Annotated in this window: 63 protein-coding genes, 2 tRNA genes and 2 pseudogenes (1 of these 67 cut by a window edge); 31 read left to right on the forward strand and 36 right to left on the reverse strand. The window is 42.1% G+C overall.

The window, feature by feature from the left end; all coding sequences use genetic code 11:
* From flgB to DC094_RS15880, 3 genes are all read right to left on the reverse strand, one after another.
* Nucleotides 1–44, reverse strand: the 5' end (the start) of a protein-coding gene (gene flgB, locus DC094_RS15870; protein ID WP_116688111.1) for a flagellar basal body rod protein FlgB. The gene continues 397 nt to the left of window position 1, outside the view; 44 of the gene's 441 nt are visible here — the first part of the coding sequence; its start codon is at nucleotides 42–44; the stop codon falls past the left edge of the window.
* Between the two features lie 227 nt (nucleotides 45–271).
* Nucleotides 272–1120, reverse strand: coding sequence for a CheR family methyltransferase (locus DC094_RS15875; RefSeq protein WP_116688112.1), 849 nt, complete (start codon nucleotides 1118–1120; stop codon nucleotides 272–274).
* On the reverse strand, nucleotides 1121–2059 hold the full coding sequence (locus DC094_RS15880; protein WP_116688113.1) for a chemotaxis protein CheV: 939 nt from the start codon (nucleotides 2057–2059) through the stop codon (nucleotides 1121–1123). It abuts the gene before it with no gap.
* A 145-nt stretch (nucleotides 2060–2204) separates the two neighbouring features.
* On the opposite strand from DC094_RS15880, the gene flgA reads away from it, so the two are divergent.
* The 4 genes from flgA (at nucleotide 2205) to DC094_RS15900 (ending at nucleotide 4289) form a co-directional block, all read left to right on the forward strand.
* Nucleotides 2205–2864, forward strand: a complete 660-nt coding sequence (gene flgA, locus DC094_RS15885; protein WP_158527359.1) for a flagellar basal body P-ring formation chaperone FlgA — start codon at nucleotides 2205–2207, stop codon at nucleotides 2862–2864.
* 126 nt (nucleotides 2865–2990) lie between these two features.
* Complete coding sequence (gene flgM / locus DC094_RS15890) at nucleotides 2991–3311, forward strand: flagellar biosynthesis anti-sigma factor FlgM (RefSeq protein ID WP_116688115.1); 321 nt, start codon at nucleotides 2991–2993, stop codon at nucleotides 3309–3311.
* A gap of 110 nt (nucleotides 3312–3421) precedes the next feature.
* A complete protein-coding gene (gene flgN / locus DC094_RS15895) occupies nucleotides 3422–3832 on the forward strand; it encodes a flagellar export chaperone FlgN (protein ID WP_116688116.1) in 411 nt (136 codons plus the stop codon).
* A gap of 381 nt (nucleotides 3833–4213) precedes the next feature.
* Nucleotides 4214–4289, forward strand: a tRNA-Arg gene (locus tag DC094_RS15900).
* A 181-nt stretch (nucleotides 4290–4470) separates the two neighbouring features.
* Here DC094_RS15900 and DC094_RS15905 read toward each other — a convergent pair.
* Entirely contained in the window at nucleotides 4471–4827 is a 357-nt protein-coding gene (locus DC094_RS15905; RefSeq protein WP_116688117.1) for a hypothetical protein, read from the reverse strand.
* 156 nt (nucleotides 4828–4983) lie between these two features.
* Here DC094_RS15905 and DC094_RS15910 point away from each other — a divergent pair, with 156 nt between their 5' ends.
* On the forward strand, nucleotides 4984–5298 hold the full coding sequence (locus tag DC094_RS15910; protein WP_206605677.1) for a helix-turn-helix domain-containing protein: 315 nt from the start codon (nucleotides 4984–4986) through the stop codon (nucleotides 5296–5298).
* A 106-nt stretch (nucleotides 5299–5404) separates the two neighbouring features.
* On the opposite strand, the gene DC094_RS15915 is transcribed toward DC094_RS15910, so the two are convergent.
* A complete protein-coding gene (locus DC094_RS15915; RefSeq protein WP_116688118.1) occupies nucleotides 5405–5890 on the reverse strand; it encodes a hypothetical protein in 486 nt (161 codons plus the stop codon).
* Between the two features lie 572 nt (nucleotides 5891–6462).
* Here DC094_RS15915 and DC094_RS15920 point away from each other — a divergent pair.
* Genes DC094_RS15920 through DC094_RS15930 form a run of 3 tightly spaced genes read left to right on the forward strand, consistent with a single transcriptional unit; the run spans nucleotide 6463 to nucleotide 9260 of the window.
* Nucleotides 6463–7083 carry a GNAT family N-acetyltransferase gene (locus DC094_RS15920; RefSeq protein WP_116688119.1) on the forward strand — a complete coding sequence of 207 codons (621 nt, stop codon included), beginning with the start codon at nucleotides 6463–6465 and terminating at the stop codon, nucleotides 7081–7083.
* On the forward strand, nucleotides 7062–8873 hold the full coding sequence (locus tag DC094_RS15925) for a radical SAM/SPASM domain-containing protein (protein ID WP_206605678.1): 1812 nt from the start codon (nucleotides 7062–7064) through the stop codon (nucleotides 8871–8873). Before DC094_RS15920 ends, DC094_RS15925 begins: the two co-directional genes overlap by 22 nt.
* A 3-nt stretch (nucleotides 8874–8876) precedes the next feature.
* On the forward strand, nucleotides 8877–9260 hold the full coding sequence (locus tag DC094_RS15930) for a hypothetical protein (protein WP_116688120.1): 384 nt from the start codon (nucleotides 8877–8879) through the stop codon (nucleotides 9258–9260).
* Nucleotides 9261–9454: 194 nt separating this feature from the next.
* Here the strand turns inward: DC094_RS15930 and DC094_RS15935 are convergent, their stop codons facing one another.
* The 8 genes from DC094_RS15935 to DC094_RS15970 all read right to left on the reverse strand — a co-directional run bounded on the left by DC094_RS15935 (nucleotide 9455) and on the right by DC094_RS15970 (nucleotide 33441).
* Nucleotides 9455–10504, reverse strand: a complete 1050-nt coding sequence (locus DC094_RS15935; RefSeq protein WP_133245579.1) for a metal-sensitive transcriptional regulator — start codon at nucleotides 10502–10504, stop codon at nucleotides 9455–9457.
* Between the two features lie 207 nt (nucleotides 10505–10711).
* Nucleotides 10712–11578 (reverse strand): hypothetical protein, encoded by an 867-nt coding sequence (locus DC094_RS15940; protein ID WP_116688122.1) that lies wholly within the window; start codon nucleotides 11576–11578, stop codon nucleotides 10712–10714.
* Nucleotides 11579–11921: 343 nt separating this feature from the next.
* Nucleotides 11922–13352: a cytochrome-c peroxidase gene (locus DC094_RS15945; protein WP_116688123.1), complete on the reverse strand. Its 1431-nt coding sequence runs from the start codon at nucleotides 13350–13352 to the stop codon at nucleotides 11922–11924.
* 26 nt (nucleotides 13353–13378) lie between these two features.
* Nucleotides 13379–26296, reverse strand: a complete 12918-nt coding sequence (locus tag DC094_RS15950; RefSeq protein ID WP_116688124.1) for a carboxypeptidase regulatory-like domain-containing protein — start codon at nucleotides 26294–26296, stop codon at nucleotides 13379–13381.
* Nucleotide 26297: 1 nt separating this feature from the next.
* Entirely contained in the window at nucleotides 26298–27254 is a 957-nt protein-coding gene (locus DC094_RS15955; protein ID WP_116688125.1) for a hypothetical protein, read from the reverse strand.
* Nucleotides 27255–27258: 4 nt separating this feature from the next.
* Nucleotides 27259–27984 carry a DsbA family protein gene (locus tag DC094_RS15960; protein ID WP_116688126.1) on the reverse strand — a complete coding sequence of 242 codons (726 nt, stop codon included), beginning with the start codon at nucleotides 27982–27984 and terminating at the stop codon, nucleotides 27259–27261.
* A 49-nt stretch (nucleotides 27985–28033) separates the two neighbouring features.
* Entirely contained in the window at nucleotides 28034–29011 is a 978-nt protein-coding gene (locus DC094_RS15965) for a hypothetical protein (protein WP_116688127.1), read from the reverse strand.
* 14 nt (nucleotides 29012–29025) lie between these two features.
* Nucleotides 29026–33441, reverse strand: a complete 4416-nt coding sequence (locus DC094_RS15970) for a hypothetical protein (RefSeq protein ID WP_158527360.1) — start codon at nucleotides 33439–33441, stop codon at nucleotides 29026–29028.
* 505 nt (nucleotides 33442–33946) lie between these two features.
* Here DC094_RS15970 and DC094_RS15985 point away from each other — a divergent pair.
* Nucleotides 33947–34606 carry an ISAs1 family transposase gene (locus tag DC094_RS15985; protein WP_116688131.1) on the forward strand — a complete coding sequence of 220 codons (660 nt, stop codon included), beginning with the start codon at nucleotides 33947–33949 and terminating at the stop codon, nucleotides 34604–34606.
* 241 nt (nucleotides 34607–34847) lie between these two features.
* The gene (locus DC094_RS15990) at nucleotides 34848–35396 is read left to right on the forward strand and encodes a transposase (protein ID WP_116688132.1); all 549 of its coding nucleotides are present in this window, start codon (nucleotides 34848–34850) and stop codon (nucleotides 35394–35396) included.
* A 1268-nt stretch (nucleotides 35397–36664) separates the two neighbouring features.
* On the opposite strand, the gene DC094_RS16000 is transcribed toward DC094_RS15990, so the two are convergent.
* Complete coding sequence (locus DC094_RS16000; protein WP_116688133.1) at nucleotides 36665–36877, reverse strand: helix-turn-helix domain-containing protein; 213 nt, start codon at nucleotides 36875–36877, stop codon at nucleotides 36665–36667.
* Nucleotides 36878–36993: 116 nt separating this feature from the next.
* Here DC094_RS16000 and DC094_RS16005 point away from each other — a divergent pair, with 116 nt between their 5' ends.
* Complete coding sequence (locus DC094_RS16005) at nucleotides 36994–37449, forward strand: hypothetical protein (protein WP_116688134.1); 456 nt, start codon at nucleotides 36994–36996, stop codon at nucleotides 37447–37449.
* 338 nt (nucleotides 37450–37787) lie between these two features.
* On the opposite strand, the gene DC094_RS16015 is transcribed toward DC094_RS16005, so the two are convergent.
* On the reverse strand, nucleotides 37788–38048 hold the full coding sequence (locus DC094_RS16015) for a hypothetical protein (protein ID WP_116688136.1): 261 nt from the start codon (nucleotides 38046–38048) through the stop codon (nucleotides 37788–37790).
* A 934-nt stretch (nucleotides 38049–38982) separates the two neighbouring features.
* Here DC094_RS16015 and DC094_RS21890 point away from each other — a divergent pair.
* The 14 genes from DC094_RS21890 to brxL all read left to right on the forward strand — a co-directional run bounded on the left by DC094_RS21890 (nucleotide 38983) and on the right by brxL (nucleotide 60669).
* Nucleotides 38983–39174, forward strand: a complete 192-nt coding sequence (locus DC094_RS21890; protein WP_133245580.1) for a hypothetical protein — start codon at nucleotides 38983–38985, stop codon at nucleotides 39172–39174.
* A gap of 1070 nt (nucleotides 39175–40244) precedes the next feature.
* Nucleotides 40245–41043, forward strand: a protein-coding gene (locus tag DC094_RS16020; RefSeq protein ID WP_116685343.1) for an IS5 family transposase whose coding sequence is annotated in 2 segments (ribosomal slippage) — nucleotides 40245–40523 and nucleotides 40525–41043 — 798 coding nt in all. Because the reading frame shifts where the segments join, the coding sequence is not laid out codon by codon here.
* Between the two features lie 594 nt (nucleotides 41044–41637).
* Nucleotides 41638–41877 (forward strand): helix-turn-helix domain-containing protein, encoded by a 240-nt coding sequence (locus DC094_RS16025; protein ID WP_116688137.1) that lies wholly within the window; start codon nucleotides 41638–41640, stop codon nucleotides 41875–41877.
* Complete coding sequence (locus DC094_RS16030) at nucleotides 41874–42479, forward strand: DUF1819 family protein (protein WP_116688138.1); 606 nt, start codon at nucleotides 41874–41876, stop codon at nucleotides 42477–42479. Before DC094_RS16025 ends, DC094_RS16030 begins: the two co-directional genes overlap by 4 nt.
* Entirely contained in the window at nucleotides 42476–43063 is a 588-nt protein-coding gene (locus DC094_RS16035; RefSeq protein ID WP_116688139.1) for a DUF1788 domain-containing protein, read from the forward strand. Before DC094_RS16030 ends, DC094_RS16035 begins: the two co-directional genes overlap by 4 nt.
* A gap of 31 nt (nucleotides 43064–43094) precedes the next feature.
* Nucleotides 43095–46805: a BREX system P-loop protein BrxC gene (gene brxC, locus DC094_RS16040; protein ID WP_116688140.1), complete on the forward strand. Its 3711-nt coding sequence runs from the start codon at nucleotides 43095–43097 to the stop codon at nucleotides 46803–46805.
* A gap of 17 nt (nucleotides 46806–46822) precedes the next feature.
* On the forward strand, nucleotides 46823–48565 hold the full coding sequence (locus DC094_RS16045; RefSeq protein ID WP_116688141.1) for a DUF262 domain-containing protein: 1743 nt from the start codon (nucleotides 46823–46825) through the stop codon (nucleotides 48563–48565).
* Nucleotides 48566–48593: 28 nt separating this feature from the next.
* Nucleotides 48594–52271: a BREX-1 system adenine-specific DNA-methyltransferase PglX gene (pglX, locus tag DC094_RS16050; protein WP_116688142.1), complete on the forward strand. Its 3678-nt coding sequence runs from the start codon at nucleotides 48594–48596 to the stop codon at nucleotides 52269–52271.
* A complete protein-coding gene (locus DC094_RS16055; RefSeq protein ID WP_116688143.1) occupies nucleotides 52268–53407 on the forward strand; it encodes an AAA family ATPase in 1140 nt (379 codons plus the stop codon). The genes pglX and DC094_RS16055 overlap by 4 nt, the downstream gene beginning before the upstream one ends.
* Nucleotides 53401–53997 (forward strand): hypothetical protein, encoded by a 597-nt coding sequence (locus tag DC094_RS16060; RefSeq protein WP_116688144.1) that lies wholly within the window; start codon nucleotides 53401–53403, stop codon nucleotides 53995–53997. The genes DC094_RS16055 and DC094_RS16060 overlap by 7 nt, the downstream gene beginning before the upstream one ends.
* 5 nt (nucleotides 53998–54002) lie before the next feature.
* The gene (locus DC094_RS16065; protein ID WP_241504074.1) at nucleotides 54003–55208 is read left to right on the forward strand and encodes an AAA family ATPase; all 1206 of its coding nucleotides are present in this window, start codon (nucleotides 54003–54005) and stop codon (nucleotides 55206–55208) included.
* Nucleotides 55209–55211: 3 nt separating this feature from the next.
* Complete coding sequence (locus tag DC094_RS16070) at nucleotides 55212–55940, forward strand: hypothetical protein (protein WP_116688146.1); 729 nt, start codon at nucleotides 55212–55214, stop codon at nucleotides 55938–55940.
* Nucleotides 55941–56005: 65 nt separating this feature from the next.
* On the forward strand, nucleotides 56006–58603 hold the full coding sequence (gene pglZ, locus DC094_RS16075; protein WP_116688147.1) for a BREX-1 system phosphatase PglZ type A: 2598 nt from the start codon (nucleotides 56006–56008) through the stop codon (nucleotides 58601–58603).
* Complete coding sequence (gene brxL / locus DC094_RS16080; RefSeq protein WP_116688148.1) at nucleotides 58603–60669, forward strand: protease Lon-related BREX system protein BrxL; 2067 nt, start codon at nucleotides 58603–58605, stop codon at nucleotides 60667–60669. The genes pglZ and brxL overlap by 1 nt, the downstream gene beginning before the upstream one ends.
* Before the next feature lie 608 nt (nucleotides 60670–61277).
* On the opposite strand, the gene DC094_RS16085 is transcribed toward brxL, so the two are convergent.
* The 3 genes and pseudogenes from DC094_RS16085 to tnpA (DC094_RS22280) all read right to left on the reverse strand — a co-directional run bounded on the left by DC094_RS16085 (nucleotide 61278) and on the right by tnpA (DC094_RS22280) (nucleotide 63129).
* A complete protein-coding gene (locus DC094_RS16085) occupies nucleotides 61278–61883 on the reverse strand; it encodes an ankyrin repeat domain-containing protein (RefSeq protein WP_116688149.1) in 606 nt (201 codons plus the stop codon).
* A 218-nt stretch (nucleotides 61884–62101) separates the two neighbouring features.
* A pseudogene (tnpA, locus tag DC094_RS16090) lies at nucleotides 62102–62530 on the reverse strand (IS200/IS605 family transposase).
* A 168-nt stretch (nucleotides 62531–62698) separates the two neighbouring features.
* Nucleotides 62699–63129 (reverse strand): annotated as a pseudogene (gene tnpA, locus DC094_RS22280) (IS200/IS605 family transposase).
* Nucleotides 63130–64208: 1079 nt separating this feature from the next.
* Between tnpA (DC094_RS22280) and DC094_RS16100 the strand changes: the two are divergent.
* Genes DC094_RS16100 through gmtX form a run of 3 tightly spaced genes read left to right on the forward strand, consistent with a single transcriptional unit; the run spans nucleotide 64209 to nucleotide 69423 of the window.
* On the forward strand, nucleotides 64209–65690 hold the full coding sequence (locus tag DC094_RS16100; protein WP_116688150.1) for a site-specific integrase: 1482 nt from the start codon (nucleotides 64209–64211) through the stop codon (nucleotides 65688–65690).
* A 9-nt stretch (nucleotides 65691–65699) separates the two neighbouring features.
* Nucleotides 65700–68708: a VPA1269 family protein gene (locus DC094_RS16105; RefSeq protein ID WP_116688151.1), complete on the forward strand. Its 3009-nt coding sequence runs from the start codon at nucleotides 65700–65702 to the stop codon at nucleotides 68706–68708.
* Nucleotides 68709–68724: 16 nt separating this feature from the next.
* The gene (gene gmtX, locus DC094_RS16110; RefSeq protein WP_116688152.1) at nucleotides 68725–69423 is read left to right on the forward strand and encodes a gamma-mobile-trio protein GmtX; all 699 of its coding nucleotides are present in this window, start codon (nucleotides 68725–68727) and stop codon (nucleotides 69421–69423) included.
* Between the two features lie 140 nt (nucleotides 69424–69563).
* Here gmtX and DC094_RS22160 read toward each other — a convergent pair whose 3' ends face one another.
* The 3 genes from DC094_RS22160 to istA all read right to left on the reverse strand — a co-directional run bounded on the left by DC094_RS22160 (nucleotide 69564) and on the right by istA (nucleotide 72240).
* Nucleotides 69564–69722, reverse strand: coding sequence for a transposase (locus tag DC094_RS22160; RefSeq protein ID WP_116688153.1), 159 nt, complete (start codon nucleotides 69720–69722; stop codon nucleotides 69564–69566).
* Nucleotides 69723–69869: 147 nt separating this feature from the next.
* Nucleotides 69870–70625 carry an IS21-like element helper ATPase IstB gene (gene istB, locus DC094_RS16120; RefSeq protein WP_206605680.1) on the reverse strand — a complete coding sequence of 252 codons (756 nt, stop codon included), beginning with the start codon at nucleotides 70623–70625 and terminating at the stop codon, nucleotides 69870–69872.
* Nucleotides 70626–70695: 70 nt separating this feature from the next.
* A complete protein-coding gene (istA, locus tag DC094_RS16125; protein WP_116688154.1) occupies nucleotides 70696–72240 on the reverse strand; it encodes an IS21 family transposase in 1545 nt (514 codons plus the stop codon).
* Between the two features lie 837 nt (nucleotides 72241–73077).
* Here istA and DC094_RS16130 point away from each other — a divergent pair.
* Nucleotides 73078–73158 (forward strand) — tRNA-Arg (locus DC094_RS16130).
* Nucleotides 73159–73209: 51 nt separating this feature from the next.
* Here DC094_RS16130 and DC094_RS16135 read toward each other — a convergent pair.
* From DC094_RS16135 to DC094_RS16155, 4 genes are all read right to left on the reverse strand, one after another.
* Complete coding sequence (locus DC094_RS16135) at nucleotides 73210–73518, reverse strand: DUF411 domain-containing protein (RefSeq protein ID WP_206605681.1); 309 nt, start codon at nucleotides 73516–73518, stop codon at nucleotides 73210–73212.
* A 278-nt stretch (nucleotides 73519–73796) separates the two neighbouring features.
* Nucleotides 73797–75158 carry a sodium-dependent transporter gene (locus DC094_RS16140; protein WP_116688155.1) on the reverse strand — a complete coding sequence of 454 codons (1362 nt, stop codon included), beginning with the start codon at nucleotides 75156–75158 and terminating at the stop codon, nucleotides 73797–73799.
* A gap of 228 nt (nucleotides 75159–75386) precedes the next feature.
* A complete protein-coding gene (locus DC094_RS16145; RefSeq protein ID WP_116688156.1) occupies nucleotides 75387–76739 on the reverse strand; it encodes a sodium-dependent transporter in 1353 nt (450 codons plus the stop codon).
* Between the two features lie 395 nt (nucleotides 76740–77134).
* Nucleotides 77135–77854, reverse strand: a complete 720-nt coding sequence (locus tag DC094_RS16155; RefSeq protein WP_116688158.1) for a sterol desaturase family protein — start codon at nucleotides 77852–77854, stop codon at nucleotides 77135–77137.
* Nucleotides 77855–77962: 108 nt separating this feature from the next.
* Here DC094_RS16155 and DC094_RS16160 point away from each other — a divergent pair, with 108 nt between their 5' ends.
* The gene (locus DC094_RS16160; protein WP_116688159.1) at nucleotides 77963–78937 is read left to right on the forward strand and encodes a LysR substrate-binding domain-containing protein; all 975 of its coding nucleotides are present in this window, start codon (nucleotides 77963–77965) and stop codon (nucleotides 78935–78937) included.
* A 28-nt stretch (nucleotides 78938–78965) separates the two neighbouring features.
* Here the strand turns inward: DC094_RS16160 and truA are convergent, their stop codons facing one another.
* Nucleotides 78966–79751: a tRNA pseudouridine(38-40) synthase TruA gene (gene truA / locus DC094_RS16165; protein WP_116688179.1), complete on the reverse strand. Its 786-nt coding sequence runs from the start codon at nucleotides 79749–79751 to the stop codon at nucleotides 78966–78968.
* A gap of 183 nt (nucleotides 79752–79934) precedes the next feature.
* Here truA and DC094_RS16170 point away from each other — a divergent pair, with 183 nt between their 5' ends.
* Entirely contained in the window at nucleotides 79935–81026 is a 1092-nt protein-coding gene (locus tag DC094_RS16170) for a transposase (protein WP_116688160.1), read from the forward strand.
* A gap of 313 nt (nucleotides 81027–81339) precedes the next feature.
* Here the strand turns inward: DC094_RS16170 and DC094_RS16180 are convergent, their stop codons facing one another.
* The 10 genes from DC094_RS16180 to DC094_RS16225 form a co-directional block, all read right to left on the reverse strand.
* Nucleotides 81340–81798 (reverse strand): NfeD family protein, encoded by a 459-nt coding sequence (locus DC094_RS16180; protein WP_116688162.1) that lies wholly within the window; start codon nucleotides 81796–81798, stop codon nucleotides 81340–81342.
* 100 nt (nucleotides 81799–81898) lie between these two features.
* A complete protein-coding gene (locus DC094_RS16185; protein WP_116688163.1) occupies nucleotides 81899–82876 on the reverse strand; it encodes an SPFH domain-containing protein in 978 nt (325 codons plus the stop codon).
* Between the two features lie 388 nt (nucleotides 82877–83264).
* Nucleotides 83265–83867, reverse strand: a complete 603-nt coding sequence (locus DC094_RS16190) for a flavin reductase family protein (RefSeq protein ID WP_116688164.1) — start codon at nucleotides 83865–83867, stop codon at nucleotides 83265–83267.
* A gap of 13 nt (nucleotides 83868–83880) precedes the next feature.
* Nucleotides 83881–86322, reverse strand: a complete 2442-nt coding sequence (pbpC, locus tag DC094_RS16195) for a penicillin-binding protein 1C (protein WP_206605682.1) — start codon at nucleotides 86320–86322, stop codon at nucleotides 83881–83883.
* Between the two features lie 53 nt (nucleotides 86323–86375).
* Nucleotides 86376–91250, reverse strand: a complete 4875-nt coding sequence (locus DC094_RS16200; RefSeq protein WP_133245581.1) for an alpha-2-macroglobulin family protein — start codon at nucleotides 91248–91250, stop codon at nucleotides 86376–86378.
* 302 nt (nucleotides 91251–91552) lie between these two features.
* A complete protein-coding gene (locus tag DC094_RS16205) occupies nucleotides 91553–92152 on the reverse strand; it encodes a LysE/ArgO family amino acid transporter (protein ID WP_116688166.1) in 600 nt (199 codons plus the stop codon).
* A gap of 198 nt (nucleotides 92153–92350) precedes the next feature.
* A complete protein-coding gene (locus DC094_RS16210) occupies nucleotides 92351–93055 on the reverse strand; it encodes an ABC transporter permease (protein ID WP_116688167.1) in 705 nt (234 codons plus the stop codon).
* On the reverse strand, nucleotides 93052–93756 hold the full coding sequence (locus tag DC094_RS16215) for an ABC transporter permease (protein WP_116688168.1): 705 nt from the start codon (nucleotides 93754–93756) through the stop codon (nucleotides 93052–93054). The genes DC094_RS16210 and DC094_RS16215 overlap by 4 nt, the downstream gene beginning before the upstream one ends.
* Before the next feature lie 213 nt (nucleotides 93757–93969).
* On the reverse strand, nucleotides 93970–94737 hold the full coding sequence (locus tag DC094_RS16220) for a transporter substrate-binding domain-containing protein (protein ID WP_116688169.1): 768 nt from the start codon (nucleotides 94735–94737) through the stop codon (nucleotides 93970–93972).
* A gap of 57 nt (nucleotides 94738–94794) precedes the next feature.
* Nucleotides 94795–95568, reverse strand: coding sequence for an ABC transporter ATP-binding protein (locus DC094_RS16225; RefSeq protein WP_116688170.1), 774 nt, complete (start codon nucleotides 95566–95568; stop codon nucleotides 94795–94797).
* Nucleotides 95569–96111: the final 543 nt, after the last annotated feature.

The raw sequence follows: 96111 nt of genomic DNA on the forward strand, positions 1-96111 counted from the left end.
GCTTGAGCATGAATACCCAGTGCTTTATCAAGACCGATCGCCATCTTCGCCTCTCCACTCAATTGCTAATCATGAGAACTACAAAGAGATAACTACAAAGAATGTGCCAAGAAGGGTTTTGTTATTTTTTTTCAATAGATTGCAATCAAAACAAAAGAAGATTTTCTAGATTAATAGCCATAAAAAAAAGCAGCGGCAAAAAAATGCCGCTGCCTTTTAATCAGCGAATGCTGGGAAGGACTGCTAAAAAAAATGACTGAATCAGTCAGAACTATTTTTTCTGGTAAACAATGCCCGGAACCAAGTTTTGCATGGTTAACATATCATCAAAGTCAGTTAACGATTCTGAAGAACCTGGCACGAAATAGCCATTTGGCTTAATTTGTGCCGCCATTCGCCGAATAATGTCTGCTTTATTTTCTGGGGTAAAGTAAATCAGTACATTACGACAAAAAATCAAATCAAATTGCCCCATCGATACAAAAGAATCTAATAGATTCTTTCGCTCGAAGCTAACCATCTTTCGCACGTCAGCAGAAATTTCCATATGACCATTGTCGACTTCTTTAAAGAAGCGGTTTAATCGAGCTACTGGTAAGCCTCTTCTAATTGCCAAGGTGTTATAAACACCCTTTTTAGCAATGCCGAGCATTTGATCAGAAATATCGGTGGCGACAATCTGAATCGGCCGATTCAATGCAGGCCAGCTCGCTTTAAGCTCGCTTAGCACCATCGCAATCGAATAGGGTTCTTGGCCGCTGGAACAAGCAGCCGACCAGATTCGTAATGGCGAGATAGTATTTTTAGCTAAGCTAGGCTCAAGCATTTTTTTGAGTTTTTCAAATGGATAGCCATCACGAAACCACTGGGTTTCATTCGTGGTCATCGCATCGACAATTAATTTTTGCAGCGTTAAATCACGCCCCAACTTCAAACGATCTACCAGCGCCTGAAGGCTCGTCATATTTTGCTGGCGAACAATTTCAGAAAGACGACTACTCACCAAATAGGCTTTATTTGCACCTAATTCAATGCCGCAGACTCGCTCCAGATATTGCCGGAATTCCTGGTAAGCTTTTGCACCACTACCGGTTTCCAGAGATTTTTGACTTAAAGGCATCTACCTAGACTGCTCCATAATTTTTTTGCTATCCGCATATTTCATTACCGCCCCAGCAAGTTCGTCTGGTTGGAATTTGGCAATAAACTGATCTGCCCCAACCTTCTCAACCATCGCATTATTAAAAACACCACTTAAAGAAGTATGTAAAATAATATGTAAGTCTTTTAAGCGCGGATCACTTTTAATTTCGGTGGTCAGGGTGTATCCATCCATTTCTGGCATTTCAATATCTGATATGACCAACAAAAGTTGTTTGTGAATATCCATGCCATCATCGGCCCAAGACTTCAACAGTTCTAGCGCTTCGCGGCCATTATTGGCAGTCGTGGTTTCCAGGTCGACCTGAGCCAATGTGCGACAAATTTGTTTACGGGCAACCGAAGAGTCATCGACCACTAATATATGCTGTGGCAAATGCTGTTGCACCTCGATATTAATATCGGAAGATATTTGCACCGATCGTGGTGAAACTTCATCGAGTACTTTTTCAACGTCGATAATTTCTACCAATTGATTATCAATTTCGGTAACCGCTGTCAGGTAGTTATTTCGACCAGTGCCCTTTGGTGGTGGATGAATTTCACCCCAATTGACATTAACGATTCGTTCAACACCGCCTACCAAAAAACCCTGAATAGTTCGATTATATTCAGTAATAATCATAAAACATTTGGTTGGATCTTCGACTGGTGGAGAACCAATCGCCATTCCTAAATCCATAACAGGGATAGTATTGCCACGAATATGCGCAACGCCACGAACCACCGGGTGGCTATGTGGAAGTGCTGTCAGCCTCGGGCATTGAATAACCTCCCGAACCTTAAACACGTTGATGCTGAATTGTTGTCTTCCATGCAATCTGAACAACAGCAACTCGAGCCGGTTTTGTCCCACCAACTGGGTTCGCTGATTGACAGTATCCAGTACGCCGGCCATGAAATACTCCTTGATAAGATTAGCGGCATCAAAATTGCTTTATCTTTTATTGCATAAAACAGTGACAATTTTCTGTCACCCAATCCATGGCAAAAAGATGCAGCTTAAGACACTTTTTCTATCGACATGCTATCTGGTTTCTTTAATGTTAAGCGCAACCAGTTATGCGAAAGCCGATCAATGGCAACCTCTACAGACGATCAGTAATGCTGCGGAGTTCCATGTAAAAAATCATTTTACCGAAAACGCGGGGAATTCATTCACCGCCAAGGCAGGAAAACTAGATAACCGACTTAAGCTTGCCTTATGTCAAAATCCGCTTGAAACCAAAACACACGGTAAAGCGCAGACAACGCAGCAAATTGTTGCAGTGAAATGCAGCCAGCCATCATGGAAAGTTTATGTTTCGGTAAAAACGGTTCGAACTGAACCTGTGGTGGTGGTCGTTAATCGATTAAATCGTGGCGATGTCATATCGCTCAGCGATATTAAAATTGAATCACAGCAAACTAATCGTTTGCGCAACGGATGGTTCACCCGACTAGAACAAGTGCTCGGCAGAACATTAAAACGCGGCATTAGCTCCGGTCAGCCAGTGACTGGCAACCATTTACAGAAAAACTGGCTGATCAATCGTAACCAACCGGTTAAACTGGTTGCCAATGCACGAGGGCTGTCGGTCGCCATGAAAGGCAAAGCACTATCAAATGCCGAATTAAACAGCATAGTGGCTGTCAAAAATTTGTCTTCAGGAAAAACCGTTGAAGGTGTGGTGATTGGGCCGGGTATTGTCAGAATTGATTAGCATAAATTGATAGATTCAGGCTTGATCATTTCTAAATACGAACCGGCCTAAATTTGATGAAAAAAAGCTAAAGCTTTAAATTTGTGTGCCGATAGTAAGTCAATAGATCAGGTTTTGGAGCCTCTCATGAGTCAAATTAATGGTTTTGGTGGAAACAATCCGCTTAATCGGGCGCAACAGCAAAAGACCCAACAAAGCCAGGATAGCCAAGGTATTAATGCAGGCGCTACTGTAAAATCGAATACTGACCAAGAAAGTTCTAGTCAGCTAAAAGTCAGTGCAGAAGCAAAGTTAATGCAGGCATTCCATGCTGCCACTACTCAGGCTCCGGATATTGACCAAGGCAAAGTAGATGCAATTCGCAGCGCACTGGAAGAAGGTAGCTATCAGATAGATTTTGACCAACTAGCAAATAAAATGATCGCCAGTGGCAAAGAGACTGAGTAATTAAAAAGCCGTAGGCCAGTCCTCTCGCCTTCATTTTGCGAAGCGGGAAATTAAACCTTCAGAGACTAAAGCGCTGGGCAATCTAAAATAACCAGCAGCAAGGATATGCAATGATTGAAGCGCTTAACAACCTGAAATACAGAGTCGAAGTTTGGTTAAAATTGCTACAACAGCAAAATGCTATTCTGACCGCTGCATCATCCAGTGATTTGGAACAGATCACCCGCAAGGTTTCCCAGCACACTGAGGCGCTGGAAAAAGACATTGCCAACTTATTCGCCAGCGGCAACCCGACTTTGGCAGAAAAAGACACTGCAGCAGCAAACTTATGGCTTGAGTTAAAAGAAAATTTGATTGAATGCCAAAAGCTTATAACCGTAAATGGAAATATTGCACGATTGGCCAATGCCAGCCTATCTCGCTCAATCGATTTGATTACCGGCAATACGCATAACACCAGCTATAGTCGCAGCGGCCAATTAACTCGAAATCGAAACGCGACCTATAATCACAGCGCTTAATTTTTCTTATTTAAATTCAAGCGACTTCCAGTTAGCTAGATAATCAATCCAGCATTATCTTATTATGCCACTTTCCATCATGCAGTTGAGCAGGTAGAATTGCCGACAGTTTTGCACGGAATAATCGTGCGGTGTTTTGTTGTCGGTTTATAAGGCCGAAGTTGTACTGCTTGCACTCTACTGACGATTAAGTCAGAGAAAACAAACAATTTGCTCCCGTAGTTCAATGGATAGAGGGCGTCTAACCCCCTAGGTATTACCAGTTAGACTTTCAAGCGAGCAAGAGCGTTGAAAAACATAAGTTTTTTATGTGGTAACATGACCAATTAGCGTATACTCACTTACCACATTGGAAGTGTGTTACCACTTAAATTTTATACTGTCCCCTTAGTTCAGCTGGATAGAACGAGGGCCTCCTAAGCTTTAGACACAGGTTCGAATCCTGTAGGGGACACCATATTTGCAGCTTGTCATTCTTCTATTAATGCAAGCCAAAAAAAAACCCAGAACCTCATGCTGGTTCTGGGTTTTTCAAATACATCTACCCTTAAAGGCGATCATCACCCCAAGTAGATAGACAACCTCTTCTCTTAATACTCTCGCCTCATACGCTATGCAGCAAGAGAGATGCCTACCCTTTACATTTTCGCAAACTTCCTGAGCAGCTCATTTTCTCGCTTTAAATGCTGATTTTCTTGAATTAATAGCCTGAACTCAAACTCCTCCCCATTTGCTAAATTACTTATCTCTTCCATTGGTAAGTCTCTCTCCTTCAATTTGACCAATCCTTGTAAGCCAGTTCTTGCCCAACCTCTTAACGTCGCAATGTTAACTCTTATCTCCTTCGAGGTTTTAATGAGGTCAGATCCGTTTCTTCCAAGGGCTCTCACAGTCTGTATTTTAAAATCAATACTGTACGTTTCTCTCTTTTTTTCCATATCAGCACATACCACGCAAACTAAGCAATACTTAGTTTGCAATTCTCTTTTTTTCATCACGATCCCTTTGCCGATGGAAGGTAATTGATTTTATTGATAAAAAAATCAATTATATCTGCTAAACAATTGAGCTACCTCTACTAAGTATTACTTAGTATGCGTGGAGTCAGGGGTCTAAGAGAATCTTAGTTTTCTGACAAAGCAGTAAATGATTTGAGTATAGAGAGCGGCAACGATTCTCCTTTCAGCACTAGGCTGAAGGAAGCAAGAGAGAGAAAGAGTGTTTCTCAAAAGCAACTTGGTATTTCGATTGGGCTTGATCCATCAGTAGCGAGCACCAGAATGAATCAGTACGAAAAAGGCAGACATGAACCTGGCTTTTCGATTCTAAAAAAGTTGGCTGCGTATCTTGAAGTACCTACTGCCTACTTCTATTGCGAAGATGACCAGCTTGCTTCGCTGATGGTTAGCTATAACAACGCTAGTAAAGAGCTTCGCATGCAAGCAAGAAATTTATTTGATCATTGAAGCTAGGTCAGCTTTATATTGCTTAACAACGAACCATGCTGTACAGAGGCTTTGACACCCTCAGGTGAGGAGAGAGATTTAATTACGTGGATTCGTATCATAATTTTCAATTATCTTTCATTAAAAAAACACTTATAAAATTTTTCAATGCATTATCAGCAAAACATTGTTCTTGAGTTAACCGGGTGCCACAAATCTCAGCTGGACCATTGACGCCTGACAAATCGTACTCCTGATAGGTGTCTTGGTGTTGCTGCCACCAAAAAAAACGTAAGTCTTCATTTTGTGAGGTCAAGCTGGCAGCCCATAGCGCTGCATCTTGCTCTGGCAGTGTTTTCAAACAAAAGCGCATCAGGGTTTCAATTTCGTCATCTTCGTTATTTTCAAAGTAAAGCTTTAACTGGTTGCCAGCGGCGCTCTGCATAGAATGCGAGTCAGGCAAAAGCTCGATGGTATCAAATAAGTGCTGCTGATGCGCTGGCAAATCATCATCCCAGCCCGGGCGACTATCCTGAGCCAACCATTGTTTCACCTGTTTTAAAACAGCAGCTTTGGCAAACTGAATCCAAAGCTCGGTTGTTTGACCGCCCATACTATCTCCTGCTTCTATAAAACGATCTGGTAAATTTTTTTGACCCGATTTGGGATTACTTGATTGGTTTTACTCATTCAGATTTAATAATCCAGCATCACTTGCTGCATGGGTTCTGGCAATGCGAAGTCCAGATCATTACAAGGAATCTTGTGTTGTTCACAAGTAGCTTTCCAAGCGCTATCAATGCAGATACAGGTTCATTTATGAAACATTCCAAACAGTTTTTTATCAGCCTCAAGTTTTGTGGGCTAATTATTGCCGCTACAAAGCTCTGCCACAGCATCAGATAGCGCTTGTAAACCCGTTATGTAGAATTCAACTCCATTATTAATTGATGGCGCCCAATCGTCCAGATAATATTGAAAAGGTTGAAATGGTTATATAACTCAAAACCCACCAGCTAAAGCCTATGGGTTTAACCTTCCCACTGGAGAATAAAGTTTGATTAGATTTTCATGCTTTATTATATGTAAATTGCCGCTTTTTACGTATAATATTGCGATCGTTGTCCGATAAGAGTGAGGCACCAGTACTTATCAGAATGTAAAGCGGTGAACTCGGGAGCAAAGATGTCTTCAACCACAGCAGTATCAGCCCCAAACTATGGCTACATTCAGGGTGAGTTGATTAGCTTGCGCGATGTTCAAGATTGTGACCTGTCCGAAATTTACCGAATCAGCTTTAACTCGCAAACTCAACACTTATGGGCACCTAACTTGCCGCTTGTGAGTTTTGAAAAATTTGCCGATCGACTGATGCGTCGGATTCACCATCGTTGGGACCATTTTAAGGTGATTGTTCGCCGTAAAGACCAATGTATTTTGGGTTTTTCCTATTGCTATAACATTGCTTACGCCAACATGACGAGCAATATATGTATCTGCATTGATAAAGCATACATGAATACATCTCAATGCTTACAATCAGCATATTTATATTTGTCACACCTATTTATCGATTTAAAATACAGAAAACTATATTGTGAAGTGTTTGCTTATAACTACCAATGCCTGAGTATTTTGAAAAAGTTAGACTTTATACAAGAAGGGCGACTAAGTGAGCATCAGTTCTGGAGTGAACAGTATTGGGATATGTTTATTTATTCGTTAAATCGCCGACAATTCTCTGAGTGTTGCCGTACTCGCTCACGACTTATAAAAAAATTATCATGCCATCAACTGAAAAACTGATTCACCTACTCTATGTACCTACGATCTACTGCAATCTCGGTTGCCGTTACTGCTATTTGGGTAAACAGACAGACCAAAGTTTATTAAAGAAAGACTTCGGCCGTGCATTATCAACATTGCAGGAAGGTGTTGATAAATTTCAGAAAGCTGGTTATACGCCATTTAATATTTCACTGCATGGTGGAGAAGTTACTACTCTACCAGGTCATGTTCTGAATGATCTTTTTAGCTATATAAAAAATTATTACCAACGAGAAAAAGAAGTTCTGAACCGACATGGTTTTAAGAAAAACCACCCGCACATTAAGACTAACTTGTATAACTTTGACAAGCACTACGACCTGATGCAAGAACAGCATGTTTCAATTAGTGCCAGCCTAGATTTACCGCTTTTTTTACATGATAAATACCGAGTGACCAAAAAGGGCGGATCAACACTTAAGCGAACCTTGAGCAATATCCGTTTGTTGGCAGATTACCCATATAACAAAAAAATGTCCGCTGTAATTTATGCTGAGCATTTACAGTATGTTGATGAGATTATTAAAGATATCTGGTACCTTCATCAGCAGGTCGGTATTGATATGAATAATTTCAATTTCATGTTTGGATTTGAATCTTTAGACAATGCCGAAAAATATTTAGGCGAAGAAAACTTAGAAACTAAAGCGGTGAGTGACCAGGATCAAGTCTCATTCTACCAACAGCTAAAATCAGCGTTCACCGGCACTGAACTTGAACCCGGTTTTCACAAACATTGGTTTGATGAATTTACGCCAAATTATTGTACCAATGCTTTTAACTGTGGAGAAAAGTTTTTTCTATTACAAAGTGATGGCGATATTTTTTCCTGTGTTCGCGGTCAAGGAAGTGCACCTTTTCATTATGGCAATATTTTCAATGACAGTATTGAATCTATCATGGAAATTGCGAGTCAAAATATTAGCAATGTTCATCGCGCTCAAGGTTTACATGAAGACTGTAAGCAATGCGAATATTTGTCGACCTGTCATACAGGTTGCGCTTATGTCAAACATGAACAGCAGTCTGCTAAGTCATATACCTGTGCACTGCAAAAGGAAATTTATCGAAACTATCCTGCGTTGTATCCAGCCACTCCTCAGGCAGAAAAAAAAGAAGCAGTAACGGTGTATACCGTGGACATGCACCCGCACCTGATTTCAAGTGATCTTATTCCAGACCGCAAACGTATTATTCTGCCCAATGATTTATATGATCCAGGAAACAGCCTATTCGATCTGATTATGGCGGATGAAACACTACAAAGCCTATATAGCTCCGAGCAAGTTAAGTTAAGTGTAAATGGGGCGTTTATCGATTTGCAGTCGCAGATTCTAAAAAGTAGTCGCGACATACTTACGTTATGTGCAACTGATGATATAGCCATTCATATTCACAAGAACTTTTTGCAAGCTGCATGCGCTGACTCGATTCGCAATACGCTGCACTTACAGCTATTAAAAGATACTCCTGTTATCTATGGTGACGAGCAACGAACCAAGCAGGCCCACACTTATACTCTAGAAGTGTTTTCTGATCAGTTGCAGCACAGCAACTTAAATCAACCTGGCACCCTAAGTTTTGATTTAAAGCCGTTTTTAGCATTGAGCACCCATGCTTTTGAAGATAGTGTGATAAACAACCTACTGGTGACCACCCATTTCTTGCGACGTTATCACTATGAAAAACAAAGAAATAATGCCTTTTATCATATTCAGGCGATTAACTTGCCATTTCAAAATATCGAGTTCTACTGGATTAAGGAATAAATAATGCTAAATCACCACACTCAGGTTCATTCTTTTTTGACTTATCTTAATGCTCCTGCTTCTGATGCTTTAGTTGAAGCGTTGCATACTTTTATTGACCATCGTTTGATCAGTCCAAAACGAGAAGTAATTTTTGATCGTGGCCAGTTAATGTTTATTGAAAATGGTAAGCAGATGGCAAGCCATACTCTTGAATCGAATAATGACCGAGTGGTGAAGTTTGATGGTCAGCATATTCAGGAAATTAATCCTTATGCCTACCTCAACACTACAGATTATCAAATGAAAGGCGATAATGCTTCAAGTGGGCGTCGTTCAAGCGGCAATAGTTCAAGTGGTATAGGTAGCAATAACAATAACAATAACAATAATAACAATAACGGGTAAAGTTTGCAGGTTGTCTGTGACTGAGCACGATCAATCACCATTGCCAAGGGTAGGTACTTGTTAAATCGTTGCTGCTAGGCTGAATCAACCTAATATTCCAAGTTTAATCAAAGTTACAGCACCAAGGCTCAGAATGAAAAATCAAAGCTGGCCGTAATGTCCAAGACAACCCTTACCAACAGCATCAAAAATTTTTAAGCGGTTTTACCTTCAAGCTTTTGCTGGATCAATTCAAACGGCAAATCTTGTGACTGAATCAAAGACACTACCTCATCAATTGCTTGATCACGGTTTGCGGTAATCGCAGTTTGAACGTCTTGCGCCAAATGCTCCAATTGCAGCTTATTGAGTTGCCTAAGTGCATTTATGCGTGCAGCTGCATTCTGGTTTAGCCATTCTGAAACGGAATCATCGCAAAGCATCTCATCGCTTACTTCAGCTTTGAAGTGATTGCTGGGGCTGCCAATAACGTTCGGCTCTGGCGCATCAGTAGACTCCGAAATTGGTAGTATTACAGGCTGAGGCCTAGCACTTGAGGGGGATACTGTTTTTTTAACGATGCCTGCTAGAGGTTTGAGTTCTGAAAGCACATTTGGGTTATTCATAGCATGATTCGCTGCGTGTGGTTTTGTGGTTTTATTATTGGAAAGCGGTCTATCGGCCTCATTAACTTGCAACTTCTCTGCATAATCAGCAGTTGTCGGCAACATAAAATTAAGGTGCTGCAGTAATTTGTTTTTTATATGATTAATTTGTTTGCCTGTAAGGTAAATTTTACTGCTACCAGCATTGGCTTTGATTGTTTCATCAGCAACCTGTAATCGAAACTTTTTTAATTCTGATAAATGCAATTTTGTTTTGATCGACTCAGATTCTTCTAGTTGAATCTGCTCGATTTTGCGCCTGATCAGCTTAATACAAGAAAGCGTAATTTGATCCACTTGCACCACCTTACACTCGCCCGCTTGTTCTACCGAATTAGCAGAGCTGCAGTCGGTATCATTTGAAGTAAGGGTATTTATCTCACGTATAATTCGTTTTACGTCGGCAATGAAATTATCAGCTGATTTGTTATCCGATGGTGTTGAACTGGTAAAGCAGGGTTTGTCTGCACCTTGAATCAATACTTTAAGATGGTTGTTATTGGTTCGTTCATGCCTGAAAGGAGTATCAGCACCCAAAGTTTGTTGTAAGCGCTTGATAATTTGCTTTTGGTAGCGGCTATATCCACGAACTTTGCTCACCATTCCTTTCCTTGTTTTTGATTTGGTCAGCATAAAATGGGGGACAAGAAAGATAATTCAATGTCACGAATGTATAGCGGATAGCTGGATATCCATTAATTATTTGTTTTTATTGATTGAAAATCTGTAAATTTTAAGACTGAACGGATCATTAGTCCACGACACAGAGCACTGAGTCGTCACCCAGTGCTCATCGAATATTGACTGTTAAGCTAGCTCATAGCAAACACGGAACCCTATCTTGCAGTAATGGTATTTACCCGTACTCCATGCTGGAAAAAGATCACGTTCAACATTGGCCGAGCCTCTTGCAGACAACAGCGATCTTGATCGAATCGCAATTGCTTCCATTCCATAGGGGTTCTCATTCAGCCATTCACAGAACCTGTCTGAATCAACAAATTTCAAACCTGACGTATGCTCAAGAAATTTTGGTTCTTCAGTGTATTTACAAGTTAAAGCCTGAAAATCAGACTCCGCCATATAAGGAGGTCTAGCGCCATACTGCTTACCCTTATCATCGCAATATTCTAATAAGCTGGAATCCTCGGTACCGTCACCCGCAGAACATTCTTCTCTAATCGCTCTATACTCATCCAGCTTGAGTAGACGTAATGGCAAGCCATGTTTTTTTTCAAGAAAGGAAAGATACATACAAGCGTCAAACCAGGTAACGGCAGCAGGCAGCTCTGCTTTATCAGCATTCATTGTATCCAAACGATCCGGCTTATGCCTTTCTATTGCCTCTCTATGCTCAAAATATTCTGGGTTTTGGTTTGAAAATTTAATAATTTCATCAATGGTGATTAATTGAGAAATATTGAGTTGTTTACCTGCAGCATCAACACGACAAAAGTCCATAGGTCGGGCAAAATTGTCAGAAGCCTTAACTGGTTTATACGCATACAAATCGATATCAGAAAAATAAGTTTTCCAAACTTCCCACTCACCAGGATAGTTACGAATTTCACCACCATTCTGATAATAGTGTTGCTCAGCCTTATGCTCATCAAGGGCATGACAGCCTGCATACTCAAAGTAATACCAGCGCTGAAAATCATAAAGAGCATTCATTTGACGAGGTATATCAGATGGTTTCAGGAACGGCGCATAAACTTGATGATTAAAATTCTTTTTTTCATTCCTTTAATGACAAAATCATAGCAACCACCATCCCCTTTAAGAAAAATTAATTTCTCATTATACGGAACAATCTCAACCCAGCCTTTATCCTGGCTTTCAAATCAAATGTAGTGGCTTTAATCTCTTTGGGCAGATTACCAACCACGACAGAGTCCACCAAAGGAAATGCATTGTAGGCGAATACCGATGCCTACACTCGATAGAGAATCTGGCTCAGACTTAACCTGACAATCGCAACAAAATAATTGTCAGGTTAAGTCTGAATTACTACAATTTATTTGTAAAAATAAATTATCGAGTCATCTGGCCTTGGATCACTTTCATTTGGAAGCCATGGTTTCAAACAAGCTGGCTTTTCTATACACCTATCTGTAAGCGCCTCCAAAAAAGAAACAAGATCATTTACTTGGGAGTTAGTAAAATCAAAGCTTCCCAAAGACACGCCCCCTCCCTGTTTAAAGCGCTCAAACTGCTTCAAAGATTTTTTTGAAAACTCTTTAGACTTCGTCGTATTGATTCCATTTTGCTTCAAATAGGAAAAACTGAAATCAAATGATTTCAGCTGTTTTTCAGGGTTAATATGGTATCGGATAGTTTGCCGCAAGTTGGCAAAAACACCATTATGTCCATAAGGTGCTGTAAGCTTGACATTGATTAAACTAGGAGTTCTAAATGCATAGCGATCATCGTAAATACCAGTTCTCAGGAAACGTCCAGTATCATCTCCTTTAATATCTACTCCTTCACCAATATGAGGGAATGCAACAACATGAAAGCCTTCATCTGTGAAAAAACTTCCTCCATGGCAACTAACACAACCTCCTCCATCATTTTTAACTTCTGTAAAGAACAAGATAGCACCTCGTTTTTCCGATGAGGTCAAAGCTGAGCTCTTTCCTAGCAGATAGTCCCGCCAAGGTGTATCAATGAATATCTGAGATTTTTCATATTCGCCTAATAAAAAGCGGATTCGGTCAAAACTCATCAGCTCTTGTAATGGCTTATCTATATCAGCGGGATAAACTTTCAAAAATAACTCACGCCAACTTTTTTCACCAGGACGACTCTTGTTTTTTCTGATTACAGAATTCACTAGATTTTTAACTAATGCTTTCCGCAAGCTCTCATTACTACTTGTCTGCATGTAAGAGGAGCGCATTTCATGTTCAGATACCACAGGAAATCCTGCCTGCGCTTGTACAAGAGATAAAGCAAGTGGATCAATATCCCCATATTTTTCATCAGGCGTACTAATCTGAGGAGGTAGATTTTTAAACGCATTCAGCCTTTCAACTCGACCATCATGGAACATACTTTTCTTCCACAGTGAAGAGTTGAAAGTTGTTGGTGCATTACGTGGCACCATAGCCCTTCCCTGCCTATTTTTGCGCCCTTCTCCTAGGATATTCTCTCGAACAGGGTCAACCCCGATAGAAAGAGACAAATCATCGTCTCCTCCTAGAAGAGGATGGTGACAGCTGGCGCACGCAACATTCTGATTACCAGAAAGATTCTTGGAAAAAAACAACAACTTACCCAGTTGAGCTTGATCAGAGTATATATCTCGTAGCTGCTGGCTTTCATCTTCAACTGGGGTTGATGAAATTTGATGTAATTTCACTAGATCACCAAGCTGACGATCCAAATTATTATCATAACAACTCAATAATCCGCCAAGGACAATAATGATAAAAATTATTTGCATTTTTTAAATGCCCAAAAAACTGTTTATTATTTATAATTAAGAGGGCGGCTGCTCCCTCTATTTGATGTTGATGGCACGACATATTTAACTGATAAATCGTGACTATACTGGCAATTTTCATAGATTCTCCTGATTATCTCAGCGCGATCATTTTTCTTAGAAACAGTTTCTAAAGGAAATGTCAGAAAAACGCCCAAATGCTCTCCGGAGTCAAAATAGCTTCCTATAATTTTATCCTTTTTCTTGAATAACGCTTCAGCCCCTTTATCCAACTGCAGAACATCAATAAAATCTGTAAAATTATTAGAATCGGACTGCACCAAATGATCTATTTCTGGGCTAAACAATCTTCCTACACCTTTTATTTTCATTTTTTGACCACTATAAACAGCATCATCTATTACAGAAGATATTCCCATAAAAGTATCTAGCAGTGGCGTCATACCAATATTAGAATAATGCTCCTGAGCAGTTAGGATTGAACACCCTCCGCCATTTAAGTAACTAGAAAGAACTTCTCTTTCAGGTGTGAGCAAATGCCTACCAATCCAAATGACCAATTGTTTCTCAGCCATTTGCTCGCGAGTTGGCAAAGCATCAACTGCTTCCACAATAGAGTATGGCATGTATAAACTATCCAGCGCTGATTTATACCGCACCAAAGAAACATCGTAAGAACTGCCATTTACCAAAAGAACACCTGCAAGTTCAGTCCGATTTGGATCCAGAGGCGCACCATCCTGATCATCATTTACACCATCCCCATCAGTATCAGCTTGGCGTGGATTCGTCCTTCTTTTCTGTTCTTCTAAATTACTAAAATTATCATTATCTGGATCTTGGATTTCTTCTCCAGAAACTAATGGATTGAAGCTGAAATCCAACTCAAACTTATCCAACAAGCCATCATCGTCAGTATCACTCTTTAGGGGGTTTGTTTGATGTAATGAAACTTCAGATCCATCCAACAAGCCATCATTATCCGTGTCAGCCTCTCTGATTTTTGTATTGTACGACACGACTTCCTGAAGATTAGTCAAGCCATCATTATCCAAGTCCAAAACTGCATCTGCTGGACTCTTGGGATCAAGGTTGTTTTCCAACTCTAAACCATCATTTATGCCGTCATCATCAGTGTCTGAATCCAAAGCGTTAGTTGTACTTTCATTAACTTCATAGCCATCCAAAAGGCCATCATCATCGGTATCAGGTAACAAAGGGTCTGTTTTACTACTATCTCTTTCTTCTATATCAGTCAGGCCATCATCATCACTATCTGCTTTATTTGGATTGGTATTTAGATCAAACTCTTCCTTGTCATTTAATCCATCGATATCGGTATCGGCTAAGTTAGGGTTTGATACAAAAACCTGCTCTTCAAGATTAGTCAACCCATCATTATCATCATCGGAATCCTGCTCACCTGCAGATAACGGATTGAAACCATAAAAATATTCAAATCCATCAAACAATCCATCTCCATCTGTATCCTGGCTATTAATATCAGTACCTAACTCTAACTCTCGCGCGTCAATCAACCCATCTAAATCACTGTCCAGGTTCAAATTCACAACCTTTTCTAGTTGCGTAACCTCTAAACCTTTCAACAAGTAATCAGGAATGGTCTTCATTTCTTCTAAAATAACCCTCGCTTCAGATTGAGAGTTATTCTGAATACCGAAATGCAAGAAAGAAATCTCCTCATCAGGCAACAACTCAAAACTATAGTAATAACCAACTCTAGAGTTACTTTCTTCAACGCCTTGAGCTACCTGCTTACTATTTTCATTAGCCCATAAATGTCCAAATACTTTTCCACTTGAATCAATCGGACCAGAAATTAAATAGTGATCAGATGCATCAACTACATTAGCCACTGACGTCACGTAACCTTTATTTTCGGTATCAAGGGCGCTCGCTAACATAAAACGATAATTTATTTTATAATTAGACTTATTTTTCAGCTTATCGAGGTAACGAATAAACCCCTTTTCACTAGATACAAAAACTTCTCGGATAATATCGACAGTATTACGATTATATTGAGCTACAACTTCAAATGATCTGCCTGATATTTTTTTAGCTCGCGCTCGAGAAGTAAATGAATAGTTTTGACCATAAAAAATTACAGCCAATTTCTCTGGGAACCCCTCATCTAATCCATTTGAGAACCGACTTGCGTACCCCCCTCTCATAACATTCCATTCATGCCCTTCGCCATCAGACAAAGTCACAGGAAAGGCTACGGTGCCTGTCGAGTCAGGATCCAATGGATCAGAACCATATTCAATTTCAAGCCGATCAGATTCTCCGTCCTGATCTGTGTCAGAACTTATCGGAGATGTTCCATACTGATTCACTTCAAGCCCATCGTTTAGGCCATCATTATCAGTGTCAGCATTAAACAGACTTGTACCAGCTTCAAACTCTTGTTTTGCTGTCAACCCATCATTATCTTGATCCAATTCAGCATCAGCAGGATCTGTTGGGGCCATTCCATTATCAACTTCAACCCCGTCATTAATACCATCACCGTCGGTGTCTTGCCGCAATGGATCCGTTTGGAAAGATTTGATTTCAGCTGAGTCACTCAAGCCATCATTATCTGAATCCTTTGACATCGGATTTGTACTGTAATGATTGACTTCAATGCCATCCTTTAATCCGTCGCCATCTGAGTCTGCATCAAGAGGATTGCTGCCTCTGTTGAGCTCATCATAATCTGACAAACCATCATTATCAGTATCTATGGCCCTAGGGTTAGTACCCAAAGCGAACTCTTGTTCTAAGGATAAGCCATCTCCATCTTCATCAGACGTCAAATCATCTGCGTCTAATGGATTGAGCCCATAGTCAACTTCAAATTTGTCGCTAAGAGTATCGTCATCAGAGTCAACATTTTGGGGGTCTGTCCCGGCTACCTTCTCCCTGAAATTAGATAATCCATCACTATCAGAATCTAAATCAAAATTAAAAACGTCATCTAATAGAGCACCCGTCTCACTCAGAGCGTAATCTGGAAGACTGGTTATATTTTGAAGTACTAATGCCGCTTCATCACGATCATTTGATACCGTAACAAAATGCATTAGCACTTTAGTTTCGTTAGGCTCAAGCGTTATTTCATACTCGCTTTGAAGCTCATTACCTGAATAACTTGCTATATCAGCGGATTGTGAGCTGCCTGTATCACCCCAAAGAAAACCAATCGCCTTAGAGGACGAACCTTCATCATCTAACAAAACCGAGTAGTCATTAGCATTTACGTCCAGATCTCCAGACGAAGTACTGGCAACAGCAGGGGTGGTAAATAATGAAGAATGTAAACGAACATTGTATGTCTTGCTTTCTTTGGATGTATTCTTGAAAGATTCCATCAGGCGTATAAAACTGTAATCAGGTGAGAAGTATAAACTTCGATTAACTGAAACATCCCAACGATTATCTACCAAAATAAACTGGCGATCACCGACTTTTTGAGCTAGTCCATCATCATCATAAAAAAGACCGCCATTAATATAAAGGCTTAACCCTTCTCTAAAAGAGTTGTTACTAGCAATAGATGTTCTATTGATTCTCCATGAAACACTATTTAAATCATAAAAGCTGTGACTTAAAAATACGGTTGATCTTGAGCCGGAATTATTAGGGTCTGTTCCATTTTCAATTTCAAAACCATCTTTTTCACCGTCACTATCACTATCACCATCAAAAATATCCGTTCCAAAAGCAATCTCTTCCAGCGCAGTCAATCCATCATTATCAACATCTTGGATCGCGTCAAGAGCATTTTTAGGGTCCAAGCCAGCACTAATTTCTTGGCCATCAAAAATAGTGTCGCCATCACTATCATTGTTCTTAGGATCAGTAGAATAATCTAACAACTCCTCCTGATCGGTCAGGCCATCTGCGTCGGTATCAGATAAAACAGGATCTGTACCATACTGGTTCACTTCGTCACCATCCAACAAACCGTCTTCATCAGTATCAGCTTTTAGAGGATTAGTCTGGTAAGTTGCTTCTTCGCTATCTAACAGACCATCATCATCCGTGTCAGCCTGAAGAGGATTTGTTCCTAGCAAAGCTTCCTCTGACAAAGTCAAGCCATCACCATCACCATCGATATTAAAATCAGTGTTAGCAAACAGTGGATCTAGACCATAGTCAACTTCATACTTATCGTTAAGTCCATCACCATCAGTGTCAGCATTGTCATCTGCAGTACCTAAACTTTGCTCTCGCTTATCAGAGAGGCCATCGTCATCTTTATCCACATCAAAGTTAATTATGGAATCAAACTCATCAAGCGAAATTAACTGCTGTGCATATTCAGGCAAAACCTCTAATTGCTGAACTTTTTGCAATATTTCTGTACCGGAGCGATTAACAGCTGCAAATGACATGATTATTGAGGTTTGCCCTGGAGCCAACGAAATAGGATAACTGAAAAATAGCTCACGGCTTGTTGTATCATATTCAACAGAATCAGGTCGCGCAGGCGCATTTAAACCAGCCCAAACTTGCCCTGTCGCACGTATACCGGATCCATCCTGATCATCAATCACAACATAATTATCTGAATTATTTAATAACTGGTCACCATTTGATGTGGCTACTATGGGTACGCTGCTACGATAGGTTCTACTACCTAGCTTCGCCTCTACTTCAACTGTTTTACCTGTAGGGTTAGCAAAAATATCTAAATAACGAACATAGCCATTTGTTGTATCGACAAAAATTTTTCTTTTCACCTGCAGGTCAGACAGAGAGTTTTCTAAAACTCTTTGCCACGGTCCATATTTCACAGCCCTGCCATCCGAATCATAAAAGTTTTGGCCGTTTACGCGAAGTCGCATCCCGGTGTCGTACACAGAAGATAGTGAAAAAGCCCCTTGCGAATAAAAATTCCAAACATTACTACCTTCGTTGTAGTAAAAATTAAATCCTACGGTAAGGCTAGACCCGGAATCATTAGGATCTGTCCCTTGGTCGACCTCTAACCCATCATTCTCACCATCATTATCACTGTCACTATCCCATGGATTTGTATTGAATGTTCTGACCTCATCAAAATCAGAAAGACCATCATTATCTGAATCCACATCATTTACTAATGTGTTTCCATTGATTTCCTCAAGATTTGTTAGACCATCACCATCAATGTCACCTTGAGCATCATCAAAATCCAAAGGGTCCATGCTATTAATAACTTCGATGTAATCTGAGATGGTATCTCCATCTGTATCAACGATATTTGGATCTGTCCCATAGTTATTAACTTCTTCATTATCTGCAAGACGATCCTGGTCCGTATCAACTGTTAATGGATTAGTATCATGCTGATTTACTTCTGCCCCATCACTCAAGCCATCATTATCTGAATCTGAGTTTCTGATTTGAGTACCAATCTGGATTTCTTCCATGTTGGTTAACCCATCATTATCTTCATCTATTTGAGAATCAGCAGGGTCATTTGGATCGAGTGAGAGATTAACCTCTATCGAGTCACTGATTCCATCGCCATCAGTATCTGCAAGCAGCGGATTAGTATTAAATTCATTCACTTCTACCCCATCTTGCAATCCATCTTCATCGGTATCAGCTATAGCTGGATCAGTTCCCAATTCTATTTCTTGCTCATTGGATAACCCATCTTGGTCATCGTCAATGAATAACAAAACTGTGTTCGTTTGCATGCCATCAACTACTGCATATATTTCGCCACTAACGGCATTATCCGGTACAACAAAAACAATACGGGATTTGTCCATTAAAGTAGGCGCCATAAGCACACCATTAAAATAAAGTTCATTAGTAGCAAAAATATCAGGGTTAGAACTGGAAGCTTGATTACTATCTTGAGGAATCAAGAATTTCCCCTTCACGGTCGCCAAGCTGCCTTTAGTTACAAACTCAGGACTTGCTTTAACTAACACAGGATTATTAACTGCAGGTAACAGCGTGACACTTATTTCAGAGGACACCGCAACATTACCGCCAAAATCTTCAGCCGTGGCCGAAATATTAATTACCATTGATTGGCTAATTTCTGGCAAAGGTAACGCAAAGCTATAAGGTGCTTTTTCATCTATACGAGAGCTACTAATTACACCATTTTCAGAAGAAGCATTAATAGTAACTTTAGCAATAGCTACATCATCATCAGCCTTAGCAATGGCGATCAAGGCATCCAAACCAAACAAAACTGTTTTTGGAAGTATTTCAACAATCTGACTAGCATTAGGTACTTCAGTTGCTACCCCACCAGTTCCTGATGATATCTCTTGCAGTGCTGAAATATTCGCACCACTTCCAACAGCAAAGGTATTTATAATAATTCCTAATTCACTAGCCCGAATGACTTGATCTAACGGAACATCGGCCGAGCCATCAGACAAAAAAAGCTGTACAGGCGTCGCAAACGAGCGAGCTCTTTGTCCAACCAGTTCGTCTGTTGCAGTCAACATTGCAGCATTAAAATTAGTTCCGCCGTTTGGCCCTGCAGCCAATATTTCATCGAGCTTTTCTTTAACCAAATCAAAATCATCAGTCAAAGATTGAACCAAGATGCCATCATCACTGAAATCTACAACAGCAACTCGCGTTGTAGATGGATTAAAAAAATCAATCAGCTGATGAGCCGAGAAAATTTCAGCTTTTAATATATGGTCATTCACCCCATCTCCATCAACATCGCCCCCAGAAGGGTAGCTAGTGCTACCCGAAGTATCGATCACAAGAACTACATCACTTGGGCCAACAGATACAATAGCTTCATCCAGTGGCGCTGAAATTTCTACTGTGGGTGGTGTTTGGTCCGCAAGCCTGGTCAGCGTTATTGTTTTTTCAGTCTCTTGACCAATAGAATCAATTGCAACTGCGGTATAATTAACCTGATCACTACCTACACCAGAAGGCATTTTTACCGACAAACGATAAGGCGATGGCTGCTCTTCTAAATAAGCTATCAGCTCACCATCTACATAAAAACTGACCCCATCTAGCACAACATCATCTGTTGCATCTACACTCAACTCAATTGTTTCCCCTTCAAAAAAGGTATATCCAGAAACAGGTGTATTCCATTCTAATGAAGGAGCCTCATTCTTGACTACTTGCAAGGTAAGTATTTCAGAATCTTGCGTCTGATCCAGACTGTCATAGGCTTTCACATATACCGGAAGCGGGTTAGAAACATCTGCCAGCAATGGAGTTTCAAAAACGAAGTTATAAGGTGAAGAGAAGCGTGTCTCCACCAGCTGATTAGCCACATACAACTCTACTTTTCTGGTAACAACATCATCAGAAGCTGATGAGAATACAGCTATTTCAGCCCCTTCAATAAAAGTTGTGTCCGGCTCTGGGGTACCTGCAGCAAAATTTATCTGCGGAGGTAAATCATCAATGACTGTGATAGACCTATTTTGTGTAGATTCATTATCATTGAAATCTCTTGCAATAACAGAAACTATTAATGCATCACCACTTTCAAAATAATTGTTAGCTATTTGATACTGATAGACATATGGATTTGTTGTGACTACATGCGACTTGACGCCATTAATATAAAATTCAATTTCTTTTATCGCACTATTATCTTGTGCAGATACTTCAATAGCTAGCAAGCTACCTTCCAATACACTAATACCAGTCAAAGGCTGGCTAATTGAAAGTGTTGGCGCAACATTATCTTCACGAACTATGACTGGAACAGATCTGGATACCCTGTTTTTCCCCTCATCCAAAACCCTTACTTCAAGAACCGAGTTTTCTTGATCAGTATCCAGCTTAATTTCTTGGCTAAATGGGGCCACATAATCAGAAGCAATACGATTACCATTTAAATAGTATTTAACTGAACTAATGCCAAAATCATCTTGAATAGAAACATCAACGTTAATTGACTGCCCTTTAATATATTCAGATTCTGCTTCAGGCGATGCAATTTCAACTGATGGCGGCAAATCTTTAGACAGTGCAATATTCTGAATATTAACTTGTCCATGATCGACAATCTTGCCTGAAACAATTTCTACCAGATTATTATTTTTAGGGCTTATAACTCGAATAGCGTAATCACCAGCGGGCACATTATGAATTATCTTTCGCCCTTGAGAGTCTGTTATTCCAACATGCGTAAAACCAATGCTATTTACTTCATTATCAATTAATACCTGTCCACCCTTAACTGGATCTCCATCATCATATTTAACCAGAACTTCCACCCGACCCAGTTTGGTTAGTAAAAAATCTCTGGTGATTTGTGATTCATCTTCAACAGCAACGCCTTGGGAAATCGTTAACGATGCTCTTGAATCACGAACTGAAACAGTATAATTACCTAGCGGCATATCAAGGAATTTATAAATACCAGCACTATCAGTATAAGTTTCTCGGACAAACTTGTCACCGATTATGCGGACCTCAACTCCAGCCTCTCCAAGGCCGACACCATTAACTACCTTACCAGAAATGCCACCAACCTGATTTAAAGTAATATCTCGAATAATACTTTGTTCATTAGGCAGTTTTATTTCTATCGTACCACCAATGTTTGTACCTTCAGGATTAGGCAAGCTGGCAATTAATAAGTAATCCCCCTCTGGTAAACCACCAAAAGAATACAGACCATCTTCTGCAATACTTGAAGTAATCGTTTTTTCCAACCGATCACTAATTAACTCTACTTTACCAAAGCTTGCTACAACACCATCATAACGGCGCACAACACCCGATATCCTACCAGTGTTGTTAAAGTTAACGTAAACAGCAGGCTGGAAATCATTTTCCAAGTGCTCTGTCAACATCTTAGATTGAGGATGCTCCGCCGTTATTTTATAGCCTTGCAACCGTAACAGCTTACTATTAGCCCCTTTTTGAAGATCAGTAGCTAAATTGAAAATACCCGCTGCATCACTTTTAACTGGGTAGATTCTTTTAAAAATCGGCGAAAGGCTTTGTAACCATAAATCAGCATCTTTAACCGGTGTAGTGCCGTCATACTCTGAAAGCTGACCTGTCAAACCAGGTACAACTTGGGGCAAAGCTTCCACTTCATTATAATCAAGCGAAAAATCAAAATTTACAATTCGGGATTTTTCTTTATCGGTAAGGTCTGCAATTGCTTCCATAGGAAGCTGGCTAAGTCTTTGAATAGTGCTTGCAGCAGCAGCCCGGTCTGTTTGCTGACTGATGAAATGCATCAAGCTAACACTAGCCTGAGCCGGAACTGTCACGTTCCATCGTTTTTCAAATAAATTAAATTGTCCATTGAAACCCGATAAAAAATAACCATCGGCCAATGCAAGTGGATTAGCTTCACCATTAAATAAATATGCTAAAGATGGGGCGTTGTTATTTTTGAATGGATCAACATCCGATTCATCATCAATAATCAGCCAGCGATCAACCTCACCAGCATCTACGCTAAAAAATCTATCTCCCGAAGATGAGCTAACGATATCCATCGGTACACTAACTGATCGCCTATCACCATTAAATGTTCTTATATAACTGGAGATTTTAAAATGCGATTTTAAAACAATTCCAATCTCAGCATCTTCATCTGAGTTATTAGTTAAAGTCTCTATATATCTTGCAAAATAGCCATCATCGGGAACATAAACTTTTCTTGCAATAGATATTCCTGCACTAGAACCAGTCAGAACCACTTCTTTGCCTGACTCTTCATAAGCCACCCGGCTACCTTTAAAGGCATACTCAACATTATTGCGCACTAGCCTTAACTCCATAGCGCGCGTATTTAAACCATCATCACCCGAAAAGACATTAAAACTGCCATCTTTGATTGAACCGTCACGCTGAATTGGAAAGGAAAAGGAGTTGCCATCATAAAGCTGAGCTGCTGTTTTAACATTTGCTGGAAGTTGGTCGGCCAGCATTACAATATCTGTTTCTACTAATTGCCCCCCGTACTCAATGACACCATCATTACTTCCGGCTTGGCGTAGTTTGATATTTGATGCTTCAATAGAAAAGCTTCCCTCGGGAACATTTATAAAACTATATCTCCCCTGCGAGTCTGTAGCACCGGAACGCTGCCTTGCTCCTTTGACTGGGCTTCGTAATTTGACAACAACACCTGCAGCCAGCACACCACCAGGTGTATAAACGCTGCCGGTCAAAACCCCATCCCCTGAAATTACAAGATCTTGAATAACTTTATCACCATCATTATTCAGAGGTAGCTGACCAGATGTAGCGCGACGAACTCCTCTTACATCATCAACCGATACTTCATACGGGCTTAATCTGATGGGTAAAGAGTTAAATTGGTATTTGCCATTAGAACCAGTTGTTGTTTCAAGTCCAATCGGTTGTAGCCGCACCTTTACATGACGTGCAACAGATGAACCATCACTTAAATATACCACTCCGGAAATCTGCCCTGCATGCTCCAAAGTAACAGTAACAGAGGCAGACTCTCCTGCAATCAAACGAGTAGAAATACTGCCGCCAAGGCGGGCTATTGGATCAAAAACGGCAACTTTGGCTTTTCCTGCCAAAACATTTGAAAAGGCGACCATTCCGCTATTATTTGCATTCAGAACATACGTCTTTCCATAAGGTTCCTGAACGCTAATCTTGACCTGAGTGTTACCTACGGGTATTCCTTGAGAACTAACAACTTTAACTACAACATGAGCCAAACCATTTAATTGAAAATCCTGAGTAATTTCCTGGTCAACATATACAACTTCCAAACTAAGCTTTGCAAAATCCCCAGCATTAGTTTTAACGCTAATGAGATGCTGCCCTAGCTCCAGATACTCAATAAAGTAATTTCCACTAGGGTCAGTTATAAATTCTCGCCCACCGGCAGATACAATTGCGCCCGCTACAGGGAATCCTGAATAATCCAAGACAGCTCCCCTGACACTCCCTGTCGGCATCATCGTTACCGATGTCGAGATCTTTTGCTGATGCGACTCTAATGCACTAACTACTGAGCCTGACAAGCCTAGCCCTTCATCAATAGCAGTAATTTTAAATTCGCCGGCATACAGATTATTAAAAGTAAATTCACCAGTAGAATCTGTAGCCACCTCACGTACATCAGCAAAAATACTCTGGCTGTGCAAACGGACCATCACACCAGAAAGCCTTAAGCCCGCAGAAGTCTCAACAAAACCTCGAACTTCTCCCACTGGCAAAAATACAACATCTGCATCATGTATTTGACTGGTTCCAGACAACACTGTTTTAGTAAGACCGCGATCCGTTCCTTGAGCGAATGCTTCAATTCGATACTCACCTAGCGGAACAAATTCAAACGCATACTCACCAAACGCATTCACATCTGTCTGATGGCTGTAACCTCCACCGAGACGAGATAGAACAACCTTCGCTCCTTCTGCAACTAGGCTCTGCCCATCTTGATAAAAAACATGTCCGCGAATGGTTCCAAATGCTCGAAGTTTGATTCCAAGCTCCAAGTTACTATTTGATGCAAGCTGGCCATTTGATACACCATACAAACCAGTACGGGGGTCTTGAGCAACAACCTTGATATTTCCTTCAGGAAGATTTCTGAGGAAATAGTACCCTTGGAAATCAGTATTAACTGACCACTCTTCCCCTGAATCATAACTTACAGTGACTCGTGCTCCGGCAACAGCTGCATCACGAGGGCTAATAACTCTGCCAAATAATTCACCGAAAATTTCTTCAACGACAATACTTCCAACATCTAGAGTCTGACCAGTCAAAGCCGGAAATGGCTGAGATTTACCATCGAGCACTTTACCTTTTAATACCGAACGAGCAGATACGACAATATCGCCATTTAAAATAGGCACATGGGGTATTTCAAACTGACCATTTTGATTTGTAACTGCAGAAAAACTATTGAATACCAGAGCACTTGCACCTTCAACTGGGCTAGCTTGCTGATCAATTACAATTCCGACAACTTTAGTAGTTTCTGTATAAGCTAATGGATCAAGTCCAAATTGAATTTCAATACTGTCACTAATTCCGTCGTTATCACTGTCCCCAGATAATGGATCGGTACCTCTTATTATTTCTTCTCCGTCAACAATTCCATCAGAGTCGGTATCTGCCAGGAGTGGGTCTGTTGCCGACTGCGTTTCTTCAAAATCAGAAAGTGTATCGCCATCAGTGTCTTGGTGGAGAACAGATGTGCCCAACAAATACTCTTCAAGATTCGATAGGCCATCAGCATCTTTATCAGTAACAGCATCAGTAGCATCATTGGGGTCAAGTGCATTCCTTAATTCAAAATCATCAGGCATACCGTCATTATCAGTATCAATTGGAAAGAACACTTCAATAGAGACCGAAGACATAACACCTTCATGGCGAATCGAAATTATGGAGCGCCCTGTTTTCTGAGCCGTAATCAAACCATCCGCTGAAATTGTCACAACGTCAGAAGAACTGGAATAGATCGTTCCTAGGCTTCCTAAAGTCAGGTCTTTATTCGAGCCATCGGGCAATAAGGCATTCACTCGCAATTGGGTAGTTGGCTGATCTACCGTAAGTTCATCGCGCTTAGCTTCAATTTCAAGCGATACGGGAATTGGATGGAATTGATCGAAAAGAATCTGGCCAACATTAACTTTATCACTATCGGGGTCGGCATAAAGCAGTGCTGACTCCCCATAAACCAGTTGGCCATCATTGTTACAAATTGCTCTTGCTCTATAAGGTACATCTGTTGTCAATGGAGTCAACAGAGCAAAACCACCATGTTCATCAACCCTTGCAGAGCCATTTAATATATTAATAATGCACCGTTGATCAAGAACCGGATCTGACGCCTCTCCATCCTCACCAGCTATCGCCAGATTGGATAGCGTCAATAGAAAAACCAAGGCCATCATTATCTTACTAGCCATTAAAAAGCCGGTATTTATTGCATTAGCAATGTTTTTATACATCCAGTTCTTGAAGCAGTCCATTTTACAGTCCGTTGATTTGCTTTAATACAGCTTTGATTTTATTTTTAATCTGGTCTGATTTACTCAGGCGCAGCACTGACTTTAATTGTGAAGAATAAGGCCTGGCAACAACCCCATACTCCCCAATAGCCTCAAGCACAGCTATTTTTATTTGCTCATTAGTACTATGTATCAAGTGATAGCGAAGACCATGAATTGCATTTTTTGGTTGCAAACGCTTGATTAATCCTAAAGATAAAATCACGACAGTAGTGTCATGATGGTTAATACTACGAATTAAATCTCCTTGAGTTTCCAGAATATCTGACAAGTCATAAATATAATCTTGCGACCTAGAGAAACCTGGAGATTGTCGTGCCAACCAGAGCACCTTAAGAACTTCCGCTCTCATCTTTGAGTTTTCGAGCTTTTGCTTTTCCAGTGCCTTATAAATTTTTTGTAAATTCTGATCACTCAATACAACATCTTCGGATAACAAAGAGAGTGGCATTAAAAAATCAAGCATCATCTGCCGTTGTAACTCTGTCAATCCACCTTCCTTGACAGAAAGCTTTATCCAAAGCTTGTAATTAAGAATGAATTTATCAAGTGATTCTGGTGATAATTTTAAGGATGACAATTTACGATATTTGAAGGCCGCCAGCTGAGTTTCTCTTAATAATTGAGAAGCTAGGAACAAATGCTCTTTAAGCATTTTATCCTGTACAGCCCTATCGATTTCAGTGAATAATTGACTGACTAACACCTCAATTTTCAATGGTGTTAGCAGAGAATCATCACGATATTCACCAGACCTTAATCTCTGAATCAATAGTGCAACCTGATCATGCCTTAGGTACTTTTCATCGTTAAGCCAAGCTTCTGGCAATTGCTGACGCTGCATATAAATAAGAGTCAATACCAGTACTGCAACTGCGAGTAGCAAACCAAGTAACAAAACAATCGATTTTTTGGCCATTAACTTAACCTCTAAAAAGATCTGTCAGAATATTTTCAAAAGAGTCTAACGCCCTAGCGCCGGAGATAGAAACAACATCAACCACCGCACCATTTTCAATTTTTCCAATAAAGAAGCGAGGCGTGCCTGTAACACCCAAGCGCGATGCTGCTGCAAAATCTTGTTCCAGCTGTTTTCGATTATCTTTGGAATTGAAGCAAGATGAGTACTGATCTTTTTTCAACCCTAGCTTTTCTGCATAAGCTTCATAGCTGCCAGAGGTTAAAGATCCCGTTCTATTTACCAGTGTGTCATGTGCTGCATTAAATTGATTTTGCTCCGCAGCACAACGAGCAAAAATAGCCGAGTTTTTAGCCTGACTATGAAAACCAAGCGGGAAATCCCTTACAACATACTTCACTAGTCCAGTATCAATATATTTTCTTTTTAATGCGGGCAATACTTTTTTTGCATGCCGCAAACAGTAAGGGCATTGATAATCCATATACTCAACAATCGCATACTTGGCGCTGTCGCTACCTAAAACTGTCCGCTCACCTTTCAGAGATATCTTTCCGATTGTTTTTTTATTTTTTTCCGGAAATTGGAGTCCAGCTACTTCGTCCCTTAAAGAAACAACTTCTGCCATTAACAGGTCAAGCTTTTTTTGTATGTCTTCCTCCCCATTAAAGTGACTTTCTGAGCACCCGGAAAGGCTAAAAACAAATAAACACATCAAAAAACACTTCATTACTTACTCCAGAACAAAAAAAAACTTCGTGACTGCTTTAACAAGCCAATCAAATTCCATTGAAAAAATCATTATTTTCAGAAGAGTAGAAAACATTTGAAATTAAATCATTACAAACAAATACATTCATAGAGCTCTCTATTTTTGAAAATACATAAATTTGGCACTCATCGTTCAATGGAACAATTTTACTGAATTTTAAGCCACTACCATAAAGCGACGACACTGCAATTTCTTCTAATGTCAACTCACTGTTCTTCACCCATCTTTCCAGAGATTCGACTGAAGCAGTTGAAAAATATAATTTTTCTATCAAACTACTTAGCTTGGCATCACCTTGCTCAATCAAATCAACAATCTCACCATTGACTAATGGATCTTTTTTTGTAACAACAACCGAATAATCATTTTTTTGATATTTTTGGCATGAAAAAACACAACCGATTTCAATCAACAGCTTATCATACAAGCCTAAGAAACTAACATCTTCCTTACTTTCTCTTGCCCTAAAAGCCACTCCTAGAAGAGCCCTAGAAACTACTCCAAGTTGATTTTTGGGGAGTATCTTATACCTGCCTTGCCCCTCATCAATAACTGAAAAAAACATTAGCGGTTTGATATCGTAACCAATCAACTCCCTTTGAATAAAAATAGATATTTTATTATCATGCTCCATTATCGATAGTAGTTTTTCAGATCTAATTTTACCTTTCCCGAAGCGCTCTACTGAGATAAAATTTGCAACTTCATCATCTCTGCCATTTATAAAAAACTGCCTTACATCATTCCCCTTATAAATCTCTCCCAACACATCACGGTAAAAACTTATTATGTTCTTATAGTGACCGCTATATGTCTCTATTTTTTTACCATAAGGCTCTCCTCTGACTTTAATAAAAGCTGCTGTTTGAAAAGCACTTCCTTCAACACTTGCATATACTGGAACATATAAAGTAAGACGATAATTGAGTGCAACCCCTAGAAAAACCAGAGCAAGAATACTAGATAGCCCAAGTATTATTTTCATTAACTTTACCTCTCTTATAAAAAGTATGGCCCAAATGGAATCGTAATTGGAACATCCCTTAACTTCCCTGTCGCGCCTGAAGTCACAATAAATTTCAAATCTAAAGTCACTCCTTTCCAGTCAAAATTAACACCACTAGGTGCGCCACATTCTTTTCCATTGGTTGAGTATTTCCAAGAAAAGTTTACCGCTGCAGCAAGTTCAACTCCTGCTAGCCCACACTTATCAGCATCAGGAACGAAAACCCCTCCTGTTCTTATACATCCAAGAGCGCTGACATCACCTTTAGCGCCCAAACCAAGAACAACTCCTAAATCAGCAAAAACACAATTATTCGACTCATTGCAAGAGCTATCTCTTCTTCCTAAAATCCCACTTATTCCTGCACCAACAGCTGGGCCCAGCGAAGCCACAGCTGAAACATCAATTTTGACATAACCAACAAAACCTAGGTCTACTCCAAGATCTTTTTGGTTTAAATAAAAAGGAGGCAACACATCCAATGACGCAGATATTCCTGCACTAACCTCAAGGGAATCTTCAGCTTCACCTGCATCTTGCTTACCTTTGTCTTCTGAGCAACATTCTCTTTCTTTTCTTTTATGCTTAAGTTTATTTACTGGTGCAACCTTAATTTTTACACGCGGCAACTTCTTGAGTTTCTTATTTAGAGAATCTATAGCTCCCACTGGAATTTCTAAATTTAAGGTTGATCCACTTGCCACACGCCACTTTGTATCGACAGCAATATCAATAGCCTCTCCTCCTTGGCATTCTCTGCATTTGTTTCCTTCGACCAATTTACCATCTCTATATTTTTTTTCTTCCGGAACGTTTTTACCATCTTCTGAACATGAATAAGTTATTTCCTTGCACTCTTCCTTTTCAGAAAATTTGTGCTGACCAGGGCTATTTTCCCAACCTTTATCATTACATGCAGGGGCTCGGCAGTCAGTTAAATCATTATCTGGCAAGTTTGCTGATTCATTCTCGTATTCATTTTTTTCATCACAAAATAGCACCTTGCAATCATCTGGCTTCTGGAATTCATCTCCCTTAGGCCGATGAGAACTATCTTCTACAGAAATCCCCCTCTCGCATTTACGACATTCTTCACTTGGAACTTCACTGTCATCATGAGCAGGAGGGCCTATGCAGGTTTTATCTACACAATCATTGGGATCATCTGCTGCCGAACCATCAATTGGCTCATCTGACAAATCTTCTTCATACTTAAGCTGCTTATTCTTACAAGTTGGAATTTGACAATCGCCTTGCTCATCAGCTGGCTTATCATCATTATCTTCTAGATTATCTTCTGGGCTGTCACCACATAGCTCAAGCTGACAATTATCGGGTATTTGATTGGATTTTAACTTACCTTTTATCAGCTTGGGCTCACTACAAGCACATGCACCAGGAATCTTTGATCTCTGATAACACTCTGTACCGTTGCATTGTTCATAGCATTTATCATCCGGTGGTGGTGGCGCGCCACCCCAACCGGAATGACGAATACCATGCCCTAAGCGTGATGTTATTTTTGCTCCATCATCTGACACAACACCTGGACCAATACTGACCCACTCCATTAAATCATGATCAAAAGAAAACATTTCCATTTCTTCACCAGGTGTACCACCAAAGCTATTTGGCAATGAGACACGGGCTGGTGGATCGAAGTGAATCCCTGCAGGCTGTAAAGTCCATGCAACCTCAAATGCACTGCCATTGGGCGCTGGCATGGGCACCTTGTCAGACTGCACCTGAGTAAACATCACCCGGCCTGTTTTTCTGCCATCAGGGAAAGTCATAGAATTAGCAGGAATAATAACTTCCGCCCCCTCTACATTGCGCATAGGGATTATGATATCTCTATCACCACCTGCTATTTTTCCTCCGTCATAATCCACTTCGGGGAAATAAATCGGCATTTCAACAGTGTTATCCTTACCGGAGATAGTCACTAGCTCAAACATCAGGTGGGGCCATTCGCCTTCCCTACTAGTAGTACTTCCGTCAAGCACCAGATGCACTGTGCCTACAGGTGCTTTATCAAATAAGAACATTCCCTGCGCATCAGTAATCGTTTCACGGGTATTAAAAAAGTTACCCATTATTTTTACTTCTACATCCGGCAATGGCTGATTACTATTATCTAAAACCAAACCGGATATTTTTGTTTCTTCAATTGCACCAGGGCGTGAATTATTTGCAACAAATGTAGTATTTAATTCAGGCATACCTACGACACTGGCTAAAACTAGCTGCGAGTCAAAGCCAAGGCTTTCAAGTGTTGAACCTAAAACTAGACCCTGAATCGCATTACCATCAAAATCTGATGAAACAGTTATAGATGTAGATTTACTTCCATCATTAGCCAAAAAGTGCCCGCCGCCCGATTCAACTTCAAACATAACGTCCACACCTTGCAAAGGATTTCCGTTATTATCTGTGACTCGTGCAATAAGCGGCTCTGGCAATAAACTACCCATCATTCCCGTTTGGCGCCCTCCACGGGCAACGCTTAGTTTTGCAGGTAATAACGGATGGGCTGAAGCAGAAAAAACCATTTTCCCAGGAAAACCTATTGCACTTACTGTTACCTGATGGTTGCCCGCACCACTGCGCTTACCTAACTGATAATCTGCTTGAATAATCCCTTGCTCATTCGACAGCAATACCATGGTGCGAGATATACGATTACCTGAAACGATCGCACCATCACCTTCACTAATTTTGAAAGTTGCAGCACGACTCGCTATAGGGAGGTTATTACGATCAACTAATTTAACAGACAAAGGGTGAGATAGGATTTCCCCTACTTGAGCTTGCTGATTATTACCACCAAGCTCGATGATTTTTTGTCCTGCTTGCTTTAGATAAATGACTTTTCTTTGGATAATTTTGCTATTTCCGCGCGGATCAGTTGCTTGAATATTTAACACATTCAAACCTGGTCTTAACGAATAATTTGCAAGCTCAAAACTACGATTAATTACTTCAATTGATATACCATTTACTGTAACAGTAGGTGCTTGATTTACACTTAAATTCGAACGCAAATCATCTAAACTGCCTGCAATTGTAATAGCCGGAGAAGTTGTAACCATGCCATCGGCAACACTTGATATAATAATTTCCGGGGGAGTCGTATCAAGAATAATATTTTTAGTGGCATTCGCAGAGCGTGGACCACTCAGAGTCTGGTACCGACCAACAGCTGTGATTTTATTTGCACCTTCTCGCAACTCAATTGTTGCAGAAAACACTTCTCCATCAATAACAGCCTGTTGATCTTCAACGCGAATACTGTCTATATCGCCCACTATACTGCCCGACACAACCACCTGTGTATCACGAGTAACGAAGCCACTAACAGGGCTATCAATTATGATTTGAGCTTCTAATAAAAACTTGTCAGGATCCTCAGGATAATCATCCTGCTCATTTTTGACTCCATCCCCATCTTTATCCTCATCAAATACATCTGGGATTTTATCCCCATCAATGTCGGGCGGTGTGTCATTAGCATTTTTTTCATCATTACCTAACTGCAATTCCACATCATTGCTAAATCCATCACCATCAATATCATCGTCACTGTTATCTCCAAGACCATCATTATCTAGATCTGAGCTTTCACTACGATCATCAGGAAATACATCTTGATCATTTTCAACCCCATCACCATCACGATCTTGATCGATTACATCAGGCAGTCCATCTCCATCACTATCAATGGGAGCTTGACTAGCGTCATCTGGATTAGTACCTAACTGCTCTTCAAAGACATTGCTAATACCATCCCCGTCCCGATCCTCATCTATTGCATCAGGCTTAAAATCTCCATCTAAATCAGGTGGCGTAATGTTTTTTTCGTTTGCATCACCACCATGCTGTTCTTCATCGCTATTGCTGTAGCCATCTCCATCTCTATCTAGGTCCGAATTATCACCTACACCATCCCTATCCAGATCACTTTGTTCATCGGGATCATCAGGAAATGCATCCTCATCATCAGGCGTGCCATCACCATCACGATCTGAGATTGTAGGTACAAGGAACAAAGTGACTTTAAGATCTTTTTCAAGCGTCAATTGACACTCAGACAGGTTGGAGCACTCAGGAATAGACCAATGCGAAATAACAAACCCATCCAATAGAGACTGGGTTGTAATTGTCAATTCACTCTTAGCATCATATTGGGCACAAAACACCGCAGCAGGTTCTGCAGCAGGTTCTGCAGCAGGTTCTGCAGCAGGTTCTGCAGCAGGTTCTGCAGCAGGTTCACAGTCTTCACCGAGAGGCGTCACAGTAACTATTACTGGCCGCTCTTCTCCTGGGTAATCCAGAAACACTTCAAGCTTAGATTTACAACCAAGAAGCAGTGAGAAACAAAGAATTAGGGCAAAATTCCGAAACAGCATAGAAGGCCGCCATCCTTGACTTTTTTGTTATTATTTTCAGAAAAGATTATCACAAAATGTGCACAAGTAAAATTTTTTTTGCCGAAAAGTCCTCGTTTAGTATTGGTTAAATTTCAACGCTTAGCCATTGATCAAATGATTAGATGGGGATTTCTTATGCTGGGTAGTCGCCCCATAGCCTGCAGTCAAAATAACCAACACTTAAAAAACTAGAGACAGCTAATTTTTTGCAGCAATTCAGCCGACACTTATCTTGGGTAAATTTCATCAGGAAAAACCATTAAAAAAATGCTTCTCCCGCATATAAAAAATCAACATTGATAATATTAATGTTTGACAGTAGCTTAATGTTCACCAGCTATTGATTTCAAGAACGCAACCATTCAACACCATTTAGTATAAAAATGCTTGACAGGTTTTTTTGGTATTTTCCAAATGCTCATTCCCAGGGCAAACGCATGAAAAAATGTTAGAATACAGACGTTTTTAATCTTAGAGTTTAGCTATGCCACCTACTGCTCTCAATTACTTTTCAGATATCGAAGATCCTCGCCAAAAAGGTAAGGTCACGCATTCCTTAGATAAAATTCTTTTGATCAGCCTTTGCGGCATTCTATGCGGTGCAGATGACTGGGAAACTATTGAAACATTTGCTGAAAATAAACAAGCATGGCTTGGTCAGTTTGTTGATATGAGAGATGGTGTTCCCAGTCACGATCCCCTTGGGAGAGTATTCTCAATAATACGACCAGAGCAATTCACTCAATGTTTTATTGAATGGGTTCAGAGCTTTATTGAGCAACGCAAAGATGTGGATGAAGAAACATTATCTGTCACTGCACTCGATGGAAAAATAGCTCGAAGAAGCCACGACAAAACAAATAGCAAGGGTGCCATGCACATGATGAATGCTTGGTGTTGCGCCAATCAGCTCGTTCTGGAGCAACTGGTGGTAGATAAAAAAACTAACGGAATCACCGCATTTCCTGACTTGCTAAAATTGATCGATGCACAGGGCAGTATCATTACTACTGATGCATTAAATTGCCAAAAATATATCACTAAAGCGTGCATTGAAGCAGGCGCAGATTATTTGCTGGCAGTAAAAGGCAATCATCCTATCTTGCATGAATATGTTTCTTATTATTTTGAAAAAAAAACCTAAAGTTACCAGCGTCCCCAAATTGACTTCTTTGAAAGCAATGAAAAGAATCGTAATCGGCATGAAATTACTCTATTTGCATTAATCGCCGGCATTATTGTTACGTAAACGCTTTGCTGGGCTGCGTTTGAGCGCAGAAGCCTTGGCCTGTTTAAATCCACCAGATTAAGCTGGATTTTCAATAAGGCTAAAATATCATGGCAGTTGATGTTGCAAGCTAGCCTAATCAATATTGTGATGCACTATGATTAAGCTGGGTTCTTTGATGCTGGATGATACTGACAAAAAACGGGCTAAAAAAACATCACGTATTCCTGGCGCTCATAAAATCAAAGATAAAGCGAGTGGTAATTATATTAATGGCCAGCAATTGGTTTTTTTAGTACTGGTAACCGATACCATTACCGTGCCGGTTGGGTTTCGATTTTATGTACCCGATCCAAAATTGTCGGCATGGAGAAAACAGAACAAAAAGCTCAAAGATCAGGGTGTCGCTAAGCGCTTAAGGCCTTGCGCTCCCGCACCTGATTACAAAAAACATCCAACGCTACAAATGCTTGGACTAGAGATGATCCAACAGTTTACCGAGCAATTTCCTAACATCACAATAAAAAGTGTATTGGCCAACGCGCTTTATGGTATCAGATCTTTTATGGATCAAGCAGCGGCGATCACGGGCCAAAATCAAGTGGTGAGTCAGCTACGAGCTAACCAGAAGGTATTAAGCAAAAATTCAAGTGTTTCACTCAGGGACTATTTTTTACGCAGCCAAGGTGTTGAACAACCATGGTGATTCGAGATAGAAAAACTGAAAAAGTCACAATGCTGGCAGCAAGATTATATGTAAAAGCACATAAAAACGACGATTTGTTGTGGCTCTAAAATATGAAAGTGAAAGGGTTAATAATACCTTAAATTTTATATGGCGCGTGAGTGAGTGAGCAAACCTGTGCATAGCAAAAGCTTATAGCGATTGAGTAGCCAGAATTTTGAAAAAACGTCAAATATTATGTAAAGAATTAGGCCTAGAGGACTTAAAATCTTTACAAAATCTCACTCTATTTCAAATCCAGTGGTATTAATTATTATTGAGTGAATGAGGCAGGGCGAGTGAACTTGCCACCCTTGAGCTAGACGAGTTACTTAATCCACAAGCGCTATATAAAAAGAACCAAATTTATACGCACACTGCGACATCTGTAGAATGGAACTTACCTTCTGGCATGTAAACAATTCAGTTACAAAGACAATAACCCATTGTGATAATGTGTATTTTGTTACCAGAGCCAAGGAAGGAAAAGTATGACCGCTTACTATGTAAATAAAAACAAACAATCAAATGGTGATCATGAGGTTCACACAGGCAGCTGTCAGTTTTTACCTTCTCCAGGAAATCGTGACCATCATAGGTGAATATTTTAACTGTGCCGATGAGTCAGTGCAGCTAAGACTAAGAATTACTCTAATGTTGATGGCTGCTACTTTTGCTGCCGACCATGCCATAAATCCTAGTAAAGGAGGCCAGCATTACCTGTACCAATGAGATTATAAGCAGTGGGCCAATCCCCATCATTTTTCATTCCTTTGTGATGGTACCGAATGGCCTCACTAAGAACTGGTCTGAAAGCGCTTTGGAATTCGATTCTATAGCCCCCTCAAGATAAACGATGTTATTTTTCCCGTAAAGTGAAGCCACCCCCGCCAACGAATGTCGGTTCCATCGACACATCCAAAAAACATGTCGAAATTTTTCGAAAAAATCGACACGTCAGATACTACGGTGAAGGTGCATTATTTTGACATTAACCATTAAAAATCGCCCTAAGGTGCATTTTTTTGCACCTTAGGGTGATTCTCGAACTCGCCCAATCTAACTGGCGCACCAATTTTATCGAGTCCACCAAATAAAAATTACGGGGTATCTTTTTGCAATGAAAGAATAAGGGCAAACTCCATTCATCACGAAAAACCACTACATACCTATTTGGCTTCTTATCTACTAAAAAACAAGCCGAGCTAGCTCAGGCAGTTGTACCTCTTACCGCCCCATGCTTTCTTTTGCTAGTCACTGAGCAGATCTTTTGCTGACACCTCTAAGGCACTAGCTATTTGATACAGCTTTGTAAGAGTAATGTTCTGATCACCCCTCTCGATATACCCCATGTAACTACGATCGATACCAGCAAGCTCAGCCAAAAGCTCTTGAGAGATCTTTTTCTCCTTACGAACTTCACGCACCTTTTCGCCAAAAGCAACCAGTTTGGAGTCTTTCATGACAATTCCGCTCAAAAGTCAGAACTATCACCAACCAACGCATATATGACCACGGGATATATTGCTCATTTTGATCTAAGCTTACATTTCTCTTTCTGATTTAGGCGAGAAGGTCTATGCCTAGAAAGCAAAAAACTGACCCATTAGAAAAAATCCTTAACTATCCAGGTGTCACTCATAAAAAAATTAACCAATGCAAATATCTAATACAGCTTTATACAGATCGATGGTACCTCTGGCCTCGCACAGGAAGGTTTAAGCACCTCTATAGTGACGACTCAGAATCAGAAGTCTTTTTTTGTAAATTAAATAATTTTTATCATCGCTTCATGACCGCGAAGTTCAAACCACCAAAGAACTTTGGTAAAGAATGGCAGACTCATGAAGAGGATTTGATTTTTGATTTGATCAACGAAGATTTTACCATGCAACAAATCGCCGATGAGTTAGAGCGCCATACAGCTAGTGTCGCCACACGCCTTGATTCGCTCTTAACAGGACCAGCCTCATTAACAGATTTAACAGACGAAGAATTCAACATACCAGTGAAGGATCTTCTTGGGTGGGACTGAGTTATATGCATTGCCTCATAAAGCTCGTTATGAAAAATGACATTTTAATGCTGCTTTGATGATGGCTTGCATTAGAGATCAATCGCTTCTGCAGAACACCCATTTCGCGAATTCAGCTTCTCCAATACGTTGTCTATAAATGAGCGATGAGAGTATATTTTCGCCATATCTTGACTATTAACAACAGTCGATAAACCATCCTTTCCCATTCTCTGGAGGTAGTATGTATTGCTATCTTCAGTAGTAATTTTGATTATGATCTTCGGCTGGGTGTTTTTTGACTCCTTTTCTTCCCATCGGTTTATCAGGCTACGCACTGCTAGAGAATCACTTGCTGCCTAGTTCTGTTGCGCTCGATCAGAAATTTTACATGTGGCTGTCACCGCTTCAAATTCTTTATCTGCATCTTTTTTTCGATGCCCCTCTAAAGCTTTGCAAAAGCTGATTGCCAAGTCTTCTGAATCAAGTGCAACACTTGATCGCTCATGGACAAGTCTTCCAGTTACGGACACTGCAAGCTCATCCTTTTCTAAATATCCCCAGGTTTTGAATGACAACTGGCAACTACCCAGAACTTTGATGTTAATCGACATCTTCATACTCAACGCACCTTATTCTTTACATTAGCCCATCCTATCAAACATTAAAAAAACAGTAACAAAAAAAACCACAACCTACCTAACCTACTGTTTAAAAAAAGAAATAAACTTTAATGAAAAAAAACAAATCATCTAAATGTTTTCAGGGGATGAGCACTCTAAAGCTTAATTTTAGGAAATTATTATTTTTTAGAAATCCTCTATTAAAGTTTGCACTGTCTTTTTGTTGTAAAAAATATCGGAATAGTTCACGTCAAAATTTTGAGCCTCTCTTCTTAAAATTAACAGTTCAGATACAATACTAGATTCAGTTCTATCGCCAAAATTGGAATGTTGCGAGCAATCAAAAGGGCAGGACTGACTTCTTACGCAACACATTTTATATTCAACATATCAACAGGTAAGAAGGGCTTTCTTCTATGCTACGAGCAACGCTAGTTTCTTTCAGCCTTCCGTTGCAGAACAGTATGTTTTAGAGAAAATTTTGCGACACAGAGTGAACTTCGAACCAGAACCTTAGGCATAGATGATATCAACGATAACTTTGGTTTGTTTCTCATAAATGCTCGAGATTGAATGGGCAGAATTGGGTATTGAAAATCGATGAGAGTAAATTTGAAGGTTTACAAATACGTTCTTTTTTAGACCATAATTAGTGATACAAAGCAAGTACGCTCAATTATACGGTTTTTAGCTACCAAACACATTGGATAAGAAAATCTTCATTGCTGGTAAAACAACATTAAGAACCACTTTTTTCAAAAAATTTACATTTATCTAAAGTATCTACCACCCGTTTTTATTTAAAAAATTCTTTACACTGAATGAAACAAAAAAAAGCCTAAAAAATGGAGCTTTTAGCGATATTCTTTACAAAACTATCTAAGGTATCTTCTAAAACGGAATATCGTTATTTGGTTGCGAAAAATTTGTCATGGCATCATACAGATATCGCTCAATTGTATTCGTTAAGGTGGTTAGTCGAGGTTTTTATTCAGGTCTGGAAGCGCATAATGGCTGGAACAAGCTGAGCAAACGGATCGGAGCGAGGTCTGATCCTGAGCCTGTGGTGCGAGCATTTATTGGTGCTGCCTACACGAGAATCAAGTCGGTATATGGCGGGTAGAGATTTGGGTAATCAAGAACCAAAACCGTCTTTAGTTCGTTATGCAAAGCATGCAGTATGATTTGTATGGTTTTCAAAAGAACCTTCTACGTGATATATCGAAGGAGATATGAATATATTGAAAATGTAAGTTTCGGAGGCGAGGTAAGCTGGTCGTTAAAACAAGAAAATTCATTCCTAAAGTTTCACTTGGATAGTGATTAATGTTTTATATGCTGAAAAAAGCTTGGCATCAGATCGCAGTGAGAGAACTTTTAATTAAAAAATCCTGATACAAACGACGCTGCATCAGGATCTTTAACGTTCAACTTACTGCCGTCGGGCAATAACAGCAAATGCGGTGGGCTTTATGCACACCAAGTACAGCGTTATTTTAACTTACTGCCGTCGGGCAATAACAGCAACAACTTGCTTCATAATTAATTTTCAATAGCTCAAGCAAAATAATCGCTAACAACCTATTTTCCAATATTATCATTATGACGCAGGAAAATAATATTGAATATAGAGCTTCGAGTCAAGCTTTAACTTTCAATGACTTGAGGTGGTATTAATCCTAACGCTGTACTGGGTACTTAATATTTAAAGTAGTGTGAGTGTAGAAATAATTTTAAGATTAACTGCACAAAAATATAAGCGATTGATCATGTAATATCTGAATTAATTCCAAGCAGCATCTTACTGTATCCCCACTATCCTAACAGTGAGAATCTTTCAGCATTAGAGTATTTGCCAACAAAAGTTTCTATTAATGTCATTAGGCGTTTTTTAGTAATTTCAGCAAGATATATCAGCATTATAGATCGCACCATTGTTTATATTGCCGCCACTAGACAGTACAGTTTTCAATGATGTACTTAACAGCTTTTTTAAAATCCCTGTCTCTTCTTGAATCCCGATAATCCATGTCAGCCACTTCTGCATAGGCTTGAGATACTACGGTTACCTCATGCAATAGCAGTGCCGCAGGTATTGTTATTGCCAAAGTTATCAAAACAGCCCTTAGAACCTGTTTAGAATCTCTATGCTGTGAGATAATTACAATCAAAGTACTTATGTAGCAGCCTTTGATGTCCGAAAGACAGCCTTATCCCAGCGATGTAACCCGTGAAAAATTTGCCTTGATTTCTCCCATACTTGAAAGTGCTCGCAAGCAAACAAAACCCCGGCAAATTGATCTTTATGAAGTATTTTGTGCGCTCTTGTATCTTTTGAGAACAGGCTGCCCTTGGCGCTGTATTCCTCATGACTTTCCAAAATGGCAGTGCATTTATTCCTATTACAAAATTTGGAAAGAACCTGCACAAGATGGTGGCCCAAGCCCTCTTGAGCAGGCTTTAAAAAAATCAGGTTGGCGAGGAGCGAAAGAAGCAAGGCCGCCAGAAGAAGACTAGCTTTGGCATCATCGACGCACAAAGTGTAAAAAACACTGATACTGCTGAAGAAAAAGGGTATGACGCTGGCAAAAAAGTATCTGGGATCAAGCGGCATATTCTGGTCGATCATGGCGGTTTACCACATGCAGTTGCCGTGTCTACTGCAGACGTTTCAGACAGGGAAGGCGGTTTGTTTTTAATTGAATCTCACCAAGACAATTTATCCGATATAGATAATATTTTGGTTGATGGTGGGTATACTGGAAAACCATTTTCTGAAGGTGTTAATTTGCTTATTTCATCCAAGGTTCAAGTGGCAAAAAGATCAGAGTTACACACTTTTAAAGTTATTCCACAACGTTGGGTAGTGGAGCGATCATTTGCCTGGCTGGAAAAGAACCGAAGGCTATGGAAAAACTGTGAAAGATTGTTAAACAGTAGCTTAAGTTTCATCCACTTAGCTTTCTTAAGGCTACTGCTTCAGAGATCCTAAACAGGTTCTTAGTGTGGTTATGCTGGTTTTCATTATTTACTCCACTTGGGTTGATGTTCGGAGGCGTCTGAAAGCAAGATGAAGCCAAACCCAAGACTCCACTGTTTTGAACCATCGTATTGCTGTCGCCATCTGAAGTCGCAGCCACCATATGTTCGGCGCTGCACGGCTCCGCTTTTATTTGAAGAAGTGCTGCTCTTCAATTTTTCTGAGAAAAGAAAGTACACATGCTCTTTCTCAGGTTCATACTCAGGAAAGTCATAATTGAACGCGCTTGAAATAAAGTGTCGAGCATCCCAGCGCTTTTTTGTATTCAGCTGGGGAATGATTGGTAACTTTAATCAAGCTTGGATTTGAACAAGAAAATTTAATGTGCGACTAAATCATGCGCTCGGGGGCATTGGCCGGGTTGCACTTAAGCGTAGAAAATATTTCTAACGATTCAAGAGCAGCATAAATTAACCTTGAGCCTCGTTATGATGAGTGCTTTAAATTGTTCACAAGCGCATCACAAAAGTCCATAATGCATCTTTCTTGATGCAGTATGATCATTTTTGATTCTCTGGCTGTTCTTACACAAAAGAAATTTTTCCTATGATTCGCGTCCTTCTCAAACAGAAGCTTGATGAAAAGTCTTTTAAAGATCGCCGTCGTATAACGCTCAGCGAAGTCTGTGAAACCACTGGCATTAGCCGAGCTACCTTGAACCGTATTGCTAATGTACCGGGCTATAAAACTAATACCGATATCATCAGTGCTCTCTGTAAGTATTTTGAATGCATGCCAGGAGACCTGCTCCAGCATCACCCTGAAGAAATTCGGGAGCAGAAATGAAGAACCCCTACCCGACAAACTTCAGTAACGCTTCATTATTAATCCCAGAAAGCCGTATTATCGCTGGCCTGCTGTTGCAAGAGCCAACAACAGAAGAGTGGAAACGGCAAGTTTACGATGACAATATTCTGCAACTGCGAACATTGAATGGAGCGAAAACGGCTGGAAATCTCATTCGCAGGCGTTTAAACACCATGGATAAAGCGCTATGGAAATTTGTTCATACAGGTAGCAAGGAACTGGCAACCCAGTCAGTACTAGCCGCCACAGTAAAATTCTCACCTCTTCTGGGAGATTATATTCGTGACGTGTACCAGCGCGAACGAAAGCAGTTTGCTGAACAGCTTCGCCCGTCATCTTGGAATCAGTTTATAGAAGAATGCCATAACCGTATTCCTGACCTGCCAGTAAGATCAGAGAGTACTCAAGCCAAGCTCAAGCAGAATGCGTTTCGAATCATGGCCGAGGCAGGAATGATTGATAACACCAGAAACATGACCATTCGCCACCTGAGTCTGGCACCGCAACTCAAGCGCTATTTAGAAAACAGTGATGAACATTATGTTTTGAGTTGTCTGCTACCTGAGAGAGATCGCGTATGAACGAACGACACCGCTTGCAGGAACGCCTGAACAACATACTGCCCAAAATTACTGGCGACAGTTTTCTGAAAAGTGAGCGCTTGGGTAATGAAATTCCTTTTTATGCATTCGATTATCCGCCAGAACAAGAAAGCACTGTCAGAGAATACGTTGAGTTTCTGGAACCTAAACTTAAGAAAAAACTGCCAGATATGACCGTTCTGCACGTCAATCTTCTGCAACTAGCACTCGATACACTTAACAGCCGCAAGGGCAATATCTACGACGCTTCCCTTAAAATGCAGACAAGCAAAGGCGACAAGTTTGTATTCAAAGCACTCAGCGCGCCACTAGAAGCAGGAAAAGTGGCAACTGTACTTGCAGAAAGGGCCAAAGAAGCGAATGCCGGAATGGTACTGATTACCGGTGTAGGCAGTGTTTATCCATTAATTCGCACGCATCACTTACTACATGCTTTACACGCTAAAATGGGGCAAACGCCACTCATCGTATTTTATCCGGGCAAATATACAGGGCAAGGTCTGAGCCTGTTTGGCCTACTGCCGGACAAGCCTTATTACCGTGCATTCCGTCTCGTTGATTAATCGGCTGATTGAAATTTAAAGGATTATAGAAGTGAATATTGAAGCGCTATTTGAAAAGCCAATCGCCCGTAATATCAACGGGGTAATTAAAGCAGACCAGACTGACAACGAATCCATCTGGCAAGAACTCGATGAGTACGTTATTACCCGCGAGCTAGACATCCACTTGCGGAAATTTTTCGAAGCATACCTTAACGCCATAGATAACCCGAACGATCCAGCTAGTGCTGGCAAAGTCGGCGTTTGGGTTTCAGGTTTCTTCGGTTCCGGTAAATCTCATTTCATCAAAATTCTCTCTTACCTGCTGGAAAACCGGAGTATCAACCGCTTTTGCCCGGAATTAAAGCAGCGGGAAACCCGAACACCTCTTGATTTCTTCAAAGACAAAATCACTGACAATCTGCTGGCTGCCGATCTTGCCCGCGCCGTGAACAGTGAGGCAGAAGTCATTCTGTTTAATATCGACAGTCGAGCAGACAACACCGAAGGTCGCGACGCCATTCTGCGGGTATTTCTGAAAGTTTTTAATGAAAAACTGGGTTACAGCCCAGACCACCCGATTATTGCCCATCTTGAAAGATACCTTGCAAAAAAAGGCAAATTGCTGGATTTCCACAAAGCCTTCCTCAAACACAGTGAGATGGACTGGTTGGAAAACCGTGACAATTACATTTTCCACAACGACGCCTTAGGTGCGGCTTTGACAGAAGTAACCGGTCAAACGATTACCGATGCACTCAACTGGCTGGAACGATTTGAAGAAGACTTCAGTGTCTCCGTAGATAACTTCTGTGGCTGGGTAAAAGAATATCTCGAAACAAAACCTAACGACCACAAGATTCTGTTTCTGGTAGATGAAATAGGTCAGTTCATCGGTCAGGACACGCACCTGATGCTCAACCTACAAACCATCACCGAAAACCTCGGCACAGCCTGTAATGGCCGGGCTTGGGTAGTAGTGACATCACAAGAAGACATTGACGCCGTAGTCGGTGAAGTGCGCGCATCAAAAGCCAACGATTTCTCAAAAATCCAAGGGCGCTTCAGCACTCGTCTGTCACTGTCCAGTGGCAATGTTGATGAAGTAATTCAAAAGCGAATTCTTGGTAAAACCCAGCAAGCCAAAGATTTACTGATTCAGGAGTATCGCAATAAAGCAGATATCCTGAAAAATCAGCTCAGTTTCACCAACGTCGGCATGACCTTTAAAGCCTTTGCTGATGAAGATGACTTTGTCAGCACCTATCCCTTTGCGCCTTACCAATTCCAGCTGGTGCAAAAAGTCTTTGAAAGCATCCGAAAAGCAGGTGCAACAGGGCTACATCTGGCTCGTGGTGAACGTTCCATGTTGAACGCCTTTCAGGGAGCCGCTCAACAACTGGCACGGGAAGGAAAAGAAGTCGGCGTAATGGTACCGCTGCATCGTTTTTACCCATCCATCGAAAGCTTTCTCGAAGGGGTGGTTAAATCCACTATTGATAATGCAGGCAACAATAGTTCTCTTAAATCTTTTGATGCAGACTTATTAAAAACCCTATTCTTGATTCGTTATGTAGATGAAATAAAAGGTAATATCGACAACTTGGTTACCCTCTTCATTGACCAAATTGATGCTGACCGACTGGCAATCAAGAAAGAAATCGAAATCAGCTTGATTCGTCTGGAAGGTGAAACCCTGATCAACCGCAGTGGTGAAAACTACACCTTCCTGACTAACGAAGAACAGGATGTAAACCGTGAGATCAAGGACGTTGACCTAGGCCCCGGGGAAGATACCGGTAAGCTCAGTGAAATTCTGTTCAGTGATGTGCTGGAAGACAACCGAAAATATCGACACCCGATTACAGGTAAAGATTTTGTAGTTAACCGTACCTGCGATGGTATTCCCTACGGTTCGCGGTCTGAAGCAGGACTGGAAATCAAAATAATTTCTTCTTTGGCTGATGATTACGACTACTTTGACGAAAGTCGTTGCATCCTCAGCTCCAAAGAAACTCGTGGGCTGATAGTCGTCAAACTGGAAGATGAGCAGCATCTGATGCAAGAGATCCGCATCTACCTGCAAACCGAAAAATATATTGGTCGTAAAAACGACGACAGTGCCAGCCTGACTCAAAAGCGCATTTACAGTGATCGCGCTGAAGAAAACCGTGAACGCCGCCAGCGCATAGAAACTGGCTTACGCCAACTATGGAACGAAGCGCTGTTCACTATTGACGGTGAAATATGGAGCAATACCAGTGAAACGCCAAAGATAAGCTTTAACAAAGCACTGGCCTATCTGGTAGATAACACTTTCAACAAACTATCTCTGCTACCCAAGCCTAGTGGCAACCCACAGCAGGAAACCCTTGCTGTATTAAGCACCCCTGCCAGCGATAGTTTTGACTTTGAAGGTGGTGAAAGTACTAGCCAAGCACTCGAAGAAGTACGCCGCTACATTGACCTTTCATCTTCAGCTAGTCGTATGGTCATACTGCACGGGTTAGTAGAAGAAAAATTTGGCACACACCCATACGGCTGGCCTAGTTGGGAAATCATGTTACTGGTCGCTCGCTTGCTTATGACAGGTGAAATCGCACTCGTGATGGACAATTCCACCTTGACGCCAGATCAGGTGAAAGACGCTATCCAAACACCCAATAAGTGGCGTCGCATACAAGTCATCAAACGCAAAACCGTGAACAATGCCATTTTGCAGCAGGCACGCAACCTGACTCGTGATGTCTTTGGCAAAATGCCTCCAGAAGGTGAAGAAGCCATACATACAGATCTGGACAGTTACCTAGATACCTGGAAACGTGAACTGGCTGAATGGAAAGCCATGACCTCAACCGGCAAATATCCCGGTGAAGAAAGCATCGCCGAGCTACTGGTAATTGTTAACAAACTGCAAGGCTTCACCGACAGTTATGAGCGCATTAGCAAGTTTGTAGATGACAAAGAAGATTGGCTGGAACAGGCAGAAGTGCACAGTGAATTGCATTATTTCTACACCAGCCAGAAGCCTATTTGGGATCGCCTACAAAACACCCTTCAAGATCTGGAACCCAACCGCACCGAACTGGAAAAACTGCCAGAGGCTGCCACTGCTTTGAAGAAAATTCGAAGCATTCTCAAAGCAGAATCGCCTTACGACCTACTCAGTTCGGCAGATAAGCTGATTCAATCAGCCAGTCGTATCAACGTTGAACTAGTGGCAGAAAAGCGCAGCCATGCTTTAAAACGTGTAGACGAACGCATTGCCCGCGTCAGCAGCGAACTGAATCAGGCGCAAGCCAGCGATGATTTAAAAAACAAGTGTTTGTATCAATTACAACAATTGCACAAGCGCTTGGAACAAATGACCAGCATCGCGCATATCTTCCAAGCACAAACTCAAGCTAAAGACCTTCAAGAGCAGGCTATTGATGCAGTTTATGCCGCTATTGAAGAAGCGCAAAAGCAAGAGCTAAGGCTCGCCGCTCTGCTCAAGGCCAAAGAAAAAGCCAAAGAAGCAGCTGAAAAAGCCAACGCTGCTGGACAAAAGCATGAAACGAAAACAGTTGCCGAACCAGCACCTCAACCCTACACACCACAGGTAAAGGCAGCACCGAAAAAACGTTGTAAAATTGCTCCCCGCTCACTGACAGGTGGAAAAATTTACTTGGAAAGTCAGAATGATATAGACAGCTTCATGAGCAAGCTCAGAGAAGAAATGGAACAGTCACTGGCCCGTAACGAACGCATTGAAATTATCTAAGCAGGGAACGCAACACGATGTATAACAACGGCGGCACAATCAAAGCCCTGCTGGATAAAGTAACGAAACAGGAATATATCCTACCTGCGATTCAGCGTGAGTTTGTCTGGAAACCAGAGCAAATATGTAAACTATTCGACAGTCTGATGCAGGGTTACCCCTTTGGCACTTTTTTGTTCTGGAAAATTGAGCCTGAGTACCGTAATACCTATCAGTTCTACGATTTTGTCCGTGAATACCACGAACGAGATATGTATCACTGTGAGCAGCTGGAAGAGCTCCCCAACCGTGAGTTAACCGCTGTACTGGATGGCCAGCAACGCATAACGGCGCTAAATATCGCTCTGCGTGGCTCCTACGCCTGGAAGATGCCGGGTAAATGGTGGTCCAGTGACGGTGCCTTTCCTGTGCGTCGCCTTTACCTGAACCTACTAGGTGAAGGGGATGAAGAAAGCGGGTCTGTTTATCAATTCGAATTTCTTTCCCCTGAAAAAGCTGCAGATCAGCGCAATGACACTGTCTGGTACAAGGTTTCTGACATTCTGAAAATGGAAGATACTTACGAACTCAGCATGTGGATGGCAGATCAGGACTTAAACTCCGACCAGCAAAAACAAGCTGGCAAGGTTTTGTTTGATCTGCACAAGACTATTCATTCTAAAGATGTCATCAGCTACTACGAAGAAACAGAGCAGGATCTGGCCCGGGTTTTGAATATCTTTATCCGTATGAACTCCGGTGGCACACCGCTTTCCTACTCTGACCTTCTGCTTTCTGTCGCAGTTTCCCAGTGGCAGGAGCGCAACGCCCGGGACGAAATTCACAGCCTTGTGGATGAGATGAAGCAGATTGGCGATGGCTTTAACTTCACCAAAGATTTGGTGTTGAAAGCCGGGTTGATGCTGTCAGATATCGGCAGCGTCGGTTTCAAAGTCGAGAACTTCAACAAAGAGAACATGCAGAAGCTGGAGCGTAACTGGGATGCCATTCGCCAGACTTTGTTGCTGGCAACTCGCCTGCTGGCCACCTTTGGTTTTAACTCCCAAAACCTGCGGGCAGACAGTGCCATTCTGCCGGTGGCCTACTATCTCTACCATCGCAATCTGAACGATGACTATCTCGCCAAAGCCCAGTACAGCGAAGACAGAAATAGCCTGCGCCTTTGGCTGATCCGCAGCATGCTGAAAGCTTCAGGCATCTGGGGCAGTGGTTTGGATACATTACTGACCTCTCTGCGAGAAATCATCAAACTCGAAGGTGAACATGGTTTCCCGCGAGAAAGCATTGAACGGGATATGATGCGTCGAGGTAAGTCCCTCAGTTTTTCTGAAGAAGAACTGGACGAACTCACCGAACTAGAGTTTGGCAACAAACGCACCTTTGCGTTGTTGTCGCTAATTTTTCATGGCTTCGACTTCAGTCAGCACTTTCATGTCGATCATGTATTCCCAATCAGTCGCTTTGCACCCGGAAGATTGGGCAAAGCCGGTATTGAGCAAGAAAACCACGAAAGCTGGAAGCAGATGGCAAACCAATTGCCAAACCTGCAACTGCTGGTGGGCAGTCTAAATAATGAGAAGCGCAGTAAGCTCCCCCATGAGTGGCTGGCTTACTTCATGCCGGATGAACACGCCCGCATCAGTTATCAACATACCCAGCTGCTGCAAGAGCTACCGGATACCATCATTGAATTTGAAGGCTTTTACAGTTGGCGCAAGCAGCAATTGCGAGACCGCATTGCACAGAAGCTTGCCCTTTAATCTGTAAAGTCAGGAATGTATTAGAGCTATGAACCGCACCCAACTAAAAGCCTACGCACCAGCCGCACGACGGGATTTCATCACCGCCATCACCAACCGTGCCCGCACGTTGGGTATTACCGAAAAGAACATCGCCGAAGCAAAAGTAGAAGGCGATGTACTAATGATTGATGGCCGCCCTCATCCAGTGGCGCTGGCACCCCTGCGTAAAAAACTGGTGGAGCGGATCAACCTCAAAGGTTTTGATCAGGTGATACAGGCCATGGCCTACACCTGGTTTAACCGCTTTGTGGCGATTCGGTATATGGAGATTCACGGTTATCTGGATCACGGTTATCGGGTACTTTCACACCCACAAGGCCAGAGCACGCCAGAAATTCTGCAACAGGCCAGCCATGTCGAGCTACCTGGCCTGAACAAAGAACAGGTGATTGACCTGCAACTGGACGGCAATAAAGACGCCGAACTCTACCGCATGCTGCTCATCGCCCAGTGCAACGCCTTAAACACCGCCATGCCGTTTCTGTTTGAACGGTTAGACGACGAAACCGAACTGCTGCTGCCCGATAACCTGCTGCACTCCGACTCGGTGATTCGCCAGCTGGTGAACCGTATTGATGAAAGCAACTGGCAGGAGATCGAAATCATCGGTTGGCTCTACCAGTTCTACATCAGCGAGCGCAAAGATGAAGTGATGGGCAAGGTGGTGAGCACCGCCGATATTCCCGCTGCCACCCAGCTGTTTACCCCTAACTGGATTGTGAAATATCTGGTGCAAAACAGCATCGGTGCCCAGTGGCTGGCCACCTATCCGGATTCTGATCTGAAAGAGAAGCTGGAATACTACATTGAACCCGCCGAGCAAACGGAAAGTGTTCAGCAGCAACTGGCAGCCATTACGCCGGATGAACTCAACCCAGAAGAGCTCACACTGATAGACCCCGCCTGTGGTTCCGGCCACATTCTGGTGGAAGCCTACGACCTGTTTAAAGAGCTGTATCGGGAGCGGGGTTATCCGCGTCATAAAATCCCTAAACTGATTCTGGAGAAAAACCTCTTCGGGCTGGATATAGACACTCGCGCCGCACAAATGGCGGGCTTTGCTCTGTTGATGAAAGCCAGAGCGGATAGCCCTCGGGTTCTTAGCTCCACGCCTAAGCTGAATATTGCTGCGCTGCACGACAGTGGTGAGCTGGATGACCAAACCATTGCTGAAGAGTTGTACCGGGCTGCTGTTCATAGTGAAAGTGCTGTTGAGAGTGGGCAGTTGGCAGTTGGCAGTGGGCAGTTGTTTGGTGGTGTCGATGAGGGTGTAACGCACTCCAGCGGTTTAGCTGTGAGTGATATTCAAGCACTGATTCAGCTGTTTGAAAATGGCACCACCTTTGGTTCCCTGCTCACTGTGCCGGAAGAACTGAAAGCCAAACTGCCACAGCTGGAAACCCTGCTGGAGCAAGTGTTGGAAAGTGGTAATGCTCTTGCTCAAAGCCATGCTCGGGAAGTGATGGAAGGTTTTCTGAAACCGGCTCAGCTGTTGGCCGCTCAGTATGATGCAGTGGTGGCTAATCCGCCGTATATGGGCGGTAAAGGCATGAACTCGACTTTGAAGAAGTTTGCTAAAGACTTTTATAAAGATGCTAAAGCCGATCTGTTTGCTTGCTTTATTGAACGTGGTTTTACCTTAGCGAAGCCTGAAGGGCATAACGCTATGGTGACTATTCAAAACTGGATGTTTTTGTCTAGCTACCAGGTAATGCGAGAATCAATTATAAAGAACAAGCTGTTTTCATCACTGATTCAGATTGGTTATAACAGTTTTCCTGAGTTGAATTCAAAAATTGTACAGTGTGCTGCTTTTTCGATTAGAAATAACACTATCTCAGAAGCAAAAAGCACATATGTTAATCTTAATTCCGCTCCACAATCTGCGAACAAACATCAGGTGTTCATCAATAGAGATGAAAGTATTGAGTACACTTTAGATCAAAGTGTTTTGAGAACGATACCCGGCAGCCCTATTGCTTACTGGGTGAGCCAAAACATGCGAAATTCATTTGCGAGCGGTACGCCATTATCTGAACTGGGGAGTATCGGGAAAGGATTGGATACTGGTGATAATGATTTGTTCCTTCGTTTATGGTGGGAAGTAAATTCTATTTCTAATAAATGGGTTGCTTGTTTAAAAGGAGGTGACTTTAGGAAGTGGTACGGAAATAACAATTATAAGATTGTGTGGGACAATAACGGTGAGAGGATTAGAGAGCACAAAGGTTCAAATATTCGTAATGAAAAAAACTATTTTAAGTCAGGTATAGCGTGGTCGAGAATTACTACGCACATACCATCGTTTAGACGGTTTGAGACTGGTCATATTTTTGAATCAACAAGTCCTTGTGCTTTTGTTGGCGACGAAAACTATATTGTTGGTTTTTTGAATAGCAAGGTGTGTGTGACTGTTTTAAAAATTCTTTCACCAACAATTGACTTCCAAAGCGGTCATATTTCGTCACTTCCTCTTTTGACGACCTCGTGTGCAGAAGTGATTCGAGACTCGACTAAAGAAGCTGTTAGGGTTAGCGAAGTAGACTGGAACTCAGAGGAAAGTTCTACAAATTTCCAAACCAACCCACTCATCGCAACCAACGACCAACACCCCACCATCCAACAAAGCTACACATACTGGCAAACCCAAAACCAGCAAACCATCACCCAGATGCAGCAGTTGGAAGAGGAAAACAACCGTCTGTTTATCGATGCCTATGGCCTGCAGGATGAACTGACACCAGACGTACCCATCGAACAAATCACCTTAACGGTCAACCCGCCTTACCGTTATGCCAAAGGCAAAACAGACGCCGAGTACGAGACCCTGTTTCGCACCGACACCATGCGCGAACTGGTCAGCTACGCCATCGGCTGCATGATGGGGCGCTATTCACTCAGCGCACCCGGCCTGATTTATGCCCATTCGGGAGGTCAGGATTTTCAGGAAGTCTATGACGGAAAAGTTAGCAGTAGTCAGTTATCAGTAGGCAGTGAAGAGCAAAAGCTTTTAACTGAAAACTGCCCACTGAAAACTGAAAACGTATTCACCCCCGACGAAGACGGCATTATCCCAATAACCGACACCGACTGGTTTGCCGACGACGTCTGCAACCGGCTGTTAAAGTTTATTGAAACCGCTTGGCCACGTGAGAAACGAGACGAGAACCTAAGGTTTTTAGCAGAAGGCTTAGGCATAAAATCCGGCGAAGCTCCGGTAGATGCCCTGCGCCGCTATCTGAGCAAAGACTTCTTTAAAGACCATCTGAAAACCTACAAGAAGCGCCCCATCTACTGGCTGTTCAGCTCCGGCAAACACAAGGCCTTTGAATGCCTGGTTTACCTGCACCGGTACAATGAGGGTACACTGTCAAGAATGCGTGTAGATTATGTGCAGCCCTTGCTGGGCAAGTACGAGAGCCGAATCAAGCTGCTGCGAGACAACATCGAAGCCGCCAGTTCTACCGCCGCCCGCAAGAAGATGGAAAAGGAATGTACCCTGCGCCAGAACCAACAACTGGAACTGCGTAAATACGACGAACAGCTACGCCACTACACCGACCAGCGCATCCCGCTGGATCTGGATGACGGGGTCAAGGTGAACTACGACAAGTTCGGCACCCTGCTGGCCAATGTTAATGACGTGACCGGGAAGAAGGCATGAGAATAGAGAAGATACATTTACGGGGGTATAAAAGCGCAGCGGATATTTTGCTGGAGGATGTTTCGCCTTTTGCTGTGTTTGCGGGGCCGAATGGTGCCGGTAAAAGTAATCTGGCGGATGGGTTGGCGTTTTTTGGGCAGATCGTGAAGTCAGGTGCAAAACAGGCTATCAGTAAGGCCGGTGGTTTCAAGCAGATTCATTGTTTTAAGCTACCTAAAAAAGCCCGGACAGCCGCATCTCTCGAACTCATGATCACTCTCAAGAGCAAGACTTACCATTATTTTGTGCGCGTAGACGATATGGACACCAAAGAGCCAAAACTGAAGGAAACCCTATCAGTCGATGGTCATTTGGTGCTTGATCGTGAAGACGGTTTATTGAAAGTGAAGATGCTGGACACTTACGAGCACAACTCGCAGATCGAGCATGAGCCGTGGCAGAACATGCCCTATCCATCGGATGTTTCTGCTCTCATGATGAAGAGTGACCTGCCTCTTTATCACTTTATAACCAATATCCGCATCTTCCGTTTTGACCCACAGTTAGCGAAGGAACCGGATTCCTCCAGCACACAAACAAATGAACTGGATACTTTTGGTCGTAATGTCGCTTCCATGCTGGGTGAATTGTTGAAAAACACCGATGCCAGAGAAGAGATCACCGAGTGGCTGGAACTACTGGTGCCGGGCATGGAGCAGGTCTCTACCCAGAAGCAGAAGCTGGATGGCAGCACAGCGTTGAAATTTAAGGAGAAAGGAACAGCCGAACCTTTCCCCGCCAACCTCATTTCAGATGGCACTATTTATGCTCTATGTATTATGACCGGAGTGTTGAGCCGTCAGGGCTCTCTTGGCATGACGTTTATTGAAGAGCCAGAGCGAGGCATTCATCCTCAGGCTATTGCCGAGCTTGTCTCTTTAATGCGTGATAATGCTTCAACTGATCAGCCGGTATTTACAACAACTCATAGTGAGTCAGTGGTGCGTAGCAGCAAGATTGATGAGCTGTGGCTGGTTAACAAGGTGAACGGTAAAACCTCATTGAAAAATGCAGCGAAAAACAGCGCTGATCTTGACGACCTTAATCTCGATAAAGCTTGGCTGATGAACTTCTTCGATGGAGGTTTGCCGTGGTAAAGGTCGGGTTTATTGTTGAAGGCTTTACTGAAAAGGTTGTTATTGAATCCGCAGGGTTTCAGAGCTGGACAAGGGAGCAAGGTATTGAGGTAATTCATCCTGTGGTCAATGCTACTGGAGGCGGTAATCTTCTTCCTCAGAATATCGGCCCGATGGTTCGTCAGCTCTCCATTTCTCAACCTGATCATATTGTTATTCTTACAGACCGTGAACGGGAGCCTTCTGTTCAGGCTGTTCGCCAGAGAATCGGAACAAAACACACAAATCTTGTCTTTGTTGCTGTGAAAGCGATTGAAGCCTGGTTCCTGGCAGATACGGCCGCCATGGGCTTATGGCTGGAGGATGATAACTTTGAAGAACCAGCACCGGAAGCGACGCCAGATTTACCTTGGGATTACCTGAAAGAACTGGCAAACCGATTTGAAAAGCGCGGTCCTGGATCTAGAAAGCCGAAATTTGCAGAACGTATGGTTCGCAAGCAAAGCAGTGGCGGCTTTGCATTTTCCATCGCATCCGCCGCACAACATCCAGCCTGCCCAAGCGCCAAAGAATTTCATGATGAACTCATTGCATTAGGAGTCACACCTTGACTGAAATGGAGAGAATACAGGCTAGAAAAACTGTAATGCAGCTTAGAGAAATCAAAGTCAGCAATTTCAAGTCGCTAGTAGACTTCAAACTCTCTTTACATGGTTTCAACTGCCTAATTGGTTTAAACGGCTCAGGTAAATCAACCGTTCTGCAATTTCTGGATTTTCTTGCGCAACAAGTGAAAGGAAATCTGGACAAATGGCTGGAGGAACGAGACTGGAAAGCCTCAGAAATTAATTGCCAATTAGGAATTCCAGAAAAATATAAAGATGGCACCATGAAAATATCGCGTAAAAAAGTGATCGAATTTTCCGCTACTTTTTCTTTGCACGATGGAACGCAGCTGACTTGGCAGGCCAGTTTTAATCCTAATGATCTGAAATGCACCTTTGAAAAAATTAGTATGGGTGATGGCGAGCGATTACTGATTGTTAAAGGTTTAACCTATGCCGTCCTGGGCGGAACCTACCAGCCGATTCGCTTTAATTACCAAGGCTCGATTTTATCTCAATTGCTAGATAAAGAGCTTTCCGGTGAACTGCAAAAGTTAAAAGATTTTCTACTTGGCTTCAGATCATTGGAATTGCTGGCACCGCAATCTCTGAGGCAAAAAACCAAAAGTAGCGAGGGTGGGCTTGGGTTAGGCGGACAGAGATTATCTGCCTTTATTCATGAAATGAGCTCAGAAAAAAAGAAAAAGCTTAGTGACAAACTTAAAGGGGCTTATCCCAAGCTTAAAAGCATTGACACAAAAGCACTTCGTTCTGGTGGGAAAGAGCTGAATATTGCAGAGAATTTTGCTGGGCAAAAATTGCCAACGGAAGCACGCCACATGAACGATGGCATGCTTCGGGTTATGGCCATTCTTGCTCAGTTGATGACTGAACACAGTTTTATGGCATTCGATGAAGTTGAAAATGGCATTAATCCTGAGTTGATTGAGTACCTTATTGACACTTTGGTGACTGCTGAACAACAAGTATTAGTTACAACACATAGCCCGATGATTCTTAACTTTATGGAAGATGAAGTGGCTATGAACAGTGTGCAGTATCTTTATAAAACAAGGGAAGGTTACACCTGCTCCATACCGTTTTTTAGCATTCCATCACTGAAAGAAAAACTGACGGTAATGGGGCCAGGAGAAGTCTTTATCGACACAGATCTCGGCCAGCTTGGTAATGAGATTGCCTCACTGAAGCAGGAGTAACTGATGTACCTGTTGTTCAGTGGTGAAGGCCCTACCGATATGGGCCAAGGCACAGCTACTAAAGATGTGTGCGAAGGTGAAGAATTTCTACCAGGTCCTATGGCATGGTTTGTCGATCAGTGGACAGAGCGCAAGCAATATCTATCACATATAGAAAATCAACTTTGTGGTTTTATTCCCAAACCTCAGCTGATAGCTAAAGCCAAGGCAAGTTCTTCACGGAGATCTTTAGCGTTACGTGGTAAGAAAAACCCCGAACATGAAACACGTTATTACTACAACAATGCCAGAGCCATGGCTCAAATCGCCAAAGACGTTTCTACCAACAAACAAGACAGCGTAGTTGCTGTTTTGTTTAGGGACAGTGACGGTACGCAATCGTCAGGGCGTGGCGAGTGGAAAGCCAAATGGGACTCAATGCTCGATGGTTTTTCCAGAGAGGGCTTTGATAGCGGCGTACCTATGATTCCCAAACCAAAATCTGAAGCCTGGCTGCTCTGTGCCGTTGGAAATAACTATCAGCATTGCGAGAGTCTCGAAAATGAGTCCGGCAATGATAATGGACAGAATCCTTTGAAAGATCAGCTTGATACTGCTTTAGGAGAACCCGCCAGCAGGGAATTGTTAGCTGAAAAAGTAAAAAGTGGTGAGATCGACATCAGCCTGATTGTCGATATGCCCAGTCTTGGTTGTTTCAAAGATAAACTGGATAAAGTATTAGGTACTTTATAATCTGCCAGCAATACAATTAGTAATGCCAGTTCAATTCTCAGAGCTGGCAGTTATGAGAGCGATTTATGCAATCCCCTGAAATTCAGGAAAACCTCACCCGACTGTTTCAAGACCATCGTGTTGTATTTTGGCAAGATCCAGATGCAGAGTATTTGGAGTCTATCGGTGACCTGGTGCCTGATGCTGTTCAACTGATCAACCTGAACACTGAACCTAAGCTGAAAGTAAAAGTGGATCTGGAGCTTGGCTCAGCTGACCAGCGATATCTGATTTATGAGCCTTATCATCAACCGGCTCTGGAAGATGACTGGCTGTTAAATATACGTCTCTATGCTGCTCCTTTTGCTGCTGATCGCAGTACACAGCTGTTGCAACAGTTGGGGTTGGAAAGCATGACATTGCGCGATCACATCAGCTTGCGAAAGAAGTTTTTTGCCAGTAAGGCTCGACTGAACGCTCTGAAAAAACGAGTTATCGCTAGCGATGAAGTGGTCATGTTGGACCGAAAAATGATGGCGGTTCTGGCAAAATGCGAAACCAATGATCTTCCTTCATTACTGATCTCTCTCTATCAAGAGCTTGCCGTTGAAGGTTCTCTGGATAGTGACAGCGTATCTATTACCGAGTTTGCTAAGTTCGGGCTAGAGCAAAGTTTCTGGCAACAGGTTGAAACTCTTTTCGGCTATAAGTCCGAGCAGCCTTCGTTAAAGAACCTATTACTGTCTATGCTGGTGACCGACCTGAATTATAGCGTCGGAGCTGTGCCAACTAGCATGCAAGCTATTCGTCTTCCAGAAACATCTGAAAGCAATGTTGTTGTTTGCCTCGGTCGCTGGCGTGACAGTGCCAGCTATTCACAAACCTATGACCAGCTCAGTGCAGAAGCTGCAGACATCCTAAAATTACAAGAACAATTGGCCAGTTTTCAGACAGATAAGCTGTTCTCTTGCAGCGGCTTTATGCTGATTGAACAGCTCATTGCCAGCCGCTTGCGGGATCAGCTGTTGGCAGAAGCAGATAGCTTGAATGAAATGGTTTATTGCAACCGGGTGAAAGAGCGCCAGAGCAGTTACTGGGCATCCAAATTGCTGTCAGACAATGATTATGTGTGCCGTAGTGCTTTTCAACAGGTTTACAAGGCTCTGGAAGTCGCAGCCCGCTTTATGGCATTGACCGTCAATGATCTGCCCAGCTTTTCTGATCCTACTGAAGGTACTGCCCTTTATCAGCAGCAATTTTTCAAGATTGATCAGTACTATCGCTTGTTTTGCGAGTCCTGTGGCTATATCAGCGAACAGGGTTGGGATTTGCTTAAGCCTCTCCTTATTGAAGTAGAAGCCCGATACAGCCAGCGTTACCTGACACCTCTCGCTTTAAGTTGGGGCAAGCTTCTGGAAGATGACTTCCTGAGTAATTGGCGAATTGAAAGCTCTTTGAACCAACAAAATTTCTTTGAAAGAAAAGTGAGTCCGATTCTCAGCAAGCCTGGTGATCGTCGTGTATTTGTTGTTATCAGCGATGCTTTCCGTTACGAAGCCGCTGAAGAATTGACGCGAGAGTTGAAGGGCAGCAACCGAGTCAGCGCTGACCTTGAGTCACTGCTGGGGGTTCTTCCCTCTTACACCAAGCTGGGTATGGCGGCATTACTCCCTCACAAATCCATTACCTATAAAGATAACCGGGTAATGGTAAACGGGAAGCCATCTGCTTCTCTTGAAGACAGAAAACAACTATTGGAAGCTGTTCGCGGTACAGCCATCAAGGCAGAGCAGTTTATGGCGATGCGCAAGGATGAAGGCCGAGAGTTTGTTCGTCCTTATCAGGTTATCTATATCTACCACAATCAGGTGGATGCCATTGGCGACAGTGCCAGCACAGAAAGTGGAACCTTTGATGCGGTGCGTAGTTCCATCAGGGACTTATCTGCAATCTGTAACAAAATTATTAACAGCTTGAACGGCTCTCAGGTATTTGTGACTGCAGATCATGGCTTCCTCTATCAGGAAAGCGCTCCGGCTGATATCAATAATCATGGTCGTACCGATGCAGCTGATCTGATTGAGAAGAAAAAGCGTTACGTGATTGGCCATAAGTTAGATCAAAACGATACCGCTTATCTTGGCAAGCTTGCCGATACCTCTGGAGCGGATACCGAGTTAAATTTCTGGTTGCCGAAAGGGATTGGGCGCTTCCATTTTATTGGTGGTGCTCGCTTTGTTCATGGCGGTGCCATGCCTCAGGAAGTGATTGTACCTTTAATCAATGTACGCCAGCTCACAGGTAAAAAAGCTAAAGTCGCCGTAAGCCGAACCACGGGGGTGACTGTGATGGGTCAGAACTTCCGAATTAGCACGCTACGCTACCGGTTCCAGCTAGTTCAAACAGAGACGGTCAGTGAACGTGTCAAACCGTTGACCATAAAGGTCGGCCTTTACGACACGACGTCCGACCCTGAGGCCATCAGTAATATCGAAATGATTCAGCTTACTAGCACATCGTCAAGCCTTGACGATAAAGTTCAAGACCTTTGGCTGACGCTTGATAACCGTACCTACGATACCCAGAGACGGTATGCGTTGGTGATTCAGAATGCTGAGACCGGCATTGAAGAAGCTAGGGTTGATGTAGCGATCAACCTGGCATTCAGTATGGATTTTGACTAATGATGAGTGATTCAAACCCAGCCGCCCAAGGTGCCAACATGGATGCTAACGTCGATGACTTGCTGATTGAGCAGTTCAGTGGCCGCATTGTTCGCAAGGATTTGACCAAGCAATTAAAAGAAGGGGCAAATGTCCCTGTTTATGTGCTTGAGTACCTACTTGGTATGTATTGTTCATCCAATGATGACGAATTGATTCGGGATGGCATGGAGAATGTGAAACGTATTCTGGCCGAGAACTATGTTCGCCCCGATGAGGCTGAAAAGATTAAATCACTGATTCGTGAGCGTGGCGCTTATAAAGTGATTGATAAAGTCAGTGTGCGGCTTAACCAGAGAAAAGATGTTTATGAAGCAACGCTATCTAACCTTGGTATTAAGGATGCGGTGGTTCCTGCAAAGCTAGTTAAAGAGAATGAAAAGCTTCTAACTGGTGGGATTTGGTGCATTGTCACGGTTCAATATTATTTTGAAGAAGGGCAGAAGATTTCACCATTTTCGGTTCTGACACTGAAGCCAATTCAGATGCCATCTATGGATTTGAATGAACTGTTTAGCGCTCGAGAGCAATTCAGCCAGGAACAGTGGATGGATGTTTTGCTCCGATCCATTGGTATGGAACCGGACAACCTGGATGGCCGAGTAAAATGGCATTTGCTCGCTCGTATGATTCCGTTTGTAGAAAACAACTATAACATCTGTGAGCTTGGCCCAAGAGGCACAGGCAAGAGTCATGTTTACAAAGAGTGCTCGCCCAACAGCTTGCTGGTTTCCGGTGGACAGACGACCGTTGCCAACCTTTTTTACAACATGAGTTCCCGCCAAGTTGGCTTAGTGGGAATGTGGGATATTGTTGCTTTCGATGAAGTGGCAGGTATTCGCTTTAAAGACCGTGACGGCGTACAGATCATGAAAGATTATATGGCGTCTGGATCGTTTGCTCGCGGCAAAGATTCTATTGAAGCAAAAGCTTCCATGGTGTTTATTGGCAATATCAACCAATCGGTTGAACAACTTGTTAAAACCAGCCACCTACTGGCCCCTTTCCCTGAAGCTATGATTGATACGGCTTTCTTTGATCGCTTTCATGCTTATATTCCCGGTTGGGAAATTCCTAAGATGCGACCGGAGTTTTTTACTAACCGCTATGGATTAATCACTGACTACCTTGCTGAGTACATGCGTGAAATGCGCAAACGCAACTTTGCAGATGCAATAGACCGTTACTTCAAGCTGGGCAATAACCTGAATCAGCGAGATACCATTGCCGTTAGACGAACTACATCAGGATTGTTGAAGCTGCTATATCCCAATGGCAACTTTGATAAAGATGCTGTTAAAGCCTGCCTGATCTACGCACTGGAATGTCGACGTCGTGTGAAGGAGCAACTGAAGAAGCTTGGTGGTATGGAATTTTATGATGTGCATTTCAGCTACATCGATAATGAATCGATGGATGAAACCTTTGTTTCGGTGCTGGAGCAAGGTGGCGGAGCACTTATTCCGGAAGGGCAATCAAAGCCTGGTTTCGTCTACACCATTGGCCGAGGAACTAGTGGTCTAAATGGTTTGTACCGTCTTGAACTTCAAGTCTCACCCGGTAGTGGCAAGTTGGCTTTGTCTGGCCTTGGTAGTGATACTTCTGCAAAAGAAACGGTGAAGATAGCCTTTGACTATTTTAAGGCGAACATCGGACGAATCAGTGCTTCTGCAAAAGTACTCAACTACGATTTCCACCTTCACTTTGTTGAACTGCAAAATACTGGTGCCTGTAAAGAGCTAGGATTGGCTAGCCTTGTTACATTCGCCTCTGGCTTGCTCAAAAAACCGGTTCAAAACCAGATGGTTGTACTCGGAAATCTTAGCTTAGGTGGCAATGTAAACCCAGTAACTGGTCTTGCAGAAAACCTGCAGGTGGCTTTTGATGCCGGAGCCAAGCGAGTCGCGTTCCCAGTCAGTAATGCTGCTGATATAGCGACCATTCCTCCAGAGTTGTTTACCAAGTTTCAGAGCAGTTTTTACGCTGACCCCGTAGACGCCGTGTTTAAAACGCTTGGTGTTGATTAAAACTCTAAAAGCCCTCCCCCTTAGTTGTTCATGCTAAGGGGCTTCGCTAATTTACCACTGTGTAACCAGCATTAGCAGCGTGTAGCTTTTAACGGGGCTAGCTGGACTAGCAGCATGTTAAAGCGGAAGCTCTGCGACCTTATGATAACTTTTCATACCTGAAGTGCTTAAGCTATTTTGCAAATATGATGCTCAATAAATGCTTTGATGAAACCTTGTCTTGCAGGATTGTTCGCTAACAATTGTAAATTATTTAGCTTGGGGCGCAGCTAGCCTAGCAATATGTCGATTGAATCGACATAAAATCGACACGTCCGAATCTGACAGTTTGCTAATTAGCTTGAGCATAAACGGAGTTTAAAAGTAGAGCTGGTCGACGAAATTAGATTTGCAGCTAGCTTTTTCCTCAATTGATTTGCTTTAAGGATCCTTATCCTTTGCCATTACACCCTGCAAAGCTGCTCTCCAATGACTGTACCAAGCCGACCATTACTCGGGGCTTATTGGAGTACTTCTATTGAATCGGGTTACGAGCTGCTGTATGCATATAAGCATTTCTATCCAAGGGTTGCATTCGCTCTGATAAGCCCACTTATGCAGGCTTGTCCCTATCTTTTTTCACCCAAAACCTTCAGAGCATCATGGGATTTGTAAATGCTAGCAATGGTCCAGCAATCAACCTTAAACTGATCTCCGAACAATGGATTAGTGCAGAAATGATATGGATCCCCACCTTTGGTGAGCATTATTTGAACTAATTCAGCTTCATTGACTTCTACAGCCAACATTAGAGGAGTATGACCATTAACCGGGCTGGTATGAACTGCATTAGGGTTTGCACCTCTCTCCAGCAATAGCTTGGAAATCTGCAGGAGTTTTTTGTAGTCGTAACGCTGCTTCTGATTCTCAATATCATTTTTTCTTAACCTGTCCATCCATTCTTGACTTGTAGGGTCTGATGCAAGCTGCTGAAGATGTTTTTTGATTTCACTATCAGTAGAACCGAACATACTGAAGGAATTTCGACGTACTGTTTCAATCAAAACCGGGTCATCTGGACGTATTTGCTGGAATGCTTCAAGGCATTGTTTCGTTGTTTTTTTAAGCATACCAATATTCTTTAAGCAGAAGTTCAGTGCAGTTTGCTCATCGGTGTCCCCGCGCAAGTCAACCTCCGCTCTCATATCAAGCACAGATTCAACAATATCAGGCATGCCTGTTTCAACGGCTTTCAGTAACGGTGAAAACCTCAATTTTATTCAATAATAGCCGAGATTTAATAGGTACAGTATCTGTCACAGAAGTTAACAAAAACGAAATTAGCTGATTGTTTAATCTGTTACCCAATAACTCAACAACCACCGGCTAAAGCCGGTGGGTTCGTCTTACGGACTGAAAGTCCGGATACGGGTCCAAGACCCGTTGCTGGCGACTAACATTCCGTTCGGAAATTATCTGCTACTTTTGGCTCGAAATGATGCTCTAAATATTCCTTTATCATTTCTTCCGTCACATCACCTGAAGTCACACAAAAATAACCCCTCCCCCAAAAATGCCGACCCCAGTATCTTTTCTTCAAATCAGGAAAACTCTCAAAAAGCTTTGTTGAGCTTCTTCCTTTGATTCGACGCATGATTTCGCTTGCAGCTATATTGGGTGGCGCAGACACAAAAAGATGGACGTGATCTTTACTAATCACACCCTTCAAAATTTCTATTTCAAAAGCTTGGCAAGTTTCTCTTATCAACTCTCTAGCTCTTAAACCTACATCACCTTTGAGTACCTAATAACGATATTTCGTTACAAATACAAAGTGATATTGAATTTTAAACGCAGTATGACTTCCGTAGCGATATTCCAAAACACTGCCCACTCAGCCCTTCAAACGAAACGCTAAATTATCATAGCTAAAGCTGACCGGCTAAAGCCGGTGGTTTTAACCTTATCATTGGAGAATAAATAAAACAGGGCAAGCCCTCTCGCCTGTGGCTCGCCTCTTACGGAGCGGGGTATTTTTAGTGCAAACCTGCTAGAAAATCGCCAACTGATTTTCTTGATGTAAATTTTCGTACTTTTTTCTTTGGTTTTTTTACATATTTGCCAATCATCTGCTCGTCACCGCACTAGCGAAATATCCATCCGACCAAAACTCTCCACTCCACAATTAGTTTTTCACTTCTGGGCATCGCTTGAATATTTCTCGTACCGTTATACTTTTCATAAGCCTTACCAGTTTCGTCACGCTGTACATGGCACCGATTGCTCTAAAAAATGCACATAATTTCCGTCTGTTCTTATCTCAAGGAATGTAACTTCATATTTCAACTCAATATCAAGGCATACGTTTCTTAATTCTTTTTAAATTCGACCATTGAACACAACCCTTTGGTATTTAGCTGTAAAAACAAGATAATATAGGAAAATAGTTACATTATGGCTCTTATGAATAAACTCGATCATGGCAAAATATTATACCAAAATCACGCCGCAAGCGGCGGAGAATTAAACCCGAAGAGATTAAACAATGGACAGTCACTTTCGTGAAGCCAATTCTCAAAAGAGCTAACTACATTTACTCCTGAATTAAATAATTTGAATGTTTTAATTTGTTTATTTTCACAAAACGAAGCAAGCACGCACCTATGATTTATAACTGTTGCTTTGAAAAAAAACCTGGAAATATTTGCTGTTGCTTTCCCACCTTTTCCTATTGCCACATATAATTTCACATTCGGAAATCGCGCCTTCCCTGAATAAAATCACAATCTCTTTGATTGAAATAGTCAAAAAACTCATAGCAAAACAATCTCTTCAGAAGTCATGTTCGCACAAACAACAGCGCCAAACAAACTATTAATGCATTACATGAAAATCAGCAAGCGTTAAAATAAAATAAAATATTAGACAGACTATGTCGGCGTAATACAAAGAGAATTATTAATTAAATATCATAACCTTAACATATCACAGGCTTTTTTTAGTCGTTCGCCCTGTATTTCGTTGGCTCGAAAATTGAAGGCTAAAAAACCAGCATCTGATCCACACATCTCTAGAAAAAACCAGCTGAAATGAAGGGTTGACTTCACATTAAAGAAACGCCAATTTAAATACCAGAAATGCAACCCAACAGTTAAGAAATGGTCGCCTGCAACAGCACTTGTGAAATCCACCTGCTTTTACATATAAGCTATATTTTCAAGCAGATTGTTTCCTCCAGATCCAGTAGAATTAATCTATTATGTTGATCGTTATTTTAAAATAAAATTTGATTTTATTAATGCCTATGATCTATCTCTTAAGTTATCTGAATTCTTAGTTAAAAATAAAAGCAGCATGCAAATGCAAACATTCCTGCACATGATAATAGTAACATTTAGTTTCAAAACATATTCGATTCACAAGAAATAACTTTACGATTAAAAAATATTGAAATAATTTATGCTGAAATTTACGCCATCAGTGCATATGTCCCATAAACATGCCACTAGTGAGTAAAAAATTAATCTTAAGACACGAATGTACATACTAGGAGTACAAGAATGAAAATAGCTCCAATTGCAAGGAATCATGTTGTTGTTAGGCAAAGAACAGCAGGCAAACATTCTACTGTGATACCTGTTCTTTACTTGGGAACAAGCGCCGGTTACCACGTAATGTGGGCTCTTGTTGATTATTTTGTCAGATATTCTGCCAACTCTGATGCCTGGAAGAGAAACGTAGCGAGAGCAGTCGGGTTGTTCTATGACTATGATAAAGCCAGAAATAGAAAAGTTCATTCGAGTAAAATTCTTCTTAGAGAGTTCGTTCAAGATTTTTGTTTTGGGACCATCGATCCTGAGTCACATTTAGACACAACAGGCCTGTACTGGGCACCGTCCGGACTGCGTGTAGCAAAACGAATCAGTGCAGCGCTTGAAAATTTTATAATTTGGCTTGAATTTGAAAAAGATCAGCACTCAGGATTACTGGATTACATTTCTAAATGCCGCGAAGGTGAGAAGATCACTCTCAGAGAACTTCATGCAGGATATAGTATCGCCAAATTTTCGATGCTAGAGCATCTGAAAGACCCAAGAAACATAGCACGAAGATTACTAAGTAAAAAAACAAGATTTGGATATCAATTCGGCGATGATCCTTCCTCCTCACTAATAGCTGGAAATGATTATAAGTGCTTTCCCACCGAACTAATATCTCCAATCCTTGAGCATGGTTTCATCAAGAATGAGTATGCATCAAACATTTTCGAACGTGAAGATATCACAGCAAAAATGATTTTTCTTTTGTTAGTGCACACAGGCCTGAGAAAAGGGGAGCCTCTGCATCTTTGGGTTAGTGACGTGATTATTCCATTCGATTCGCATTGCAGAGTTACTCTTCGGCACCCTTCCTTTGCACCAACAAAAATAGCAGGAGAACAATACGATAGGCGTACTTATCTGCTTCAAAGAAAACTAAGACCTCGTAATGACAATTACAATAATAAAAACTACAAAGTAGGCTGGAAGCAGCTCGATGTAGATCGCAAAGAGTTTAGTGCTGAAGCATTTTGGCTCCATGAGTCATCACAAGCCATATTTGCAAAGCTTTATTCTATATATTTGAATTATTATCGCGCACCTTTACTAGAAAGATACAAAAAAAACCATGGCACCGATCATCCTTTTTTATTCGTAGCCGCTGGAATAAATAGAACGACCGGTGAAAGCTTCGAAGGTGCTCCACTTTCTTTGGCTGCGCTTGAAAAAGCATATGACAAAGCTCTAGATCGAACTCAAAAAAAATTAAATATTAAAATACCTCGCGGCAGAAGCTCTAACATGAATCTTCACTGCTTAAGACATCATTATGCAAAAGCAATGATGATGTCTGGTGTTACTGACAAAGTAATTCAAAAATGTCTTCATCATAGAACAATCAATTCACAACAAGCCTACAAAACATTGTCTTCAGAAAAAATTAGAGCGATGCTAAGCGAATTCACGATAACCGCTACGCTACCAGAAAACATTAATATATAGGTGGATGATATGGGCGATGATTTTAAAATTTCTGGTCTTTTTGGATTTGATCATTCTGTCACTTCTCATACTGAAGGCAGTAAGAACATTCTCAAACTTTTTGTAAGAACACGCAAAAAAAACCACTGCACACTTGATTTAAAAAATTATTTTTCCGCAATCCCTTTCTTGGAGAATCTTATTGACAAGAATGCGATTGATATAAATAGCTATTTTTTTTACCAAAATTCTTGCGGGAAAAAGATTCCAGTGACAGAATTTTCAAGAGGCTGCCCTAGTGAAATTTTTAATGAGACATTTAATATTTTTAATCATACAAATGAATTGGACAACATAAAAACTAAAGGAGGAAGGCGGTCTGCTGACGTTAATTTAGCTTTTGCTTTGCGTGTATTACATATTATTACAGGGATTGATTCAATACGGGACTTGGCCTTAGAACAATTCGAGGCTTTCATTACACCGTTGCGGACTGAAAAAAATCGCTGGAAAGATGATATTGATTCACACAGTCAGAAAGCATTGCGACAGATTGCGAATTCTGCTGATATTATAAACGACTCTTCTTCTTTTCAAAAGGTCGTAACAGTTCAGCGCTCAGATGCATATGGCAACACAAAAGATCTGTTCAATGGCGGACTTGATTATATGTCAGAGTGGGTAAAATACTGGAAGAGTTACCTTGAGTTCAAACAACTTTACTCTACAAAAGAATATCGTCGGGCCTTTAGCAACTTTAAAGATTATTTAGTTGATCAATATCTCGGAGATGATTTCATCGGTCACCCAATGCAGTACTTTTCGTCATATCGCAATGAAAATTTTAGAGTTTGGCTGGAAAATTCTGCTAAGAAAAACAAAATCACGGCTCGAACAGTGATCTCTAGCCTTGCATACAATAATGACTTTGCTAACTGGTACATAGCCGAACATCTTTCTGGTAAAAATAGGGGGGATCTTACAACTTCTTATTCTATTATACCGCTGCATAAAATAACTGAGCTTAAAATAAAATATTTAGGAAGATCCTCATATTCCGCGCCAACTGAATCAGTTAAAGCAGCTCCGCCCCTTTGGATTGTCCAAAGACTGAAAGAGATCCTATCCGAAGATGATTTTGCTTGGCCAAGACTTAAGTCCTCTGAGTATGACCCTGGTATTTTAGATAAGGCTGGAAATAAAGTGTGGATTCCTGTTATTACCTACTTGTATCTAACAATGCTAGAAATACCCTTAAGAAAAATTCAAGTGCTAAGGCTAGATTCTGGCGAGGGAGATGAGCACACCTATGTTCCAAAAACAGATAAATGGAAAAAGAATAATCATTTCTGTGCAAATTACTGGAAAAACAATCCTGCTGTGAAAGTTGCGAACCGAGGTGTATTACGTAAGAAAAAAATCCCTGGGTCCTTAACTCCATCGTTAAGCCTTTATATTAACAGTAACAAAACTTCGGATCGGCAAGAAGGTTTCGGTGAGCACTCAGGATATGAAATACCCTGGAAAAATACAAATGTGATCCAACTATTTCACAGCCTTAGAGCTTGGCAAGAAAAATACAACCCTCAAACTGATCCTGTTCGGTATCGTGACATCCCTGACTCTATTTTCGATGGAAAACAGTCGAGTTCAGTATTAAAATCTATACCTGATCGATTTTACCTATTTAGAGCAGGAAAAAAAACCAGAGGAGGTAGCAGACTAATGCCTCCCACTAAACAGGCACTAGTTCAATTTTGGAATGACTTAATTGAAGAGCTTGAAATACGATTGCATGCGGAGGGGGTTGATGTTCAGCTTGTTTTAACCAGAAATAAGCAAAGTGGTTATGTTCAGAGTTGTTATTATACGCCGCATTGTCTTCGAGTCGCAGGCTTGACTGCTTTGGCCGAAAAGGGAGTTCCACTCGAGGTGCTGAGTAAAATAGTCGCAGGGCACAAGAGTATTCTGATGACGTTGTACTATATCAAGCATCATCCGAGCCATATAACCGAAATCCTTAATGAAGCAAGCAAGAAAGTTGAAGACTCCACACATGAAAGTTACGTAAGCTGGTTAAAAGAAGCATCTTGGGACCAGGTTGCAAAGTATTCAGTATACAATTCAGACGATGCAATCAATGCTATTAAATCTACGACTGGGACTTGTATTTCGGGACTATGGGACTCAACAAACTTTGGAGTGTGCCCATACGCAGGAACCCGATGCCACGACGGAGGAGAAATCATTAATAAAAAGGGCAAGAAGAGTAGCTATACAAGTGTCGATGACAAGAACTGCGTGGTCTGCAGACATTTTATCACCGGTTTGCCATGGTTGAACCAGTTATGGGTTCATGCTAACTCATTGATATTGAAATCAGAAAAAAAGGGAGCTGCTTTCCGAAAAGTTGAAAAAGATGTCTATAAACTAAAGTGTCAACGTATTGATTTGTTAAATCAGAATAAGACACTGCCTTCTGAATTAACTATAGAGATAAAAAAAACTGATGCTTTAATGGAAAAGGTTTCAAAAGAGTTAGATGTAACTTTGAATACCTTGCACGCTACTCATAATCTTATTGAAAAAATAAAGCATGTCCAAACTGAAAGCAATATTGATGATCATAATGAAAACCTGCCAGCACTCCTTCTAGATAGTAATAGCGATTTCAATACTGACTATATTGAAACTCCAAGCAATTTTGCTTCGTTAGATCTTGTTGTTCAAGCAAGTCGAGTATATCACCATGAAAGAAACGAAGACTTTGAGCGAGAGCGTGATCAGTTTATTGATGCAATCCTATTGCATAATAATTATCAGCCTCTCATGCTCATATCTCTTTCCGAAAAAGAAAAACAGTGCGCTGCCGATGCACTCGCAAAAGTTTTAATAACACAAGTCAATGCCGAAGATCTGAACCTTTTACGTGATGGACGAATAAGCCTTCAAGAATTGGGGGTAGACTCTTCTTTTTCAAAAGTAACTGCCCAGCTATCTTCATCGATAAAAAAAATGAAGGGGATCGGCTGCAACTAACAGCTAACTTAATACTATGAAGGAAAAAAACTACTCTACTGAGCTTGAAGTACAAAGTTTGTATGAAGGCCTGCTTCACCAAGCAACAAGGACTGATACAAGAAAGACACTCAATACAATTCATGATATTTGCAAGAAATTAGTTGCAAACAACTCAACCCCTTCAGTCCCTATTGTTGCAAAGCTTGTCGGGAACCAAGGGATAATTATCTCAGTTCGAACAATCTATAACCGACGCGGTGGAAACAACCCTTATCCACGTTTAATTGATGCTTGGGCGCGTTTTTCTGAATTTAAGAGTTCGAAAGTTTCATCGAATATTGATCTTAGCTTTCAGCTGGTTAATGATAGCGATCTTGTAAAAATATCCGATCCAGTCTTGCGCCACAAAATAATGATTATATTCGGCCAGCACAAGTCACTAATAAAAGAAAACAACGCACTTCGCGAAATACAAAAAATGCCTTTGATTTTACCCCCAGGATCAGAGCAGGAAAGGTGTCAGAACGAACAAAAAAAACCTGCTCTTGAGGCGTACGATACTGAAGTTATTGTGAAATTTTTAAAAGGAAACAATGCCAAGGGTTTATGCTTCGACCAGTATGGAGCACTGAATTCAAATAAAGCAATACCTCGACATCAGGTACTCTCTGAGCCAGGATTAAAAGAAGCAATTGAAAAGCTTATTCCGGAAAAGCTATTGCTTACAGAATGACTTAATTACATTGATCGTATATATAAATAGCTTTTCGGATGCCTAAGGAGTAATTAAAGAGCGTATTCGCCCAGAACCTATTTCAAGACTCGATCATGTTTGGATACTTCTCATCCCACTTCTCACCAAAAAGCACTAAATTAAGCAACTGTCACCAATCGATAAATCTTCTTTAAATCAGACGTAACCGCTTTGTAATCTTTGTATGGCACGAACTTCATTGAACTCCTTGTCATATGGGAGATACAACACTGAACTTGACTTGTACTAGTGTAGTGCATCAACTTCGAATATATCATAATGGCGAGAATTTCTAGTTCTTTGCTTGTTAGCCCTTTATTTTTGAGGAATACTCTAATTCAATTGCCTATTCCTGCGATCGTGAACACCTATTCTTGCGCAATATGAACACCCATTACCCTAACGCATTCCGCATATTCAAATGTCTAGCTCAAGTGTTCATTTTGAGCCAGTTTTTCACCTGCCTTTTTTCTCATCGATTCTCCCTTCAGGTTCAAGCGGTGAGCGTTGTGCATTAACCGGTCTAAAATCGCATCCGCTATCGTGCTGTCACCGATGCTGTGATACCACTCGGTGGTCGGTAATTGGCTAATAACTAACGTGCTGCTGTTTTGGTGGCGGTCATCCATAATCTCCATTAAATCGTTTCTTTGCCCGCCCTGTAACGGTTCTAACCCCCAATCATCCAATATCAATAACTGATAACGAGCGATTTGCTTGAGTACTTTGGGATAGCTGCCGTCAGCTTTGGCCTGCTCTAATTCACGCATCATTCGTCTGATTCGGTAATAACGACAGCTATGGCCTTTTTGGCAAGCGGCCTGCGCTAATGCACAAGCCAGCCAAGTTTTTCCGCTGCCGCAAGGCCCGCTGATTAACAGGTTTTGCTTTTGATCCAGCCATTGCAGTTGAACCAATTCAGCCATCTGGCTTTTATTCAAACCTCGAGAATGCTGGTAATCGATATCTTTTAAATGCGCATTCAGCCGTAATTTGGCTTGTCGCAACAACCTTGCATGACGATTGCCATTTCGCCATGAATGCTCTTGGTCCAATAACAGTAACAACCGTTCCTCAAAGGCCATTTCCTGATAGGTTGCCGGTTGCTCTTGTTGAGTAATCAAGGCATCGGCCATGCCGCTCATGCGCATTTCTCGGATTAATTCTAAAGTTCGGTTCATTTGGTGCTCCTCGGGTTGCAGCGTTCTGTTATAGGCCTTTATACCGGATTGCGTGTGTGATTCTGTGGCACTAATGGAAACTGTCAGGGCCGCGTATATTTAAATGCTGCTGCGGTAATTGGTAATCCAGTTCGTCTTGTTCTGGCAGCTGGTCACGGCAGTTTTTAAGCATCGACCGGAGGTTTTCCAAGCGATTCAAATGTTTTTTCAATGCCAGCTCACAGCTTTTATCTAATCGATGCGGTGGGTATTTTTTGCCTAAATTCAATACGCCCAGCCAAATTCGGTAGGCCTGCTCGGGATGCTGTTTTTCAGTAAACCGTTCTTGCATCCATAGCTGAACGTGCGCGCCTAGTTTTAAGGCATTCGCCAGAATCGTCTCTTGATTCCAATATTGGTGCTGGCAATGGCGCTCGGGCATATGCATCGCCAAGATGGTTGTCCCCGGCGTTAATTGCCGGGCATGGCTGGCGACCAATTGATTGTGCAAATACAGTTCAATCAGGTTTTGACCGGCGTGTAATTCCAGCTTTTCACCCACCAAATGATGCGGCACCGAATAGAAGTGTTTTTGATATTGGACGTGGTAATCCGGGTGAATTTTAACCCGCTTAACATCTCGGTATTGCCATGGGTGAAGCGGCAGTGGTTTTAATTCAGGCTGGTCTAGTTGTTTAAATAATGAGGCGCGACAGCCCGTTTGTTGCTTGAATGGCCGTTGATTGAAGTCGATTAATAAGTCGCTTATCCGCTGGTTTAATGCGGCCAAACTAAAGAATTGTTGATGGCGGAGCCTGGCCAATATCCAGCGCTGTACCATTTGTACCGCGAGCTCTGCTTTGGATTTATCTTTTGGTTTATAAGGCCGAGCAGGCAATACCGCGACCTGGTAATGGCTGGCTAACTGCTGGTAACTGACATTTTTATCTGGATCATAGCGACAGGCTTTGGTTACCGCACTTTTTAAATTATCCGGCACCAATAATTCGGGTACGCCGCCAAAGAACTCAAACATTTTAACGTGGGCATCTAACCAGTCGGGCAGGCGCTGACTCCAGCTGGCGCAAGCAAAGGTATAGCCTGACGCCCCGAGCACCGCAACAAAGATTTGTGCCTGCTTAATTTCACCGGTTCTGCCATGAATGATCGGCATGGTCTGGCCAGAGTAATCAATAAAACACTTTTCACCGGCTTTATGAATTTGCCGCATGGAGCGCTTTTGAGTGGCGAGCCATTTTTTATAATGCACGCAATATTGAGCGTAACAATAACTACGGTTTGGGTACTTCGCATGGTACTCCTCCCACAACAGTTGGCGTGTCATGCCTTTACGCTTGAGCTCATGGTGGACTTCAGGCCAGTCAGGCTGTTCTAGTCGCTTTGAGATGGCGGTGTCAGCTTCTGGATAGAAGCAACGAGCGAGTGCCTGATCATCGCTTAATGTTTCAGGTAATGGCCAGCAGAGCGACTGCTGTTGCGCCGTAGCAAGCAATCCTTGAATGGTTCCAACACTGGCTCGGGTGCAGTGTGAAATTTTACGGATAGACAGCTTGCTTTCAAATCTGAGACGAAGGATTTCCCGTAGATATCGCATTTTAATTCTCGACCTTGACATGGCTTTCTCCTGAGTTGGCAGGGAAAGCGTAGCGTTGGGTTAAATATCAATGCATTAGGGTTGTTCTGGCAATTTGAACACTGATTCTGGAAATGAGCCAAAAAGTGTTCAAATAAAAACAGAATGGGTGTTCATTTTGAAACAGAATAGGTGTTCAAATAAAAACAGAATGACTGTTCAGATTGAGGCAGAATATGCACATTAGAAGTTATTCTTGAAAATGAACACTGCTTCTTGCGATCATGCAAAAGTGTTCACCTTGAGAAAAGAATGGAGGTTCATCTTGGACAAGAATATGCAATTCAATCATTCGCTCTAGGTATCTCAATGATTAATGATACCCCCCCCTTCTTTGAAGGAACTAGATTAGAACACCAATCATCTCCCCCGTTAATCAAACCTTGCTAATCATAAATCATCAACTCTTCAGCAAATAGATAGTGAATCATGGGGTTTATCTCTAGAAATAAAATCAGTAATATCCATAGAGTACGACGGACTAGCGTGAAAAAGAGCAATGCTGGTGTGTACTCACGCTCATAGGGATAGACTGTCAATTAGGCTCTTAGAGTGTACCACCCCCCCCTTTTTCTCTAAATAAAAAGTATCGTGAAAAATAGTCGTCTACGATAAAATACCCTTGAAAAACAAACTAAATACTTAAATATGGGAGAAGGGGGGGGATTGGTACTCAAATAAATATTCAAATAAAATATAACACTGACCCTAGTCGAAAAAATGGTAAATGTTCGCTAGGGGTAATACAACATCACCTTAAAAGAAGACTTCTCAGTGTCCCCCTTAAAAGCAAGCAAAAAAAGAAGCATGTAGTAACAAGTAGTAACCTAAGTTAGGGGGTTAATCGAACGATCGCCTCCTAAGCGATAGATACAGGTTCGATCCCTGTCGGGAGTGCCAGATATAAAAAAAGCGCCGTTTACGGCGCTTTTTTTATATCTGTGACCCGTTCTAGTGGCTTTTAAACACTTTAATGCCGCCATCCTGATCAACTGCATAAACATTAAAACCTTCAATGGTTTCGCCAGGCTTAGCCATTCCAGGTGATTGCGCTGGCATACCCGGCACCGCAAGCCCCTTCACGCCATCAAGCTTCAATACCCGTTTGATATCTGCCGCAGGCACATGCCCTTCTATAAACTTGCCATTGATAAATGCGGTATGACAAGAAGCTAATCGGCTATCTAACCCGGCTTTCTTTTTGAATGGGTGAACGCTTTGAACATTATGCTCTTTAACTTCAAAACCATTTTGTTTCAAGTGACTGACCCAGCCACTACAGCAGCCTCAAGTGGGTGATTTGTAAACATCGATCACCGGTGCCGCCATCACAGAAAACGAAGTAAACAACAGTGCAATTGAAAACAGGATTCGAGACATGACCACTCCAAAACAAGATTTAAAATTGTATTGCAGACAAAAATAAACCCTGCCACTAGGACAGGGTCAAGGATTAATTAAATATCTGGCAAGCTTTTGCTATAGCTGAAACTTCTCGGTTTTCAGTTGCAAATTATCAGTTCTTAGCAAAATCGCTACTAGCCCAGAATGCTGTTAAGGAAAATCGCGAATACCGCTGCCGGTGAAACTATCCGTACCAGCCACAACCATCCATTAAATTGCGTATCACTCATATGACTGAGCTCTTGTCTGATAACTTCCCGCTTCATCACCCAGCCAGCAAACAGTGCGATCGCCATACCACCACCCGGCAACAAGATGTTGGCAGTCAACTTATCCAACGCATCGAGGATGTTATTGCCAAAGATCATCACATCAGACCAGATGTTGAATGAGAACACCGTCGCCATACCCAGCAACCATACTGCGAAACAGAAGATGAAGGTGGCAACCGGACGACTTACATCAAAGCGTTCAATCATCCAGGATACTGCAGGTTCTACCAGTGAAATGGTTGAGCTCAGCGCCGCCATTGCAACCAGCAAGAAGAACAAGAAGCCAAAAATTTCACCACCTGCAATCTGACCAAATGCTGCAGGCAGAGAAATAAACATCAAGCCCGGACCTGCAGATGGCTCCATGCCATTGGCAAACACGATTGGGAACAATGCCATACCTGCAACCAGTGCAACTAAGGTATCCAGAATCGCTACGGTGACCACCGTACTGCCAATATTGGCATCTTCAGGCATGTAAGCACCGTAAGCCATGATGGCACCCATACCCAGACTCAGGGTAAAGAATGCGTGGCCCATGCCAGCCAGAATTGCTTCGCTGGTGATCTTGTCGAAATCAACAGTGAACAGGAACTTCAAACCTTCAAGAAAGTAGCCAGTAGTGAAGGCACTGTATGCCAACAAAGCCAACAACAAAATAAACAAGGCAGGCATAAGGAAACGAACGCTCTTCTCTAGGCCGTCGTGAATACCTTTAGCAATGATATAACCGGTAACTACCATGATGCCGGTGTGGAAAATAGTCAGCTTTTTCCAGTCACCAATCAGCGCACCGAAATGCTCACCCGCTGCCTCGCCTTGCAAGCTAGGGAACACGCCAGTAGCAGCGTCGATAGTGTAAGACAGAGACCAGCCTGCGATAACGCTGTAGAAAGACAGGATTAAAAAGCCGGTTAAAACACCAACAACACCAATCAAACCCCATGCTCGAGATGCTTTATTTTCTTTTGCCAAACGTAACATGCTGACAATTGGGCTATGTCGCCCATGACGACCTAGAGTAGTTTCCGCGACCATAATCGGTATGCCAACTAGCGCAATACAGATTAGATAAGTCAGTACGAATGCACCGCCGCCATTAGCGCCAGTCATGTATGGGAATTTCCAGATATTACCCAAACCTACAGCAGAACCTGTTGCAGCCAGGATAAAGGTCCAACGCGTTGCCCAGGTCTTGGCAACCACTTGGTTTGCACTACTCATTCAACCACCACTATTACTATTGTTATATATCCCGATAACCATATGGAATTAATTTTCCATATAAGTTGCCGCTTTAGTTATCTCGATACTCTGTGCATTTGCACATTTGTTCCAGTATTGCCGGATGAGCTGTAGCTTTTCGAGTCTGTGCAGTCAGTCACAGAATTGCAAAACAAAAAAAGCCAGACCGAAGCCTGGCTTTTAAAGGTTTGTTTTTAATTAAAACAATTAAGAAATACTATTCAAAAAAACGATAAATACAGCTAATGGCGAAATAATTCTAATCAGCCAACGCCACAGGGTAAACCCGCCATGGCTGAGCGACAGCTCTTTTTCCATGATTTCTTTTTTCATTACCCAACCCGCAAAAATTGCAATTGCCATTCCTCCGAGCGGTAACAAAATATTCGCCGTTACATAATCCAACCAATCGAAAATTGTTTTTCCAAAAGGTTTAATCTCTGACCAAATGTTGAATGAAAATACACTGGCTAAGCCCAACAACCACACCAAAGCGCAAACGATGATAGTTGCCATAGCGCGATTGACCGGGAAGCGTTCAATAATCCAGGCAACGGCAGGCTCGACCAAAGAAATAGCAGAACTTAATGCTGCAATAGCAACTAATGCAAAAAATAGTGTTCCAAAAATACTGCCGCCGGCCATTTGACCAAATGCAGCCGGTAAAGAAATAAACATTAACCCTGGGCCGGATGCTGGCTCCATTCCATTGGCAAAAACAATCGGAAATAATGCCATGCCTGCAACCAATGCAATAAAGGTATCAAAAAACGCTACCGTGACAATGGTGCTACCTATTTTGGCATCTTTGGGCATATAAGCACCGTATGCCATGATAGCACCCATGCTCAGGCTCAAGGTAAAGAATGCATGGCCCATGCCGGCTAAAATGGCTTCACTAGTGATTTTGCTGAAATCTGGCACAAACAAAAACTTAATGCCTTCCATGAAATAACCCGTAGTAAATGCGCTGTAACCCAACAACAGCATTAACAAAACAAATAATGCTGGCATTAGGAACCGAACACTTTTTTCCAAGCCTTCATGAATACCACGGGCAATAATAAAAGCAGAAAATCCCATAATAATGGTGTGATATAAAATCAATTTTCCTGGGCTAGCAATTAATGCGCTAAAGTGCTCGCCCGCCGCATCGCCTTGCAGGCTAGGGAAAACACCTGAAACACCGTCAACCATGTATGAAAGTGACCAACCGGCAATAACGCTATAAAAAGACAGAATTAAAAATCCGCTTAAAACGCCAACAATACCAATAATGCCCCAGTTTTTAGATGCGCCATTTTCTTTGGCCAATTCAAACATCGTCTGAATTGGGTTATGACGACCATGACGGCCTAATGCAGTTTCTGCCATCATAATCGGAATACCGACTAGGGCGATACAAATCAGATAGGTGATTACAAACGCACCACCACCATTCACTCCGGTCATATAAGGAAACTTCCAAATATTACCCAAGCCTACTGCGGAACCTGTCGCAGCTAAAATAAACGTCCATCGAGTAGCCCACACTTTGGGGTTACTATTTGCCTGACTCATAACACACCCTTTTCTAACGCTTCACTCACTTTCTGGCCATCGATTAAAGTTTTATAGATTACGATAACCATAAAGAATACAACTTCCGCTCAAACTTAGTTTCAGGTTATACAGCCTGCTGGCGGCAACCATGCCCCAGATCAGCTATTGGCATAATTAACCATAAACTTTGAATGGATATAGCCAGTGCAGATTGAATGGCTGCTTATTGATGAATCGAATATGAATAGCTGGTGGATGACTTGAGAAGTCTGGCCAGACAAGTTTTCGAGCACAATTTTATGCACCGAAACACTTGGTGGCCAGTTTTGAGCCTTGGAAAGGTTACTATGCGGCAAAGCCATCAGACTTTATAAGCTTGTAATAACCAGTAATTGAACGGAGCAAGCGCGCCACTAGCGCTGGTGAATTTCACCATTACTTTTGTAAGAACGGTTAAGCGGCTGCCAATACAAAGTACCCAAGAGCCAGTCAAATATTGGCAGGGTAATATTAAAATTTGCATGACCCATTTTATCCCTACGATGATGCAATACATGGGTATGGCGCATTTGTTTCCAGCCCGGCACCATTAAAAATATTTTTTGCACCCAATGCCCCTGCGGTATGTGATAGCTAAAATGCATTACCTCATAAAACAAATAGCCACTAATTCCAGCAGCCGCGTAAATAAAACCAACATTACTCGAAAATAGATAATCCAACAATAAAAAACCGGGAATTACCAAGCCAACCAGAAAAGCAATAATTAAATAGCCTGGAAATAATACGACCCGCCAATCAGCTACTGATTGATAATCCATTGCGCTTTCCAGAAAGAAACTATGATGATCACCTGTATGCCGCTGATAAAACATCTTACCGATAGATGTTTTGCGATGCCCTAACCAGCGGTGGGCACAGTATTCAGCAAAATTCACCCCGAGCATGGTTAGCGGGAATGCCAACCACTGCATCCAGCTGCTATCTAATACTTGAGATAAGGCATAAACAATCACTGCTATACCCACCACTGAGACAAACCCCATATGCAGCCAACCGCTATAGCGCTGGCTAATTTGAGTTCGATATTTACTGCGAAAGGCTTGCATTGCTTCAGCTGACATCTGTGCCATAACGGGCGCTCTCTGATCAATAATTCACCGAGGCTAAAAGCTGCTTGCAGACAAGGCCAATCAATAATGCGAATATGCATTATCACTCAGACAAATAATTAGACTGCAATGCACCAACAGATCGTTAAAAGCCAGCGAAATTTGCGCACACTGGATCTTAATCTGTTACCCATCTTCGATGCTTTGATGCAACAGCAGCATTTGTCGAGAGCTGCCGAACAGCTATCGATGAGCCAACCTGCGGTCAGTAATGCCTTAAAGCGCTTAAGAGAAAGGTTCAATGACCCGCTGTTTATCAGAACTGCGCAAGGCTTGCGCCCTACTTCACGCGCGATACAACTTCAGCAGCAATTTCAGCCAGCACTCAATCAAATCCAACAAGCTTGGCAACCAGAAATATTCGAGCCAAAAACCAGCCAACAGAACTTTTACCTAGCAACCAATGCTGCCACTGAGTATTTATTAGCGCCCTATCTGATAAGTTGGTTAAGACAGACTGCACCGCATATATCTGTTCACTTGTTACCTGAACAAACCACCGATATTGCAGGAAAATTAAAACAAGGCCAGTTGGATTTTGTGATTGATTTCATTGCCTACCAACCGTCACAGTTTCAAAAACAGCTATTGGCATATGAAAAATTAACGGTGATTTGTAGCAAGCAGCACCCACTACTCAAGGGTGAAATTTCAATTGAACAGTTTCAACAATTACCCCAGGTGAGTTTGATTCCAAGACAATCGAATCATCAACATCAGCAGCTGGGGCTTACGGTCGAACAACAAGGTACCCCATTTCAACAATTAATGGGGCAACAGCTACCAAGCCGCAATTTAAAGGCACATGTCTCAAGCTTTGTCGCCATTCCAGAAATTGTCTCCAACACCGATTTAATTGCCGTGGTGCCTTTAAAAATTGCCTTACATTACCAAGCTAAGCTGCAGCTAATCGAGATGCCTTTCGACTACCCAGAAGTGCCTATTTACTTGCAATGGCACAACAATCGCCAGAAAGATGCCGCACATGTTTGGCTGAGAGAATCAATTAAAGCACTATCAAAAGAAATAGATAACAATATTTAAAACAATAATTATGTAGCTTGTGAAAATTTTAAACTTGCTGCTCAATATTGATTAAATGCAACCCTTTGGGCTTTGCTCTGGCACTTAACTTATCTGTTTGGTGTTGATCAAGATAGCGTGAGATATCATCTAGGCTGATACGCCCCTTAGCTAATTCATACAGAGTGCCCATTAAGTAACGCACCATGTATTTTAAAAAACCATTACCAATTATTTTTAAATAATATAATTCATCAGCTAAAGGTGAAAAACTGGCCTGGTGAATATCACAATGGAAAATCTCTCGAGTACTACTAGTAATACCTTTATCGCGGCTACTAAAATTATAAAAATCATGGCGACCTACAAACAGCTTACAGGCACTGCGTAGCAATGCTAAATCATCTGGATTACTAATGGGCAGGTGCATTGCAATATCAGAGGTCGTTACATTATCAATCGGTGAGGTTACAAAGTAATAGTGGTATTCCTTGCTAATACTCGATTTACTCGGTTGATATTGTTTGGTAGATGGCCGACATGTTAATATTCGAATATCGTCTGGTAATATTGAATTTAGCCCCAATAAAAGTTTCTCTGGGCTAATGTCTTTCGAAATAGTGAGCTTTGCGATTTGCCCTAACGCATGAACACCACCATCTGTGCGACTAGCCCCTGAAACAGTACAAGGTTGATAATGTGTCATTTTTTTTAAGCGACTAAGAATGGTGCCTTCTATTGTTGGCTTTTCTTCATATAGTGTGTCGGTGGACTGAGCCTGCCAGCCAAAATAGGCGGTGCCCTTGTAGGCGATAGTCACTTGAAAATAATACATACTAATTTCATTTAGGTTGGTTTCTCCCGCTATCATAACCTTTCTCAACCAATACCAGCCAAAGCTTTTTCTATCGCAACCCAAAAATCTTTAATTTCCACAAATTAGCTGCTCCCGTTAATATTTGGCAACCACTGAAATTAGCTGGAGTGGATACTTGTTAAAAGTCTTCCTGAATTTATCATGCCTACACCTCGTGCCATCTTGTTCGATCCAAAAGCAAATCCGTTCATACATGCCTGTTCAAGATGCGTTAGACGTGGGTGGCTATGCGGCGAAGATCCAGCAATTATTCCTGAACTAAGGCAGAACTACGACCACCGCCGCCAATGGATTGTCGACCGATTGGCATTACTAGTCGAAGCTTTTGCAATTGATGTGGCTGCTTATGCCATCATGTCTAACCACTATCACCTCGTGCTGTATGTTGATGTAGAAAAAGCTCAAAACTGGACCAATGACCAGGTTTTGACTCAATACTGCAAAGTGTTCAAAGGCGAGCCATTGGTTCAGAGTTATCTCAACCCAAAATTAAAGCGAACCATGGATTCAGCACAAATTAACATGGCGATTAGTTTTGCTGATGTTTATCGCCAGCGATTAATGAGCATTAGCTGGTTTATGCGGGCAATTAACGAGCCATTGGCACGCAAGGCAAATAATGAAGATAAGTGTACCGGAAGATTTTGGGAAGGCCGTTTTAAAGCTCAGGCGTTACTTGATCAACAAGCTTTACTTACCTGTATGGCTTATGTCGACTTAAACCCATTACGTGCCGGAATAGCTGAAACACCAGAAAATTCTGATTACACATCGATTCAGGCTAGAGTGAATCTGGAGCTAACTCACTCAAAAAAGACAAAACGATCTAAAACAGCGCCTAAAACTTGTTGCTACCCCAAGTTAAAACCGTTTTTAAATTCAAAGACTAGAAAACCAAAACGAACAGAATGCTTACCTTTTCAATACAAGGATTATCTGGAATTAGTAGATGCCAGCGCGAGAATGGCGAGATCTGATAAAAAATTTCACATGAATAAAAACTTGCCGCCAATTTTCAAGCGATTAAAGCTGAAGGTAGATGCGACTGAATGGGCCAGTACCATGAGCGGCCGTGGTGAATCGCTTAGCAAAAAGTTCGCCAGCGCGATTGGCAAATATACCGACATTCTGGCATTTAAACGTCGCGCCCGAGCACAGGCCAAAGCTTATCGAAACGAACTCAACCCATTCTACGACCCTTCGCCCCATCAGCAAAAGCCACCGTCTGATTAAATTCAGTAGCGTAGTTTAACCAAACAACAGAACACCCTGTATCTTCAAAAACGAACTCAATATTTGCCACTACCGCTTGCGTTCAATTCAGACCAAACCTTCAAATTTAGCACTTCACAGGCAACCACATAGGGTTTTGTATTTCTTCGACCAAAAAAAACTGCATAAATTAATTTTTGGGTTGCCATATTATTTACTGTGGGTGGTAACTGTTTGCCGGTTATACTGGTGATCTCCCGACTACAACGGGTTTTATCTATACGGCACGACATGGCAACACAGCGCTTACACGCTGCTTTATCGGCATTTGAATCTATAACGCTTTAACCAACATGGTATTGCCAGTAATGGCGACAATTTTACATGCACTTTTTTCGCTTATCGATTTTGCAGTTTCATCGTCCGCTAAACGCGCTTGCCAATTGATACCAGAATAACGAATGGTGCCGCTAACTGCTGTAATTTCAGCACTGGCTAACACGGTTAAACCGACCATGTCACTAGAGTTATCTGTTTTATCTTTGGAGTTTTGTAAGGCTTTTAATGGCTTCCATAAAGCAGCTGTGATAACCGCCGTTAACAGCCCTACCGTTAATATTTCATTTTGCCAACCAGCGACAATACCAAAACTCACTAAAATACCGGTAACCAAGCTCGCAATCGCAAAAAAGAATAACGGGCCACTTAACCCCATAATACTCAATTCAACAACAAAGCTAATACCGGCAATTAAGTACCAAACGTGGTCAGGGTTTTCTAAAAAATATTGCATAAAATCTCTTGGATAAAAAAGAAATATAGGGCAAGTATATTAGACCAGAATCATTTCAAGATGCGCATGACACCTTGAAGTGATTCGGGTAGATAAAATACTAGCTAGGCAACTTCAGACTACTTGACACTGCAATCGCTTGTGCAACCGTATTAGCGATATTGTCACCTGTTTTACCATCGGTTAACACCACGGTACTTTCGCTGGCAATCGCTTGATGCGCGGTAATTGCGTCTTGCGCCAGCGTTAGTGTTACTGCCGACCGGCCTTGTTCAGTATTCGCCGCCTGTCCGACAACTTCCAATGCATTCGCATCGGCTTCTGCAACTAAACGAATTGCTTCTGCTTTACCTGTTGCTTCAAGAATTTGCGACTCTTTGGTCGCTTCTGCTGCAAGCACTTGCTCTGATTTTGCTGCTTCCGCATCTAGTACTCGTGCTCTTTTTTGACCTTCAGCTTCTGTGATAGCCGCTGTTTTTACGCCTTCTGCAGTTAATATTACTGAGCGTTTCTCTCGCTCTGCAGTCATTTGTTTTTCCATATCTTCACGGATAGTTTGCGGTGGCGTAATGTCTTTTATTTCATAACGCGTCACCATAACGCCCCAAGGTGCAGTAGCCTCGGTCATTGAATTCAAAATTTGCGCATTAATTGTATCGCGGTTTTGAAAACATTCATCTAATTCCATTGAACCAATCGCATTACGCATTGAGGTCATCGCAAGCTGTGTAACTGATATTTTGTAATCGGTTATATTGTTGGTGGCCGCTGCTGCATCGGTTACTTTCATAAACAAGATGCCGTCAATCGCCAAGGTAACATTGTCTTTGGTGATTGCAGTCTGCGAGGTGATTTCCAGCGACTGCTCTTTTAAATTACGATCGGCAGCAACCGATTGCACGTAAGGAACGATGAAATTTAAACCTGCAGACAGCGTTTTACTATATTTACCCAGAGTATAAATAACATAACCTCGGTTTTGCGGTACAAAATAAATGCCTTTTTTAAGCGTATATAAAACAACAATTGTTAGCCATAAAATAGGACTAGTAAGAATAGTTTGAGCAATGTTTCCCATGAAAATCTTTTCCTTATTATTCGAGGTTAGGTCTAAATTAAATTGAGGATTATTTTGAATCACTCGCTGGTTGACTGTTACGGCAAAGTAAGCGCTTGCTTGTATTATCCCTCATATGAGGTGAAATTTGTCACACATTTTGAAGTGATAAACATGAACCGCAAACTCCGCTTGGCCAAGCTTATCCTCACCGCATAGAATCCAAGCTATCGCTCGCTGCTACACATGTCAATTGACTGAAACATCATCATTTGCATATTAAAGATACCCAAACAACCAAACACAGGCAACGCATTGTTTTAATGCAAGTTAAGACACCATACAAACAACAATGGTTTTAGTAAGATTTAGCAATTCCAAATAGAAAATAGCTACACCAAAGGTTTACTCAAGGCCGCTTTCGCTGAACAATCTCGCCAAATAGCGCATATTCATTAGCACCCAGTCTGGCAATAGGGTCTACTTTGCTGGCATCGATTTTTAATTGGTCGTTTTCAATCCTGGAAATTTGATCATCTAACCAGATAGATTCAAGCTGGCAATAGACTATCGACTGGCCTGCAATATCATCAATTCGATAAAGCTCGGCTGCCATGGCAATTTTACTGTTTGCCAATCGCGGCAAACAAAAATCAGCCATCTCAGCCAGAGCCAACTGCTGTTGCTCGACTTCTGAAACACCATAATCCAACGTGGCTGCCGACTGGTTTAAGTCATCTAGCTGGGAAGCATCTGCAATATGAATCACACATTTTTTCCGCTGCTGTAAATTAGCTAAGGTATCTTTCGGTGAACCATCGGGCTTGCTACCTATCGAGATCATTAGCAGCGGTGGATTTGAAGATACTGCAGTGAAATACGAGAAAGGTGCCAAGTTATAGCTACCGGTTTCATTTTCGGTTAATACCCAAGCAATCGGACGAGGAATCAAACTCTGAGTAATACAAAAATAAGCTTGTTGGGGTGTCATCGTCGAAAAATCTAGTTTCATCTTTTCAGTACCTTTAGTATTTATTGGCTAGATCGCTTAGCAAAATATTGGTTTGGTCTATTGTGCCATTGGCATCAATCATCAGGATTTGATATTGCCCTGCTTGATTTGGCCACCACTGTAACTGATGAGATGATCGACTATTGCCAATTAACTTTCCATTGGCATACCAAAGCAAGGGCAGCTGGCCGCCTCGAGCGGTTAATTTCAAAGCCTGAATTTGCTTATTATGTCTTCGCTGCACCAATATTCTGGCGTTATTAGTTGGTTGAGTAATTTTCACATCAGAAAAATGCGGCAATGGCATTTTTTTGCAACTAGGATCCGCCAGAGGAATTCGTCGCTGTCTCTTTTTATCCGAAGCAATCCATGGCTCGACAGCTAATGGCCAGAGCGTAACTGATTGCGCTTTGGCTTGAATTCTTTGTGCTGCACCACAGTATGCATCGATTCTTTTACCATTTTCTGGATTAATCCAAAATGATAGTGGATTAGGCAATGCTTGCTGCTGCAATGCCAAGGTCACCGGTGCAGTTTGATCTAACAGCCATGCTTGATGCTGTTGCTGACAACTTTCAGCCGATTGATATTGCAGCAAGGTACCCAACGGCCAGCAAATTTTCTGCTGCGAAACACTCTCGGGACGAGCCAAATAAGTCGTATTATTTTCAGTTTGATATATTGCTTGCAGGCTTCGAAAACTGGCAAACATTATCGGGGCTGCGGTGAGGCGACCATAATAGCCCGGCATGGCGCTACCATCTGGCCGACCAACCCAAATAGCAACTGTCGTTGAAGGGGTTGCACCCATCGCCCAAGCATCTCTATAACCGTAACTGGTGCCTGTTTTCCAGGCTATGTTTTTAAAGTCCTGCACTACCAGCGATGAATCCAAACGATCGGTGGCACTGGCTTGGCGCAATATGTCATAAATGATCCAGCTAGCACCGCTAGACATTAAATATCGACTGTCACTGAGCGCCTTATCGACTGAAAGATTATTGGCCTGTGGTGATGGAAGTTCATTCAAAACATATTGAATATCACGCACCTGACCACCATTAACCAAACCAACATAGCCGCTGGTTAACTGTTCCATAGTTGCGCCTACACCGCCCAGAATTAAAGATAAATTTGGCCGTGCTTGAACGCCCAGATTATTTTTAGGTAGATGTAAATTAATGCCTGCATTACTTAAGGTTGCAGAAAAATCAGCTGGCCCAATAACCTCTAACAAATTAACTGCCGGAATATTAAGTGATTGCCGAAGTGCCGCCGAAGCCGATACTGGCCCAGAAAAACCCTGGTTAAAATTCTCTGGTCGATAGCTGCTAATTCTCGGCGCATCCACCATTAAAGATTGCGAATGAATTAAACCTTGATCAAGCGCTTTTCCATACAAAAAAGGTTTTAACAATGAACCCGGTGAGCGGATTGCTCGCGTAATATCAACATGCCCTTGCAGTTGCGGGCTGAGGAAATCTGCCGAGCCGATATATGCCAGCGCTTGGCTGGTTTGATTATCAATAACCAACGCTGCAGCCGAGGTACCTAATGGAAGCTGGGCAATATGATCTTTTAACAGCGCTTCCAATTCTCGCTGCAATTCAATATCAATCGTTGAACGTATTAGCGGTTGTTTCGGGTATAAATTTTTTAATCGCCTTGATAAATGTGGCGCTAGCATAGGCTGCTTAATATTTAATACGGCAACAATATCCTGACGCGCTTCATCTGCTTTTTGTTGTGGCCATACTTTATATTGAGCCAATCGTTTTATTAATTTATCTCTAGCGGCTTGCGCTCTAAGTGGATAACGGTCTGGCCGAAGTCGTGATGGTGACTGGGGCAAAACGGCTAACAGTGCAGCTTCCGAAGGCAACAACTGATTGGATTTTTTACCAAAATAGCTATAACTAGCTGCTTCAACACCTTCAAGCGTTCCGCCAAAAGGTGCCAAGTTTAAATACAATTCAAGAATTTGTTTTTTATTTAAGTGCCATTCAAGTTGTAATGCCCTTAAAGATTGTTGGATTTTCCCCAAAAAAGTATGTGGCACAGGGTCAATCAGCCGAGCAACCTGCATGGTCAGTGTTGAACCTCCCGAAACCACTGTTTGATTACTCAAGTTTTGCCAAGCAGCTCTTACAACTGAAAAAGGGTTCACCCCGGGATGGTAATAAAACCAACGATCCTCGTAGCCTATCAGTGCCTGAATGTAATCATCTGAAACCTGTTCAAGACTAACCGGATAACGCCAAACACCATTAGTGTCGGCAAACGCTCTCAGTGGAATGCCATTTCGATCAACCACCACATGGGCAAAATCGGCAGGCTCGGGCAGAGGCAAAGGCGCACTGCGATCAATAATCAGTGCCAAACAAATACTGAATAGAAAAAAACCAGCCAAAATAATTGGCAGATGTTTTTGTTTTAACAATTTAATAATACTCAATTAAAAAACTGGCCAGACAATTCTGGCCAGTGATTATTTTTTAACGATTGCAACTACTGACCGAGTATTTCCACGATCTGATCCGATCTGCCATTAGCTCGAATCTCGGGATGATACATAGATTCAACACTGGCAGCTGGCACTTTATAACGGCCAGGCGTTACCGCACGCGCTAAATAATACAAACGCGCCTCACGATTGCGCCGGAGATTGACCGCAGCGACATAACGGTCGTCACGATATTCTTCATGCTCGATTGTTGTTGCTTGCTTACGTTCTGAGATTGGTTTTCCATCAATATTTATCTGCTGCAAACGAATGCTTCCCGATAAATTTTGATTCTCCAATTCCAGACCGGCTGGCAATAAATCGACCACCAGTGCATCCGGTACTTTATCTTCTGAATTAACCAGCAGTTCTACCACCACTAAATCACCACTACGCAAGAACTCCAATTGGATTGGCTGGCCAGTCTCATCGTAGTATTTACGTTCAATGTTAATTTTGTTGGAAAATTGTGGTGGCGATACCGTGCGGTACCCCGATACTTCAAGCCGGGCAAACAACGCCTGCTGTGAACTGAGTAGCATGGGTTGTAATAATTGCGGGTATTCAACTGCAGTTCGCTGACTACCGGTGCCGGAAATATTTTGTTGGTTTGCCGCATCTACCTGCAATTGCCAGCTATCTTCTGCCGATGACTGTAACGAAAGCGCAGCCCTGACCAATGCATATTGCTCCTGAGTCGATAACCAAGAGTCTCCTTTTAGGTCTTCAGCCAATTCAAAGCTTTGCAACCTGGCTTTAGATACTTGATAACCATCTTCAATCAGCAGAGCAATCATCAGCGCACGATCACGAATTCGGCTGCCATAATCCTGACTCCAAAAATACTTTCTGGGCTCAACTGTAAACGCTTCTTCAATGGCTAAATCGCCACGCTTTTTATCACCTTGACGAATTAATGCCAAACCGAGTTGAGCCAATGGCAATGGTGATTGTGCATTTTTGCGGAAGCGATCAAAAAGCCGTCGCATATCACCTAGGCTGGCTTGATTATTTTTCGATAATACATAAGCGGCATAGGCTCTGGTAGCAAATTTATAATGGTCATTCTCATCAGAATAACGGCTGCGTACCGCACCTAATTTAAGATATTCTTGCACCCGCCCCGCTGCTTTTAGCATCATCGATGCGTCCACTGGAAAACCCTGAGACTGGGCTTGCTGGAAAAAATCCAGGGCAAATACGGTTAACCACTGCTCTTCTGGAGAGCGGTCACTCCACAATCCAAAGCCACCATTAGATTTTTGTTTTCTTTGCAAACGTTCCATTGCAATTTCCATTGCTTTAGTACGTTTAGCTTGGGAAACCGGCTTAATATTAAAGCTGGATAATTCCGGACGATTGGCCAACAGCCAAGGCTGAGCACTCGATAACGTCTGCTCCAGACAGCCATATGGATAGTGCAACAGCGACCTTACGTAGCTGGCAACATCTAAAGCGGCGGCATCTGAAATTAGTAATGACGCTTGCAAACTATCCGGGTCAATATCGGCAGATTCTTCAATCAGCATGCTGATAAACTCGCCGGGTAATATCTCTTCTTGCTGGACAAAAGTTTCTGCAGGCCACGGTGGTCTAATGGCTATTTTCCAACTTTTTTCGGGCAATGTAATTTGTTCGCCCTGATACTGAATACCTTCTATCGATAACTGAATCTTTCCCAAACCATTCCACTTATTTGCCTTCATAGGCAACTTGATCGTTTGTTTCTGACGATCATTTAAACTAACGGTAAAGCTTTGTTTTCCTTTGAACTGCAGCCCTTCGCTAGCAACAAAACTTGCGGTAACGGTTTGGCTAATACCTGAAATATTATTCAAATCCAGCGCAACCATACTGATATCGCCTTTGGCAATAAATCGCGGCATGGCAATTTGTGCCACCACCGGTGTTGCCACGGTTAAATCTTGTTCGGTGCTACCGAGCATCTGATCAGAGAAAGCAACCGCCATAAATTTCAATTTCCCTGAGAAATCTGGCAAATCAAAAATAACATTTCCTTTGCCTTTTTCATCCAGCTTTACCGGGCCAGAAAATAACGAGACAATTTGTACATCTGAAACGTTGCGTTTACCACCTCTGGCTGGTGCATCGCCACCAAAACGCAATGTGGCATGCTTAGCAACTGTTGGCTTGATTAGCTGATGATAAATATCACGCGCTTGCACCTGATAAGCTCTTCTGCCAAAAAAATAATCGAGTGGATCAGGCGTTTCAAAATCGGTTAACGATAAAACCCCATGATCAACTGCTGCAATGGTCACTTGAATATTTTCAGGCGTGACTCCCATTTCAGCGGTCACTGTCACCGGAACATTGAGCTTTTTATTTGGCATGCTTTTCTGGGGCAAATCCATCGCAATCTGTAATGTTCTAGATTGACGATTTAACGGCAAATGAATCAGTCCCATGCTACGACGGGTTAATTTCTGTTCAAATTCATCACCAATCGGACGGGTCATTAATACTGAAACATACAAGTCATGGCGATCCCACGAAGCTTCAATCGGGATATCTAAAATCGTGCCATTTTGGTCCATATCGACCCATTTAAGCCACAATGGTCGGTCTGCTTCAACTTGAACTAAAGCCTGAAATTTTAGAGTTTTTCCATCGGATTTGGATGGTAAATACGGCGGCTTAATACTGAGCTGTACTATTTCTCCAACCAGATATGATGGTTTATCTAATGCTAGGGTGATTTTATCTGGACGGGAAGCGTGATTCCCTTTGGAGTGCTCTTGCCAGCGCCAATACCATTCACGACCGGCTCGCAACCTTACTTTGGTTAGCAGATTACTGTCTGGGTCTCTTACTTCCAGACGATAATCGCCCCACTTTAATGGCAGCGCTAAATTGGCAGGCTTACTACCATCTAAAGTCACCTTTTGGCGTAACACATCATATTCACGATAATTAGCGTGGTATTTCCAGCCACTATTTGAATATTCCCAATAGCCTTCGCGATGACGGCGCACCAAAGTAACCTCTACTTCACCGGCAATCATTTGCTGTTTTTCGTTTAAACGAACCAACTGGAAATCAGTAGTTGTATTCGCTTTTGCGTATTCTTTATTAAAATCAAAGCCACTTCTAACACCAATCATATTGGCTTGAGGCCAAATTAAACGGCTCCAGCGTCGGTTGACCGCACGGCCATTTGATTCGTACAAACTACCTTGAAAGGTTAATCTTGCTGGTACTTTTAAGGGAGTTCGCTGAATCGGCAGCATTGTGGTGTATCGGCCATCTTGGTCAAGTTCAACATCGGGCAAATTAGTTGAACGAGATCCGTAACCATCGGCATTACCGAAATAATAACCTTTAAATTGTTCTAAACCGGTTTGTACTGGGCGTTGCAATACTTGTTGCTGGAAACGGTTTCCAGCAGCGGGCGCACCATACAAATAATCACCTTGTACCGTTAAAAGAAGTTGTTCATTTTCTGACAGCACCTTAGAAGCTTGTTGGCCAGTTTCATTCGCAAACGAATAACTTAACTTCATTCGTTCCGGTAGGAACTCTTCAACCTTAAATCGATAGACTACCTGCGGCCCACCACCGGGGCGAACCATCGCTAATGACCATTGACCCGTTGCAGCATTGGCAGGAATATCAAATTCATATTGGTAATAGCCTTCAGATTCAGCTGAAACACTCAGCGCAACAAACTGACGATTATCTGGCTTAATCACTGACCCGGTTAAAACGGGCTGGGCAATGAAACGACCGTCATGATCACGTAATAACATACTGAACTGAGCTTTTTCACCTGGGCGATATAAATCCCGTGGTGCATAAATCATCAATTCCTGTTCATTTTGCTGCCGTTGCCCTAAATCAAAGTCAGATAGTCCTAATGCAGTTGAATCGAGCGCTAGCATGCTCATGCTTTCATTTTGCAGTGCCAAAGCAAGTGCAGGACGATTATTGCTATCGCTCGCCTTATAATCAGCAAGAATTATCTGGCCATTATTATCGGTGGTTTGTTGACGTAAAAAACCACCTTGTGAATTCAATAAACGAATATCGACACCGGCCAGTGGCGCACCACTAGATAAGGATAATGCCGTAACACTCATTTGGTTTTTATAGCTTCGCGCATGCAAACCAATATCGCTAATTACAAATAGTTTGGTCACTGTTTCGGTTGTATAGTCACCAGCTATTTTCATTGCCGCGACATACACACCGGGTATTTTTAATGCTTCTATATCAGAAATAGGAATGCTGCGCTCAACCCGGCGATGGGTTTCAGCATCCAATTTAAAGCGCGCGCTATAAACTAGGTCAGTTTGCTTGGGCAGACTCTTTAATAGTTGCCACTTCCAAGATCTGTTGTAGTTCTGTAGCAAATCCAATAGCGATGATTCTTTCAAACGATGAAAATTTACATCGACTTGATCAACATCCAATGTTGCCACCGGTATAAGTCCTTCGCTACCTGGAGATAAAATAATGCCCGCATCAATGAAATTAACGGCCGGTTTTAATCGACGGGTTTTTTGAGTGAAGCTGTCAGCATTGGCAAGCTTTTGGCCGCTGGCGGCAGGCAAGCCTGCGGCAACTTTGATTTTGTACTGGGTGTAAGGCTTAGTATTTACCAGGCATAACATTCTGCCGTCATCTTCTACTGCCCAACTTGACTGGCCATAGATAGGCGAACCGCTCTTCTTACGATCCTTTGAATAGGCTTCAATATACGACGATAGATCCTTGCTCTGATCGGCAGGTTGGTTGAATGCAAGACAAAGGTAGTTTCTGCCGTCAATCTGACGTTCTGCTAGGTCTGCAATTTTGAAGTCACTCGCTTGCACCTGAAAGCAAACCAGCATGAGTATCCCGAAAATCAAACGTCTCACTGAGCCACTCCGTGATCTAATTTTCAATCAGTGTAACGTGATTAATCAGCATAGATAAATGACACAGGGGTGGGTGAAAGCGCCTTTTAAGGACAAATCATTAAAATAGGTCTTTGGGAGTACGATCACTTTCAGATGAGTGCTATCGTTATATGAAACGAGAATATTTGAAGTTTCAGTCGCTTGGTTGCAATTAGCAGGCAATTAAATAAAGGCCTTTTTCCTTAAGCCAGAACACTATTTTCATCTCGAATTCTGGGTAAGTTTCTAGCCTAATCTATTTTTCGCTATAACTTTATCAACTAGCTTGCTAGTAAAGACCATGCAATCAACAGCATAACCACACCTATCAAAGCTTCAAAAACCTTCCAGGCGTTGGGCAAATCAAATATCGGTTTTAATAACCGAGCGCCGTAACCCAAGCTAAAAAAGAACACGAAAGAAGCAGTCATTGCCCCGGTTGCAAAGAGTAATTTTGCACCTTCATATTGAGTCGAAATAGAGCCCAACAGGACTACTGTATCTAAATACACGTGTGGGTTAAGCCAGGTAAATGCCAGGCAAACCATCACTGTTTTTGTCGCAGAGCCCACCACTTGATCTTCTGACTTTAACTGGTGAGAAAGCTGTATTGCCGATTTAAAACTCATTAATGCATAAACCAATAAAAACAGTGCGCCGCCATAGCGTGCTATCTGCTCGATGGTGGGAAACTGCTTTACCATCAAGCCAAAGCCAGATACGCCTAAAGCAATTAATATTGCATCAGAAACCGCACACACCAGACAAATAATAAAAACATGGCGCTTTACCAAGCCATGTTTCAGTACGAATGCATTTTGTGCGCCTATCGCCAGAATCAGCGATAGGCCAAGAGAAAACCCAGCCAGCCAAGCGGTCATTAAAACATCTCACTACTTATCATTATTAAATCGACTAAAGAAATAAGGAGTGTAGAAAGAAACACTCTTAATGTAGCTCGTCATCAGCTAAGCAAATATCGACTTGTCAACAACATATCACGCTTCGCCGATGCTCAGGGATGACTTACGAGAGGGCACGGAAAGATTGTTTATTTCCACTTTTCTAGTATCGGTTGATTAACTGTCTGACGGCGCAGTACCTTGATATCGATTAAAGCGTTTTTCCAGCACTCGGAATAAGAAAATGACAATCGCAGCAATCACTAAGTAGATAACGCCCGCTGCGGTAAAAATTTCAACCGGGGTGTAAGTCCGTGACTGGATGGTTCTTGCCATGCCGGTTAGGTCTAACAAGGTAATGGTCGATGCCAGCGCTGAGCTTTTCAGCATTAAAATCACTTCGTTACTGTAACCTGGCAAGGAAATTCCAAACATTCTTGGCAGGGTGATGCGTCGAATCAAGGTCCATCGGCTCATACCGAGCGCTTCTGCCGCTTCAATTTCTCCCGGTGGAATAGCTTGGATTGCACCACGGAATAGTTCGGCGGTATAGGCTGCGGTATTCAGGCTAAATGCAATAATGGCACACCAATAAGGCTGCTTTAGCACTGCCCACAAAGAAGATTCTCGAATAATATCAAACTGCGCTGATCCGTAATAAATCAGGAAAATTTGAATTAATAACGGCGTGCCGCGGAAAAAATAAATAAACAAATAGGGTACGGTTTGCACACTGCGATATTTGGAAATCCGCCCCAGAGCCAATGGCAAGGCCATAACAATGCCGATCAACCCGGAAATAACCACCAATTCAATGGTCAGCCAAGCGCCGTCAAGCAAGCGCGGGTAATACTTTAAAATAACCTCCCAATCCCAACTCATATCGCTTTATACCTCGCAGCTGGATTGGCTCGATATTCCATATACGCACTGAACGCATTAACAATTGCGGTTAATAACAAATAAATGCAAGCAGCGGCTAAATAGAAAGTAAATGGCTCTTTTGTACTGCTAACCGCGGTGGTGGCTTGTCGGATAATATCTTGTAGTCCAACCACCGATACCAGCGCGGTGTCTTTGAGCAACACTTGAAACAAATTACCCAAACCTGGCAAGGCGACCCGCCAAACTTGCGGTAGAATAATTCGAAAAAAGGTTTTAAATGGTGTCATGCCCATTGCTCGTGATGCCTCCCATTGCCCTTGTGGGATAGATAATATCGCCATACGAAATACTTCGGTGGCATAGGCACCAAAAGCAATCGACAAGGCGGCAACACCGGAAGCAAAAGGATCAATTTCGATATATTCGTCATAGCCAAATAGGCTGGCACCGGCCATGACTAAAGATGAACCCCCAAAATAAATGGCAAATACAATCAATAACTCAGGCAAACCACGAACAATGGTGGTGTAAAGGGTGGCCCAAATACGCAGCGGCGCGTAAGGCGATAGTTTGGATAGCGCACCAAACAAGCCAAAAGCTAGCCCGAATACCAGACTGACCAATGCTAATTTAATGGTGATCCAGGTTCCCGCCAACAATAAGTGGCCAAAACCCTGCAAATCAAAAACTTCTAGCACAGCAAGCGGCCCATGTTACGTTCACTGAAGATACCTGAGGTACTTGAAGACGCTGCAGGCAAATACTTTAGGTTTAACCGATACGCAAATCCGGCGCATTGAACCAATTGAATCCAATTAGAACAATACGCCGGATCTACCAACTATCTAACTCGCCATCTAACTCACTATCTCGAACACTAAATTACAGGTTAAGCCTGAATTCAGATAGACCTAGTAGATAGAGAACGGAAAATACTTAGCATTAATTTTCTGGTAAGTACCATTCGCTACAATCGCTTTAATTGCTTTGTTGAAACGCAGCTTTAGTTTTTCTTGATTCTTGCGGATCGCAATACCGATTTTATCTACTTTAGCGGTTTTGATTGCTTCACCTTTAAACTCAAAATCCTTACCATCGGCAGAATTTACCCAGTCATATGCTGGAAGTTTATCGGAAACCAAACCATCCAATCGGCCTGCTTGCAGATCTAGGTAAGCTTTGTCTTGAGTGTCATACAGTTTGATACTCACCACACCAGACAGGCTATCTTCCAGATATTGACCGGCGATAGTCGCACGCTGCGCACCTAATGTTTTGCCTTTTAACGAAGCACGATCAGTGGCAAATGACTTACCTTTAGCTGCAACAAAAGCCAGGCTATTGGTGTAGTAAGGTGCGGTAAAATCAACCACACGCAACCGCTCTTCAGTGATCGACATAGATGCAACAATCGCATCAAATTTACGACCACGAAGCGCTGGAATCATGCCGTCCCAATCTTGTTCAACAATGGTGCAATCTGCTTTCATTTCAGCGCATAAGGCTTTAGCGATTTCAACATCAAAACCCGTCAACTCGCCCTTTTCATTTTTCATATTAAAAGGTGCATACGCGCCTTCAGTAGCAATTTTAATCTTATCGCCTGCAATTGCAGATTGCGCTGACAATACGCTACCGGCAACGATAACAGCAGCAACAACCAATTTACGAACATCCATATTTTGACTCCGGTTTATTTTTTATTTGTAATTAATAAATATGAACCAACACTAATTTCATCGGTGGCTGGCCATAAACTCTTGCACTCTTTGGGATTTTGGATGATTAAATACTTGATCAGGAGGGCCCATTTCTTCTATTTGCCCCTGATGCAAAAAAACCACCTGACTGGAAATCTCTTTGGCAAAGCGCATTTCGTGAGTCACGATCAACATGGTACGCCCTTCTTCCGCCAGCTCACGCATTACTGCTAGCACTTCATTAACCAATTCAGGGTCGAGCGCTGAAGTTGGCTCATCAAACAGCAGTACTTGCGGATCCATTGCCAAAGCTCTAGCAATAGCCACTCGCTGTTTTTGACCACCAGAAAGGTTATCTGGGTAAGCATTGCGCTTATCTGCCAGCCCTACTTTTTTAAGTAGTTGCTCAGCACGAGCGACGGCTTGGTCTTTAGATTGCTTTAGCACCTGAACTGGCGCTTCAATGATGTTCTCAAGAATGGTTTTATGCGGCCATAAATTAAAGCTCTGGAACACAAAACCAATTTTAGAGCGCATGCTTTCAAGCTGTTTTCGATCACTGGCAATCAAATTGCCATCTTTGCCCGGCTTGAGCTTCAGCGCTTCCTGGCCAACAACTATTCGACCTTGGCTTGGGTTCTCAAGCAAATTAATACAGCGTAATAAGGTACTTTTTCCTGAACCACTGGAACCCAGAATCGAGATCACATCACCATCATTGGCGGTTAGCGAAATGCCTTTGAGCACTTCCAAATTGCCAAACGACTTGTGAATATCATGCAGCTCAAGCGCTATCTTGCCTGTGCTCATCCAGCCTCCATCGTTATTGTGATGTTTGTTATACCCAAAGTAATTTGAGATATAGGAAAGCAGCAAGCCAAGCCCCTATCAGCTTACCAGCAGTAAGAATTGGAACAATCAACAGCGGCCAACACGCCTATATCTTCAGATAGGGCAGGAATAGTGGTTTCTGCACATGTAACGAAACGCATCAAGGATATTACAAGGCAAGGCCTTTTGACTAGACTCTGTAGCAAAAACATCACACGAAATCGCATAATACAACATGTCACATTCAATCGACCAATAGATATTTATATCAAAGCAGATGAAAGATCAGGCTTTATTACTCGCCATTACACGAGTTCACTGATCTGTCCGCATAAACCATCAACCACTAACAATGGACTTACCAGACTTCAAAGCAATGCTTTTCAAAAATCAGATGTAACCATTCAGCACAATTTAATATAAAAATCGCTTGACAGGTTTTTTTGATATTTTCCCGAATTTAAGCACCTCTTTCAGAATACCACTTAAACGCCGCATTAAACTGCTATTAACACACCTGAT

The organism is Pelagibaculum spongiae, assembly GCF_003097315.1.
Classification (GTDB): domain Bacteria; phylum Pseudomonadota; class Gammaproteobacteria; order Enterobacterales; family Pelagibaculaceae; genus Pelagibaculum; species Pelagibaculum spongiae.

Bases quoted from the DNA above. Each gene is read 5' to 3' on its own strand.
- istA (WP_116688154.1), bottom strand. From the start codon at position 72,240: ATGTCAAGGTCGAGAATTAAAATGCGATATCTACGGGAAATCCTTCGT.
- DC094_RS15875 (WP_116688112.1), bottom strand. From the start codon at position 1,120: ATGCCTTTAAGTCAAAAATCTCTGGAAACCGGTAGTGGTGCAAAAGCT.
- DC094_RS16210 (WP_116688167.1), bottom strand. From the start codon at position 93,055: ATGAGTTGGGATTGGGAGGTTATTTTAAAGTATTACCCGCGCTTGCTT.
- DC094_RS15905 (WP_116688117.1), bottom strand. From the start codon at position 4,827: ATGAAAAAAAGAGAATTGCAAACTAAGTATTGCTTAGTTTGCGTGGTA.
- DC094_RS15985 (WP_116688131.1), top strand. From the start codon at position 33,947: ATGCCACCTACTGCTCTCAATTACTTTTCAGATATCGAAGATCCTCGC.
- istB (WP_206605680.1), bottom strand. From the start codon at position 70,625: ATGAACCGAACTTTAGAATTAATCCGAGAAATGCGCATGAGCGGCATG.
- DC094_RS16205 (WP_116688166.1), bottom strand. From the start codon at position 92,152: ATGACCGCTTGGCTGGCTGGGTTTTCTCTTGGCCTATCGCTGATTCTG.
- brxL (WP_116688148.1), top strand. From the start codon at position 58,603: ATGATGAGTGATTCAAACCCAGCCGCCCAAGGTGCCAACATGGATGCT.
- DC094_RS22160 (WP_116688153.1), bottom strand. From the start codon at position 69,722: ATGATATATTCGAAGTTGATGCACTACACTAGTACAAGTCAAGTTCAG.
- DC094_RS15920 (WP_116688119.1), top strand. From the start codon at position 6,463: ATGTCTTCAACCACAGCAGTATCAGCCCCAAACTATGGCTACATTCAG.
- DC094_RS16045 (WP_116688141.1), top strand. From the start codon at position 46,823: ATGTATAACAACGGCGGCACAATCAAAGCCCTGCTGGATAAAGTAACG.
- DC094_RS16000 (WP_116688133.1), bottom strand. From the start codon at position 36,877: ATGAAAGACTCCAAACTGGTTGCTTTTGGCGAAAAGGTGCGTGAAGTT.
- DC094_RS15970 (WP_158527360.1), bottom strand. From the start codon at position 33,441: ATGCTGTTTCGGAATTTTGCCCTAATTCTTTGTTTCTCACTGCTTCTT.
- DC094_RS15945 (WP_116688123.1), bottom strand. From the start codon at position 13,352: ATGCAAATAATTTTTATCATTATTGTCCTTGGCGGATTATTGAGTTGT.
- DC094_RS16070 (WP_116688146.1), top strand. From the start codon at position 55,212: ATGTACCTGTTGTTCAGTGGTGAAGGCCCTACCGATATGGGCCAAGGC.
- DC094_RS16180 (WP_116688162.1), bottom strand. From the start codon at position 81,798: ATGCAATATTTTTTAGAAAACCCTGACCACGTTTGGTACTTAATTGCC.
- DC094_RS16065 (WP_241504074.1), top strand. From the start codon at position 54,003: ATGGAGAGAATACAGGCTAGAAAAACTGTAATGCAGCTTAGAGAAATC.
- DC094_RS16170 (WP_116688160.1), top strand. From the start codon at position 79,935: ATGCCTACACCTCGTGCCATCTTGTTCGATCCAAAAGCAAATCCGTTC.
- DC094_RS16155 (WP_116688158.1), bottom strand. From the start codon at position 77,854: ATGGCACAGATGTCAGCTGAAGCAATGCAAGCCTTTCGCAGTAAATAT.
- flgA (WP_158527359.1), top strand. From the start codon at position 2,205: ATGTTAAGCGCAACCAGTTATGCGAAAGCCGATCAATGGCAACCTCTA.
- DC094_RS16140 (WP_116688155.1), bottom strand. From the start codon at position 75,158: ATGAGTAGTGCAAACCAAGTGGTTGCCAAGACCTGGGCAACGCGTTGG.
- DC094_RS15950 (WP_116688124.1), bottom strand. From the start codon at position 26,296: ATGGACTGCTTCAAGAACTGGATGTATAAAAACATTGCTAATGCAATA.
- DC094_RS16030 (WP_116688138.1), top strand. From the start codon at position 41,874: ATGAAGAACCCCTACCCGACAAACTTCAGTAACGCTTCATTATTAATC.
- DC094_RS15990 (WP_116688132.1), top strand. From the start codon at position 34,848: ATGATTAAGCTGGGTTCTTTGATGCTGGATGATACTGACAAAAAACGG.
- DC094_RS16100 (WP_116688150.1), top strand. From the start codon at position 64,209: ATGAAAATAGCTCCAATTGCAAGGAATCATGTTGTTGTTAGGCAAAGA.
- DC094_RS15965 (WP_116688127.1), bottom strand. From the start codon at position 29,011: ATGAAAATAATACTTGGGCTATCTAGTATTCTTGCTCTGGTTTTTCTA.
- DC094_RS16085 (WP_116688149.1), bottom strand. From the start codon at position 61,883: ATGCCTGATATTGTTGAATCTGTGCTTGATATGAGAGCGGAGGTTGAC.
- DC094_RS16190 (WP_116688164.1), bottom strand. From the start codon at position 83,867: ATGAAACTAGATTTTTCGACGATGACACCCCAACAAGCTTATTTTTGT.
- flgN (WP_116688116.1), top strand. From the start codon at position 3,422: ATGATTGAAGCGCTTAACAACCTGAAATACAGAGTCGAAGTTTGGTTA.
- DC094_RS15925 (WP_206605678.1), top strand. From the start codon at position 7,062: ATGCCATCAACTGAAAAACTGATTCACCTACTCTATGTACCTACGATC.
- DC094_RS16160 (WP_116688159.1), top strand. From the start codon at position 77,963: ATGCACCAACAGATCGTTAAAAGCCAGCGAAATTTGCGCACACTGGAT.
- DC094_RS15960 (WP_116688126.1), bottom strand. From the start codon at position 27,984: ATGAAGTGTTTTTTGATGTGTTTATTTGTTTTTAGCCTTTCCGGGTGC.
- pglX (WP_116688142.1), top strand. From the start codon at position 48,594: ATGAACCGCACCCAACTAAAAGCCTACGCACCAGCCGCACGACGGGAT.
- truA (WP_116688179.1), bottom strand. From the start codon at position 79,751: ATGTATTATTTTCAAGTGACTATCGCCTACAAGGGCACCGCCTATTTT.
- DC094_RS16145 (WP_116688156.1), bottom strand. From the start codon at position 76,739: ATGAGTCAGGCAAATAGTAACCCCAAAGTGTGGGCTACTCGATGGACG.
- DC094_RS16015 (WP_116688136.1), bottom strand. From the start codon at position 38,048: ATGAAGATGTCGATTAACATCAAAGTTCTGGGTAGTTGCCAGTTGTCA.
- DC094_RS15930 (WP_116688120.1), top strand. From the start codon at position 8,877: ATGCTAAATCACCACACTCAGGTTCATTCTTTTTTGACTTATCTTAAT.
- DC094_RS16025 (WP_116688137.1), top strand. From the start codon at position 41,638: ATGATTCGCGTCCTTCTCAAACAGAAGCTTGATGAAAAGTCTTTTAAA.
- pglZ (WP_116688147.1), top strand. From the start codon at position 56,006: ATGCAATCCCCTGAAATTCAGGAAAACCTCACCCGACTGTTTCAAGAC.
- DC094_RS15955 (WP_116688125.1), bottom strand. From the start codon at position 27,254: ATGGCCAAAAAATCGATTGTTTTGTTACTTGGTTTGCTACTCGCAGTT.
- DC094_RS15915 (WP_116688118.1), bottom strand. From the start codon at position 5,890: ATGGGCGGTCAAACAACCGAGCTTTGGATTCAGTTTGCCAAAGCTGCT.
- gmtX (WP_116688152.1), top strand. From the start codon at position 68,725: ATGAAGGAAAAAAACTACTCTACTGAGCTTGAAGTACAAAGTTTGTAT.
- DC094_RS16225 (WP_116688170.1), bottom strand. From the start codon at position 95,568: ATGAGCACAGGCAAGATAGCGCTTGAGCTGCATGATATTCACAAGTCG.
- DC094_RS21890 (WP_133245580.1), top strand. From the start codon at position 38,983: ATGGCATCATACAGATATCGCTCAATTGTATTCGTTAAGGTGGTTAGT.
- DC094_RS15880 (WP_116688113.1), bottom strand. From the start codon at position 2,059: ATGGCCGGCGTACTGGATACTGTCAATCAGCGAACCCAGTTGGTGGGA.
- DC094_RS16105 (WP_116688151.1), top strand. From the start codon at position 65,700: ATGGGCGATGATTTTAAAATTTCTGGTCTTTTTGGATTTGATCATTCT.
- DC094_RS15940 (WP_116688122.1), bottom strand. From the start codon at position 11,578: ATGAATGCTCTTTATGATTTTCAGCGCTGGTATTACTTTGAGTATGCA.
- DC094_RS16035 (WP_116688139.1), top strand. From the start codon at position 42,476: ATGAACGAACGACACCGCTTGCAGGAACGCCTGAACAACATACTGCCC.
- DC094_RS16185 (WP_116688163.1), bottom strand. From the start codon at position 82,876: ATGGGAAACATTGCTCAAACTATTCTTACTAGTCCTATTTTATGGCTA.
- flgM (WP_116688115.1), top strand. From the start codon at position 2,991: ATGAGTCAAATTAATGGTTTTGGTGGAAACAATCCGCTTAATCGGGCG.
- DC094_RS16220 (WP_116688169.1), bottom strand. From the start codon at position 94,737: ATGGATGTTCGTAAATTGGTTGTTGCTGCTGTTATCGTTGCCGGTAGC.
- DC094_RS16005 (WP_116688134.1), top strand. From the start codon at position 36,994: ATGCCTAGAAAGCAAAAAACTGACCCATTAGAAAAAATCCTTAACTAT.
- DC094_RS16055 (WP_116688143.1), top strand. From the start codon at position 52,268: ATGAGAATAGAGAAGATACATTTACGGGGGTATAAAAGCGCAGCGGAT.